The sequence below is a fragment of the Candidatus Nanosynbacter sp. TM7-057 genome (assembly GCF_022828295.1).
Classification (GTDB): Bacteria; Patescibacteriota; Saccharimonadia; order Saccharimonadales; family Saccharimonadaceae; genus Nanosynbacter.
In genome coordinates this window covers 343,722-459,064 of the sequence record NZ_JAJQJT010000001.1, presented here as the reverse complement: position 1 = coordinate 459,064, position 115,343 = coordinate 343,722, and the positions used below count along the sequence as shown (strand labels likewise).

The window sequence follows — 115,343 nt, the reverse complement described above, 5'->3', positions numbered from 1 at the left end:
GGCACCGGCGTTTTACGGCTTAACCGCGATATTCATCGGGCTTATTTTTTCTAATAAAAAATGGTGGTCTATTGGAATATCTATTGTCCTGACATTATTTATCGGTCATTATATGTGGCATATCGGCAGTAAAAATATCGCAGAATCATCCTGGAACAACACCAGCACAGCCATGAATCATATAAATGAAAATATCCAGAGTAGTGATGTTATTATCTCTGGCGAGATCTACACTTATTTTCATACTTCATATTACAACCGCACAAATAAAGAAATTATACTCCTGAAGCCAAAAGAAGAACTGGGTTGGGTTGGCGAATGGGGATTAATTAAAAAATTGAATACTCCAGAAATTAGTTCTTTAGAGTTAGTAAAATCTCCAAGAATCTGGCTTATTCTTCGCGAAAAAACATATGACGAATATAAAAAACAAGTTCCGCCCTATTGGCAATTAAAGCAAGAATTTCATGATGGCGATTTGATTATTGGACTATACGAAAATAAAAAATAACTGGTTAAATGCCAGTTATTTTAATACGTTGAATGATTTCAATTGGTCGGGGTGAAAGGACTCGAACCTTCGACCTCACGGTCCCAAACCGCGCGCGCTAGCCAACTGCGCCACACCCCGAAGATATCTCTATCATTCGCTCTGATCTATCTTAACATATATCACTGAATAAGTACAGGAAAATCCCATAAAACTTAAAAGAGATCACTAAAAATACAACAGCTAAGCATTCACAGCTTCAATCTCAACCGACAATACTTCTTTTTTGATTGGCAAAGATTGACCGGGCTCGAACGTATAAACCAGCAATTGACCAAATGGCATCTCTACATTCGCCATCTCGGCCTCCGGAACTTGGTCGAGATGCTTAATTAAAGCTCGAATAGAATTGCCGTGAGCCACCAATAAAATATTCTCACCATTTTGCAATTTTGGCAAAATCTCTTGCTCAAAATATGGAACAACCCGCGCATAAACGTCCTTCAAAGTTTCGCCGCCCGGCACTGGATAATCCCAACCGCGTCGAATACCATTAAAAGCCTCTTCGCCAATCTCCGCTTTAACTTCCCATTTATTTTTTCCAGTTAAATCACCATAATCACGCTCGTTTAACTCAGTTGCATGCGTTGTTTGTAGATTTTCAACACCGCACCCTTCGAGTAGCGCTGCCAAAGTTTGTTGTGTACGTTTTAATGACGAAGTGTAAGCCTCATTAAATACCACACCTTTCAGCAAAGCGCCCAATCGCACTGTGTCATTATGACCTTTTTCCGTCAAATTAACATCCGTCCAGCCAGTCCACTTACCAAGCAGATTCCACTCGCTCTCACCGTGCCGACTAATAACTAATATTCCCATTATTTCCCTCCAATCATCGGCGCAAAAAATTCTACAACTTCTTTTTTCACGCCGTCATTATCAATAATTTTCGTATTTACGTAACCGAATTTATCAATTGCCCAAAATCTGATTGCCCAGAGCAGCGACATGTCTTCAAAATCAATCTCATTTTTGGCAATAAATTTACTAGCCACAATTTCCGATTCCTGCAATTTTATCTCAGAAAAAGCATCGTTTTCTAACTTTGTAAAAAACACAAATTGATGCGTCAAAAACTCATCAGAATGACGCGAAGCAACCATGGCAAGTTTCAGATCCTTAGGATCGACTTGAATGTCGACTTCTTCTTTCACCTCGCGCACCGCCGCTTCCAACGGGGATTCTCCAGCGTCAACAATGCCACCAGGCAGCGACCAATGGTCTTTATAGCCAGCCTTGACAATCAATAGTTCGCCCTGCTCATTTTCAATCAGCACTGCCGCACTAGAAAAACGCCTATCCAAACTTACCAGCCAAGCCCGTCGCTCTTCATCTGTAAATTTCATTATTTAGCAAACTCAATTGCTCGCGTTTCGCGAATCACGTTAACCTTAATGGTGCCAGGATATTGCATTGTAGACTCAATTTTCGTCGCAATATCTCGCGCCAATTTAATCGCCGACAAATCATCAATTGTCTGAGGTTTCACAATCACACGAACTTCACGGCCGGCAGAAATCGCGTAAGCCTTATCAATTCCCTCAAAGCTCGTAGCGACATTTTCCAAATCGCGCATTCGCTCTGCAAAGTTTTCAGCCGAAACGTTACGCGCACCTGGACGTGCAGCCGAAGCCGCGTCACAAACTCGAACAATAATTGCCTCTGGAGTTGTTGCTTCGATATCATCGTGGTGCGCTTCGATTGCGTGAACAATCCTCTCGTCCATACCATATTTACGAGCTAATTCCGCCCCAATATGATGATGCTTGCCCTCAATTTTATGTGACACAGCCTTACCAACGTCATGAAGAAGTGTAGCAATTTTCGTAATGCGCACATCCGCGCCGATTTCTTCGGCAATCATTCCAGCAATTTGCGCCATCTCTGTTGAATGCTTCAAAACGTTCTGCCCGAAGCTGGTACGAAACTTCAATTCACCAAGAAGCAACAGCATTTCCTTCGGAATCCCAACCACGCCAGTTTCGCGCATAGCATCTTCACCAGCTTGTCGAACCTCTTTTTCAATCTGTTTCTTAGCCTTGGCAACAACCTCTTCAATGCGTGCAGGATGAATACGACCGTCTTTCATTAGCATCTCAAGACTAAGACGAGCCACTTGTCGGCGAACAGGATCAAAACTCGACAAAATAATCATGCCAGGTGTATCGTCAACTAAAATATCGACGCCAGTTTCGCGCTGGAGCGCCTGAATATTACGCCCCTCCTTACCAATAATTCGACCTTTCATCTCGTCATCAGTCAATTTGACAGCAGTCACCGTGCGTTCAGCAGTAACTTCACTGCTCATTCGTTCCATCGCGGTCACTAGGATCATTTGCGCCCGTTCTTCAGCGTCATCCATTGCGTCATGTTGTAATTTCGACACCAAACCGACCAAGTCTTGCTTAATGTCACGCTCGGTCATCTGCATTAACTTATCGGCAGCGTCTTTTTTCTTCAATCCAGCGATTTTTTCCAATTTCTCCTGCTGCCTGGAGCGGATGTCGCGAATTTCATTTTTAAGATTATCAACTTCATCCTCATGCGCGCGCAATTTTTCTGCTCGTCGATCAAGCTCCTCCAGCTTATTATCCAGAGTCTTCTCGCGATCCGCCAAACGATTTTCGGTCTTTTGCCATTCCTTGCGACGTTCATTTTCAATCTTAAGCGCCTCGTCCTTAGCCTTAAGGACGATGTCGCTCGCCTTAGTTTTCGCATCTGCCAGATCTCGCTCAATCTGATTTTTACCGTTAATTTGGCGAGTTCTCTGATATCCAATAAGACCAGCAGCACCCGCGCCAGCCCCAATAGCCGCAGCAATAATTACTTCTATCATTATCATTCCTTTCCGATCAGCCGCCCCTGAGTGTTCGTCTCAAGGAAAAATATCAACAGCCAATCAACTTCAAACTATCTAATTCGGCGAATCAAAAATCGCAAACCGCCGTAATTTAATTATACACGGTTTTGACGGTTTGAGCGATAAAAATTATTTTCGCGGCGCAGTGATATTCGCAGCAGCACCGTACTCTGGCATAACAATTTTTTCATTCTCGCCAGAACGCAATTTGCCCAAAGCCAAATCACGCCAATTGTTACCCATCGCACCAACAATAGGAATATTCAAGCTGTCCGCCAAGGTATTCACAACCGTCAAACCAATTCTCAGCCCCGTAAAACTTCCTGGCCCTTTCATCACGCCAATGCCGCTTATCAGATGCAAATCGCCAGTCTTTTCTTCCAAAAATTTCAACAAATTCCGCGCCAACGTTCGCCCAGCTTCCCATTCAAAATCCTGACGATTTTCTCCATTGACTATCGTCAAAAAACATGTTGATGTTGAAGTGTCCAATAAAATTATCACGCCATATTCTCCTTTATTTTTCCCAAAAGTTCATCAGATTTTTTGCCGCCAGGATAAAATTCCACAAGCCGCCCTTCTTCGCTAATCGCAGTAATTTTTATCACCAACCGATCGCTCGGCAATGCATCATCGACAGCACCAGCCCATTCAACTACAACAACCGAATTAGAATCCGCCACTTCACGAATCTCCTCGCTCATAATTCCAGCATTTCCCAATCTATAAAAATCGTAATGCGTCAAACTCAGACCGCGAGGCGAATCATACACGCGCGAAATCGTGAAAGTTGGACTCTGAACTGGCTCGTTGATCTCTAAAGCTTGCGCTATTCCCTTCGTCAATGTAGTTTTCCCCGCGCCAATATCACCGACCAATTCCAGAACTTCCCCACCAGAAACAGCCCGACCAATTGCCGCGCCCAATTCTCGCATTTTCTCTTCACCAGAAATATTCACTCTTATATTATACTATGCTAGCTTTTTTTTGGCGATGATAGTACAATAACCATAAGAGTTATGCGTGTTTCAGACCAGACAATTGAGAGCATTCTGAAACAAGGTGGGGTTGTTGATGAGCCGCAGCTTGCTGATTTGAAATTGATCGCTGAACGGTCGAAGCAAACATTGCAAGAAACCGCTATTGAACAAAAAGTCATTTCTGAGGAAGATTTGACAAAGTTGATCGGCGATTATATCGGCGTGCCTTTCGTGCGAATTGAACCAAAGGATATTCCCGAAGATATATTGAAACGAATTCCTGAACATATCGCGCGTCAGTATAATGTTGTGCTTTTTGAGAAAAATGAGGACGACAGCTTGTCGCTTGCAATGGAAGACCCAGACGACGTGCAGGCGTTGAACTTTATCCAGAAAGAAATTGGCTACAACACTAAGGTTTTCCTAGCGACAAAAAGCAACATTTTGGACTGTTTGGAAAATTATCGCGGCAATATCAATGCCGAACTCGACGAAGTTATTGCGGTGCAAAAAGACGCTTCCGCCGAAGATCAAAACGTTAGCCAAGACGATTTTGCGGAAAATTCACCAATTGCCCAAACTGTTAATTTGTTACTGGAATATGCCATAAAATCCAACGCTTCCGACATTCATATCGAGCCACGCGAAGATTACGTTCAAGTTCGTTATCGAATTGATGGTGTTTTGAAGGAAGTTAACAAATTGCCACGAAACGTTCACGGCGCTTTGGTGAGCCGCATTAAAATTCTCTCCAATCTGAAAATTGACGAACGCCGCGTGCCACAGGACGGACGATTTAAGATAAAAGTTTCAGGAAAACAATACGCGCTTCGTGTTTCGACATTGCCAATCGCTGACGGCGAAAAAGTGGTTATGCGTATTTTGGACGAATCGAACCAGGCTGTTAAACTGGATCAGCTTGGCTATTGGGGTCTGTCGCTCGCAACCGTAAAAGACGCAATGGCTCAGCCGAACGGAATGATCCTGGTGACTGGACCAACCGGATCGGGAAAATCGACCAGTTTGTTTAGCGTCTTGTCTGAACTCAATACTCCAGATGTCAATATTTCCACAATTGAAGACCCAGTAGAATATAAAATCCCAGGAGTCAATCAAACCCAGACCAACGCCAAAGCTGGAATGACCTTCGCATCAGGACTAAGGGCTCTACTTCGCCAAGACCCAAATATCATCATGGTTGGAGAAATTCGCGACGGCGAAACTGCAAACCTTGGTGTTCAAGCAGCGCTGACTGGGCACTTGGTATTCTCGACACTACACACCAACAACGCTGCAACGTGTTTGCCACGTCTGCTGGATATGGGAATTGAGCCATTCTTGATCGCTTCAACCGTGAAGGCGGTGATTGGACAGCGACTAGTTAGGCGCTTATGTATGAATTGCCGCCAAGAATATACTCCAAACGAGGAAGAAATAAAGTATATCACCGAGATGTTTAAGATAAACACCGAGTCAATTAAGAAAATCCACAACCTTGAAGAGCAGGCTTTTGAGGATAAAATTGGTGGCGACACGCCCATGGGGTCAACAGATTCAACAATCGGACGATTATGGCGACCGAATCCAGAAGGTTGTGACGAGTGTGGACATAACGGATTCAAGGGTCGCGTTGGTATTTACGAAGTTCTTGGCATATCCATCCCTATCCAAAAAATGATTACCGCCAATGCCACCAGTAATGATATTCAAGATCAAGCGATTTCCGAAGGCATGGTGACAATGCAGATGGATGGACTTATTAAATCACTGCGCGGAATCACCACTGTAGACGAAGTTTTGAGGGCAACAAGGGAGTAATATTATGCCAATTTTTGAATATTTGCTTGTCAATAAAAAGAAAGAGACCGTCTCTTCAACGATTGAAGCAGCCGACAAACTGTCTGCCATTAACAATTTGAGGTCACGCGGACAATTGATAAAAATTGAAGAAAAAGGCGCAAAAAAAGAGCTTAGTTTTTCTTTCGGCAAGAAAAAGAAAGGTGCCAAGACTGAAGAACTGGTGATGTTTACTCGCCAATTAAGCGCCATGGTTTCAGCTGGCGTTCCTATTCTTCGTTCTCTTAATTCTATGGCAAAACACGCCGAAAGCGCCAATTTCCGAGACACGATCAACGCTGTGATTAAAGATATTGAAGGCGGTATGTCTTTTGCGGATGCTCTGAGTAAACATCCAGAAACCTTCAATGATATTTATGTAAACATGGTTGCTGCGGGTGAAACCGGAGGTATTTTGGACGACATCTTAAAACGTCTAGCCCTTCAGCAGGAAAAAAACTCATCCATGAAGAAAAAAATTAAAGGTGCCATGACATATCCGATCGTTCTTCTAGTCATTACGATCATCGCCTTCTTCATCCTGATGATCTTCATTATTCCGGTTATCGGTAAAACCATTAAAGATATGGGCGGACCTGACGCCAAATTGCCACTTCTTACTGAAATTATGCTCGGAATTAGCGATTTCGTAGTGTCATTTTGGTATATAATCATTCCAATATTTGCCGGAAGCATTTGGCTATTAATTAGCTATATTAAAACTCCAAAAGGTCGCGTAAAATTTCACAATATCATCATCAAAGTTCCAGCCGTCGGTCCAATTATTAAAAAGGTGGCAATCGCCCGCTTTACTCGAACCTTCTCTGCTCTTATCGGTGCAGGTGTGGCCGTGCTTGAAGCATTAGACGTAACTTCGCGCGCCGTCGGAAATGTCGCCTATGAAAAATCCCTTAAAGAAGCTACTAAGCGAGTTCAAAACGGTGAAGTGCTATCAAAAATTATCGCCGAACGAGATGATTTATATCCGCCGATTGTTGCGCAAATGCTATCTGTCGGTGAAGAAACTGGACAAACAGACAAGGTTCTGGTTAAAGTCGCTGACTTTTACGAGGAAGAGGTCGATACCGCGATTGACGGCGTTAGCTCTATTATTGAGCCGGTGATGATCGTTGCTATGGGTATTGTTATTGCCCTGGTGGCGGTTAGTGTTATGGGTCCAATTACAAGTATGGCGGGTCAAGTTAAGGAATAATAGTTTTTCAAAAAAGCTTATGCTATAATACCGATATATAGGTGGGAAAATAATAACGTGTCGAGCATATTTTATAGAAAAAAACCAATCATCGGCCTAGATATCAGCCGAACAAGCATAAAAGTAATGTCGATTGATAGAAATCGGATGCTGGTTCATGGATATGGATCGATCAACCTCGATTCTCAAAAAAGCGACGGAAATTCTGCAGACAACACTGAATATTTGGCGCAGAATATCAAAACATTATTGAAGAAAAACGTCGTAGGACAAATTAACAGCAATCGCGTAGCGCTGGGTATACCAACTAACCGAACATTTTCGCGGACATTTAGCCTGCCTGTGAAAGAAGAAAGTAATATTCGCAGTGCGGTAAATTTGGAAGCCGAACAATACATTCCAGCTCCATTAGACTCTCTTTATTTGGACTATCGAATCATCAATCGCACGAAAGATGAACTTAGTGTGCTAATGTGTGCCGCACCGAAGAAAATGATCGACAGTATGCTGGATGCCACAAAACAATGCGGCCTGGAAGTTGCAATAATTGAGCCGAACATCAGCGCAATCGCTAGACTTCTGAAGCGCACAGAAGAAGGAATGCTTCCTACTGTTATTGTCGACATAGGCACATCAACTACAGATATTGCAATTCTAGATTCTGATATACGTGTGACGGGCGGCTTAAATGTTGGCGGCTATTCACTCACCTTAAATTTAGCTAAAAAAATGAATGTACCGATTGAAACAGCTCATCAATTTAAGGTATTAAACGGATTAAACCCTGGCCCAAGGCAAGCCAGAATCGCAGGAGCCTTACACCCAAGTTTGGAAAAAATGACCAACGAAGTTAAGCGTGTTATGCGATATTACACAGACCGCTTCCCTGATGAGAAAAAAATCGAGCAAATTCTCATAGTTGGCGGCGGCGGTAATTTGCCAGGAATTGGTGATTTTTTCACAAACGAGCTATTAATGCCAGCGCGTGTGGCAAGTCCGTGGCAAATGCTCAATTTCGATGGGCTAGAGCAACCAGCAAAACAGCTTCGCTCCCAGCTATCACCAGTTGCGGGACTAGCCTTAATCAAGCAGGAGGATATTTATGATTAACCTTCTTCCCCCTCAAGAGAAAAAACAAATTAGCGCTGGACGAGTAAATGTTATCTTAAGACGATACTGCATTATATCATTGATATTTGCAGGTTTGTTATTCTTAACTATTGGCGGATTTTATCTATTCTTAGAAAATAGCCGCACCTCAGCTCAAGCCAACATCAACGAAGGAAATGCCAAACTTGCTCAATATCAATCGACGCAAAAAGAAGTTAGCGAGTTTAAGAAAGACCTCGACTCGGCTAAGGCGATCATTAGCAACGAGGCTCATTACTCTACAATTATTCCAAAAATTGCACAATATATACCATCAGGTATGGTTTTGGATTCTCTGGCGCTAGACACTTCAGCGTTAGACAAACCATTGTCATTGACAGCTCTTGGAAAAAATAAGGACGACGCTATTCGAATAAAAACTAGTTTAGAAAAATCAGAGATATTTAGTGACGTTCACTTGGAGACTGTTGTTTATAGCGGCGGCAACCAATCGTCAGACAAGCCTGCAGATTATCCAATCACTATAACAATTAGCGTTACACCAAAGCCAGAGGTCTTAAAGCAATGAAAAAAGTTCTAAATGCCAGTATTGCGCGAATTGTCCTGTCGTTATTATTGCTCATAATATTATCAGCAATGGTAGGACTAGTTATTTTCGCCTATTCATTCCTAAGCAAAACATCAGAAGAAGTTGGAAAAATGCAAACAGAAGCAATTGCAGTTGATGCAAAAATACAAAGTTTGCTAGCGTCAAAATCTCAGCTCGATCGCAATTCCGACACAGTTAAAAAAGCAAAGAATATCGTCTCAGAATCGAAACTTTATCAATATCAGAATCAGATTATTAAGGATTTAAATACCTACGCTGACCGCGCTGGCATTCCGATTAAAGCTTTCTCTTTCCAAAATGAACCAACAACTTCCGCTAAGACAGCGACATCTAGCAAGCGGACACCCGCCAGCCCTGCTGGAGTGAAAAGCACTTTCGTATCAATCCAATTGGGAGATCATATAGATTACACGAAATTCCTACATTTCCTTAGTCTTATTGAAAAAAATGTCACCCGAATGCAGCTTTTAGGCGTGTCAATTTCTAGAGGTGCAAATAATCATGAAATATCAATCCAATCACTTGAAGTAAAGGTTTATACACGATGAGTCCATCAATATCAGAACAGCTCGAACCAATCGTAAAATCACTGTCCAAATTCCTGTGGCGATTTCATGTGATAATATACAGCGTTGTCGTAATCGGAGGTGTAGCAATCGCGATATTTCTTTTGAGTGGACTTTTAGCAGTTCCTACCGAAGAACCACAAACCGCATCAATAAGTTTTGACAAAAAACCATGAAAATTATTAAAGACTTCCGACCATCAACTTCAACAAACGACTCATTTAGTCTGCCGGCTGGTCGCTCCAATCCGTTTGCCGAATAGAACGTAACCGTTTATAATATAGTTATGCTTATATCCGCAGATCGCTTCCTTGATATTCCCGTCATGAGTCTTCAGACGGGCTCCGAACTGGCGCGAACATCGCGAGAAATTATCAATCCGAAGAATCTGTCTATAATCGCATATGAGCTTGAGGGGCGACTTTTGGACCAACATCCTAGTTTACTTCGCGTTGACGATGTCAGAGAAATTGGGCCGCTCGGTATGATTATTGATTCAACCGATGAGATCATAGGCATTGATGATGTTATTGCTATAAAAGAAATTTATGAAATCAATTTTGCATTAAAAGACAAGTTGGTTATTGATGAAAAGAATAAGAAAATCGGAAAAGTTATCGGATATACGTTGGCGGCTGGGAATTTTATTATACAACAGCTCCGAATTCGGCGACCATTCTTGAAAAGTTTTGGCGACACAGAGCTACTTATTCATCGTTCTCAGATTGTAAAAGTGACCGATGATAAAATCGTTGTAAAATCAGCAACTATCTCGCATATAGCCGAAAAAACACCTATTCCGCAGATAAATTCATACGAAAACCCATTCCGCAAGCAGCCTCGTCCACAACCAGAATCTACAAAAGTTGATTAATCATTTGGGTTTTCAAGAGCCTTCTTAATGTCGTCGTAAGAAAACCCCTGCCTAGCCAAATATTGCATAAACTTCTGTTGGTCGCTATATCGATAACGTTTTTTAGCAATAATCTTCCGCAATTCCTCATCATCAGAGCGAATATTCTCTTTAACTAACGACTCAATCGTTGTATTATCAATTCCCTTTTGCGCCAGTTCCAATTTCAAACGACGAATACTGGCGCCTTTTTTCATGAACCGCTGCTCAAACCAAAATCGAGCAAATTTTTCATCGTCCAAATATTTCTTCTCAATAAGACGACCTAAGACACGCTCAGCAACTTCCAGCTTCACTCCGGGACGTTCAATAATTTTTCCAGTTTTCGCTGAACGTCGACGAGTGGCTAGCGTTTTCCGACGCAGGTAATCGCGCACTTCTTTGATGGCTCGCGGACGCATTAAGCAGTATTCTATAGACCTAGCATACAACTTGCCAAACTGGCTATCGTCTTCTAGCTTCGAAATTTCCTCTTCCGTATATTCGCGACCAATCTTAATTCCTAGTTCGCCGACCTGAAATACGTCCAAGCTAAAACGATATTTCCCGTCAACGCTTACATTGACACGATTTTTATCACGAGCCTGAAAAGAAATATCGGTGATTTTCATCTATATATGAATTAGCTTTCCGCTTCCTTCACTTTATCACGCACTTTCTGATCAATTTCCGCCAAAACCTCAGGATTTTCCTTCAAGTAATTCTTCGTCTTGTCGCGCCCTTGACCAATCGTTTCGCCGTTATATTTATAAAACGCACCAGATTTTTCAACTATACCGTGCGTTGCCGCCAAGTCCAGAATATCGCCAGTTTTGCTAATTCCCTCGTTGTACATAATGTCAAATTCAGCCACGCGGAACGGCGGTGCAATCTTATTTTTCACAACCTTAATTTTTGTGCGATTACCAATAATATCATCGCCAACTTTGATCTGACCAATTCGACGAATATCAATTCGCTGCGACGCGTAAAATTTCAAGGCATTACCGCCAGTTGTCGTTTCAGGATTGCCAAACATCACGCCAATTTTCATACGAATCTGATTGATAAAGATAACCGTGGCTTTTGATTTATTGATAATTCCCGTCAATTTACGCAGAGCCTGACTCATCAATCGAGCCTGAAGACCCATATGAGAATCGCCCATATCGCCATCAATTTCAGCCTGTGGCGTCAAGGCAGCCACCGAGTCAACTATCACCAAATCCACCGCGTTAGAACGAACCAACGTTTCTGTAATTTCCAATGCTTGCTCGCCGTTATCTGGCTGAGAAACCAACAAATTTTCCGTGTCCACACCCAGACGCTTAGCGTATGCTGGATCAAGAGCGTGCTCGGCGTCAATAAACGCCGCCGTTCCACCCTGCTTCTGAATTTCTGCAATAGCGTGGAGCGTCAATGTTGTCTTACCCGAACTTTCTGGACCATAAATTTCTATGATACGACCTTTTGGATACCCGCCGCCAAGCGCCAAATCCAAACTCAAAGCACCAGAAGGAATTACTTCAACATCGACTTTATGAGCCTCGCCCAATTTCATAATTGATCCGTCACCAAACTGCTTAGTGATTTGATCCATTGCTAGACCAAGCGCCTTAAGCTTACCTTCATCAACTTTTTTATCCGATGCCTGACTTGACTTTTCTGGATTTACTGTTTTACTGTCTGATTTTGCCATAGCATTCCCTCCTTAGTTACTTCCTTTATTATACCGATTTGTCGCAAGATTTGCTATAATTACATTCATGAATAAGCGAAACGGTTTCACTATTATTGAACTTTTGGTTGTAACAACTTTCTTGATTATTATCGCAATCTTAGGTTTCTCACAATATACAAAATTGACCAACGAATCAAACAACGCCAAAAAACGCACCGCGATTAACGCTATGCATTATAGCCTGGAAGAAGGTTTTTACGTTAAAAATGGCTATTATCCAGAGAAGTTAGAAGAAGGCACACTTCCGACTATGGATCCCGCGTTGTTAAAAGATCCACAAGGTAAGAAAATTGGCGAAAAAGACAGCAGTTACCGTTATGAATCTTCAAATTGCAATGATGGAAAATGTAAGTCATACAAACTTGTCGCGACGCTTGTCGATGAAGATGACTACATAAAAGAAAGTCGCCATAAATAATTAGCTAATCATCACAAACAGGACGGCCATTCTTAAAGTCTTCAATGGCATTATTGATTATCGCAATTTGTTTGCGTGGATTTGCCACAAAATGGAATATATATGTCGTTTCTTCACCTTCGGTGCTGAGGCGAATCGTGCCATAATTGAAAAGAGTTTGAATAACGCCTGATTGACGGAAGCTTGCATCTTCAATACTGCCTAAGCTCACCGTCTGTTCATGTCGATAAAATAGACTGCCTTGGATTTCCTGAATCACACTTTCATTGGTCATGTAAAAATGGTTCTGCAAATATATCCACAGGGACACCGCACCACCAAGCGCAACCAGCCCAATAAGCAACATCGCCACGCCAAACACATCGGTCAGTGACGGCATTGGCGAGATAATTGCGTCACGAGCAATTGACGGATAAAACATCACAAACACCATGATCATCACCACCAAGAAAACCGAAATTCCTGTTGGAATAAGCATGCCAATTGGATGACGCTTAATATCCAAAATGATATATTCGCCTTCGCTCAAATTGAGATTCGGGTATTGCTGAACTGATTTTTCATGTTTTTGCATCAAGTCGTCGCTAATAGTAAACGGCTTTGGGTCAATATCCCTGGCAACATGTACGACTTGCGGCTCATTAGCATATTGACTACGTAATCGCGGATCAAAATTCTCCCCATCAATAATTTCCGGCCTTGTCGTCACATAAGAATTCGTCTGCGCCACAACCGGAGCTGGACGACCAGTCTGCGGCGGATGATGATACAGTGGTCGGCCATCAGCATCGTATGCAACAGGCTGCGTTAAATCTTCTGATGGAGACGTTTGTGGATTCATGCCTATATTATAGCATGATACGCCTCAAGGTGTGCTTGTTTTTTACCGCCAGCACCCAGTTAGACTTGCCGGTTCTAACTAAACCACAAAAAACCAAGGAATACGATAACTATTTTTCCAAATGTCGCTTTGCCTTAATCGTCACTCGACGGCCACGTGGCGTACGCTCAATAAAACCAATTTGTAGCAAATATGGTTCATAAAAATCCTCAATTGTTGTCGCCTCATCACCGGTCAACGCCGCAATTGTTGTTAAGCCAACAGGATTATCGCCATAATTTTCCAGAATCGATTGCAATAAATTACGATCAGCCGGATCCAAGCCCAACTCATCCACTTCCAACATTTCCAAAGCGTTGGTTGTAGTTTTTACATCAATTATTCCGTCGCCATTAACATCGGCGTAGTCACGGACGCGCTTAAGAAGTCTATTGGCAATACGCGGCGTCAAGCGCGCTCGCGTCGACAATAAATCCGCCGCTTCACTTCGAATTGACGATTCCAAAATCTTCGCACTACGCGTCACAATTTTCGCAATATCCTCTGGCGTGTAAAATTCCAAACGATAAATATGCCCGAACCTATCACGCAAAGGTGCCGCCAAACTTCCGGTTCGCGTCGTCGCGCCAATCACCGTAAATCGCGGCAAATCTAATCGAATTGATCGCGCTGCCGGACCTTTTCCAATCACAATATCCAGCTTAAAATCTTCCATTGCGGAGTACAAAATTTCCTCCACTGATCGCCCTAACCGATGAATCTCATCGATAAACAGAATATCACCGTCTGATAAATTAGTCAGAATTGACGCCAAATCACCCGCTTTTTCAATAGCCGGACCACTAGTAATCCGCAGATTCGTACCCATTTCATTAGCGATCACCGTCGCCATAGTTGTTTTACCAAGCCCCGGCGGACCATATAATAATACGTGATCCAACGGCTCGCCGCGCTTTTTAGCCGCATCAATCGCCAAGCGCAAATTACGCTTCAATCTTTCCTGACCAACATACTCAGCAAAACTCTGCGGACGCAGACTCACCTCAATTCGCTGCTCTTCAGAATCATCATCATGCGAACTTGTATCAACTATTCTTTCAATTGCCATACACTAATTATATCATTTGTAGTACAATAGGGGTGTCTACATCTAGAACCAGGCGTTTTGAGCGCATTGTTTACGTGCATAATGGGCAGCCGTTATCGAGCGTAAACTTGCGTTCTAGGTGTAGACAGCCAAATTTAACGGCTGTCCTTTTTGTTGGGCGGCACATCTCATAGGAGGGGATGATGAACACAAGCGAGAAAAAACCAATTTTTAAGAAGGTGTGGTTTTGGGTAATTATTGTTATTATTGTGATTGGAGTATCAAGCGCATCGCAACAGAACAAAGCCACTGTCGTCAATACAAACAATAATAACGCTACTTCGGAAAATAAACCAACCGAAAAAACTACTTTCAAAGTTGGTGAAACTATCGCTTTTGACGGCAAGGAGGTGACTGTTAAATCAATTGATCGCGACTGGAAATCAGATAACCAGTTTATTAAGGCTAATGACGGAAAAGAATTCGTTAAAGTGAATGTGTCAATTGTCAACAAATCAGATAGCGAGCTATCATTTAATACGTTCGACTGGAAAATAGAAGATGCGAATGGTGCCATTGAAGGGCCAAGCGGCACAGCCTTCACTGCAAGCGACAACCTAGGGTCTGGCGACCTAGCAGTCAACGGCAAAAAAGAAGGTTCTGTTATTTTTGAGGTTGCAAAAGATTCAAAAATTAAAATTCATTACCAACCATCGTTCTGGTCAAATAAAAAAATTACCATTGAGCCGTAAGAAAACTAATTATCATTACGAGGACGCTATTGCTTTTAGCGTCCTTTTCTATATTTACTATCGTTTCAAAGCTTCAGTCACTCGCTGAGCTGTTGGCAAATTAGCATCGACGTTTTCAAGCGCCTTAGTGGCATCTGCCAGCGTATAACCCAAAGCCATCAACGCCTCCAAAGCTTCATCGGAAGTGTTTAATTCAGTCTGTAGCGGAGCTTCCGTTCGACCATAATGAGTCGGTAAGCCAACTTTATCACTTAAATCAACCACCACTCGCTCGGCGGTTTTTTTGCCAACGCCAGTAGCCTTTTGCACAAAGCTGCTGTCAGCATTAGCAATAGCATTGCGCACTTGCTCGGCATCACCCAAGCTCAAAATAGCCAGCGCCGCCTTTGGGCCAACCCCCTGAACCGTGATTAGCATCTCAAACAATTTTTTCGCTGCCAAACTAGAAAAGCCAAACAATTCCTCCGACTGTTCGCGCACGTGATGATAAGTATAAAATTTTACTTCTTGATCTAATATCACCGCGTCAAAATCATTAGTCGCCACGCTAACTTCATATCCAACACCGTGAACATCAACAACTAGCGAGCCATTAAACTTCTCAGCAACTTTTCCAAAAACATGTGCAATCATATTTCAATTATACCCGATTCATCGCCGCGTGTGTAATTGCTGCAGCCAAAGCATCCGCGCAGTCATCCGGCTTCGGAACATCTTTCAAACCCAAATTAAGGCGCACCATTTCCTGAACCTGCTTTTTATCAGCCTTTCCATAACCGGTCAAAGTCTGTTTTATTTGCAACGGTGTATATTCAGCAATCAGCATTCCGGCTTTTCGCCCAGTCAACATCGCCACACCACGAGCCTCCGCTACAGAAATCGCCGTCGTAACATTGCGCGCAAAAAATAGCTTTTCAATCGACATAACATCAGGATTTGTTTCGGCAATAATTTCTGTCAGGCTATCAAAAATATCTTCAAGCCTTTCGTCAATTGGCGTATGTGCTGGCGTCGTCACAACTCCCGCCGTGACCATCTTGAACTTACCGCGAGAAAAATCAATCACGCCAAACCCTAAAATCCCCGTTCCCGGGTCAATCCCGATAATTCTCATATCTTTATTATAGCAATTATTTGCCGTTAGCGGATTTAATGCTTTCGTGGATTTTTCGTACAAATTGCGAAATTTCCCACCGCCATTGCCATACGCCGTAACCGACGGCCAGTAAGCTCACGCCACCAAATACCCACCAACCCCAAGTAGCACCAGCGACTTGCTTAACTTCAGCGGCCGCCGAACCAACAGTCGGCATACTAGCCGATTTTATCTTTCTGCATCGCTTAGTCTGCGGATTACGCTCAAATCCTTCTGGGCATTCTTTTGCTATATCGTCAGTGGAGGCAATTTTCTTACATCGACCCGTAGCTGAATTGCGGAATTGACCTTCTGGGCAAGGCTTCAAAGTTTTTGCCGCAGCCGATGCGATAGATCTACATCTACCAGTTTCTTCACTACGATAATAGCCATCTTTACAGGGCGTAATAGTTTTTTCCGCTTCAATTTTTCGACAACGGCGAGTTTCCAGATGGCGATATTGACCGGCGGGACAAGGACTTTCAGCTGGCGGGGTGGCAATTTTCACACATTTACCCAACGCGTTCCTCTCATAGCCACTCTGACAATCCAAATACTCCTTAAAGATATTCTCAGAATTTTCAGTTATCATAAACGTTTGCATCCACTCATCATCAATCAAACTCCATGAAGAGCTTTTCGCTAACTTCTCATATTCAGCAGAATCAATTTGCGAGCCAGCCTCGTCCAGTAAATAAACTTTTCCTTTTGTTTTTGGCAATTTCAGTTTCGTACTTTTTATTTTGATCGTTAAAAATTCGCCGGGATTTAATTCGATGTCACCAATATTTTCACGAACGCCAGCATAGCCAACCGTCAATTTACAGCCTGTCGTAATGACGGTTTTTTCGCCAGAATTGATAATCTCAATGAACTGTTCGTCAACATTCGACGCGATTTCACTTAACTTCAGACCTTCACATTTATTCAGCTCTTTTGAAGGTTCAGGTTTAGGCTCTGGACTCTTACAATTTGGTCGTGAATACGGCTCAACTTCCTGATTGTTAAGATTTTTACCTGACAAAAATTTCGAATCAATAATATTTTCATCAATAAAACAGCGCCAAACAATTTTCACACCGCCTTTAATTGGTGAGCCTGCAGACTTTGAATTATTTCCCCAGCCGACAGTATCTGCGACCGACCCGTCCGAGCGCGACAACACGACCGATCCATCATTTTGAGCCAAACCTAAATTATTATCAAACTTTATGGCACCCGCTAACATCTTATCGTTTGACAAAACCAAAAATTCGTTCGGCGATATTACTTCATCCTTGAAAATTTTTCCAACAGTTTCAACTCCAGATCCAGTGTGATACTCTATTTTCCAACCAGCCAAATTAACATTCTGATTCGTCCGATTATAAATCTCAACGTATTTTTTGTCCTGACTAATCTTTGAAATTAATATCGGCGCATTTTCTTCTATTCTTCCACTTGGATTATCTATTTTTGGCTGCTCAGATTCGGGGTTTGGTTCGGACTTTGAAGACTCATTGGTGGCAGGATTTTCGCTCGGACTATCTATAGACGAATTCTCTGTTGGAGTCTCGGGATTTTCACTTGATTGAGAAGGTGAATTGCTATCGATCTGTTCCTTATCAACAACTGAATCTTTCGCTTCCTCAGCCGATTTAAGACTATTATCAACAGTCTGAACGTCATCAACTTTCGACTCTTGAGTAGCACCTGAAACACCTTCCGCCAAAACCAACGGCGACGGCATTATTAGTGCCACGGCTAGCATCATAAGTAGTGTGTTGCGCAAATATTTCATGCTCGCTCCTTGCTTATGGTTAATCATCTTTAGTTTAGCGTACTTTTTGTCAAATTAAAAATCGCCCCAGAAAAGGAGCGACTTCTTAGAGCGATAATTTTATTCCGCCGTGATATCCGCATTTGTATGAACATTCACAACGTCATCCAAATCGTCCAACGCATCAATCATCTTCATCAATTTCTGCGCAGTTTCCATGTCGGCAATTTCTATCGGCGTATTGGCAATATATCGTAACTCTGCATCTTTAACCTTCAAGCCTTGCTCAACCAATTTATTTCGCACGCTCGCCAAATCTTTCAACTCCGTATACACGATAATTTCGCCGTCTTCCTCGACAGCATCTTCGGCGCCAGCGTCCAAAACCGCTAGCAACAAATCTTCCCCGCTGCCTTCGATAGTAATGACGCCTTTGCGCGTAAATTGGAACATCACACTACCAGCATCGGCAATTCGTCCGCCATTTTTAACCAACGCAGTTTTTACCTCTGGCAATGTTCGATTGCGATTATCTGTCGCCGTTTCAATAATAACGCCCACGCCGCCAGGACCATAACCTTCGTAAGCAATTTCTTCCAAAGCCGCCGCGCTCTTATCCGCCACTCGGTCAATTGCTCGCTGGATATTTGCACTAGGCATATTTGCAGCCTTAGCTTTTTCAATTGCCATCGCCAAACTTGAGTTCAGCGCCGGGTCTGTGCCGCCACGTGCTGCAATAGCAATTTGATTACCCAATTTCGTAAAAATCGCGCCGCGCTTAGCGTCAACAATCGCTTTTTGTCGGTGAGTTGTAGCCCATTTACTGTGTCCTGACATAATTTCTCCTAAAGTTATTTGCTATTTCAATCTGTTACTATTATACACTACTCCACAATATTTATCTTAGCGAGGTCTAATTTAGTTTGCTTTTTCATCCAAATCATTGCCAAAATTAGCGACATATATAAAGCCGCACATTGCCACAAATTGATACTAACTTCCATTTGAGCCCATTCAAATCCAGCCGTCCAATTGGTGACTTGAATCATATAGCCAAGTAACCACGTCGTCGGAATTGCAATCAACACGCCAATCATCGGCATAAAAACCAGTACACCCGACATAAACGTCAGCAGCATCGCTAGCGGCACAAACGGCAAAATCAACATATTTGCAATTAACGCCACATTGCTAATAACCCCAAAACTCATCATTAATAGCGGCAATGTCATAATTTGCGCCGACAAAGTTTCAATTAAAATTTGTCGAAACGCGCCCGGCTCTTTATTACCAAAAAAGTAAGAATGAAGAAGCGGCGCCAACATAATTACGCCCGCAAACGAAGCAAAGCTTAATTGCCAGCCCAAATCGCCCCAACCAAATTGCGGATTTATCAATAGCGTAATTGCCGCCGACACAGGAAGTAGAACCAGCGGATGAATTGTCCGACCATAATACCACGCCGCCAGACTCAGTCCCGCCACCAAACCAGCCCTCGACATACTAGGGCTTAATCCAGTCACCGCCATAAAACCAATTATCATAACAGCCGCGCTGAGCATCGCTAGATATTTTGATCGCTTAGCGAATAATCGTCGCGCTAAACGAACTAAAATTGTTAAATTATAGCCGCTCGCTACCACGATATGCGTTAGTCCAGCAATTTTCAAATTGTCACTTAATTCAGTTGGCATGGCGCGTCGCAATCCCAATAAAAATCCCAGCCCTAGCGCAGATTCAGACTCTGGAACGTGAGTGCGAACTCGCCCAGCAAACCAATCACGAACTCCCACCGCCACATCACCCGGAACGGGTCTTTCGGCACTAATAATTTTCGCCCGATATATGCTTGCTGAAAAAGCCCCAAATCCCGCCGTCATTTTACCCTTAACCTTCACAATATCACTACGCTTAATTGAGTTTTTATCTGGCGTCGTCACCCAAATTTGTCCCGACAATTTTTCATTATTCATCTGCAAATTGCCCAGCCTAAGAACCGTTTGACTATTTTTATCGAGATCAGGATCCTCCAAAACTTGACCCTGGATAATTGCGACTTTTCCGATTAACGAATCATAAACCTCCACGCCTTTTCTGCCGATTTCACCGCGCCAAAGACCAATCAAAGCTCCAGAAATAATTGCTAAAATCACAAAAAATCGCCAGCGCCAAATTGCCACAATTACGAAAATAGCCACCCCGACCAATAAAAATAATGGATTCACCGCAAACGACCGCGGTATGTAATGAATGGAAATTACGCCAATTGTCAAACCGAGACACCACACCGCCACCAGCCAAGAAATATGCAACTTATTAAATAGCCAACTATTCATACTTAAAGTATATCTGGATCTAAAGCCATAAAAAAGACTCCGCCAAGGGAGTCGATTTCAAATTTGGAGGGTCCACCGGGGCTTGAACCCGGGACACCCTGCTTAAAAGGCAGGTGCTCTAACCAGCTGAGCTATGGACCCATTCGGAATATCCGCTTTCTTCATCCTAGCACAAACCAACACAAAGGTCAATGCTTAGCTAGTTTATGTCCGCCAGTATGTAGTGAAAAAATGTCAATTAGACCACACACCAGACCAAACGTAGCCACGTATCGCCAATTATTCGCAAAAATCTTATACAGCTCCAGCGCCTGTCCGTCTAGTGATATATATTTTCCCAGAGGAACCACCAATAGCGCTGCTGTCAAAAACGCGACTCCCGCCGCAGAAACAATTCTCTCATGTTTTTTCTGATATCTAGGTCCGCTTAGAAGAAGCATAATTAACGGAACCAACGTTAAGACTAATCCCGAAATTACACCATTTGGCAATAAACCAGTTTCCAATTTCAAGCCGTCCAGCACCCCCGTCAGCCAGTTGCCCCACCATTCTGATAGTAAAAATCCCGTCGCCAGCGACAATGCCAATGGACCGAATCTTCGAGATGAAACAAATGCAACCACAAAAACCGTTACTAAAATTACTCCAAATAGAATTATAACGCTCATTTATCCTCCTCCAAATCAAATTTTACCTGTGACCCAACTGTAGCGCTCGCCTGCTTAGCAACTCCTGCCTTCACCTCCAGCACGTACTTTGCGGGAACCGGTGGCGCATATTTTTCATGCGGCTCAGCGTCTGGCTTGACGTTATGCTTTACATAGACAACGCGCTTTTTATCATTAATCCAAATCATATCAACCGAAAACTTCATATCTTTCATCCACATTTTATGACGATCGTTATGATCAAAAACAAATAGCATGGCATAATTCTCATCAATTCCCAACCTTCCAGACAGACCTTTCTGCTGCGATTCTTCGTCATTAGCAATTTCCGCCTGAAGCATCGTCTTATTAAGGTAAATCATTTCCGTTTTTGGCGAAACCGTTCGGAAAGCATAAAAAATTGCCCCACCAATAACCATCAGCATTCCGCAGATAAATATCCATTTGATGACAGTTTGAATCACTGTCGAGTGACGAGGCTCGTCCATAAACCTATTATAACAAGTTTATGCTTAAGCGCCGATTTTATCTTTTTTATTGCCACGCTTGGCGTTTCGATCGATGTATTCAATTATCTTTCCAGCCACATTTCGGCGAGTAATTTTCTCAATCCCAAATCCTGGACTAGCGTTAACTTCCAACACCAAAGCACCACGGCTTGATCTCATGAAGTCGACTCCAGCAACTGTTAATCCCATCGCCTTAGCGGCTTTCACGCACATTTTACGCTCAGAATCTGTCAATTTTATACTGGTTCCTTCGCCGCCCTTGTGCAAATTACTGCGGAAATCATCGTCCAAACTCTGACGCTTCATGCTAGCCACCACTTGACTACCAACCACAAACGCACGAATATCGACACCAGCCGACTCTCTAATAAACTCCTGAAGCAGCACGTTCGTGCCGTCCGAGTTGGTCAAATAGAACGCCTGCAGAACCGACTTGGCAGCCTTTTTAGTTTCCGCCAGAACCACGCCGTTTCCGTGCGTGCCGCGCGCCAACTTAATAATCGCCGGCATACCACCAATCTCTTCAATGAGCGAATCAATGTCAGTCGCGTTTCGAGAAAAGACCGTCTTCGGAATCGACACTCCCGCTTTAACTAATAACTGCGTTGAGCGCAATTTATCCCGCGCCCTAGTAATTGCAATCGAGCGATTCATGAAAAACGCCTTCGGGTGCATCATCTCTAGTTGACGCAAAACCGCTGTTCCATACTTTGTCATATGGCTCGCGATTCGCGGAATTACTACGTCAAATTCACCAATCTCCTTACCCTTGTAAATAACCGTCGGATGCTTTTCGTCAATTGAAACGTAGCAGTTTTTATACTTAATAACCTTGACTTGATGACCGCGCTTTTCAGCCTCTTCTTTCAGGCGAAGCGTCGAATAATTAATGTTGCCGTTAGATAAGATTGCAATTCGCATTATTTTTCTTCACCTTTCTGATGATATTTTTTATAAAATTCGTATGGATTCAATTTCACTTCTTCATTAAGACTAGCAGTTACGGACGGTTTTTTCCTGCGAACATTTTTTCTTGATACGTCCACTAGGAATTTTCCAGAAATCGACCGCCTTCCAATTAAAACCGGAAATTCATTCTTCGACCGATCAGACAAATTCATTAACATTTTAATTTTTCGCCCACTAATTTTTACCCAAAAATGTGTCCGGTAACGAATCTGCTCATGACCAGACGAACTACGCACCCTCGCCACCGAATAATCAGTTCTCTTAAATATCTTGCCATCATAATACGGCGAACCTTCACCAAACAGAGAAAATTTCAACACTCCATCTTTATCAATGTGAATATTACTCGCCCAAACCGCACTGGAATCGGCGCCCGTATCAATTTTAGCTGGGACTTTTTGCGCTCGCTCGCCGAAGTTCACAAACTCGGTTGACCCAATAATGGCTTTTTCTTTCATACGTCCATATTATGGCATAATTTATGATATATATCAATATCTAAGCTATGCTTGCCTAAGAGAACAATCCTCGTTTTTTCGTACCCTTAAATTGCTCCAAAAGCTCCTTTTGCTTTTTGGTCAATTTGGTTGGCGTATCAACAATAACACCCACAATATGCGGGCCACGAGATTCACTATGTAAGTGTGGCACGCCATGACCCGACAATTTGAAGTCGGTGCCGCTCTGAGTACCCGCTGGGATTTTCATCGTTATCACGCCATCCACAGTCTCCACATCAATCTCCGTTCCCAGTGCCGCATCAACCATAGAAATATGCTCTTCGCTAAGAATAATATTGCCTTCACGAGTGAATTTTTTATGCGCCTTAACGCGAATATGGACATACAAATCACCTCTGCCGCCACCAGCAACTGCTTCGCCGCGATCGCGCAGACGAATTGTCGCGCCATCATCAATCCCTGCCGGAATTTTAATAGTGATATCCTGATTTTGGCGAGTCGTGCCTTTTCCTCGACAAACTGAACATTCTTTTTCAGGAACTTTTCCCTTACCGTGACAAGTTTCACAAACAACCGCCTGCTGAATTTGCCCAAACAGCGAATTCATCGTTCGAGTTTGCTGACCCGCGCCCTTACAAGTTGGGCACGTTTTCATTCCAAATCCAGGCTCGGCGCCATTGCCATGGCAATGCTCACATTCAACATCCAGCATTAAACTAATTTTCTTTTCTACACCAAATACCGCGTCCTCAAAACTTAATGTTACACTAGTTTCAACATCACGCCCACGCGAACGACCATTCCCAGAGCCGCCAGCTGCGCCACCGAAGAATTGGCTAAAAATATCACCTAGTCCACCGTCACCAAAATCAAAGTGAACGTTTTGACCGCCGAATCCACCAAATCCTTCAAACGGATTGCCAGAAAAACCGCCACCAGACGCGCCACCAACGCCAGCATGACCAAATTGGTCATAACGCTGTCGCTTCTGTTTGTCTTTCAAAACTTCATAGGCCTCATTAATTTCCTTAAACTTAGCCTCGTCGCCACCCTGTTTGTCAGGATGATATTTAATTGCTAATTTACGAAAAGCCTTTTTTATCTCATCTTCAGAAGCGGTCTTTGGAACGCCCAATATTTCATAATAATCACGCTTGCTCATACCTTATATATTATACGCGTTTAGCACTCTCAGTGCAAGAGTGCTAAGTCCAAAAAAGGCCGCTCTTTTTATCGAGCAGCCTTCTTTGTAAATACGTTATGGTTATTTTTCGTCGACAATTTCGCCTTCGACCGGCTCGTCTTTATCAGACTTTTTGTCGCCAGCTTCGTCAGCTTTTTTATCGTCGGCTGATTGTTGATACATCTTAGCCCCGATTGGCATAATCGCATCATTCAAGGCTTTAATTGCAGCGTCCAATTCGTCCTTATCTTCAGAATCTTTGTGCTTTTCGGCCTCTTCGACAGCCTTTTCAATCGCTTGCTTATCATCGTCAGAAATCTTATCTTTGAATTCGTCCGGCATTTTCTTTGCCTGATAAATAGCGTTTTCAAGCTGATTCTTCGTATCGACAGTTTCGCGCTTTTTCTTGTCTTCGTCCGCGTGAAGTTCAGCTTCTTTTTGCGCCTTCTCAATATCTTCCTTACTCATATTGCCAGAGTTTTGGATGGTGATTGATTGCTCTTTGCCTGTTCCCTTGTCTTTGGCTGTAACGTTAAGAATACCATTGGCGTCAATGTTAAAGGTCACTTCAATTTGCGGCACACCGCGTGGTGCTGGCGCAATACCATCAAGCACAAAACGACCCAAACTCTTATTGTCATTAGCAAACTCGCGCTCACCCTGAAGAACGTGAATTTCCACCTGAGGCTGGTTATCCGCAGCTGTCGAGAAAACTTCACTCTTGCTTGTTGGAATTGTAGTGTTTCGATCAATCAACTTCGTCGACACGCCGCCCATCGTCTCAATTCCAAGAGAAAGCGGAGTCACATCCAGAAGCAACACATCCTTAACGTCACCAGCCAAGACGCCACCTTGAATTGCGGCACCAACAGCCACAACCTCATCTGGGTTCACGCCTTGCATTGGATCTTTTCCAAAGAAATTCTTTACGCGCTCGACCACAGCTGGCATACGAGTCATTCCACCAACCATAACTACATTGTTAATGTCGGACTTAGAAAGTTTGGCATCCTTCAAAGCCTTTTCTACTGGACCATCCAAGCGATCCAATAAATCCTTAACCAAATCCTCCAACTTAGCACGACTCAAGCTCATCTCAAAGTGCTTTGGGCCATCGGCATCAGCAGTGATAAATGGAATGTTGACTTCATACTCCGTAACCGTTGACAATTCTTTCTTTGCCTTTTCAGCCTCATCTTTTAGGCGCTGCATCGCTGCATTATCCTTGCGAAGATCAATTCCTTCCTTCGACTTGAAGTCGTCTAAGAAATAATTGACAATAGCGTTGTCGAAATCCTCACCGCCAAGGTGTGTATCGCCATTGGTTGCCTTAACCTCAAATACGCCGTCACCCAGTTCCAGTACCGACACGTCAAACGTACCACCACCAAGGTCGAACACTACGATAGTTTCGTCGTTCTTACCCTTCTCCAGACCGTACGCCAAAGCCGCAGCTGTCGGTTCGTTGATAATACGCTTAACTTCCAATCCAGCAATTTTACCAGCGTCCTTAGTCGCCTGGCGCTGTGAGTCGTCAAAGTAAGCTGGCACCGTAATCACTGCTTCCGTTACTTTTTCACCCAAGAAAGCTTCGGCGTCAGCCTTGATTTTACTAAGAATCATTGCTGAAACTTCTTCTGGCGTATATTCCTTGTCGCCCATTTCGACCGCCACACCAGTACCTTTTTTAACAATCTTGTACGGCATGATGTCCAAGTCTTTTTGCACTTCCTTGTCGTCAAATTTACGACCAATCAAACGCTTAACGCCGTAAATAGTGTTTTTTGGGTTTGTTACACGCTGACGCTGAGCAACTTGACCGACAAGTCGTTCGCCCTTTTTATTGACCGCAACTACAGATGGCGTAGTGCGATTACCTTCGGCATTAGAAATAACCTCTGGTTTTCCAGCTAACATATACGCAAATGCGCTATTGGTTGTACCGAGGTCTATACCAATAATTTTACCCATATGATTCCCCTTTCTTTTATGATCACATCTGGTCTATATCTTATATTCATTCTAGCACTCTTTCGTGGCGAGTGCCAACTATCTCAGTATAAATAATTAGCACTCTCATGTCAAGAGTGCTAAACGTAGTTTTTTTCTTAATCAAATTACTGACGAGCAACTTTTACCATTGCGTCGCGAATAACCGAGCCGTTCAAAGTATAGCCAGCGCGAAGCTCCTCGGCAATAACTTCCTTGTCGCCATCCGTTGATTCGTCAAATTGAACAGCCTGATGAAATTCAGGATTAAATAAAGTTCCGGGTTTGGCGTCAATTTTCTCCAAACCAATCTCCTTCAATTGCTTGTCAAGCTGCTTATGCAGACCAGCCACTCCCTTAACCCACGCATTATCTTGAACCTCCTCTGGGACGTTAGCAACAGCTCGCTCAATCGTATCAATAACTGGCAATAATTTCATCACCGACTTAGTTTGACCCAACTCGTGCGCTGATTGCTTTTCTGCATCCACGCGCTTACGATAATTCTCAAAATCCGCTCGAGTCCGCTGCAGATCCGACGTCAGCTCAGCAACTTCTTTCTCTAAATCTTCAGCTTTTTTATTCTTCGTCATTTTTTCCTCCTTTTAGCCACTACAAGACTTCTTCCAACATCACGCCCGTACGACGCACCAGTTCCATCGTTCGACGATAATTTTGTCGCGTCGGACCAATTACACCGATGTAATTATCGCCACCAGACGATGACTTAAATTTACTTATAATCAACGTAGCACCACTGCTTTTACCAATTGGGTTTTCGCTACCAATAAACACATTTAGCGGTTCGTCCGGTGCCGCTTCACGCAGCCACGGCTCAATATTGTCAATCAATTTAGCAACCGCCTGAACGTGATCGCCGTCACCAAACTCTGGCTGACTGAACAGCTGAGTCATTCCGTTCATATACAAACTCGAGCCAAATGACGCAAAACCAAAATTGCCAGTCATTTCCACTAAGCCGTCAACCGCTCGACGAATTGCTTTATCTGAAGTATCAACATTTGAATTGACGTGCGCTTCAATCGCCTTCGTGCTGCTATCAATACCACTCGGCAATTCCGTCATTTGCGCTGCCGTGATTCCATTGACATAAAAACGATATCCCTTATCCGTCGGAATTCGACCCGCGCTCGTGTGAGGCGCCTCAATAAATCCCATCTCCTCAAGTTTTGCCATTTCACTGCGAATCGTGGCGCTGCTCACGCCAAACAGTTTGGCTAGCGTTACACTACCAACTGGCGCCGCAATTTCAGCGTACTGTTCGATAATCGCGACAAGGATTGCTTGTTGACGTTCGGTCATAGTCCAATTATATCGCAAATCTAGCACTCATACAAGCAGAGTGCCAAGCCTTATCGTCTTTCCGTAAAGTAGCGCGCCGCATCCGAAGAGAACAACATCATGATCATAATATGCACGCCAATTGAGATCAAAAGCAGCATAATCGACGCATTGATTCGCCCAATTGTCACGGATAAAGATTCGGTAACAATAGCTAATGTCGCCACAGAAAGTAGCGAGATTCGCGCCCGACTACTTCCTCGAAGCAACAGCCCAACCAGCACGATCTCCGCCACGACCAACAGTACATTAAAGCTAGCCATCATTGACAGTATGGCATTCGCAGCATTTATATCAATTCCATCAATATTCGCAACTTGTACCAAAGTCGTCGGCCAGCTAGAAAAGTCCACCAACATTTGCCCAATTGTAAACAACGACGCCAGAATCATTAGTCCGCCGCCAATTAAAATCTGCGGTGGTCGGCGACTCCAAAGCTCTTCCAGCAAAGTTTCGTGATTTCGCGGATGACGATCATAAATTGTGCCATCCATAATCACCCCGAGCCGCGTTGAAGCCGTGACATTATCGTCAGCCTTTATTCGACCAACTCCCAAAATTGGCAAATCGCCATCAGTGCGGATAGAATCTCCAAGACCATTGCGCGAATGATAGCCCGTTGAAAAATCCTTTAATATCGTCACTCTAACATTTTTATTGTTACTTTTAACCGACTCAATGATATAATCTCGTTCAATATCAATATTCTCGTCAATTTTATGCGTGAACTGGAAAGTAAACAAAGAAAAGCCAACGCTCTTATCGTATGTACCAGCCGCCAACCAATCAACTCGATGACCGCCAGGAAGAAGCCAGCCAATTGGACATCGCCAAAACCTAACGTGATGACGACGCCTTGGATTGCCGTCAACTTCCTGCTGATAAGCAAAGTCCTGCCGTCTGCCAAACAAAAATGCTGGCGACACTGGTGCATTTGGATAACTACGACCACTCAGCACGGTAAGCACCATTTTCCAAGCTGATCTTGGAGTTATGTCATCCGCCAAAACCCAGCCAGCCTCAGTCATTGCCTTATGGAGCTTTTCTTCCGAGCCGCGCACGCTCAAATTTACAGGATCACTTAATACTCCATCCGCTGTTCGCGTCCTACCGATAAAATAATTCGGTACGTACATATTGCTCAAAATTCGATGAAGTCTAGGCAACGCCAAATATGCCACAATTATCCACACAACAAAGAACAAGCCAACCAGCCACCAGCCGCCCGTCGCCCAACCCTCTCTAAGTACCAACCACGCCAACCAAAACGACGCCAAACCTGCAAAGATAAAAAAGGATTGGTCTAACAATGTAGTCAAGGTCTTTGAGGAGCGATCTTGCCTGGCTGCTATTTTTTTTGGAGTTTTTACTGAACTCATAGATTAATTATATCATTGAGAAGATTTCGAGCTACCAAACGCGCCTCGTCATCCTGACGCTTAAACACGTCGCCGCGCAAAATAATTTCCTCGGTCACTCGAATTGCTCGCTCCAAATCGTCATTGATAATCACGTGATAATACGGAACTTCAAGCGCGTAAGCCAATTCTTTTATCGCCGAGGCGTGACGCTTTGGCCACTCCGCTTGAAAATCTTCTTCGGTTGCGTAACGCTTTTTTAATCGCTCAATCCAAGTTTGGCTATTTGGCGGCACAATGAAAATCGCAATACTTTCAGGCGCCAGTCGCTCATATTCCTCCACACCCTGAACGTCAATGTCGGTAATTGCCACGCGGTTCTGGTCATGCGCTAATTTCAACTCAGCCACTGACGTCCCATAAACCGTACCGTGAACAAATTTTGCCTCGATAAATTCATTATTTTGTAGCATATTTTCGGCAGTTTGCGAATCAATAAAATGATAGTCAATTCCATCTTGCTCGGCACATCCATTATTTGTGCGTGGCGCGCGCGTAGTGTGAGAAACAATATCGCGAAACTCTGGCGACTTCAGTAATTGTTTTTTTATCGTGTCTTTGCCCGCACCAGAAATTCCCGCGAGCAGCGCAATTTTCGTACTTTTAACCAACTCAATTGTCGATTCAGTTGGCTGATAATTTGTAATAAGATCTTCAATACTTGGCATAATATTTACCTATAATAACTCATCAAGTACAGATTGCCAATTGGGAAATTCAGAACTTCCAAAACGAATAAGCCGACCAGAAAACTCGCCCGCACCATTCGCTGTCCGATCGTCAATCAAAATATCGCCTCGACTCAAATTCTTTGCTGACGAAAAAATAACCTTACGGAAGAAAACATTATCCGAACCTTCGCCGCCAAAATACTTTTTCACCCACGCCAACTTATCGCCCAAAGCCGTCGGATTTTCCCACGGAGAAGAAGATAAAATATATAAATCATATTTGTCTTTCAGGGCGTAAACCGCCTCGATAGCTCCAGGCACTGGATCCATTAAAGAAAAAATTCCTGGAATATTATCGTGCCGACCAGCAAACTCATCAATCAACTCAGGCGGTACCTTCGTTAAAGCAGATTTGAAATCCGCCAAAACACCATCCATATCAATATAAACAATAGGTTTTTTCATAATCAATCCCTTTTTAGCATTACCATAAACGCTTCGCTCGGTATGTCGACTTTACCAAAGCGTTTCATTCGTTTTTTACCGCGCGCCTGCTTGGCGAGAAGCTTCTTTTTACGACTGACATCGCCGCCGTAAAGATAGCCCGTAACGTCTTTTCGATAAGCGCCAATATTTTCCCTGGCAATAAATTTACCACCAATTGCCGCCTGTAGTGAAACTTCAAAACTCTGACGCGGCACGACTTCTTTCAATTTCTTAACAATCTCACGCCCCAAATGCTGCGATTCCGACCGATGGCACATCACGCTCAGCGAATCAACCATTTCGCCCGCCACATAAAAATCGACACGCACCAAATCTTCCACTTGATAATCCGCCAACTCATAATTAAACGAACCGTAGCCGCTGGTAATAGATTTCAATTGGTCATAAAAATCCGTCAACAAATTCGCAAGTGGCGCCGCAAATGAAATCAGCGCCCGCTCGTCAATGTAACTCAGGTTTTTCTGGCGACCACGCTTGCTCACGATCAACTGAATCACCGCACCAATATAATCCTGCGGCACGACAATTTCACCGTCAATCCACGGCTCGCGAATCTCTTTTATCTGCGCTGGGTCGGGCAATTCACTGGCAGACTTGATATCCAGCTCCTCGCCATTCGTCAGACTAACTTGATAGTCAGTACTCGGATTCGTAACAATCAAATCCAAATTATACTCACGTTCCAATCGCTCGCGAATAATGTCCATATGAAGCAGACCCAAAAATCCAATTCGCACACCATATCCCAGCACCGGCGAATTTTCTGGCTCGAATTGCAGTGCCGAATCGCTCAGACTCAACTTTTCAATTGCCTCTTTCAGGTCATTATAGTCTTCATTGGACACTGGAAAAAATCCCGCATAGACAAACGGCTTAACTTCTTTATAGCCAGGTAGGGGCTGGACGGTAATTTTTTCAGTCATAACTATGTATTATCATCTTATCTGCGCTTTTCAATACTAGTATATATTATTCCCACTGTCGCGTCTGATTGATCTTGTGCTTCTCAAAATACACTTCCGCCAAATTGACGTCAAACCGATTTGCCAATTCCATCAAATAGTTCAGCACGTCCGCAAACTCCTCGCGCAGATTGTCGTGATTATCAGGCTTTTTCTCTCCCTTAAATCCCGTCTCTTTACGAACTGCTTTTGCCAGCTCGCCAACTTCCTCAGTAAACAATAAGAATACTTCAGTGACAGAATTTTTATCCCACCCCTTTTCTTTACATGTTTGATCGAGGTGTTTTTGTAATTCAGTTAAGCTTATTGTTTGTGGATTCATGGTTTTTCCTTCTTTAATCTTAATTAACTTACACTTGATGGAATATAAACATAGCAGGAAGCAAGAATCTGCTCGCTATCCAATCCTATTTTTAATTACTATTATACTCTGATTTATCAAACAATATATCACTTTGGTTAAATATTTTTTCCTGTGATAGTCCAAAATCTCTACCAGCAACTTTTTTATGAAGTTGCTGGTTTTGTTTATATAACTTTTATAAAGAAGTAATAAAAGTTAAACCGCCTAATATCACTCCCGCTGCATTGGGAATGATGAGGATCCAGTCTTTTTTAGGTTCTTTTGTCCAACCATAGATTACCCAAATTAAACAAGAAACTGCTGCGAATAGTGGTTGGAATGGTTGAGCTTTTTCTCCTTGTAGGTTAGCGATAATTTGTGGAATATATGCAATAAAGACAAGGATCCCAATAAAAGCTCCAATAGATCCGACAAAGCGATTAATTTTTTGTTTAGACATATAATACCTCATGAGGTTTTATTATATTATAAAGGAAAAGATGCTGTCAATAATTTTGTGTAAACACTCTAGTAGAGTCTTCAAACAAAGTAACTAAGTAACGTTCCAGAGCCTCCTCGTTAGGAAAAAGAACCTTCTATTTCGTTTGACGTTTGATTTCTTTATTAAGAGACTTAATGAGTTTTGTCGAATAAATGCTATGCCAAATCTGGTAAGGAAACTGATTTCAGCAATCATACGCGTCAATACTACGAACCAACGCCAAAAAAATTCAGTTAAGCTTATTGTTTGTAGATTCGTGGTTTCCCTTTTTAATCTTAATTAAATATCTCCCCAGTGTTACCGTATCGCCAACCCGCGCCTCGCGTGTCGTTTTCAGGTTCGTCACAATATAGCCAATTTCGCCAGTTTCAAGCGAAGGGTCGGGTTGCATGGCTGGGTTAAGATGACCGACTTCCAGAGCTAGTCCATCTGCGCCAGTCGCCATCATTCGGATAGATTCGCCCTTTTTAATTCGCCCATCAACCACCCGCACGTATAAAATCACGCCACGATAATCGTCATAATAGCTATCAAAAATCAGCGCCCTAGTCGGATTATCAACCTCGCCAGTTGGCGCCGGGATTTTATCGACAACCGCATCCAAAACCTTATCTACATTTTGACCAGTTTTAGCAGAAATATGAATAATCTCGCTCTCGTCGCAACCCAACAAATTAATGACTTGCCTGGATACGCGCGGTATGTCAGCGGCCGGAAGATCAACCTTATTCAGGACCGGAATAATCGTCAAATCCTGCTCCATCGCCAGGTAAACATTCGACAATGTTTGCGCCTGAATTCCTTGGCTGGCATCAACCACCAATATCGCGCCCTCGCAAGCCTGCAAGCTACGCGAGACTTCATAACTAAAATCGACATGCCCTGGAGTGTCAATCAAATTCAGATCGACATTTTTATATCGCATTCGCACCGGCGCCAACTTAATAGTAATGCCTTTTTCCCGCTCCAAATCCATCGAATCCAGCAACTGCGACTTCATCTCGCGCTTTTCTACCGTCCCAGTCATCTCCATCATTCGATCAGCCAGCGTAGACTTGCCGTGATCAATGTGAGCAATAATACAAAAATTCCGAATATTTTCCATTAGCCCTTAAACTCCAATCGTCCAAATAACACTTTTTTCAATCGTGCAAGAATCGGGTCAATTTCTGGCAATTTTAGCCATTTTGAAGCCGCAGCATACGCACCAAAACTAACCAATGAAATGATAACAAATTTCGGAAAAGCGCTAAAGAAGCTGTCGTCATGATAACGAAATGGCAAAACCAACACACCAATATAACAAACTACACCCGTAACAATTCCAGCAAGTATCATCTTAAAAATTGCTCGCACAAACGTCATGTCGAATAATTTTGGCATTTGACGATTCATAACCGCCAAAAGCACAACCACCTCCAAAACCGCCACGGTTGATTGAGCCCAAGCCAATCCATATGCGCCCATTTTCAAGACCATCGATAGAACAATTGCTAAGATGATGTTCAAAGTAATCGAGAAAATTGAAATATACAGCGGAGTTTTCGTATCTTGGCGGGCGTAAAATGCTCGCGCGGCCATATGGTAAATAGTTCGGAACAAAATCGCCACGACCAGACAGCCCAAAATTCCCGCGATTAGTGGAACACCACCATTACTAATAAAGTGCACGACGTATCCCCTGGTAAAGAAAATCACCACCGACACCGGAAGTGCCATCCAAAAAATAATTCTCAGCAGGGAACGCAGGTCTTTTTGAAATAGGTCATTTCGACCTTCACCCAAATGCTCAGTTAATTGTGGAAAGGCGGCATTTGAAATCGCCACACCAATAAGGTTAATCGGCATCATATGAAGAGTCAAAGCCTGTTGATACGCCCTAACCGTACCGTCAGCCAAGCGCGAAGCCAAATTGACCTCGACCAAGCTAACCACATAATCCATTCCTTGATCGACAGAACGCGCTGGCAATAAAGATAAAACTTTCCTAAATCCCTTATTTCGCCAATAGATTTTGAAATTGTAATCAAACCCAAGTCCAGCCAAACCGACTGCGCTGACGATCAATTGCAAAAACGACCCCAAAACCACGCCTAGCGCCACGCCCATAATGCCGCCGTCAAAAATCTGCCAGCCGAATAGATTGACGCCGCCGGTAAACCACACCGTACCGATAATAATACCGACGTTATATAGCATTGGCGCCAGCGCACAGAACATAAATCGCCCGACCGCTTGCTGAATACTAGCAATCACCGCCGCAACCGCAAAGATAAATGGATTCACTGCGATTACTTGCATCATACTAACCGCCAAAGCATGACCAGACTCACTCAGACCAGGTGCGATTAAATACTTCATCAACGGATCGGCAAAAACGATGATAAGCACTGACGCCGCCATGGTTATTAGCGCCATAAAATTGATCATACTAGCGCTAATTTGCCAAGCCGACTGCTTATTGCCTTTGACCCAACGCTCATTAAAAACTGGAATGAACGTCACACTAAGCGCACCAGAAACCAGCACTGCAAACATAAAATCTGGCACCATAAAAGCTGCCGTATAAGCGTCTAGTCCAACCGGGTATCCCGCCGATACTCCATTTTTACTTGGCATGTAGGCTGAGTTTAGTAGACGATCACGGAAAAATCCCAGCAAGCTCGACAGTAACGTCGAGCTAGCCATAATCGTAGCAGCCAACTTCACATTAAGCCGCTGATTTATTTTCGTAACTGTACTACGAACGCGCCCCATAGTATTTTATGAATGCAGTTTAGCTTCTTTTGGTAACTTAGTGCCCTTAAGAATCTCGTCAACCTCAGATTCTTCCAGAGTTTCTTCCTTCAGTAGAGCCTCGGCCAACTTATCAAGGAACGAACGATTCTCTTTCAATACCAACATTGCACGATGTTTAGCTTCGGTAATCAATTGCGAGACTTCCTCATCAATCATCTTCGCAGTCTCATCAGAATATGGACGCTCTCTAGTCATTTTATCGAACATCAAGCCGCCGTTATCCTCATGGAATACTTGATCGCGCAAGCCCTTGCCCATTCCTTGCTCAATCACCATATCACGGGCAATTTCAGTCGCTTTTCGCAAATCCGAACCAGCGCCAGTAGTGATTCCGTCATCGCCGTAAATCAATTGCTCAGCGATTCGTCCGCCCATTGCCCGAGCCAAAATATCTTTAAACTCGTAAACATTCGTGTAGCTCTTATCTTCTGGTGGCAAGAACCACGTTACTCCACCAGTACCGCCGCGCGGAATGATCGTAACCTTGTGGACTGGGTCAGAATCAGGCAAGACGTGACCAACAATTGCGTGGCCAGCTTCGTGATAAGCAGTCAACTCTTTCTCGTGATCGTTCATTATCTTGGTCTTGCGCTCTGGACCAATTGCCACACGCTCAAATGCCTCGGTTAATTCGTCATTTGTAATCTTCTTCTTGTTGCGACGTGCAGCGATGATTGCAGCTTCATTAGCCATATTCGCCAAATCCGCACCAGATGAGCCAGCGGTTTTTGCTGCCAATTTATCAAGATCAACAGTCTCATCGGTTGGCTTTTTCTTAAAGTGAACCCTCAGAATTGCTTCACGATCTTTACGTTCTGGTAATGTAATATTCACACGTCGGTCAAATCGTCCAGGGCGAAGCAAAGCCGGATCCAAAACATCCGCGCGGTTGGTTGCCGCCAAAACAATAACATTAGTCTCGCCATCAAAGCCATCCATCTCCACCAAAATCTGGTTCAGAGTTTGCTCGCGCTCATCATGACCGCCACCCATACCAGAGCCACGCTTACGACCTACAGCATCAATCTCATCAATGAAGATGATACATGGAGCATTTTTCTTAGCCTTGGAGAATAGATCCCGCACTCGGCTAGCACCAACACCAACAAACATTTCCACAAATTCAGAACCGGAAATCGAGAAGAATGGCACACCAGCCTCACCAGCAACAGCACGAGCTAGCATCGTCTTACCTGTACCCGGATTACCGACTAATAACACGCCTTTTGGAATCTTTGCGCCCAAATCTTTATATTTCTTCGGATGCTTAAGAAAATCAACAACTTCCTGCAGATCTTGCTTGGCGTTATCATTTCCCGCGATATCCGTAAATAGAACCTTTTCTTTATCTTGTCCATACAGGCGAGCCTTGCTCTTGCCAAATCCCATAGCTTGATTATTTTGACCCTGAGCTTGGCGCATCATAAACATAAAGAACACTACGATAATCAGCACAGGCACAACCATAACCGCCAGGTTCCACATGGTTTCGCCGGTTGTGGATGGTGGAATAACCTTCACCTCAACCTTAGCGTCCTTGTTCAAGCCCTGCTCATAAATGCTACTAGACTCCTTGACTGAATGCTCGGTAGGTTTTGATTGATCTTTCGGAGTAATCTTAATGTCATTCCCTTGAATCTCCAATTGAGCAATTTTACCGTCATTTGCTCGACGCACCACATCAGACAAAGCTACATCTTTAAGATTTGACGCAGGGAAGAGTGTTGCGTAAAAAATTAACGCTACAAAAATTATAATTGCCCAAAACAATCCAAATCGTAAAATTTGACTTATTCTATTCTTTCCATTTCTTTGAGGCATCTTAACAGCCATTCTCAACTAATCCTTTCGCCTATACTAATCAAACTCTCTTTATTATAACACTTCTTAGCGTCAATTTCATCACAATGCCGCCGCCAACTTGCCAGCAAGAGCCAGCTTTTCCAGTTTTTATAGCAATTAGCATACGCTCCAATTGAGAACCCAGTAACGACACATCATAATGTCGTAAAACGTAATAATATAGCAATTCTTGTGCGACATTATCATCTATCATCGTCAAAAAATACCGACTAAGCACTTCTCCATCAAACTTCTCTGTTTCCTGCTCAATTTCCCCTCTTAATTCTCTCTGTTTTCGCCACGCCTCATACACTCCAAGCTTCTGGTATTCATCAAGTTCACGATTTATCTTACGTCTAAATTTATTTCTCTGATACAAGTCGCTTTGATTCGTCTCATCTTCACACCATTCCAATTTCTGGCGAATCGCATATTCATAAATTCTCTGCTTCGTCCAGCTATTCATCGGCCTAACTATTTGACTATCACTCATCCCCGCCAGACCTCGCCACCTGGAGCCACGCTTAAGGTTCATCGCTACAGTTTCAATAATGTCATCTCGATGATGCGCTGTCACTATCACGCCATCAAAATCCGTCGCCACGCCACGCAAAAAATCATACCGTCTTTGGCGCGCCAATTCTTCACTAGCATCAGCCCCCAATTTTTCACGCCGACAAACGAATTGTATTTTATATCTATCAGCTAAAGCCTCGACAAATCTAGCATCGCTCGCCGAATCCTCACGAATTCCGTGGTCAAAATGAGCAACCACCAAATCTTTTTCCGTTCGCGACATCAAATCCAGCAAAACTACCGAATCAATCCCACCACTGACTGCGATAATATATCTCACATATCCATTATCTCACAATTTACCTAAAACGTATTTGGCAAATTTTATACTATCTGTTACAATCAATGCAGTGTGGCACCGTAGCTCAGCTGGTTAGAGCGCAGGACTCATAAGCCTGAGGTCGGTGGTTCGGGTCCACCCGGTGCTACCAGAAATTATCTTTCCTCGTCAATACGACGGGGAATTTTTTATAGATACTGAATTAAATTAGCTCAAGCTCTTCAGATTGAACGCCATCCAAAGCCGCCAATCGTCGTGACACAAAACTATCCAATTCCCATGAATTACGCTGACGCTCCCACGTTGCTAAATCCTTTTTTCGGGTTACTTCTAAAAATTCAGCTAATTCACTGGTGTTGATTTCCATATTTTTTCCTTTTTTATGTTAATTATTTAACTGTCTTTATACTATCATAAATTTGACAAAAAAGCAATACCTTTTTCGGTCATTATTTACCTTTTCATTCCGCTTGTGGTACACTGGTAGAGAAGGATTTATACACAAAAATGACCCCTGTAACAATCTCATCACTGGCCACCATAATTTTTGCAGCGATTATTCACGCTAGTTTTCAGCTTAGCGTCAGTGTTTTAACGTTACTTAGCGGACACTCAATTGGCAAAAAAACCGCTCAGAGAAAAATTTTTCGTATGAGCAACAGTTTTGTGCTTGGAGTCGCAATGATCACCTTGTTACTTATCAGCTCAATTTCCTATTTCTTATCACTATTCATCCACCACGTCACCAGCGCAGAGCAACTCGTTGCCGCCGTTTCTTCAGGGATGATGTTTGGATTAGGAATCGCAATTTGGGCGTTCTACTTCCGACGACAGCCAGGAACTTCATTGTGGCTTCCACGCAATTTTGCGGAATACTTAAACAAGCGCACCAAAAAAACCAAAAATTCCATAGAAAGCTTTGCCCTGGGAATAGTTAGTGTTATTGCAGAAATCATATTTATTATCGCGCCAATTATCGCCGCCAGTCTGGCTATTATCACCCTACCAAATCCCTTCTTGCAAATCATCAGCATAGCGATCTACGTCATCGTGTCCACACTGCCGTTATTTGTCGTTATCGTCTTGATCGGCAGCGGACGCAGCATCTCTAATTTACAACGTTGGCGGGAAGATCATAAGAGATTTTTGCAATTCGCCAGCGGCGGTAGCTTACTAATTTTGGCAGCATTCCTATTTGTCGACCGCGTTATTGGCGTCATTAGCTATGGAGGTAATCTATGGTAAAGCCAGGTCAAATTGACGTCATCAAACAAGGAAAACGACCACCAGAGGAGTTCAGCCCGGACAAGCTCCACAATTCCATAATTGCCACCTGTCTAAGCGTTCGTACGCCAGAAGGTCAAGCTCAAGACGTTGCAAAAACCGTCACTCTGGGCGTTATGAATTGGTGCGAAACTCACCCAGAAATAACCTCTGCTGATATCCGCCGCCAAGCACAACGCATTATGAAAACTCTGCATCCTGACGCGGCTTATTTATATAAAAATTATAAAACCATAATTTAGGAGATTTGATGTCGCAAAAACCAACTTTTGACTATGACTATATCGTAATTGGTAGTGGCGCTGGTGGCTCACCCGCAGCCAGCATATTAGCAAGTGCCGGAAAAAAAGTTGCTGTTGTAGAAAAATCAACATTCGGCGGGGAATCACCAAACTGGGGAGATGTACCAACTGGATTCTTAACTCACGCTCTTAACGTTTATCAAACAGCCAAAGACGCCGCTAAGTTTGGGTTGCGCACTAACTCGGTTGGGTATAATTACCCTTCTCTACTCTCCTGGAAAGACAAAGTTGTAAAGAGAACTGGAGCTGGCGGCAATCGCTATTATTACGAAAAGCAAGGCATTAGTGTTTTTGTTGGCAACGCACATTTCTTGAGTCCGAACGAAATAGCTATCAATCGAAGACACTTGTCCGCTCGTAAACTTCTCATTGCAACTGGATCTGATTGGCAAATTCCAGAAATACCTGGGTTAAGCGCCGTTTCTTATCACACTCCAAAAACTATTTTTAGCTTGAAGCGCCCACCAAAAACCATGTTCATTGTTGGCGCGGGGGCTACGGCACTAGAATTGGCACACATCTTCTCCACCCTGGGAACAAAAGTTTACGTAGCAGAGAAATCGTCCAGAATATTATCGACATTTGACCCAGAAGTCAGTGCTTTAGTTATGAATGACGCAAAAAATCACAACATTTCGATCTTAGCTCGTACTAAGATTATCGCTATACAAAAATCGTCTATACAAAAACGCGTCACTTTTCTGCAAGGGCAAATAGAAAAATCTGTACGCGTTGATGAGATTCTAATTGCCGACCAACAATTGCCCGCAACAGATTTAGGATTAGAGAACGCCGGCGTGAAATATACCGAAAATGGCATTTTGGTTAATTCTTCCCTGCAAACTTCCGCTCGACATATTTTTGCCGCAGGAAATGTAACTGACGCTAACATCCAAACCCACACAGCTTTAGCGCAGAGTCGTATTGCGGCTCATAATTTGTTACATAATAATAAGATTAAATTCAATGATTCCCCACGCCTACAAGTTGCATTCACTCAGCCAGAAATAGCTCAAATTGGAATGAATGAATACGATTGTAAGGCGAAAGGAATAAGCGCAAAAATAGCAATTGTTCCGCTCACGACTACGGTACGCAGCAATATTACCGACCAGCGAATAGGTTTTGTGAAATTGATCGTTGATAAGAAGCGAGTTGTCGTAGGCGGAACAATCGTCGGACCGCACGCTAGCGATATAGCAGCCGAGCTAGCCCTGGCCGTTCGACATAAAATTACCAGCGAAGAACTGGCGTCAACGCCGCATTGTTTTACTTCTTGGTCAGAAGCCGTGCGAATTGCCGCTGGAAAACTTCTATAATTACCTCTGATGCGCTATAATAAGTCTCACGGGGGCGTAGCTCAGGGGTTAGAGCAGTCGGCTCATAACCGATTGGTCGCTGGTTCGATCCCAGCCGCCCCCACCACATTCTGAATTTGAACTTGATAATCATAAGATGAATATTTTTACCATTCCTGCTACAATATTATGTGGTAGATATTAAATTTGCAAAAATGAACAAATTAAAACTCAAACGATTAATTTACAGAATACAGCACGACTATTTGACCCTAAATAATGTCGTTATTGCTGCTGCGATTTTAATTGCTATGAGTTGGGCTTGGGGCTCCATTGAATCAATGCAAAAAAATTACGAACTGCAACGCTCTATTGACAACAAACGCCAGCAAGTGGAAATAGAAAAATTACAAGTCGCCTTGCTGGAATACGAATCGAAATATTATCAAAGCGAAGAGTATCAAGAATTGACTATTAGACAGCGCACGGGAAAAGGTCTGCCTGGCGAAAAACAGCTCATCACCCAATCTTTCGAAAGCGCCACGCCTGCTCAAAAACTTGCGTCGAGCGCGAAGCGAACAGATAGCAATTTCCAGCAATGGATGAACTTTCTATTTGGTGGCAATAGTCATAAACACTAAGGTATTGCAATTATTGCGCTAAGCTGATATCATAATTATGTATCGCGGGGTAGAGCAGCCTGGTAGCTCGTTTGGCTCATAACCAAAAGGTCGTAGGTTCAAATCCTACCCCCGCCACCAAGAAAAATCCCTCTTCATTCAGAAGGGGGCTTTTTCTTTATGCATTATTATCTATGCAACCCTTATTCCAACCTGAACGTTTCTTGCCTGCTTTAGTCAGAGATGTGGCTGTGCGAACTTTTTTATAATCCAAAACATCACTTAGGACAGCCCCTCCTAATTTACCATACAGTTCACAATCAAGCTTAAGTGGACATGCTTCACAAGCACTTATAGCAAGTCTGCCAACTTCAGAAATATCACTACCCCTGTTTCTTTCTATGCGACGAGCTCGATCATAGTCGCCACGACCTCTATGACGTTCGGCAAAACCAGCACGACGACGAATCCTGCCGAAAAGATCACACATCTCAACTATAATTCTATTTCTCTTCGTAAAATCTTCATCACTATAGCTATTCGCATCAGGAACAAAATCTTCGCCTAAATAATCCAACGGCACAACATTACCGTCCGAATCAACAACATCAATAACGCCCGCTCTGTTCGGTCTAGCAAGCGCCAACACTTCAACCGTCTTCGACTTCATATAGTAACTGTTATACCACAATATCCACAAATAATCAACCCCACAAAAAACTCCCCTGCTTTTTACAGAGGAGTTATGGCACCTGTTTGTTTGGTTATACTATATCACCAAACGCGCTTATGGTGCAAGCAAAGGACTATTTTTTCTTAGAAATTGTCAAAAAGCCGTTGCGTGGGTTTTCTTTCACAATACGATCTTCTGGTAGATCACATGGTGCACCCTTTTCATTCTTCTCAACCTTAGCGAAGAAGTAAATAGTTTGAGTCTTGCCGCCGCGCAAAGTTACGTCAGTCTTATGCAAGTAATATGTGATGCCCTTTGAGTTGGTATGTTTATAAGCCATTTGGTTATATACCTCCTATTAATGATATACCTATATAGATTACTATCTCTATATCACCCCTGTCAAGCTAAAAAAGCTTATTTCGTCGTCTAAGTATCAACTTTAACATCCCCAGAACAACCAACCTCATTACGATAATCATGGCAATGAATACCGTCACTAACAAAGACCACCCCGCGTAATCAGCTGACCATATCGGCGAGACGAAAGTGTGATAATACGGCTCGGTTGAAGGCGCTTCAAACTGCAAGTTAGTGGCTTTTGCGGCAGGATATTTCGCCCACTCCTCGTTAATACAATTGATATACCTCGGATCCGCCTGTGTCGTAAATCGGCCGTAACCGCCTTGCTGCGCCCTAGCATCACAGACAGCTCTAACTTTCGACACAGTATCATTATTAGACTGATTTTTTATCTCCTCCTCGAACTCTTTCAGCTTCCGGTCATACATTTGTTTATACGTATGATCCAGCGCAATCTTCCCTGGATCTGCATTCATATGTGTAGATACATAACGCTGCAAATCGTATAGTCGCTGCTGAAGATTGACTATATCTCCAGCCTTATCCGCATGCTCCACAGATTCTCGTCGCTCGACCATACCAACATTATTCAACCTCAAAAAAGTTGCCGAAATAAAACCAGACATAATCAATAAAATAACCAACTGCCAAGTCTTAATCTGACTGAGTCGCTTAATTCTGAACTTGGTTTTCTTCTTGTCTATAGCCATCCCACCACCTTCTCTATGATTTTAGTATAGCAAATTATCCCAATGACGTGAATATTACTACCGCTGCGGTGGTATAATATTTGTATGCGAATTTATTTTTCAGGAATTGGCGGCGTTGGTATCGGACCGCTGAGTAGAATTGCTTTAGGGGCTGGATATGACGTTTGCGGCTCCGACAGATCACCAAGTCTAATCACAAACGAATTAGAGTCAGCCGGAATTCCTATTTCTTTTGATCAATCTGGCACGTTCCTGCAATCAGAATACGATAAATCACCATTTGACTGGTTTATTTACACCGCTGCTTTACCGGAAAATCACCCAGAACTAGTCTTGGCGCGAAAATTAGGCATAAAAACCAGCAAGCGCGACGAGCTTTTGGCACAGATTATTGCTGATAAAAACCTGAAACTTATCGCGGTCGCTGGCACCCACGGAAAAACCACAACAACGAGCATGCTAATCTGGACAATGGAGCAATTGCAAATTCCTGTTAGTTATTCTGTGGGTTCGACTTTAAGTTTTGGACCGAGCGGAACGTTTGATAAAAATAGCCAATTTTTCATATACGAGTGTGATGAATTTGATCGCAACTTTTTGCATTTTTCTCCAGAAATTAGCCTTATCACGTCTGTTGATTACGACCATCCAGACACATATCCAACAAAAGAATCCTACTTAGACGCTTTCCGTGAATTCGGTAAAAAATCTAAAAAAGTTATCGCGTGGCAAGAAAATTCCGCCATATTTGATGAGAAAAATCTAACAATCTTGTACGGTTCCAACAAAAACATCGCCCTGCCCGGCGAGCATAACCGAAAGAACGCTACTTTGGTGATCGAAGCTTTGAGATATATGGGAGTGGACGCGGAGGAGTTAAAAATATACCAAGCAATAAACTCTTTCCCCGGCTCAGGACGACGTTTTGAAAAGCTCGCCGAAAATCTATACTCTGACTATGGACATCACCCGGTTGAAATTCAAGCGACATTACAGATGGCTAAGGAGTTGTCAAACGATGTAGTCCTAGTTTATCAGCCGCACCAAAACGTTCGCCAGCACGAGATAATTGATCAATACACTGATGATATTTTCCATGATGCCAATGAAATTTACTGGCTGCCAACTTATTTAACTAGGGAGAATCCAGATTTGCCAACCTTGACACCACAACAACTTGCCAAAAATATCGACAAAGAAAAAGTTCATTTTGCTGAATTAGATGACAGTTTATGGCAAGAAATAACCGCGGCAAGGAACTCTGGCAAGCTCGTCCTGTGTATGGGCGCTGGCACAATCGACGGATGGATTCGCGAGCAATTAGCTAAAAATTAGCGATCATCGCCGCTACCGTGAATCTTCCCCCGACTCTGGCGACTGAGCAGTTTATCATTATTTCTGCGAGCCACTTCCTCTAAACTACAACCAAGCAAATGCGCTATAGAATTGACATACCATAACACGTCACCGAGCTCTTTTATTATTGCGTCGCGGTCATTCTCCGAGATCTCGCCATTTTTATCACGTAAAATTTTCTTAAACTTCTCCATGACTTCGCCAGATTCGCCACTTAATCCCAATATCTGCGCCATCAATCTCGCGTCAACATCACCATATTTATGAGAATCTTTATCTGTTAAAGTAGAAATTGCCTTTGTTGAATAATCGTTAAATTGCATAATATTCCTTTCATTTATTAGTGGGTAGTTCTTACGAAATTAATAGTTTTTCCTTCGCCAATCCACCTTTGCTCGTAAGTCGTCATTATTTTATATTCGTCATTTAGCGCGGATTCATGAAGATCAAAACTCAACTCTTTAATTTGCCATTTTTCTGCCACCAATTGCTCCAAGCTCCAGCAGAAAAAATTGTGATCGTCGTGTTTAATTAATAAAGATCCGTCTGATTTTAGCAATGAAGAATACTTCTTCAAAAAATTAGGATGAGTCAAGCGACGCCCAGCGCTATGCTTCCTCGGGAACGGATCAGGAAATGTTACCCAAATTTGCTCCAAAGAATTCTGCTCTACTAATTGGTCTATTTGATCAGCCCGCGCTCGAACAAAAAACACATTCTCCAGCCCTTTTTCCTCAGCAACTTTCGCACCCTTCTGCAGCCGATCACCCTTCACGTCAATTGCTAAAAAGGTCTTTTCGGGATGGCGCAGCGCAAGCTCTACGCTGAATAGTCCAGTTCCAGCACCGATTTCCAAACAATCGACTTCCCGCTCCGTCCATTCATCAAATTCAAAGCATAGCGGCGAATTGTGGAATAAAGCGAATTTATACTTCTTACGTTTTCTGGTGATAATAAATTGATTCGGATCGACAAAACTCATATTTTCTATTATACTAAATCAATAATGGATAAGCTTATAAAACAGTTCTTAGATTCTTCTACGTTAGGTCAATGGCTGCATGGCAATAACCTTGGCTGGTTAATTAGTGAGCGCATTATCGACACAGTCAGCATTGTTATCGGCTCTGTTTTTGTTTATTTTCTGGGGAAATATTTATTATCTTGGACTATCCATTATTCTATACGCTCCACCGCTAAACATCGTTCCTGGCACCGTAAAGACATAGAAAAGCGCGAAAAAACTCTCATCCAATTAACCCGAAGTTTCTGGCAAATCATAATAATTTTTTATGTCGCCGCAATTGTCGCCAATAAACTATTCCTATTTGATTTATCGCCGCTATTCGCTAGTGCTGGCATAATCGGTGTGGCATTAGGATTTGGTGCTCAATCACTCGTTAAGGACTTCTTGTCTGGTATTTTCATCATCGCCGAAAATCAATATCGTGTTGGCGATGTTGTTGACGTAATGGGAGCTGCTGGAACCGTCGAGAGAGTCGGCACTCGCACTACTGTTATACGAGATTCTGAGGGTAATGTTCATTATGTTCCAAACGGCACGATTCAGCACGTTATCAATAAAACTATGGGCTATAGCATGTCGCGCTTCAGCATTTATATCGACCCAAGTTCTGACATTTCTGCAGTTACAGACATCATTAACGCCACCGGTCAAGAATTGGCTAAAGAAAAGGCCTGGCAAAAGAAAATTATCGATCCGCCTAAATTCGTTTCCGTTGGTGATATTACTGGACGAGGAACAGAATTGATCATCGCCGGAAAAACTCAGCCATCCGATCAGTGGTCTGTTACCTCTGAAATGCGACATCGATTGCTACAAAACTTCGATCGCGAAGGAGTTCTTTTGGCGACTCTGCCGACCCCAACCTCAATGACCAGAAGATAAAGATTAATTATTAGACAAGCCCAATTCTTTATCGCTCAACACATCATTAGAAAACGCTTTGATCTTATTAACGTTCTCTACTTCTTTATCATAAATTCCCAAAAATTCCTTCAATGTATCCTTACTTACTGAGCCTTGCGCGTCAAATTCGTGACTTTTTTCATTCGCATCCTTGCTAATTTGATTGCGGCGAGAAGCGTATTCTGGGCGACTCAAATCCAATCGATAAGCGTCAGTCTTGTAATACATAAACATTGCAATCGATACTAGTAAAATCGAAACCGCAATAGTCAGCCCAATAAACGTAGCGAATTTATAACTACGAAATAATTCCTTAGCTCTATTCATTAGAACCTCCAGACAGCGAATTTTTAATAGACTGCACTTCTTCTTTATATCTCACCAACAATTCATCCAAGATCTTCACGTCCTCAGAAAGTTTATTACGAGCCTCGCGAGCAACGGTCAATTTTTTATAATAGTCCGCCACATTATTAGAGCAATTTGTGCGCTGAAGATCAGTCATTGCAGTATCGTAATCGTTGTAATTACTATTAAACTTAAGTCTCGTCGACTCGAACTCATTAGTAATGTTCAGTAGTTTTGAGCTGTCCAGCTTATTGATTGCCAATCGACCGTTCAGCCTGGCCATAAGTTTGGTAGAAATAGAATTATATCTTTGTCCAGCGTTAACTCTAGTTAGAGCGTCATTGGTGTGGATGTTTTTAATAGTAACCCTTACGGAGCTACAATTTCGCTCAAGCGTTTTTATAATCTCAGAATCAGCCGTAGCATCGACAGACTGAGCCTCAACTGCCCGTGGCGTCACTAACAAACTAGAAGTAATCAAAAAAGACGCGAGATAGAAAGTAACTTTTTTCATCACTTATATTATCTCACGTCTTCTTGAATAGAGTCAAATATTACTTGAAGCGTTTTTCGACGTTACCCTTAACATCTTTTGCGGTTTCTACTACAGCGTCTCCAACTTTCTGAGAGCCAGCTTTCAATGAGTCTACGCTGTCTTTAGCTGCAGCGGTCGCTTTGCAAGCTACTTTTTCAGTGTCGGCTTTCAATTTTACAGCTTTATCCTTCAAGTCTTTCCTTGTTTCCTTGCCGCTCTTTGGTGCAGTTAAAATTCCAGCTGTAAAACCTGCTACTACTGCTCCGATAATTGCTAAAACTTTTTTCATATATTACTCCTTTTTTTAATTATTTTTTACGAAACAAACCTGATAGTTCACTAAAAACTTTTGTTGGCGACAACCATTCGGTTGCACTAGCTACGTTAGTTGTAATTTTACTAACGCTTTTCATGACCGTATTAAGTCTTACCAACAAGGCGATAACCACTGCCAGTAGCGTTACGATAATAACCGACAACAATCCTACGATGATTGATAATAAAACGATGGCTGTTTGGATATCTTCCACGCTTTACCTTTCTGCAAAAGTTTATATTTGTTATGTTTATTTTAGCATGCTTGTTAAATTGTTTGTATTAGATAATCTAACTATTTCACTATAGCATAAGCTTATTAAATTGTCAATAGAGATGTCCGCTAATCGTTAATAATATGATAAACTGGTATGGTTATGCGAGATTTTTTCAAACGATATATACCGGAATTTGTTTATGGTGCGGTCGACGGCACGGTAACGACATTTGCAGTCGTGGCGGCTTCAGCCGGTGCTGGAATATCCAGTTCAGTAATTCTTATATTAGGAATTGCTAATTTAATAGCCGACGGATTCTCAATGGGTTCTAGTGCATATTTGGCAGCCAGCGCCGAACGCGAAGAGTCTGTGCGCGACACCCAAAAACGCTCATCCCCAAAGATCATAGGCACAGTAACATTCTTAGCTTTCGTGGTGGTCGGCAGCGTACCAGTATTGCCATATTTGATTGATGTAATTGCAAACTTAAAAGCACCAAACGCGGTATTATTCTATATTAGCTCGGCGCTAACTGCAGCAACTTTCTTAGCAATCGGCTTCATCAAAGGTAAAGTCAGCAAACAATCACCTTGGCAGTCTGCAGGCATCACGTTACTTCTTGGGGCAATTGCAGCAGGGTTAGCCTACTTTGCGGGCGACATTTTGGCGGCGTGGCTAGGTATTAGGATTTAGATTTTCTGCGATAAAATTTATTATTTTGTCTATATTACACATAGCCTTTTCGCTTACCACACCACCATTCAAATAGACGCGCCTATTAATTTCCAACATCACCGACCGTATCTTCGGATTTTCATCGTGATAAAATTCCATCGGAACCAGCGCCCCAGAATACGGATAATTCAATTCACAACTATATCCCATTTTTTCAATATATATTTTTAATTTTGATACGTTGTCTTTACCGAACCATTTTTCATCATAGCCAAGGCAAATATCTGGTAAATTCTCTGTCCAGCCAAACAATCTTCGCACCAATTCGTCGCTATAACTATGTATATCAATAATCACACACGATCCATATTGATCAACAATTTCCCTACTCAACGTGTTTAGTTGTTTGTGATGTAAGTCGTATGATTTGCTCAAAATTTCTTCCCGGCGGGATGATCCTATTTTGCGATATTGCGTACCGTCAGATAAACGTGTATAAATCGCTCCCATACCCAGCTTAGCCATCGGCTCAGCTTCGTCATCACAGAACCTCTCGACGTCACAATATAGCCGCGAATATTTAGCTATAATTTTATGGCTATTTATATTTTTAACGAGCTCATCAACTTTATAATCAGCAATGAAACGCAACTCCCTCTCGATAATCTCTTTATCTGCCGTAATATCACGCCAAAAATCAGGAGGCAAGTATAACGAGGCGTGAGGAATGTGAAGAATAATATTACAGCGCATTACCAATCAACTCTTCTCTGTATTGATAAGCTTCATCGTATGGAAAATATGGCACACTCTCTGCTAACTCGTCAGCATTATTAAGCGACATTATTTGCCTATGCAACATAAAGTAAACAGCCGGTCTGCCGAACTTAGAATAATTCCAGTTGCGTGGTGCATATTCGTCCATAAACTGCACAGCCGCTACAGCTATAAATCCATATTTAGTATATTTATTGCATAATACTTGACCCATACAGTCAAGCTTCACCCCCCCCCAGAGATATAGCTGCTGGAATCATAGTATCCAAAGACTGCCTCACTGGATTCTGTTTAGAATTAAAAACACTAACTATATCACCATCCTTAATGGCAAACCCAGCATAGCTATTATGCATGAGTATTGTATGATTCATATTTGCATAGTCATCTATCGAGTACTCGGACAAAAAGCACTTCCTTTCATCACCCAGCATTGATTGATTTATCGCTACATGGAATTCCTCGGCAGTAGCATATCTTAGTTTATCGTTCATTGTATAATATATACTATACTTTGCTACTAATTTACAAACCCAATTCGCGCAACTGAGCAGGATCGACAACCGATGGCGAGTTCATCATCACATCCACACCAGAGCCATTCTTTGGAAACGCCAGAGTCTCGCGGACGTTTTGCTCATCGGTCAATTCCATCAAAATACGATCAACTCCAAAAGCACATCCTGCGTGAGGCGGAGCGCCGTATTTGAAAGCGCCCAACATAGCGCCAAACTTTTCTTCAACATAAGATTCACTGAAGCCCAGCAAACCGAATACTTTATATAGCACTGCTGGATTATGATTACGAACACCGCCAGAGCAAATCTCATAACCATTCATCACCATGTCAAATTGATCGGCGACAATGGATAATTTCTCGGCGTCAGTTTCAGCAGACTCCAGAACCTGCAAACCGCCCTTTGGCATACTGAACGGATTATGCCCAAAGTCAAGTTTCTTACTACGCTCATCCCATTCGTAAAACGGAAAATCAATAATCCAAGCAAACGCCACGACCGATGGGTCCTTAAGATTAAAGTGTGAGGCAAATTCATTACGCAAGCGCCCCAATACCGCGTTAACAACCGAGCGAGAATCAGCACCAAAGAACACTGCATCGCCTTCAACCGCACCAGTTTTCTGCTGGATATCAGCCAATTCCTTCTCACTCAAGAATTTCGCAATTGGAGATTTTGCTTCGCCGCCTTGATATGTGATGTACGCCAAACCGCCAGCACCTTCGCTTTTAGCGATGTTGGTGAAATTGTCAATTTGCTTGCGGCTCAAACTTGCGCCATTTTTTACGCAAATAGCCTTAATGCATTCAGCATTTTTAAATACGCCAAACTCAGTCTCCGAGAATACGTCCGTCAGTTCTATCAATTCCATGCCAAATCGCAAATCCGGCTTATCAGAGCCGTAAGTTTCCATGGCGTCACGATACGAAATTCGCGGAATTGAACTGCCATCACCAACCGCCAAATCACTCAAATCTAACAATTTTTTACCAGCAAAATCAGTCGCCAATTGCTTCATTAAAGGCTCAACTTCAGTGCGAACTTCTTCACCATTTTCAGCAAAACTCATCTCCAAATCAAGCTGATAAAACTCGCCATACAAGCGATCTGCTCGCGGGTCTTCGTCGCGGAAACAAGCCGCCAACTGATAATAACGCGGCACGCCACCAACCATCAGCAACTGCTTAAACTGCTGTGGAGCTTGTGGCAAGGCGTAAAACTTCCCTTCCTGCAAACGACTCGGAATCAGAAAATCACGCGCACCCTCAGGACTTGAATTAGCTAAAATTGGCGTTTGAATTTCAATAAAATCTCGATTGTCCATATATTCATGGATTCGACGATACATTTCGGCGCGCTTTTTAAGCATATTTTGCATTTTTGGACGACGCAAATCAATATAACGATACTTGAATCTTAGTTCTTCGCCAGCTTGATTATCCTCGGCAAATGGTTGAATTGGTAAAGTTTCAGCTCGGTTCAAAATCTCCAAATTGTCCACAACAATTTCCACATCGCCACTGGCAATATTCGGATTTTTCAGACCTTCACCACGCTCCGCAACCACGCCACAAGCACGAACTACGAACTCATCCCGTAAGCTTTCCGCCAAAGAAAAAGCATCTTTTTTATCAGGGTTAATAACTAACTGAACCAAACCCGTGTGGTCACGCAAATCAATAAAAATCAATCCGCCATGATCACGCCTGGAATGAACCCAGCCCGCAACTGTAATATTCTCACCAACTTTTTTAGAAGTTTCTGCCGCCAAAATTCTATTTTTCATATCTGTTATTATAGCATAATTTGGGCAAATTCCCAGAATTAAACATCTCGTCGAGTTTTTGTGGGCAAATTATTTTTCTGCGGATTAGCCGTAGCGGCTTTACGGAGATCTCCATAAACATCATATTCGTCAATAATTTTCTGACCTAATAGCGCTTCAATTACGTCTTCTAGGCTCAGTAAACCGACTGTTTCTCGAAACTCATTTACAACAATAAACAGGTGATGCTGCGTTTTCAAAAATGCAGCCAAGGCGTGCTGTAGAGTTTGATTTTCGCGAATATAATAGACGTCTTTGCTCATGACTGTTTCCGCACGATGAGATTTTGCTTTGCGATCAATCGTTAACAAATCTTGAATCCTCAACATTCCAACAACATGGTCAATATCGCCGTCAATGACAGGAAATCTGCTATACCCCTTTTTATGAAGATCATCAAGTACTAGCGGCCCGAGAAGTTCATTCATAGGCACCGATTCAATCATGCTTCGCGGCGTCATAATTTCCTCGACTTTCATATCGTTGAACTTCAGTCCGTTAGTAATAAGCTTTTTCTCAGAAGATGAAATCGCCCCGCTGGATTGAGCAACCATTTCCAGCAATTCTTCTTTCGATTCAATCACCTGACTATCACCAACAACTGGCGATACCGAACGGATTAGCGACAAAATTACTTGATGTCGCTCAATTGTCGTCAAGATTAGCGGTTCGTATTTTTCATAAAGTTGCTGTGAGTATTTCTGCCACAAACCAATTCGCGCGACAGCTCCGATTTCTAGAGCTATTATAATTGATAAGACCAGTCCAGCCGCCCAGTTGAACAAATAAACACTAATAACACTTAAAATTACCAAACATAAAGAAGCCACGGCGCGCTGCAGTGAAATAATATCTCGTAAAAATTCTCTTTGTCGCAAAAGAATTTTAGCCTTTTCATCGCCTAGTCCACTTCTCCGCCGCAGCTCAAATTGACTATGCGAAGACGTTTTCGGCTGAATTCCCAGCACTATCAACAAAACCGCCAAAGTAACCAAATATCCAAAAATTAGCACAATCGTCATAGTTTTATTGTACCGCATTCCGTGCTATACTTACTAGAGTAAATGGAGGTAAAATGAATAAGAAAAGCTGGATAATTTTCGCAATTATTGTAGTGGCAATTGTTGGTGGAATGATTTATATTTCGACACAAAATCGACTAAACATTAGCGATATCAATAACAATCAACTGAACACAATTATCAGCGCAGAATCAAGAAATGGTAATATTGCGGATCATGAAATTGGTAGTAAAGACGCCAAAGTAACAATTATCGAATACGCCGACTATCAATGCCCTGGCTGTGGCACCGCTGCACCAAAAGCCGAAGCACTAGCTAAAAAATATAAAGATCACGTTCGATTAATTTTCCGTAATTTCCCAATTGCTAGCTCACACCCTAACGCACGAGCTGCCGCTGCCGTAGCTGAAGCCGCTGGCCTGCAGGGTAAATTCTGGGAAATGAATGAGCTTCTATATGCAAATCAGGACGCTTGGAAAAACGCCAACGCTACAGAACGCGACAACACCTTCAAGTCTTATGCTGAACAATTGAAGCTTAATATCGATCAATATAAAACCGATATCGCCAGTAACAAGGTTAAAAATAAAATTGACTTCGATATGGCTCTCGGTCGCAAACACGGCGTTGCCGCAACGCCAACTTTCTACATAAATGGAAAAAACACTGAGATGGACAGCTCTGGCTCAATCGAATCATCAGTCAAGGAAGCCTTGAAAAAAGCTGGCGTTGAAGTAAAAGATTAACGCATTTTCACACAAACCAAAATCCCGCTCCGGTGCCTTGGAGCGGGATTTGTTTATAGTCGTCCCTATTCTATCGTTGGATCGACTGCACTCTTTTTATTGTGCTATGTATGTTTGCCATTCGGCAGGCACCACATCCACCGCGATCTTTTTGCGCCTTGATGGCACAAATTTGATTGCTATTGGCATGTGTTTTGCACTCCTTATTATTATGTGCAGCCCCACGCGCTTCGACCTTTATCACTTAATATCAGCAATTTAATGCTTCGGCGCGAGACATGCTAACAATGTTACCAAACGTTTATTGGTGCGTCAAGCAAAAACATTTTGAAAATGCTTATTATATCTATATTAGAACAAGCGAAGTCGCTTAGCAACAAACATAACAAGTAAAATCAACAACACTGTAAAGCTAGTGATAACTGGATATGCCCAAGGCTCGCCCTGAAATGGTAACGCGATATTCATTCCATACATTCCGTAAAAAACGTTTGGAATAGCCAGAAGAATTGTTATGGCGGTCAATGCCTTCATACGTTGGTTCAGCGTATTATTAGCAACCGTCGAATAAGCGTTTTGGATACTGGAAATTGTGTGCGTGCTGGAGCTAATCGCCACTAAAACTTGCCTGATATGCAGATCGACATCCTCCAGAGCCTCCAGGTCCCTGGTCTTAAATAAGTGGCGACGGTTTTCCATCAGTTGTGTAATAACGCGGGACATACCTTCCAAGCTGCTTCGATATTCATTGAGTGTGTCTTCAATTGCGACAAATTTAATAAAATCCGAATTCTCAACTTCATGACGACTTAGTCGCCGACGAGCATCGCTAATTTGCTCCGTTAACAAATGCACGCGCTGTTCATATTGAGAAATAATATACGCCAAATTCGCAGCAAAAACTCCCGCTGGCCGCTCGGTTGTGCTAAATAAATAATCGCTGACCTCCAGGGGTGAAAATTTAGCATGAGGCGATATTGTAATATAATGACCGCCGCTAATTGCAATCAAAAACGGTGCCGTTTTGCCAGAATCAGTTTGACCAAACGGTATACGCGTAAAAATATATTCAACGCCATCGGAAAACTCCGCTCGAGGTAATTCGTGGATGTCCAGTACGTCACGGACGATATTAGCAGACAGCGACAAAGCCTTTGAAACTCGAGTAGCATCAAGACTCCCGGTCAAATTAATCCAACCGTTTTTATGCATTCGTTGAGCTTGCGTCAACTTTTCAGTCAACGATCTGCGTTCAAAATAGCCCACCATCATAAGAAAATTATAATATACACAAGCGATATTAGCAATCTGTCGAATCGCAATTAAACTTTAGCGGCGACGCAGGAAATAATAGCCCACAACGAATGCTAGCACTACACTAACTGCAGTAATTCCCCAAAACATCAATGGATTATCGGCACCTGGAACCGGCACGTTCATACCATACAAACCAGCGATCATCGTCGGAATAGTCAAAGCCACGGTAATTACGGTTAGCAGGCGAATTGTTTCGTTAAGGCGCGTATCCATCACCGCCCTATAGCTATCGCGCACATTAGTAATCGTCCTCAACAAACTTTTACAACGCGCAATCACCTGCTCCAAATCAATCGAAATATCCTCAACGTCTTCCTTATCATCAGCCTTCAGTCGCAACTTCTGAGTCGCCAAAAGTTTCTCAATTGCCCAGTTCATCGGAATTAACGCGTCAAGATAATCATTCAATTTGCGCTCATACTCTGCCAGAGTGGCAATGTCATTAACTCTCAGCGTATGAATACTGTCTGTAGCCGCTCGCATTTGGCGATTAATTGTTGCCACGCGCCGCTGATATTGCATTGAAATCGCCTCAACCATCGCCACCAAAAGCTCAACTTGTCGATCCGTCCTAATTCGCACTTTATCAATAAATGGCTGCCATAATCGCCCCAAACTATCTCTAGACAGCGTCACGATATGATCTTTATTAATGCAGAATAAAATCGGCGTGGTAAAATCGTTAAAATCGTCGTCAGTGTCTGGCAATCGCGCAATCAAATAAGTCCACTCATCGTCAAACTCAATACGCGGCACCTCGTGTGGATCAAGCGCGTCACTTATCAAATCCTCATCCAAGCCCAGCGCCAACAATTGCGAAACCTCTTCGTCGCTCGGTCTTTCGCAACGCACCCACGAACCAGACTGCAAATTTTCTTGCGGGCTAATTATTGAATCATTATTTGTCGAACGAAGATATTGCAACATAATTTCATATTATAAAATAAAACATACATAAACACAAGAAGCTCCTGCGCCATTTACAGGAACTTCTTGATTTTTATTACGATTTGACTATCGTGCCTGCCGAGCCGCTAATGGCTTCAGCGGTTTTATCCAACGAAGTAATAATCGCCGTACGCCCCGACTTTCCATCTAGGAACGACAAGGCAGCCTGAGTTTTTGGCAACATTGAACCTGGCGCAAATTGCCCATCGTCAATATGCTTTTGGAGCTCTTCTATTGAAACTTCCCCAAGAGATTGCTCATCTGGTTTGCCAAAATTAATTTTAGCAGCATCAACCGAAGTCAAAATCAGCAAAGTGTCAGCGTCCAAAAGATCCGCCAATTTTGCCGCGCCGAAGTCCTTATCAATGACCGCAGCGACGCCTTTTAATTGACCAGTTTCGTCTTGTAAAACAGGAATGCCGCCGCCGCCAGTTGAAACGACCGTCACGCCAGCATGAACCAGTGCCTTAATCACATCGGCCTCAACAATCGTCTGAGGTTTTGGCGAAGGAACGACACGCCGCCAACCACGGCCAGCGTCTTCTTTTACCGTGTAGCCGCGTTCGCTAGCGACGGTTTTTGCCTCGTCTTCCGAATAGAACGGACCAATTGGCTTGGTTGGATTTTGGAATGCTGGATCGCTTAAGCTAACAATTGTTTGAGTTATAACACTAACAGCGCGATTGTTCATCTGATTAACCATAAAGGCGTCATGAAAAGCCTGTTGCAGCCAAAAGCCAATCAGCCCCTGGCTCATAGCGCCAGAATCTTCCAATGGCAAGCTTGGCACATCTGGCGTATTAATCGCCTCTTCGTGCAAAACAATATTACCAACCTGAGGACCGTTACCATGAACGATTGCTACGTTATGACCAGCCTGGATTAACGGCAAAAGTTGCCGAACAGTTTCATCAGCTACTCGTTGCTGCTGCTCAGACGCGGCTTCGCCCTGCCGTTGCAGGGCGTTACCACCGAGCGCTACTACAATAGTACGCTTCTTATCCATAGGCTATAGTGCTCCGAAAATTGCAATAACTGTAATGCTGATAATAGCAAATATCGCCATAATTGGAGCTGAGCGCTTTAGCCAGTCGCGATATGAAACACCAGCCAAAGCCAATCCACCCATCAACGACGCGATAGTTGGAGCCATCATGTTGATCAAGCCAGACGCTGTCGCAAATGCGGCAACCATAACTTCTTTGCTTGAGCCAACCAGGTCGGCAATTGGCGCAATAACTGGCATAGTTGCTGCTGCCAAACCTGATGATGACGGAACGATAAATGACATTGGCAAGTAGAATAGATATGCCAACACACCGACAACACCGCCACCAGCATCTTTCAGGAGAGATTCACCCCAGCTGATGATTGTGTCCTGGATTTCGCCATTAGACATCACCACAGAAACACCTGTCGCCACTGCGATAATCAAAGCAACCGGCAAGATGTCTTTCACACCATCGATAAATGTATCAACTGGGAAAACACCCTCTTTCTTAAATTCTTTATAGTAAATTGCGGTTATGACAATTGTTGAAATTAGGAATAGTGCGGTGATTTCATTGAAATACCAATCACCAAAGGCTGCACTGTGGACTACACCAAGCACCGCGCCAATAACTGGCAAACCTGCAGCCCATTCAAACATATCAGCGAAGAATGTGATATTCCAACTTCCCCATGGAATCAAGGAAAGAATCATTAGCACAAATGTAATAGCAAACACAGACATAACAACTTTTCGCGGACCAGTGAATTTTGGTACGTTTGTCATGTCGAGAGCAGCCGTAGCTGGCTTGTAGCGAACATCTTCTTTATACTTGCCGGCCTTCACTTTTGCGGCGTAACGCATAGTAAAGACAATCGCGGCAATCAAACAAAGTACTAAGATTATAGACATTATTGGAATAACGCTACCCAATTTCACATCTGCGGTTTTTGCTGCAACACCAGTAGAGAATGGGTTGATTGTCGAGCCGAGCACACCAGTACCAGCACCCAGCACAATCACCATCACACCAGTCATGGCGTTATAGCCAGCAGCAATCATCATTGGTATAACAAGTGCGTAAAATGCCACAGTTTCTTCCTGCATACCGTAAGTAGTACCACCGATAGCGAATAAAATCATCAGAATCGGGATGAGCCACTTTTCCTTGCCCTTCATATTTCGGAGCAGCGCGCCAAGAGAAGCGTCAAGCGCACCAGTTTTCATAGTGACGCCTAAGAATCCACCAAGCACCATCACGAAGACGATGACATCAAGCTTGTCTGACATACCTTTAATAGGTGCGGTGAAGACGTCCCATAAACCTTGCTGGTCGTGTTTTTTGACCTCTTCCTTTTTACCGTCTTTTTCTTCTATGACGGTTCGCTCTTTGTCGACTACGTGATACGAATTAGCTATACGATCGCCATCTTCGTTCGTCTTATATAATCCAGAAGGGACAACCCACGTCAATGCCGCCATAACGATGATCACGACAAACAAAATAGTAAACGCCGACGGTGATCGAAGCTTCTGCTTTGCTTTTTTAATTTTTTCTACCATTGCCTCGGAGCCTCCTTAACCTCCTCATTACGACAACAACTACAATGTCAAAGCCATCACAGCCTTGATTGTATGCATACGATTTTCCGCTTGATCAAAAACTATCGAATGTGGCGAGCGGAACACCTCATCCGTCACTTCCATTGAGTCTAAACCGAAATCTTCCTGAATCTTCTTTCCAGTAATCGTCAATGCGTCATGGAATGCTGGCAAACAGTGCATAAACTTAACCTCAGGATTTCCTGTCAGGTTAATCATCTGGCGATTAACTTGGAAATGTCGCAATTGGTTAATGCGCTCAGCAAACTTATCTTCTTCGCCCATTGAGACCCAAACGTCCGTGTAAATTACATCGGCACCGCGCAAAGCTTCTTCGAAGTTGTCAGTGACGGCAATACGCGCATGACTTGACCTGGCAAAGTGATTTGCCTTATCAACCAAAGCTTGCTCTGGATGCAATTCACGAGGTGCCAAAATGCGAAAATCAAGTCCCATAATAGCTGAGCCGATCATCAACGAGTTCGCCATATTGTTGCGACCATCGCCAACAAATACCAACTTAGTTCCTTTCAATTTTCCGACATGTTCTTCAATTGTCATGAAGTCAGCCAAAATCTGTGTTGGGTGGAACTTATCGGTCAATCCATTCCATACTGGAACACCAGCGTGACGCGCCAATTCCTCAACAGTCGCGTGATCAAAGCCACGGAACTCAATCCCATCAAACATTCGACCCAAAACCTTAGCGGTATCTTCAACCGTCTCTTTCTTGCCCAATTGAATATCATCTTTACCGAGGTATTCTGGCGCAACTCCAAGGTCATTAGCCGCCACCGTAAATGCGCAGCGTGTTCGCGTTGAAGTCTTTTCGAACAACAAAGCCACGTTTTTACCCTCATGAATTCGGTGCGGAATGCCGGCATATTTCAATCGACGATATTCACGAGCCGTATCCAATAGCAAGCGAATCTCTTCAGCGGTATAATCACCTAAAGTTAGTAGCGATCGTCCTTTCAAACTCTGAGCCATTAGAATACATCCTCTCGTACTAGCGGCATACTCATACAGCGTGGACCGCCACGACCGCGTCCAAGCTCAGCACCACTAATTTCAATGACTTCAATGCCGTTTTCGCGCAATTTCTGGTTAGTTACGTAGTTGCGATCATAAGTCACCACAACACCCGGCGCAATTGCCAAAGTGTTTGAACCGTCATTCCACTGCTCACGAGCAGCAGCAATCGGATCGCCACCGCCACACTCAATCAAAGTAACGGTCGGCAAGCCCAGCGCAACTCTTAAGACATGCTCCAAATCTGTTTCGTGTGTAATTCGTGGGAATGGCTGACCTTCAACCTTCTCCAAAATAAAACAATTCATCCTGCCGCCGTGGTCACGAATTTCTGGGTGAATCGTGAACTTATCGCGATCAATCATCGTAAATACGGTGTCTAGGTGCATAAAGGCGTGAGATTTTGGAATTTCCATAGCGATGACTTTCTCGAATTTCGAGCCAGCAAACAATTTGGTTGCCATCTTTTCAATTGCCTCAGCAGTTGTTCGCTCCGAAACACCAATTGCCATAACCTTATCGCTTAATATCAATTCGTCGCCGCCTTCCATTGAGAATTTCTCTGTGCGGTTGTACCAAACTGGCGCACGATTAGCAAAACGTGGATGGTGGTCGATGATGTAGCGCATAAATAGCGATTCACGACGACGAGCCGTCCAGTGCATCTTGTTGATTGTCAAACCGTTACCAATTGCGGCAGCTGGGTCGCGTGTAAAGTATAGGTTTGGCATTGGATCGAGATAGAACGGATAATGATTTTTCTCGATCATATTATGAAGTTGCTGATGCTGATCTGGAGGCAAAGTAATTTCATCCTTGCGAACACCAGCCATAATCTTGCGGATCATAGCGTGAGTTGGCAAATCCAACAAGAATTGGCGCAATGTTTGAGTAACACGGCGTGAATCCTGCTTAGAAGCAGCCAACATTTCATCGACAAATTGTTCGCGCAATTGATCTGTGTTAATTGCCTCGGCGACCAATTGATCCAGATACAAAACTTCGATTCCACGACTTCTCAATACTTCCGCAAAAGCATCGTGTTCAGCCTGCGCCACTTTCAGATATGGAATATCGTCAAATAAAAGATCGGTCAGATAGTCTGGCGTCAAATTCTCCAGCTCTTCACCTGGCCGATGCAATAGAACGGTCTTAAGTTTTCCTATTTCAGACGTGATGTGAATTGGTTCGTCCATCACAACCCTCCCCTGTTTATATTAGTGATGTTTTAATTGTAACACGTTTATGTTTTTGGGCAAGAGGAGATAATTGCCAGACTGGCCTCAGTCCTGACCGTGAATTGTCGATTAACTTTCAGCCATTCATCAGTAGCTTTTGCAGCTCCCGGTAGAGCTTCATTTGCGTAATCATCAACAATAATTATTGCGTCTTCGTTAAATTTACTTTCACAAACCCGAAAAGAATCGACAATTGATTCGTAAAAATCGCCATCAAAAAACGCAAACATAATATTTTCCGGCACATCATCAGAAGTAAAATCAGAAAACCAGCCTTTGTGAATAATCGGCGACTTCAATCCTGCTTTCTTAAAATTCTGGACAAACGTCTTACGCGGCGCTAATAACTCGCCAGCCTTAAATTGATCACCCGCGGCGCTATTATCCTTCTGAGTTTTTTCTGGCAATCCCGCAAACGAGTCGTAAACGTGAAACTCGCCCGTAAAATCATAAGCGTCCAATAGTCGGCGAATAAACAAACTAGTTGTACCGACATAACAACCAAACTCCACGATGTTTCCAGTGGTGCCACGGCGTAAAGTTTTTTCCAACTCTCTCAAAAGCGCGCCAAGCTCTTTTATATCGACTTGGTCAGAAATGATCGGGTATTTAGTGAGGAGTTGGTCTGCGATATTCATGACTTAATTATAAATAGTTCGCCAAATATCGACAAATTTATCAACGACGCAGCCCTATATATTTACAGTTTTATGAAGTAAACTATCAATTAGCACCTATGAATAGTCACGATATTATCAAAACATTTTTACCGAAACAGCTGGATATAAAACAATTAAGCTCGTTTCAATCCACATTGCGAAAATCAAAAATAATTGTATATGGCGAAATTCACGGCATAAAAGAAAATGCCGATATTATCTACACTCTAGTTATAAAACTTGGCGTAAAACGATTAGCTATTGAGGCAAGCCCTACTGTACTCAACTTCATCAATTCAGTAAAGACCGGCTCTTACGATTTTTCCTTAGTTGATGAAGACCTTTTTGACTCAAGCATTCTATCTCTTGAAATGATAAAGACGATAGCAATTCTTCTACAGCAAAACCAGCTCAAAGAACTTATTTTTATTGATACATTTTTTGACAATTTAGATGAGGATGCCATCATACCACCAAGCCCGCAAGAACGAGAAGAGCAGCTAGCTAAAAATATCCTCGGAATTGACGGCTCTCTACCAACATTATGTATTATGGGACAATGGCATACGCAGCCCAAAGTTATTACAGATGGCGAAACACGGCATGAATCAGCGTTATGTCGCTTGAGAAAAGCAAAACCAAATGTACCGTTTATTCACAATGTCTACAGACAAGGACGATTATTTAATGACGGAAAAATAATTGAACTTCCGAAAAACCCATCAATTCCGCCTTATTATGAGATTGTCCAGAAAACTGATATTGATTTTGAGCTACACGTACCAAAGGCTACAAAAATATCACTATGTAAAAAGTAACAGACAGCTACTCCGCAAACTGACTATTATAAAGCTCAGCGTAAAAGCCATTTTGCTTCAACAGAGTTTCGTGATTGCCCTGCTCGATGATATTCCCGTCCTTAACCACCAAAATCAAATCAGCGTCACGAATGGTGCTCAGACGATGCGCAATAACAAAACTAGTTTTCCCCTGCATCAACTTATCCATGGCTTTTTGGATAAGGACTTCGGTGCGCGTATCAACCGAGCTTGTCGCTTCGTCCAGAATCAGCATTGGCGCCTTCTCTAGCATCGCCCTGGCAATTGTCAGCAGCTGCTTTTCTCCCTGGGAAATGTTAGCAGCCTCCTCACCAAGAACCATATCATAGCCGCCCGGTAGTGACCGCACAAAATGATCAACGTGCGCTTCTTTGGCGGTTTTTATCATCTCTTCCTCGGTGGCTTTTGGATTGCCATACATCAAATTCTGACGAATCGTGCCATTAAACAGCCACGTATCCTGCAGTACCATGCCAAACATTTGACGCACATCGCTACGTTTCATTTTACGAATATCCACGCCGTCAATCTTAATCGAACCGCTATTAATCTCATAAAATCGCATTAGCAAGTTAACCAGCGTCGTTTTGCCAGCACCAGTCGGACCAACAATCGCCACGCGCTGACCTGGCTTAATGCGCGCCGACAAACCTTTGATGATAGTTTGGTCTGGCTTATAACCAAAGACGACGTTGTCGAATTCAACTTCACCTTTTACGTTAGACAATTTTACCAAGTTATTCGATTCAACCGCTTCTTCTGGCTCGTCCAAAAACTCAAACACTCGCTCGGCAGCAGCAGCTGTCGATTGCAAAATATTAGCGATATTAGCAACCTGAACCAGCGGCTGATTGAACTGATCGACGTATTGAATAAACGCCTGAATATCGCCGATTTTTAGCCGACCATTAATCGCCAGCCAACCGCCCAAAATTGTCATAGCAACGTAGCCAATATTGCTGATAAAATTTATAATCGGGTGAATCAAGCCAGAAAAGAACTGAGCCTTCCAAGCGCTCTCTTGAAGCCGATTATTGATCCTAGAAAACTTAGCAATCGATTTTTTCTGGCCATTAAAGACGCGCATCACTTGATGTCCGCCATACATTTCTTCAATGTGTCCATTAAGTTCGCCAAGCTGCGTTTGCTGGCGTAAGAATTGTTTTTGCGAGCTCTTTGCGATCAGCGTAATCACACCGCCCGCCAGCGGAAGCACCAGTAGCGCAACTAGCGACATCTGCCAGCTAATCGAAAACATCATCACCAAAATTCCCAGCACCGTAATCGTTGATGTCACAATTTGCGACAAACTCTGATTTAATGTCTGACTAATCGTATCGACATCATTAGTTATGCGACTAAGAACTTCACCGTAAGTTTGCTTATCGAAATAACTCAGCGGCAAGCGATTTATTTTTTCGGACAATTGTTGTCGCATTCTGAAAGTTACGGTTTGCGTCACCTGAGTCATTATCCACGTTTGAATATAGCGAAAAATTGCACTCAACACATACATTCCGACTAGCAAAATAATTATTCGCCAAATAGCGTCAAAATGAAATTCTGGACGCCGACTAAGATCTAACTTTTTAATCGATTCGAGCTGGCTGGACGGAATCTGTTTTTCAATCTCCGACTTATTCGGCAATCGGTTCAAAACGTCCGCGCCAGTAGTTCCCGCTGGCAAAGAAACACTTTTTGGCAATTTGCTAGTGATCGCCTCGTAAGCTTTCATATTGGCATAATCATCAACAATTTGATTCGTCGCGCCGCCTAAAATCTTCGGGCTGGCAATCGCAAAAATCGTGCTCCCAATTGCAAAAACCAACACCATCAACATTTGCCATCGAAAATCCGACAAATATTTGATCAGCTTCTTGACCGTTCCCTTGAAATCTTTAGCCTTTTCGCCAGTGCCCATTCCGCCCATCGGACCGCCCATTCGTACTTGCTGTCGCTTTTTCGTGGTTTGCCTAGACATTACAACACTCCTTTCGCAGCAATAGACATTTTCCGCAAATCGTCTTCCGAGAGTTGCGAAGCGGCAATTTCTTGATAAACTTCACAATCTTTCATCAATTCCTGATGCGTTCCCTGACCAACAATTTTTCCCTCGTTAAGCACGATAATTTTATCAGCATTCATAATTGTATTAATTCGCTGACCGACAATTAACACGGTTTTATTCTTAGTTTCCTTCGCAAGCGCAGCCCGCAACTTCGCGTCCGTCTTAAAATCAAGCGCCGAAAACGAATCGTCAAAAATGTAAACATTTGGCTCAACCGCAATAGCCCTCGCAATCGACAAACGCTGGCGCTGACCACCAGAAACATTGCTGCCGCCCTGAGCGATTTCACTTTTATAACCATTTTTTAACTCGCTAATAAATTCTTCCGCTTGGGCAATTTTGGCCGCTTTTTCAGCCAACTTGTCGCCAGCCTCAGCGTTGCCGTATTTAATATTGCTAGCAACCGTTCCGCTAAACAGCACACCTTTTTGCGGCACGTAACCAATTTGACCAGACAAATCTTCCAATTTCAGACTTCTAATATCAACGCCATCAAGCAAAATCTGCCCCGCCGAAACATCATAGAAACGAGGAATCAAATTTATCAGCGTCGACTTTCCCGAACCAGTACTGCCAATAAACGCCGTTGTCTGACCCGGTTCGGCTACAAAATTAATATCCGAAAGCACCGGCAAATCCGCGTCAGGATAAGTAAACGTAACGTCCTTAAACTCAATTTTTCCCTTGGCATCTTTTGGTATTTTTTTCGGCGACTTCGGGTCAGTAATTGACGGCATTGTATCCAAAACTTCTCCGACTCGGCGCACTGATACGGCAGCTCGCGGCACCATAATAAACACCATCGACAGCAGTAAGAACGAGATTATCACCTGCATCGCATATTCCAAAAACGCCATCATATTACCAATTTGCAAATTGCCGCTACTTATCAAATGCGCGCCAAACCACACAATTGCCACACTCGAAAAGTTCATCACTAAAGTCATAATCGGATCAAGCAACATCATCAAACGGTTCACAAATAAGTTCATCTTATTCAATTCCACGTTAGCTTCTTGGAATTTTTTCTGCTCAATCTTTTCGTTATGGAACGCACGAATAACTTTTAGCCCAACCAAATTTTCCCGCGCCACCAAATTAAGTTTATCCACCAGAGTCTGCAATTTCTTAAACCTAGGTACGGCAATCGTAAATAATGTAGCGATCACCGCGAGCAAAATAAACACCGCCAAAGCGATAATCCAGCTTAGATCGGGCGCATTATTCATGGCTTTTTGCAGACCGCCAATTGCCATAATCGGTGCCATTAATGCCAGTCTCAGCAGCATTATTGACGTTGTTTGAATCTGCTGGATGTCATTCGTTGAGCGCGTAATCAGCGACGCCGTAGAAAACTTATTAAAGTCCGCCAAAGAAAAACTTTCTATTCGTTCAAACAATTTCAATCGCAATTTTTGCGCCATTCCCGTAGCAATTCGCGCCGCCAAAAAACCCACGACAATTGAACAAAACCCACCAGCCGCCGTCACTAAAATCATCATCAAGCCATTATTCCAAATCGCCGACATATCTTGTTTAATAATGCCGTCATTGACAATTTCCGACATTTTATCCGGCAGCCACAAATTCGCCATCACAACGCCATACGTGAATCCAATCAAGACAATAAACAGCAACCAATAGTCTCTAAAAATTCGTAAAATATGTTTCATTTATAGTCCTTTACGCTCTAAATCCACCTTATATTATATCATTTTAGAACTAGTCGATTCCATTTTAATAATTACAATTGGACAAAAATATCTGTTAGTTTTATACTGTTTTTTAGCGTCGGGGTGTGGCGCAGCTCGGTAGCGCGCACCGTTCGGGACGGTGAGGTCGCTGGTTCAAATCCAGTCACCCCGACCATGAAATTATTGGGCGTACGTTCAGCTTAATTGAACCTCTGGCTATTAGCAATCAAAGGAGGTTTTATGCGACGAAGAGTAAACGTACGCGGAATTATTATCAACAATAAGGGCGAAATTTTCTGCCAAAAATTAACCGCAAACACCGGCAAAGGTCGTGATTTTTGGTGTACGCCGGGCGGTGGTTTAGAAATGGGCGAAGGCTTGCTAGACGGTCTACACCGAGAAATGATTGAAGAAACTGGCGTCAAACCAGAAATCGGTAAGCTGTTATTTATCCAGCAATTTGCCGAATCAGGCGAACAATCAGCGCACGGCCCGAATGAACAATTAGAATTTTTCTTCCTCATCACCAACTGGCAAGATTACCAGCACATCAACCTGGAGCAAACATCGCACGGCGTCGATGAAGTGGCGGAATGCGGCTTTGTTGACCCAAAAACCACGCGGATTCTACCAAGCTATTTGACAGAGGTTGACCTGGACCAGCTGGTTAATAAATTGACAGAAGTTCCAGTTCTAAGCGAATTATAGCGAGGTCACTCGGGCTATTTGGCGAAGAATTTTTTGGCACGTTCAGTTTTCGGGTGATCCATTACCTGAGCTGGCGTGCCATTTTCGATTATTTCTCCCTTATCCAGAAAAATCATCCGCGTCCCAACTTCGCGGGCAAATTTCATTTCGTGCGTCACGATCACCATCGTCATTCCCTTTTTGGCAACTTTCCTGATCACGTCCAGAACTTCGCCAATCATCTCTGGATCTAGCGCTGAAGTCGGCTCATCAAAAAGCATGATTTTCGGCTCCATCGCTAGCGCCCGCGCAATTGCTACTCGCTGTTTTTGACCGCCAGACAAACTATTCGGCGAAGCATCCGCTTTGTCTAATAGCCCAACATCGTCCAATAAACTTCGCGCCAATTTTGTCGCTTTTTGATCTGAAAATTTACGCAGTTTTTTCGGAGCTAATTTAATATTTTCAATCACGCTCAAATTCGGGAACAGATTAAATTGCTGAAAAACCATGCCAATATTCTGACGCAAGGCGTTCAAGTTTACGTGTGGATCAGTAACCTTAACTCCATCAACAATAATCTCGCCCGAAGTTGGCTCCTCCAGTAAGTTCAGGCAGCGCAAGAATGTCGACTTGCCAGAGCCAGACGAGCCAACCACCACGACAATCTCGCCTTCTTCAATTTCCACGTCAATATCGCGAAGAACTCGATTTGTGCCGAACGTTTTTTTCAAGTTTTTAACGCTGATTATCGTCATGCTTCAATTTCCTTTCTACTCGCGCCATTACTCGCGTAAAAATCGCCGTCAAAATTAAGTACATCGCCGCAGCGGCAAATAGCGACTGAAAAGCTGTCGCCGTCTGAAAACGAATATTGTCCGCGCCTCGCATAATATCATTCAGACCAATCCAACCAACAACCGAAGTTTCCTTTAACAGCGCGATAAATTCACTAATCAACGCCGGCAACGAATTTCTCATTGCTTGCGGCAAAATGACTAGCCGCATTGCCTGCCAATTACTCAAACCCAAAGACCTAGCCGCTTCCATTTGTCCCTTGTCAATACTCTGAATTCCGCCACGAATAATCTCAGCGATATATGCACCGCTATTTATCCCGAACGCCACCGCCGCCACAAAAATCTTCGGCATAAATTGATACGAGCCAAAAACGACGTAATACATAATTAGTAGTTGCACCAATAACGGCGTACCACGAATAATATCAACGTAGATTTTTCCCAGGCTAGCCAGCGGATTAAAGTTCGCGAGTCTACTCGTTTTCATCCTGCCAAATGGCCGTAAATTCGACGTGTACATCAGGGCGACAAGCACACCAATTGCCGATCCTAAAATAAGCGACAACACGGTCAAAACCAGCGTCACCTCTAATCCATGCCATAAAAATAGCCATCGACCGCCGCCAAAAATCACTTCCCAAAAATTCACGATTTAGCCTCCTCACCAAAATATTTGCGGATTAACTTTTCATAGCGGCCATCTTTTTTCATCTTGGCAATTTCTTTATTAACCTTTTCTAGGAGGTCTTTATTATCTTTTTTAATAGCAATCGCATAACTTTCATCACTGAGCGCGCCCGGTAAGATTTCTAGGTCAGAAAATCCAGCCGAATATTGCTTTGCGGGAGCGTCGTCCAGAATAACCGCTTCAATTTTTCCCGAACTTAATTCCTGCAAAACACTCGGTGCGGTTTGGAATTGTGTGACTGATGCTCCAGCAATTTTAGACGCCAAAGTATCGCCAGTCGTACCCAGCTGTACGCCAATTTTTCGCCCTGACAATTGATATTTATTGCGAATCGGACTGCCCTTTTTAACAATTATTCTCTGTGACGCCGAATAATACGAATCTGAAAACAGCGCATTTTTTTCTCGCTCAGGCGTCACTGTCATTCCAGCCGCCACCATATCAATCTGTCCACTATCCAGCGCCGGAAGTAGCCCATCAAACGACATATCTTCGACCTTCAAATCCTTACCCAAGCTTTTAGCAATTTCCCTCGCCAGATCAATGTCAAAGCCAACCACTTGATTGTTATCAATATATTCAAACGGCTTAAATCCAGCATTCGTACCCATCACTAAAACATCAGTTTTTGAGCCAATTACGCCATCTCGATGTAGAATATCGCCCAACATCAAACAAATCATCCCCGCAAATAAAACCAGCCCAATCCACCAACTAATTCCGAATGTGCGCGTCTTATTCTTGCTCATGCTTTTATTATACCCCTTCATCCGCAAAAAAACGTAAGTGATATAATAAAATAGTGAGAAAAATTAAATTTACCAAACGTTTCTGGATTAAATCAATATCAATCATTTTGCTTTTTTTGGCGGCATTTTGCTTAATTGCGGCGCGCTATAAATATATCGTCTTTAAAGGTTCACAAATCGACGAGATAATTTTTTATTTTGTCAACGGATTAGCTGGTGGCAAATCTGACAATTTATGGTCGGCCGTCCTGCAAAATCTTCCGCTGGTTTTCCTATTATTCGGCACTTTATTAATCCCAATGTTCGACAAATCGATCTCTTTTGTCAATCGCATAATCGCCTTTTGCTTGAAAAAAATCAAATCATCACGAAAATTTACCCTGCCGTTTTTAAGATTACGAAATCAAGCAATTTACTCGCTGAGTATGTTTTTAATTGCGATTGTCCTTCTGATTCAAAGTTTCGGCATCCCTAATTATATTTACGCCCTGACCCAATCGACCAAATTATACGAAGAAAATTACGTCAACCCAAAAACCGCCAAATTGACTTTCCCAGAGAAAAAGCGCAACTTAATATACATCTATTTAGAGTCAATGGAAAACACTTTGGCGTCAAAGGCTAATGGCGGCAGCTCCGAAACCTCCATCATTCCAGAGCTGGAAGAATTGGCGTTAAAAAACACCTCATTTTCAAACAAAGCATCCGGTGTTGGCGGCGCCTTGCCTGCAACAAACACTGGCTGGACTGTGGCAGGAATGGCTGCGCAATCTGCTGGCGTTCCCCTTAAAGAAAACTTGGTGGGCGGACGCGACCATAACGCCCTGGGCGAGTTTAAAAAGTTCTTGCCAGGCGCTTATAGTCTTGGTGAGATTTTAGAAAAACAAGGCTATAATCAAACGTTCGTTATGGGCTCAGAAGCAAGCTTTGGTGGTCGAGATAAACTACTGACTCAGCACGGCAATTTCAATATCGAAGATTACAATTACGCCAAAAAACACGGAAAAATATCCGAAGATTACAAAGTTTGGTGGGGTTATGAAGATAAAAAATTATTCCAATTTGCCCGCGAAGAAGCCTCGCGCTTGGCGGCGTCAGACAAGCCATTTAACTTGCAATTATTGACCGCCGACACGCATTTTACCGATGGCTATTTGGACGAAACCTGCGCTAAAACCTTCAGTAATCAATACGATAATGTCCACGCTTGTTCTTCAAAACAAGTCGCCGCATTCGTCAATTGGGTTAAATCTCAGCCATTTTATGAAAACACCACAATTATCATTTCTGGCGACCATTTAGGAATGCAGACTTCATACTACGACGAAAAAATTGGCGGAACTAATTATCAGCGAACCATTTACAACACGTTTATAAATCCAGCCATTCCAACTAGTCACTCAAAGAATCGTCAATTCACGACATTCGATATGTATCCGTCAACTTTGGCGGCGCTGGGAGTTAAAATTGACGGCGACCGATTAGGTCTGGGCACAAACTTATTTTCTGGAAAGAAAACCTTGGTCGAACAATACGGCGGAATTGAAAACTTAAATTCAGAACTTTCCAAACGTTCCGCTTATTACGAAAATAAGATCTTCACCAAATCTGGCAATTAGCCATTGTAGCCATTTGGATTATTGCTCTGCCAATTCCAAGCATCGCGGCAAGCATCTTCAATCGTCAATTCTGCTCGCCAACCTAATTCTTTTTCTGCCAAGCCTGGATCTGCATAGCACGTCGCAATGTCACCTGCTCGACGTGGCGTAACTTGATACGGAACATCACGACCAGACGCCTTCTCAAACGCCTTCACTAATTCCAAAACTGAAGTGCCACGACCGGTGCCGATATTATAGACTTTATACTCGTTCGGTCGGCCTAAATTCTCCAGAGCTGCCACGTGAGCCTTTGCCAAATCAACCACGTGAATATAATCGCGCACGCCAGTTCCATCTGGAGTGTCATAATCGTCACCAAAAACGCTCAAATGGTCCCGCTTACCAACAGCGACTTGCGACACAAACGGCAAAAGATTGTTCGGGATTCCTGAGGGATCTTCCCCGATGCGACCACTCGGATGCGCGCCAACTGGATTAAAATAGCGGAGAGATGTAAATTGCCAATTTTGATTCGTCGCAGAAATGTCGCGGAGCATTTGCTCAATCATCAACTTTGTCTGACCGTATGGATTTGTAGCAGACAACGGCATATCTTCGGTAATTGGCAATTTAGCAGGATCGCCGTAAACTGTTGCCGAGCTGGAAAACACCAATTTCTTCACGTCAAATTCTTGCATCACATCAAGCAAAACCAACGTACTTTCAAGGTTATTTTTATAGTAAAGAAGCGCCTTTTCAACCGACTCGCCAACCGCCTTCAACCCAGCAAAATGAATTACAGCATCAATTTTCTCAGATTTAAACAATTCTGATAGTCGCTGATGATCACATAAATCGAATTCGTGAAACGGTATTGATTGACCAGTGATTTCTTCAACTCGCCTCAGGCTCTCGACGGATGAATTTGATAAGTTATCGACCACCACTACGTTATGATTTGATGATAATAGTTCGATGATTGTGTGACCGCCGATATATCCAGCGCCACCAGTGACAAGAATATTCATACACTTATTATACTACAAAAAGCCTATTTATTTTATTAGCACTCTTGCACTGAGAGTGCTAATTTGTTATGATAACTACATCAAATTTCACCATTCTGTCTTTTACTGGGGCGCAACAAATTAGGACTAAAAACCAAAAGGAGGATTTTATGCCACCAAACATGAATCAAGAAGAAACAACTAGACCGCTCGAAAAATTCGGTACAGACATAACGGCGCTAGCACGCGAAGGTAAACTCGATCCAGTGATCGGTCGAGATGAAGAAATTCGACGCACTATGCAGATTTTAAGTCGCCGCACTAAAAACAATCCCGTTCTCATCGGTGAGCCAGGAGTCGGTAAAACCGCAATTGTTGAGGCGTTGGCGCAGCGAATTGTCAAAGGCAACGTTCCTGCTTCACTAAAGGACAAGCGACTAATTTCCCTAGAGATTTCCAGTCTTCTGGCAGGCGCTAGTTTTCGTGGACAATTTGAGGATCGATTGAAAGCCGTTCTGAAAGAAGTAGAAGACGCGGCTGGTGAGATTATTCTTTTTGTCGATGAAATTCACACCATGGTTGGCGCTGGAAAAAGCGAAGGTAGCATGGACGCGGGCAATATGTTAAAGCCAGCGCTGGCTCGCGGAAAATTGCACATGATTGGCGCGACAACACTCGCTGAATATCGTCAATACGTCGAAAAAGACGCCGCCTTAGAACGAAGATTCCAGCCAGTTTACGTTGGCGAACCGAGCTTTGATGACACCGTCGCCATCTTGCGCGGATTGAAGGAAAAATACGAAATTCATCACGGAGTAAAAATCGCTGATGACGCAATCGTGGCAGCCGCCAGATTGTCCACCAGATATTTACCCGACCGATTCTTGCCAGACAAAGCAGTCGACTTGCTTGACGAAGCGACCAGCTCGCTCAAAATGCAATTGGAAAGCGTGCCAATTGCGCTGGATCGATTGAACAATAGACGCTTGCAATTGGAAATCGAGGAAGCGGCGCTGAAAAAGGACAAATCCGACCACGCCAATATTCGCAAAGATGAAATCAAGGAGCAAATTGCCGAGATTCGCGCAAAAGCCGAAGTGATTGATAAAAAATGGCAACACGAAAAAGACATTTTGCAAACCGTCAACACGACTACCGAAAAAATGGACAATCTGCGCTCACAATTAGAAATTGCTGAACGCGACGCAGACTTAGCCACCGCCAGCCGCATTAAATATGGCGATTTGCCGGAGCTGGAGAAAAAATTAGCAAGCGCCCGCGAAGAGTTAGCGGCAATTCCAACTCACGACCGATTACTCCGCGAAGAAGTTACGCCTGACGATATCGCCGGCGTGGTGGCGCGCTGGACTGGAATTCCAGTGGAGCGATTGATGGAAAGCGAATCTAGCAAATTGACCAAATTGGAAGAATCGATCAGCCGCCAAGTCATCGGACAAGATCGCGCTGTGGCAGCCGTAGCAAGCGCCATTCGTAGGTCACGCGCTGGACTCGGCGACGTTAATCGACCGATTGGCTCATTCCTATTCCTCGGCCCTACTGGCGTAGGAAAAACAGAAGTCGCGCGCAGTTTATGTCGTGAATTATTCGACGACGAGCACGCCATGATTCGAATTGACATGAGCGAATACATGGAGCGTCACGCCGTAGCCAGATTGATCGGTTCGCCTCCAGGATATGTAGGCTACGATCAGGGTGGTCAATTGACGGAAGCCGTTAGGCGACGCCCTTATAGCGTGGTTTTGTTTGACGAAATCGAAAAAGCACACCCCGACGTATTTAACGTACTATTACAAGTTTTGGACGACGGTCGATTGACGGACGGACAAGGACGAACGATTGATTTTAGCAACACCATTATCATCATGACCAGCAACGTCGGATCGCAAATGATTATGGACTACACGGGCGACGATATTAGCTCTCTCGACAATCAAATTTTAGAAACGCTTCGTGGTCATTTCCGCCCAGAATTCTTAAACCGAATTGACGACATTGTGATTTTTGATCGCATTCATCCTGAATCGATGCGTGCGATTGTTGACGTGCAATTAGAAAAAGTTGTTCGCCAAGTTAAAGATAGTCGCGACATAACGCTGGATTTTGACAATAGCGTTCGTGATATGTTGGCGCGAGACGGCTACGACCCAAGTTTCGGCGCGCGACCACTTAAGCGTTTGATTCAAAAACGCGTGCTTGATCCTTTGGCGCTTGAACTGATCGACGGGCGAATTCACGACGGAGATACAGTAAAAGTTGCTGCCGTGGATGATCGAATTGCCTTTACGAATATCGTATAATAGGCGTATGGGTCGAATTCACAGCAAGCAGGAATCCGTCAAATCAGCGCTTTTAGGAGTCGGCAGAATGCTTGGTTTACCGAAATATTTCCTAATAACAATTGTCACAACCGTCGCCTTCGCCGTGGTAATTTATTTCGCAATCAACGCCAATTTTTACGGACCACTAATGATGTCGCGTTTACCAATCCTCGATAAAATCGCGCTGCCCGGTTCGATGATTATAGACATATTCAAGCAAAGTTTCACTTCACCAAATGGCGCGCTACTTATGGTAGTATCAATTCTTCAAGGCATATCGATCACCGCTGTAATTTTTACAGCAAAGAATAATCGCGACAATGAAAAAACTGTATCTCGACAAGTCGGACTAAGCGGAATCGCATCAATTGCCGCAACAATTGGACTCGGCTGCGTTCCTTGCGGAACATCACTAATCTTGCCAATTGTAACCCTATTTTTCTCAGGAGCTGCCGCCGCCACCGCCGCAAATATCGCCAGCACTATAGTTCTTTTATTAGCTTTACTACTTAGTTTATTCTCGCTATATAAATCAGGTCAAATTATTTTTATGTACACAGAATTATCTAAACAGGAGAAAATATGAATCGACAAAAATCATCAGGCATAGCGCTTATTTGGGTTCTTTCGGGAATTGTAATCGTGGGAATTGTAGCTTTGTTTATTTATGGAATTGTTAATCGCCCGCCGAATCGTCACATTGGCGATAATAAACCGTGGAATGAAAAAATGTCACAAGGATCCGCCGACGCAAAAAACGTGTTCATTGATTATACTGACTATTTTTGTTCATTTTGTGCCGAGGTTGAAGCCGCAACCAGCACAGAATTCTTAAAAAATGACTATATTAAATCCGGAAAAGTTCGTTATGAGCATCGCGTAGTAACACTATTAAAAGAGATAACCAACAATACCGAAACCGGCGCTCACGCTGCGTTTTGTGCTGCCGATCAAGATAAATATTGGCAATACACCCACGACATCGTCCCGCGCATTAAAAGCGATTATTTCGATAAAGGAATTGGTGTAAAAAACGTTGCTGTGCCGAAGAAAATCCCTGCTCTTCCGCTGGAATATTTTCTAACTTCCGCCAAAAATGTCGGCATGAATGAATCGCAATTTTCCGATTGTATGACCAAAAAACCGCACCAAAAAGAAATTGATAGCAACACACAAAAAGCCCTGTCGCTTGGCGTGAATGGCTTACCATATATGGTTGTTAACGATTATCAAACCAGCGGATTCGTCGGTGGAGAAAACGGATTAAGAAGCATTCTTAAGGCCGGCGGCGTCGAATAATTATTTGATTTGTTACACAGAACTACGCTGCTTTCATTATAAAAAATATCAAGCACCCGCTTATGATAAGCGTAGCGTTTTTCTACTTGTTTTACTATCCTTGAATAATTATTCCCACCTAAATAATTTAATAGCCACGAGGTAAATCGCGAAAGTCCAAGCCGCGATAATACCGAATTGAGGCAAGACTTCCATAAAACTTGCGTGCTCGGTCATAATTAGCCGAAAACCATCCGTGATTGGAGTTATGGGGACAAATTGGGCAACGCTTCGCAGCCATTCTGGGAATAGATAAAGCGGGATAAACGTACCGGACAAGAACATCATTGGAAAAGAAATTAGATTGCTTAATGCGGAAGACTGATCTTCGTTTTTCGACCAGCCAGCAATCAATAGCCCTATTCCCACCATCATGAATGCCGATAATATAGATATAATCACAAACAACGCCCAATCGCCTCGCATATTAAAGTGGAATATCAACGTCCCAGCGATAACCATCATTGCCAAGCTAAGCAAGGAAATCGTCGTATAGTGAATTGCCGTAGAGATAATCAACTGCCCAGAAGTAAACGGCGCTGCACGTAAGCGTCGGTACGAGCCACGCTTCTTTTCGGCTGGCATTTGATTAGCTAGGCCAAAAATACCCATACTTATCAAGCTGAAAGTTAATAGCCCCGTAAATATGTAGTCAAACGACTTTAATTGTTCATCGCCAACCGCTTTACCAACAGCTTTAAGCGGAGCTTCGGGCTGGCCCATCTGACTATTGATGTTATTGGTAATTTGGCTCATTACCGCCACTAGTGTATTACCCGCCTGCTCAGAACCTTTGGCGTAAAGAACGTTCATCGTGCCTGTTGGAATAGGATGATTACCATTATTTTTTATCGCGCCAAAATCACTTGGAAGCTCAATAATACCGTTAAGCTCCGACCGCTTCATTTTTTCGCGTGCGTCATTCATATCTTTAACGTCTTTAATTTTGAGAATCGAATCCTTCGAATTTTCTTTGGCATTTTTAACGAAACTTTTGGCAAATTCCGTCTGCGAATTATTGACAATTGCAATATTAAAACTGGTCGAATTATTACTAAAAACCGACCCGAACACTAATAGAAAAATCAGCGGAAAAAGGAAAGTGAAAAATAGCGCCATTTTATCTCGGACGAAACGCTTTTGCTGAGCGCGAACTTGCCCAAATATTCCAATCCAATATTTTTTCATGTTAATCCCGAATTGCCTTTCCTGTTAAATCAATAAACACGTCCTCCAAGTTGGCCTGCTCGACAACTTGTTCCTTCTTAAAACCGCGCGCCAATAATTGCTGAATGAGATTATGCGGCGTATCAATTGTGATAATCTTACCGCTATCCATAATTGCCAGACGATCACACAATAATTCCGCCTCGTCCATATAATGCGTCGTCAAAAGAATCGTAATTCCCTCGTCGCGAATTTCCTTAATCAAATCCCACAAATTTCGGCGTGCCTGCGGATCAAGCCCCGTGGTCGGCTCGTCCAGAAACAACACTTTCGGATTATTTACCAATGTCGAAGCAATCGCAAAACGCTGTTTTTGACCGCCAGAAAGTTGCTCGACATAATTCTTAGCCTTTTCCGTCAATTGAACCTTAGCAAGCAGAGCCTCGGTATCAACTGTCCGACCATATAAACTACCAAACATTTTCAATTGTTCACGTAAAGTCAGCTTGTCATAAAAAGCCGTCGACTGAAGCTGAATGCCAATTATATTCTTAATGTCCTTAGGTTTCTTAGCGACATCTATGCCGTCAATTGTAGCCGTACCGCCGTCAATTGACCTGAGCGCTTCCAGCATTTCCAACGTTGTTGTTTTGCCTGCGCCGTTAGGACCAAGAATTCCAAATATTTCGCCCTTTTTAACTTCAAACGACACGCCGTCGACTACGTTATTTCCATCATAAGTCTTAACGAGTTTATCGACTTTTACAATTGGCTCGAGTTCCACTCCGCAAATTCCTCTCTGTTGTAATTTTGATCAAGCTAGTCTCTACTTATTATCAATAATAACAAAACCAAAATACTAGTGCTATACTTATAATATGCGCATTCAGAGAAAAAAAGCAAAACCAAAATCGAAAAAACTATTTATTATCATACCGTTTTTGATATTGCTATTTTCGGCAGGGCTATTTGGGATATATTTCCTCAATCAATCACACTCGCGACAAACGACTGCGCCATCTGACGAAAAGTATTATTTTGCCGACTCGAAATATTCTGGCATTCGCTCAAAATTTGTCACCAGAGATAACAAACGGGAAAAAGTTTCAATTGAATATCCGATCACGGAAAATGAAAAGATTAATCGCTTAATTAGCGAGTCGATTGATAAAATTGATCGCGATTTTCAAAATACGGTTTTACTGGCGACAGTTTTTGATAAGCCAATGACCGAAACAATTGGCTATCAAGTCACGCACAACACTTCAGAAGCGCTGTCAATTGTCATCAATATTAAGCAAGATATGAATGGCGCGCATCCAGCATCAATGACGCAATTTTGGACTTTCGACAAAAAATCTGGCGAAGTTGTCGGCTTAGCTGATTTTACAGAACAGTCCGATGAAGCCGCCGAAGCAATCATATCCGCTGCCAAAAATAGCATTTCTCAGACCATAAAACAGCGCCAACAGTCAGAAATTGACCTGAACGAAATCATAAATAAAGAAGCTTTGTCTAATTTCATTATCACTAATAACGGCAATTCATTGGCTTGGCCATTCGGTCAGGCGTCGCTACTGCCATCATCTTACGGTGAATTGACAATTACCGTGCCAATTTCCTCCATCTCTAAATATCTGCAAAACCCAACGGCAAGAAAATTCGCCAACATTCCCAAACCTGCAGAAAAACCAAAACCAGCGCCCACAGCTCCAACACCTACCGTCGCAAATAAAACAATTGCTCTAACTTTTGATGACGGACCCGGGCCGTACACCGAAAAACTGTTGGATATATTAGATAAGTACGACGCCAAGGCGACATTTTTCCTAATCGGCAGCAAAGTTTCAGCACACACCAACACGTTGCGCCGCATGCAGTCGCGCGGACATCAATTAGGCAATCACTCTTGGTCACATCCAGAGTTAAATAAGGTTTCAGCAGAGCAACTCGCCAGTGAAATTGACCAGACAAATAACGCCATAAAACAAGCCGTCGGCACCAAGCCTAATATCATACGTCCACCATACGGCGCGTTTAATCGGGCGGTTTTGGAGCAATTCCGTCAGCGCGGAATGTCGGCGGTTGTTTGGTCTGTCGATACGCGCGACTGGGCTGATCGTAATAGCGAAATCGTCTGTTCAAGGGCTGTCGCTGGCGCTCGCAACGGAGCTGTGATTTTAATGCATGACATTCATCCGACATCCGTGAATGCCGTTCCTTGTATCCTTAACTCACTCAAACAACAGGGATATTCATTCGTAACGGTACAAAATTTAATCGGTGACATGACGCCGGGCGCCGTTTATCCGTAAACTTAATCAATCTCAAATATCTTATATTTTGAAGTTGCACCGCGCACTAATTTAACCTTGGACGATGCAACCTTAAAATGTTTTGCCAATAATTTAATAGCCGCCGCGTTGGCTCGACCTTCAATTGCTGGAGATTTGACATAAACCGTCAATGTGTCATCGTCATTTTTCACAACTTCCTCACGATGGCGAGAGTTTGGTTTAATGTGTACGGAGATTTTCATAAAATCTTAAAAATTTATCACTTCCAATTCCCGTGGCAAAATTTCTCTCGCTTCCGCCGTTCCAGCGACTAATTGATAATCCTGAAGTTTCGGCGGTAAATCATCTTCAATAAATTGATAATCGACCTGATGTTTATCGTTAAAATAATTAAGCAATTCCGCATTCAAAAAATGATCGCGCGGTGCACTTACCGAGCCATCTCTATTAAAAACCAAAGCTATCGATACACCAGAAGTCGTCCCATTTTCGTCTTTGGCATAATTCGCAGTCACTAAATGAACTGTCGGCTCAAATTCCAAAGCAGATTTATTGGAATTATCCACTTGTTCCTGACTAAGACGCGCTAATTGTCGATTTATTTCATTCACCAAATCAGCAGTACTCATCTCGCTGTTAGACGCTCGGCAATATTCACAATCGTTCAACGATTTAATATACTCCAGCAGCAACTGCATATCAACCTCAGCGTCCTTAACATTATGTCGAGCCAACTGATCAACCATTTCCTCTAGCGACTTCAACAAACCATAATCTTTGGCTTTTTCAGCGGCGTCACCAATGCGAATAATGGCACGAGCGACATTAATAATATTTTCTTTATCATTCATACGCTTATTATATATCTATTTACACAATTCTTCTTGTTTCTTGATGACAATCCTAACCGCCAACGAACCAACTAATGCTATCAGCTGAGAAAGTACACTAGAATTATAGCTGACGTTTGAAGTCTTATCATCTTCCGGATTCAACGGACTATCATCAGCCCAAAGCCCCGAATAAACGCCGGATATATTTGTATTATTGGCATCATCTTCGTCACAATTATAATTAGCTTTTTCCTCCGATGAATCATCTGGTAAAGTAGGAATTTCTTGAAAAACTGGAGTATTTAATTCCCTGCTTAAAGCGTTATCGGTATCATCACAACAATCGCTCGATTCTTCAATTTTTACAGAGCATTTTGACTCATCACAATCATCCATAGCAATCAATTCGCTACATTCTTCAGCCAATTCAGTTTTTTCCGCGACTTTTTTCACAACCTTATCGACAATATTATTCTGACCAATTTCATCGCCGGCTAATTTCAAATTAGGAATAAATTGCCCTATTATTTCAGACTTGCTAGTCGGCAATTCTTCCAATTCACACACGCCTTCTTCATCCAACTCTACACGATCACCCAAATCATCCAATTCACGCGTAGCTTCTTTGCTCAATTCTGCGCAATCACCCAACTCATCCACCGTATTGTCCGTTTTGCTCACAACCGCACGATCATCAGAAATCTCAGCCACAGCAACATTCTCTGAATCTTCGAAATATACTTCACGCTCTTCAAGATCGCATTGCGGTAAAGTTAGCGAATTATCCCTATTCTCTGTCAACTCAACAGATTCAGTTCTTTCACGTACAGCCCCATCGCTCAACTCCGTCTCAGCTGGCGCATTATTATCGTCATCTTTCATCGCCATATCAATTTCATTATTGACTTGAACAAAATCACGCACAGGCGAGGAAATTAACTCATTAGGAATAACTTTCTCAACCAGATCTTCCTTTGGAGTAGAATCTTCCAAAATCGGTGCAGAGTTTATGTCGTTTTCAGCCCCTATATAGTTATCTTTCTTTATAGGTAATTCTCTCGGCAATTCATCCTCTTTATCAACAAACTGAGGAGCTTGATTTTCAGAAGACATATCTTCTTTATGAATATCTACTTTTTCATCAACGTCTTCCGGATCCACCAAATTAATCTGACTAGCCGCCTCGGTCTCTTCCGGCTCTTCGTTAATTCTCGGCTGAATATTTTCTTTGACTATTTTCACGCTTGGAATATTTTCCGACGACACACTCTCACTATCCAAACATTCATCATCCGTCGGTTCGTTCGCCTCATTGCTTTCCGCCGACGTATGCATCGACGCGTCATCATCACTCACTTCCGACTTAACCGCAGGTTTTTCTGGTATAGATTCAGCCTTCTCATTTTCTGATGGACTATCTTTTTCAATCGACTCGGGCGGATTCTCTTCGTTATCAGCACTGACATATCCAGCAACAACAAAATCACAATCATCATTCATTAAGTCAGACAAATAACTTTTCGGCTCTTCTGCTACCGGCTGTAAATTCTCTTTGGCAAAATTTCGCATTCTTAGTATTGAGCAAGTTCCCGCCGCAGCACAACTGGCGCACGCTGCGCTGACTACGTTTTGGCAAATTTCCGATCGCCTTTCGTCGCTCAAACATTCTTCTGTTGTTTCCGCTTCATTTTCCTCAGCAAATGACGTATCAATTTTCTCGCCGCTAGCAACCGCTTCTACCAAATTTAATTCAGCCGCATCGTCATCAATTTCTGAAGATAGATCCTGAAAATTAGCATCGCCATTCAACGCCGAGAAAACATTAAAATCGCCCGCTCCATCCGCCAAACCTTCGTTCATTGCTCAAAAAACGTCTCCGTTGAAATTTTCAATTCACTTACGCCGGCAGCGGATAATTTTTGCCAAACATCTCTAACAAACGGCAAACTTCCACAGACCAAAAAATGCGCATCTTCTGGCGTTTCATGAACAATTTTTTCTACATCAAATCGACCGTTAAACCAACCGTCTTTTTCTTCAACTTGCTGGCGAGTGCTGAACTTCTTTACTTTAATATTTGACGCCGCTAGCTCATTTTCAAAAACCATATATTCTGGCGATTTTTGACTAAAATATAAAAACGTCGGCTGACTAGAACTTGCTATAACGCTCCAAATTGGACTAAGTCCACAGCCCGCAGCAATTCCGACCAAAGGACTTTCTGTTTGCGGATTAAAATCGCCGTAAGCGTGGCTAATTTGTAATTTATCGCCAACATTCCGTGAACATAAATAGCTAGAAAATTCACCACCAACATTCTTCACGGTAATCGACATTAGCTCATCGTCAGGAGTAGAAGAAATGCTATAAGCCTTCCCTTCACGCACGCTACTGCCATCAATAAAAACCGTAATATATTGTCCGGCGGTAAAGTCGAACGGTCGCGCAAAATATAACGTCTTCACTTCAGGATTTTCCTGACGGACGCGCACAATTTCAACCTCTAATGAATCACGCATTCTCCAACGTACCTTTCCATTATTTTCTGAGCTTCTCTAAATTCTTCGTCAGTAAAAGTGTGGTAATTCGCAAACTTTGGACTAATTGTCGTGCCGGTGCGAAAATGCTGCAAGGCAAATCTTTTCGCGCCCTTAACCAACTCGCCAATCTTCTCAAAATCGCTAACTTCTAATTGCTCGCGGACAATCGTCGTGCGGAATTCGTGATCAATTCCCGAATCAATCATCAACCGAACATTCTCCTTAATCGCTTCCAAATCAATCGGTCGCGCCGCAATTTCAACATATTTTTCCAGTGGACCTTTCACGTCCATCGCAATAAAGTCAATCAGCCCTTCTTCAACCATTCCGCGAACTATATCTGGATGCGTACCGTTGGTGTCCAGCTTAATATCAAAACTAAGTTCCTTAATCATCCGACATAACTTCGGCAAATCTTCATTTACCGTTGGCTCACCGCCAGAAATCACCACGCCGTCCAGTCGACCAACTCGCGATTTTAGAAATATCATCACTTCATCAACTGGAAGGCTCGGCGCCAACCGTTCAGGTAATACCAATTCAGGATTATGACAATAACCGCAGCGCATATTACAACCAGAGAGAAACAGAGCTGCCGCCACGTGCCCTGGATAATCCACGAGCGACAGCTTCTGAATTCCACCAATTGACACCTTAAGCTGCCGCGACGGCGCTAAGTCGCTGGTGTTCGGCGGCATTGTCATAATGTTCCCTCATTTCAAATTCCGCTTGCTTGCCCTTATTCCATTGAGAAACTGGACGCAAGAAACCAACCACACGTGAGTAAACTTCAGTTGCTTCACCACACTTTGGACATTCTGGATGTTCACCAACAATATAGCCGTGATTCTTGCAAATTGAGAAGCTTGGGCTGAATGTAAAGTATGGCAATTTGTAATTTTCGCAAATCGTTTTCACCAATTTTTTCAAAGTTTGCGGATCGTCCATACGCTCACCTAAGAAGAAGTGAATCACCGTGCCACCTGTATACTTGGTTTGCAAATTGTCCTGAAGATCCATCAACTCAAACAAATCGTCCGTGTAGTTAACCGGCAAGTGGCTAGAGTTGGTATAAAACGGACATTTAACGTCCGCGCCAATTCCATTAGCAAAATGCGCTCGATCTGGGAAGCTGGCTTTATCAAGCTGCGCCAATCGATACGTCGTGCCTTCAGCTGGCGTTGCCTCAAGATTGTAATTATTGCCAGTTTCCTTCTGATATTCCACCAAACGATCGCGCATAAAATCAAGCGTTTTTTCAGCAAAAGCCTTACCTTTTTCCGTGCCAATATCAACGCCCAGCAAATTAAGCGCCGCCTCGTTCGTGCCGATCAAACCAATAGTTGAAAAATGGTTCTTCCAATATTGATTGAAACGCTGTTTAATGTTTCGCAAATAAAACTTGGTGTACGGATACAAATTAGCGTCGGTCAATCGCTCCAAAACTTTACGCTTGGTTTCCAAACTGTCTTTTGCCATATCCATAAGTTCAGCCAATCCCTTAAAGAATTCTTTTTCGTTCTTGGATTTTAGCGCCAGTCGTGGCAAGTTTATCGTTACCACACCGACCGAACCAGTCATTGGATTTGAGCCGAACAAGCCGCCGCCACGATATTCCAATTGACGATTATCAATACGTAATCGACAGCACATCGAGCGAGCATCTTCTGGGTCCATGTCAGAATTGATGAAGTTTGAGAAGTACGGAATGCCGTATTTAGCGCTAGCTTCCCACAAACTTTCAATCACTGGATTATCCCAATTGAAATCCTTGGTGATATTAACCGTTGGGATTGGGAACGTAAAGACTCGACCATTGGCGTCGCCCTCAGAAAGAACCTCCAGCAGCGCCTTGTTTAGCATATTCATTTCTTCTTGATATTCGCCATAAGTCGTGTCCTGCATTTCGCCGCCAATAATTACTGGATTATCTGCCATGTGCTTTGGACATTCAAGGTCAAGCGTAATGTTGGTGAATGGCGTCTGAAAGCCAACACGAGTCGGCACGTTGACATTAAAGACGAATTCTTGAATAGCCTGTTTTACTTCCTCATAGCTCAATTTGTCGGCACGAATAAACGGCGCTAATAGCGTGTCAAAATCAGAGAAAGCCTGCGCACCAGCCGCTTCGCCCTGTAATGTATAAAAGAAGTTTACAACTTGACCAAGCGCTGATCGGAAATGCTTAGCTGGCTTAGATGCAACCTTACCAGCCACGCCAGTAAATCCTTCTTGTAATAAGTCAGTCAGATCCCAACCAACACAATAAACGCTTAGCAAGTTAAGGTCGTGAATGTGCAAGTCGCCTTCTTTGTGAGCTTGTCCAATCTTCGACGTATAAATCTTATCCAACCAGTAAGTCTTCGTAATCTCCGCTGAAACATAGTTATTCAAACCCTGAAGACTGTAGCCCATATTAGAGTTTTCATTAACTTTCCAGTCCAAATTTTTCAGATATTTATCAATCAAATCAACGTGTGCATTAGAGGTAATTTCGCGCAATTTTTTATGCTGATCGCGGTAAATAATGTACGCCTTTGCAGTCTTCTTAAACTTAGAGTCAATCAACGCATCCTCAACAATGTCCTGAATATCTTCAACGCTTGGTAGACGCTTTTGGTTACGAGTTTCCAAAACACCCAAAACCTTGTCGGTCAATTCAACTGCTTGAGCGGCGTCAAATTCGCCAGTTTCCAGTCCTGCTTTTTCAATTGCTTTTTCAATTTTTTTCCGATCAAATTTAGCAGTTCGACCGTCGCGTTTTTTAATTGATTTATACATTCCCCCTCCTTGTTTATAAAAATAGCAAACCAACCCAACCTCTCCAGTGGGTACGTGTTGCAAAAAACGTTATTTATTTTCTAAAACACCATATGTAGTGCTTAATATTGAATATACACGCGATATATAGCGTCTGTCAATGAAAGTACATTGTATTATTTACATACGAGATGCGGAAGCATTTGCTCCCTCTGATAATACCAAAACGTCGTGGTGAATCAGATCAACAATTTCTGCCTGAGACAGCTGTTCACCGATTCGCTGCTCGCCTGGCACATTCAAAACATCTTGATCTTTCCACCACTGGCGCATTTCTGATTCGCCAAATTCATGAGCGTTTGGCTTGGTAGCGTGGCGGCGCACCGTTTCCTCAAACGATACGTCAAAATAATAAATCAGTTTTTCACCTTGAAAATCACCCAGTAGCCGGCGCAGCATCGCACCGTATTTTTTATTGCTCAAAATACCCTCCAAAATCACCGTATAACCAACGTTATTGCCATACATACATAGATCGTAAATCAGCTGAATCGCCGGATTTCCTTCGCTATCTTTCACGCGCAGTATTTCCCGGCGCACCACATCCTGTGACACCAACATCGTGCCGTAGCCTAGTTGACGCTGGAGTAAGCGCGCCGTACTAGTTTTGCCGCAACCAGAATTACCGCGGAGAATGATTAGCGGATGAGAAGCCGTCACATACGCTCCAGTAAATCATAAGCAACAGCCGCTGATAACGCCTGCATTTGACGAAGATTATCACCCGGCTTGAGTGGTGGTTTTAAACTACGTATAAGGAAAAATCCGACAAATGACGCCAGCATTTCCGCGTTCAACTCACCTAGCCACGGCGTTACGTCATGGCCATGGCGCGCCATATCAACCAGAAATTCTGTCGCACCAGATCCCTGGGGCGCATAGGAAACCCAATTCCAATCAACCAACTTCAACTCGCCAGTTTGCGAATTAAATGCCAAATTGTCACTACGAACATCCGAATGATTAAAGCAGTCCTCCGTCTGCTTGGCAAATTCTTTAGCGCGCGCCGAAATATTAATCAACTCATCGCGCTTTTCTAACAGCTCAATTATATTCTGACAACGCCGCTGATTAATCTCCAACTGATTTGGCAATAGTTTTTGATAATTATCAATCAACCGACGACGAATATCAGCATCAGCAATAATCTGATCAATTCCATCGTCTAAGCCAAGCTCTCTCGCCACAAACGGCTGTAATTGCAATTCTTCAATTAGTTCCTGCGGCAATTTTATTTTTTCCAACTCGCGAACCGCGGTTATCACTGTCGAAATATAACGTTCCGCGACAGAGTTATCCGTCGGAGGTTGCCACAACCACCCATCTGACGAAGCGTAACTGCTCGTCATCAACACGTAACCGTCATCAGCCAATTCAGTCCAATCAGCAACATATTGCGGATAAGTCTTCTGTAACAAACGTGTTACTGCATAATCTTTTTTTAGCCAGCCTAGTTCCCGCTCGCCCTCATCCGACAATAAATTAGCATCAACTTCTTTAACGAAAATCGTTCGACCGCCAGACGACACCAACGCTCGACGATTAAGCGAAAAGCCGCCACTTACTGGCGTGATCCGTAATTCAGATGAATCAACGTTTAGCTCCGTCGCCGCACACCGCAAGGCTCTGTCGGTTAATAATTTATCGTGATCTGGCAATGTTTCCATGTATAAATTATAACATCAGACAGCTTAAATCCGCTTAGTAAATATCATTACTCGGCTATTACGAGTTTGAGAATTTTTTATCCATTCTCCTGCACATGTCATCAAATTCAAACCCTCAGATACACCATCAGCTGGCCGAATAAAACTATTCATATCCACATCGGATAATTTAACTGTTTGTTTTTTTATTACCTGATAGCGCAGTATTTTACCGTCGCCACGCTCGACACTAATCGTATCACCGGCATTCAAAGATTCTAACTTATTAAAAACTCCGCCCAAAGTTGTACCCGACGCATGTCCGACAATAATAGATGCCCCTGGCTGACCTGGCTTAACGCTACCAGTGTACCATCCTGCATCAAAAATATTTATAGGAGACTGCATTGAGCCGTCCGAATTGACGTTCATCTGCAAAACCCTAGCCTTAACCCCCAATTTCTCAATGGTAATGACTCGCGGCAAATCTGCAGCAACCTTATATTTGGCAATAGCATCATCAGACACTTTAGTTTCGTCTTTACCTTCACTATTTTTTCGATCGTCCAGATTATCGCTACGTGCAGCTACCGGCGTCGCATTTACAGCGTTTTTTATTCGATTATTAAGCAGCCAGGAGTCAGCAAACGAATATATCGAGATTATCAAAAGAGCAGAAGCCGCAAAACTAGGTGCTTTTTTACAAAAGTTGCTACCTAAAATATTTTGTAAATATCGCTTGGTGTGCCTTTTTTTACCGTCACGGCAACCATTAGCTATTGATTTTTTACAAATAACTAACAGGCGAGCCGCACGAGCTAATCTTTTATTAATTCGTGCATGATTTATTGGTTTTTTCGCATATTGCTGGGTCGGCCTCACCTTGGATTGCTGGGTCGACCTCACCTTGGCTGGTGCGGAAGTGCGCACAACGTCCACAATGTTCTTCGTATTCACATTACTGACAGTATTAGCGACAACATTACTTGCCAATCCACGCCGAGGTATAGTCACTCGCCCCCTCGCTCTTAATGGCGTCTGCAAACTACGATTAATTTTTCGTTCTCTTTGTATCATTGTCTGTTTTTATTGCGGTAAACAGACACGCCCTGCGTCAAACTACTTACGACGTGTCTGTCCGCTTTTAATTTTGGTTTTTTATTTTTTATTAAAGCTTTTTCGCTTTGCCATAACCAGCAACGTCACCGCTGAAGCTACTCCAGCTATGGCGCCAATCAAGTTAACAGCCAATTTTTCACCACCTGTATTTGGAGCTTTTGGAGCTTTCGAAGCTTTTGGAACGTTCCAGTCATTCAGTGCTGTCAGTACAACATCATTACCGTCACCGCCAACATAACTAATCTTGAAGGTTACGCCACCTACAGTTATTTCTGCGCCTTCCGGTAAGTCCTTAAACGTTCCTCCGCCAGGAGGGGTAGTGTTAGGATCATCATAGAACGATCCGCTGTAAACAGGGTTAGTGTCTTTATTATCAATGATCGTAAAGGTATCACCCTTCTTAACGACACCACCAGCCAAGAGTGTTAAGTCTAAACTACCACCTAGGCTGATGTAACTTGCAGAAATCTGGTCATAATGATCTTTATCTAGAATTTTCGCCTTATAAACACCGGTACGATATAGTTCGAAAAATCCATGTTCCTCTATAGTAATTTTACCTGGTGAGTTATCCGGTAAGTTGCCCGGAGAAACAACACCTGTTACAAAAAGATTTTTTAAAGTAGCGTTACCGCCGAACACACCGCCTTCATTCACACTCACCATATAACAACGACCATTTAGTAAAACTGTTTCACCTCTTTTAACGATCAGATCCTCATCTTTCTCGCCGTCTAATTTTATTAATTTAGCCTCATGAGGATTACCATACCGACCATTCGGGATACCGCTGGTATTGTTTGAAGACTCAACTAGCACAACACCTTTATTATCTTTATGAGCAACGAACTTACCAGGGCCACTAAGTTTTCCTGTAATCTTTACTGTAGTATTCGACGCTAGATTATATTCAACATCACCGTTAAGTACAATATCACCAGACAGAACAGTCGTTACGTCTGGACCATATCCACAGGTATAGACTCGACACTCTGATCTATGAGAAATCATTGCACCATTTTCAAAAGTAATTTTATTGGCACCTGTCTCACTGCCATAGTTATTAATCTCTAACAGGCCTTTATTTTTAACCAAGATATTATTACCGTCCTCTAGCCTCACATTAGCATTTTCTCCGACAATTTTTTCTGCAGCTTTTATATACTCAATTATATTATTATATCCAGCATTAGCAACCTCAAGACGGTTTATTGTCGGTTCGCTCTTAAATACACCATCAAATCCATTCGATTTCAGGTTTGACAGACCAGTTACAGCACCAGTAACAGTAATAACCGGTATTTTAATACGGTCTTTACTCTCGATAGTAGTATGGTCACCAGTAAATTCAGCATCTGGCGTAAATCGTATCTTATCAATAATATATTCGATGCAGTGCCTGTACATAGGAAGGCTGTCCAACTTTTTAACTTCTAATCCTGACAGAGCTACTGTTAAATCGTTCTGAATGTGTTCCTTACCAAGACCAACCTCAACACACTTAAATACCAACTTAGAGCCTTCTGTTGGCACTGCACCTTCTTTCCAGTTACCAGCGGTTGACATTTTATGATCACCAGCTGCGCCAGTCCAAGTAAATGTAGCTGGTGCAGCATTAACTGGCTGGTGGAATACCACCGCCCCAACGACAGCAGCCACAGCCACAACACTGGCTAATTTAGTATAAGAAACACCCATTTTTGTTCCCCCCCATACATGTTTGTATTTTTAATTTAGTTTACGCATTCACAATATCATCGCTAAATAATTTTTACAAGCATAATTGTATAAAATACAACAAAAAACTATATACTCTATCTGTTTCGCTTTTGCTTTTATTGCACTTATTGTTATAATGAATTTTTATACTTAAATCTAAGGAGGTGTATGTTAATAAGAAAACGCTTTTTAAATACAAAAGTTAAAATATTAACTGGAGTAATAGCCGCTGGACTATTCATTGGTGGATCGCTACTTACCTTGCCGACTGGACAAGCTAAGAGTGTCGTCAGCGATGATTATCCATTAAATGATAGTACTCATTGGAACACAGAACCTGTTTGGCGTGATGAATTTGACGGCACATCGTTAGATAAAGAATCTTGGAATATATACGGCAGCGGATGGAGCGCTAATAACGTCCAAAGCTGCTATAGTAGGAGCGAAGAGAATGTGAATGTTAAAAACGGCAGCCTAAACTTAGTAGGACTATACAAGCCTGGCGCGCGTTGCAAAGGAAATGAAAAAAGCGGCAACTTCACCTCTGGATTCGTAGAAACGAAGGGTAAAAAATCTTGGACTTACGGCTACATCGAGGCTCGCATAAAAATGCCAAATAATAAGAGTACCTGGCCTGGTTTTTGGATGAGTCCTGATAAACCTACATACGGCAGTTGGCCTCGCAGTGGTGAAATTGACATCGTAGAAACTAAAGGCTCTAACTTAGATTACGCGGCAGCAGACGCTCACTGGGGACTTTCAGCATACAATAAAAAACATGCTCAAGGTAGAGATTTGCCAGCTGGATTTAAAGACACCACTCAGTGGCACACTTACGGCGTAAAATGGACTGAAGGAAAATTGGAATATTACATTGACGGCGTAAAGTTCCACACGGTCAACGGATTCGATCAGCCAAACGCAGCAAACGCGCCTTATGGTCCGTTTGATCAACCATTCTTCTTGCGACTTAACTTAGCAATCGGCGGTGATTACATCGACGGTAAAGGCAGTAAATGGTCAAACGCCTACAACGCCCTAGCTAAATATCCAAAGTCATTCCCAGCAACTATGTCAATCGATTATGTCCGCGTATACGAAAGGCGAACAGCTAAGGAAATCAACGTGCCAGATAACAATTTGCGCACTCAACTTAATAAAAAACTGTCAACAGCGCTTAGCACTAATCGTAAAGACGATCAAAAAATTACTGACGTAGAGTTGGAAAAATTGACAGACCTTAACCTGGATGCAGCCGACAACGCATCAGAAGCAGAAAAAATTCACGATTTAACAGGCTTAGAGGCGGCTAAAAACCTTAAGACTTTATCTCTTAAGAACAACTCCGTCTTCGACCTAAGAGCAGTTTCTAACATCAAATCTCTAAAGTCAATAAGCCTAACGATTAATCGCTAATTAGCTCAGGCGTTTACAGGAAAATTGTCATCTCATTACGGGATGGCAATTTTTTATTTCAGCTTAAAACCTCAGTATTCAGCGTTTTCACAGCTCTGTTGTTAAAATAACTACATAATATTCTTTACTTTTATTCCGCTTATTGTTACACTAGCGATGGATAAAAAATATTTGGGAGAAAACAAAAAATGTTAATAAAAAGACGTTTTTTTAATACAAAAGTTAAAATAGTAACTGCGGTAATGACTGTTAGTGTTCTTGTTGGTGGGGCATTATTTACTCTGCCAATGGACAACGCCAAAGGTATAGGAAGTCCATATCCGCCAACAGATACTGAAAACTGGAATCCAGAACCTGTTTGGCGTGACGAGTTTGACGGAAATTCGCTAGATGGAACCAAATGGACAGCTCTTAATGGCGGATGGAAAGACGAAAACCAACAAGTTCGAAACTGCTACACGAGATCAGATGAAAACATCAATGTCAGTGGCGGCAACTTAAATCTAATTGGACTATACAAACCAGGAGCAACCTGTACTGGCGGTAACACTAAAACTGGTAACTTCACTTCCGGATTCGTACAGACGAAAAATAAGGCATATTTTAAATATGGCTACATTGAAGCTCGCATAAAAATGCCAAAGAATAAGAGTACCTGGCCTGGTTTTTGGATGAGTCCTAATAACTCTCCGTACGGTCCTGGTTGGCCTGATTGGGGCGAGATCGACATCGTAGAGGCAAAAGGCTCTAATCGCCAATTCGCTGCATCCGACGCACACTGGCGAGACAAGAATACACCGACCGGTCAAACTGGTAGTCACAGAAACCGCCAAGGAGTTATTCCATCAAGTAAGTTCGGCACTAATGACACTACAGAGTGGCACACGTACGGCGTAAAATGGACTGAAGGAAAACTTGAATACTTCATTGACGGAGAATGGCATCACACAATTACCGAATTTAAGAATTCAAACTCCACAGGAAGTCCTAATGGACCCTTTGATCAAGACTTCTTCTTACGACTTAACTTAGCCATTGGCGGCAATTACATTGATTCACCATGGGATGATCCTATCAACTCAGTAGGAGCTGCAAATGGAGAGGGCTTCCCGGCAACTATGTCAGTCGACTACGTCCGCGTGTACGAGATGCGAAAACCCAAAGAGGTTGAAGTCAAGGACACACAACTGCGCAAGTTGCTTAATGACAGACTGTCAACAGTATTTAGCACTAATCGTAAAGACGATCAAAAAATTACTGACGTAGAGTTGGAAAGATTGACAGATCTTAACCTAAGTTACTCAAACATTTACGACCTAACCGGAATAGAAGCTGCTAAGAATCTTCAGAACTTGTTGTTAAACAACAACTATATCTCAGACCTAAGCCCACTATCTGGTCTAACTTCTCTAAAAATTCTATCCTTAAGAAATAACTGCTTCGCCGATATAAGTCCGCTAGCTGGATTAACATCCCTGACTTCCCTACGTCTTGAAAATCAGCGAGTTAGTGTTAAGCCTAACGACAAATCATTCGCTTCACCGCTGAAGGATTTGGCAGGAAACACGGTTTCTGTAACCAACTCAGCGGAAGTCGTCAACGACACAGCAACTCCTGGAAATATTCAGCTACTATCACTACCAGCCAGCGGAGCATCCCCTATCCTGAATACCCCTTGGACCAGAAGTGTAACGCTCGGAACAGTTTCAGCTACATTTAGCGGTACTCTGGCTATCGACACATCAGCGATCCCTAGGGCAGGTCAACCACAACCACAGCCGCAGCCTCAGCCTCAGCCACAACCACAGCCGCAGCCGCAGCCTCAGCCTCAGCCACAGCCACAGCCGCAGCCACAACCACAGCCACAACCACAGCCTGGAAATCCGTCAGCTGCCGCTCATAATCCAGCTAATAAGCCTCAGGATGCTGTAAGCGGACTACTTGCAAACACAGGATTTAATGCCTTCTTAGGTGTTATCGCCACCCTAGCATTAGTTGCCGCAGGACTATTCATTCTACGATAACCAGAGGCTACATAAAATTACCACCCCGTGATGAGGTGGTAATTTTTTGCTCAACAATATCAGCCTCTCGTCCCTATTCCGCGTTATTAGAAATGTATAACCGCAAAAACAATAAAAAAGACCTCAACTATACTTGTTGAAGTCTTAAAATTCGATTTGGCTCCGGCAGCTGGGCTCGAACCAGCGACCTATTGGTTAACAGCCAACCGCTCTACCACTGAGCTATGCCGGAATATGTCTTGTATTATAGCGAGTTTTTGAATAGTTGTAAAGTTACTGACGGACAATTTCCAATGCTTTTTTTAAAATCTCCACTTCCGAGCGTGATTTTTCGTCGTCTTCGGCTTCTCTCTTCTTAATTTCTTTCGCTAAATTCTGCCACCAAACTTCTTTTTTCTCACTGCTCAGCGTCAAAGACCTAACTTCGCCATCCTGCTTCTCTAAAAATCCCGCAGCCACCAAATTATCAACGTGTTTTGCTACCGTTGATACCGATTTATAGCCCAAGGCGCGCATAATTTCCCGAAGCGTCGGACTATAGCCATTGCCCTTTATAAATCCATCGATAAAATCCAACATTATTTTTTGCTTTTTCGTCAGTTTCATATCTAAAGTATACACCATACGCTATACTTAAAATATGGCAAAAAAATACATTAACGACGTTCGATTCTGGCTATTGGCTATTGTTATTTTTAGTGGCGGCTTTGCCCTGCATCCCAGCGTCGGCTTATCGATTCTGGATTTCCCGTCGCTGCGCGTAGGATTATATCAAATTGTTGCCGTAAGCCTACTGTTATTTTCCTTGCCATTACTACTTAAAAAACGCCAAGAATTACTGAAAAACCGATGGCTAATTGGCGGATTTTTGGCAATTTTTATCGCCATCAGCGTCGGAATATTTTTCGCAGAAGCACGCCTGCGCACCGCGTTATATTCATTATCGCTATTATTCTTACTCGCCGTCGGATTATCCGCTGGCTTAATTTACAGCGAATTGTCAAAATCAGAAAAACGTAAACTCATCAGAATCGGATTATGGAGCGGGCTGGTTTTTGGGATTTTAGCGATTATTCAGCTCATCGTCGCCACTTTTGAACCAACAGGATTTGGTACGCTTTGCGCTGGTTGTAAGGCCGACGTTTTTGGATTTCCACGAATCAATTTATTCGCCGCCGAACCGCAGTTCTTCGCCAATTCTCTACTCCCAGCATTTTTCCTTGCGCTATTTCAATCAAAATCTCGCTTAGCCAAATTTAGCCTATTTTTCACAACTCTCGCCATATCTTTAACATTTTCCCGTGGCGGATTTTTGGCAATTTTTATCGCCATCACAGCCTTATTTATAATCGCTTTCATAAAACGAATTGACGCATCTTTTATTCGTAAAAAACTTCCAATCATCTTCGCTGGATTACTATTTGGATTTATCTTATTGTTCTCGTCAGCCAATATTAGATACGCCAATACACCTTTTATTGCGCACAATACCTTCGTCAGTATGGTTGATCAATTATCTCTCGGGAAAATTAAGATTCCGCAAAAATCCATCGCCAAAAATCCGTCACCAAAACCCGCCGAAAACATTCCAACAAGCAACAATTCTTTCCAGCCTGCCGGTTTCGTTGAAGCTTCCGCCAACGACAGACTCAGCGCCAGTGACTTAGCCATAAAATCTTGGCTGTCATCACCACGAACGTTCTTCTTTGGCGTTGGACTCGGCAATCTCGGTAATTTCATCCAAAAACACCTTCACGTAAACGTCCCAGCGGACCAAACGGTCTACGTTTTTTACATATTATTACTCAGCGGCTTAGGAATCATCGGGCTATTTGCCCTTCTAATTGCCCCGTTGATAATTATATTTTTCGCCATAAAAAACATCCGTAAAATTAAAGCTCAATTTATCTTATCTCTAACCATCGCGATGTTTGTGCATTTCTGGTTTTTTGGCAGTTTTATAAATACGATTCATTGTTTTGCTATAATCGGCATATTTTTGTATAATTACCCCAGAGATTATGCGGAAAAAGTCTGATTTTTACTTCAAAATTGTTCTGGTCGTTCTTGATATCATAGCTTTATTAAGCGCATTTACTATTGCCTATATTTTGCGAATTTCCCTGGATCCTAGACCATTCCATATCAGCATCAATGCTATGGATTTTATCACCTCCATTTTTATGACGCTGCCGTTGTGGATTGTAATGTTCTACTTCTTTGGCTTATACGACCGAGAGGTTTACACACACCCATTGCGAAACTTTGGACAAATACTTTTAGCGTCAATAACTGGAATTATGATTATGATTTCCGTGGCGTTCTTTACCAATACTCCGTTATTCCCAGCCAAACTTGTCGCGGTTTACGCCACTGGAATTGGCTTCATTTTACTAATGATTTTCCGCAGCGCTGCCAATATTGTTCGCCTGAAGCTATTAAAGCGCGGTTTGGGCGCGCGCCGTGTTATATTAATTGGCAATTGTGACTTAACTCACGTTCTAGCTGATTTTATAGAAACTAATCCGTTAACTGGCTTTAAGATTAGCGGAATTGTTGCGCAAACCCAGTTCATTCCTATTGAATTAAAAAAGCTTCGACGCTCGTCATTAGAATCGGCGCTCACCAGGGATAAAATTGACGTTATCATCCAAACCGACTCAAAAAACGTTAGCGAACATTATCAAATTGCCCAGAAACATTATCTGGATTTCTATCAAGCGCCGGAATTCGACGGAATTATGACCACCAAACACACTATTGATATCATCGACTCCGTGCCGCTAATTCACACTCATCCAACGCCGCTAATGGGCTATGGGCGAATTGTGAAGCGAATTATGGATATTATCGGTGGAACAGCTGGGATTATCATCGCCTCGCCAATTATGCTTTTGGTGGCAATTGCCGTAAAAATCAGCGACCCAGCAGGACCGATTTTAATGCACGGCAAACAACAGAAACGCCTCACTCGCTACAACCGACCATTTAAGGTTTACAAATTTCGCTCACATTATGCAAAGTTTGATGGCAAAACTGACGAAGAAGTGTTTCGAATGGTCGGTAAGCCTGAGCTAATTGAAGAATACCGTAAAAACGGCGACAAACTTGATCATGATTTTCGCGTGACGCCAGTTGGTCGGTTTATTCGTCGCTTTAGTCTTGATGAATTGCCACAATTATTCAACGTCGTTAAAGGAGATATCAGCCTAGTTGGACCGCGAGCGCTGGTGCCGCACGAATTAAGCGCCTACGACAAAAAACACGTTTTATTGGCGGTCAAGTCTGGGTTAACTGGACTGGCAGTAGTATCTGGCAGGCGCAGTATCAGCTTTGAAGAGCGTCGACGAATTGACTTATATTATGTTCAAAACTGGAGCATCTGGCTGGACATTACGATTTTATTAAAAACCTGCTTGGTTATTTTCCAGAAAGATAATTAATGAGTAAGCCAAAAATTGCCATAGTTCACGATTGGATTTACGGCGGCGGAGCCGAAAAAGTCGTTTTGGAAATTCACAAATTGTACCCAGACGCGCCAATTTACACTTCTTTTTGTAGCGATGAATGGCGAGAAAGATTAGACAACAAAGTCATTACTGGTTATTTGCAGCGATGGCCGTTTTCAAAAATCCGACGATTGTTGCCACTTCTTAGACAGTGTTGGTTCGCTAAGCTTGATCTTAGTGAATTTGACATTATCATCTCCAGTTCGGGAAATGGCGAGGCAAAATTCGTCCGTAAATCCAGACCAGATCAACTTCATATTTGTTATTGTCACACGCCAACACATTTTTATTGGCGGCACTACGACGAATATATCAAACGACCAAGTTTTCGGCCGCAATGGCTGGCACGCCTAGGCTTAAAAACCCTAGTCCGACCACTGAAAAAACGAGATTTTAACGCTGCTCAGCAAGTTGATGTTTTTATCGCCAACTCTACGGGAATTCAGGCTGACATTGAAGAGTTTTACCAGCGAAAAAGTACGGTTATTTTTCCACCAATTGACGTGTCGAGCTTTTCGCCGCTTGCTAAAAATCGCAAGCAAACGTCCATCCCAAAAAAACCTCGCTGTCTGATTTGGGGGCGAATTGTACCAATGAAACGGCTTGACATTGCTATTAAAGCTTGTCAGAAACTTGGCTGGCAATTAGATATTATCGGAAAAGGTCCAGACGTTGATAATCTAAAAAATATCGCCGATAAACATACTAATTTCTTAGGATTCGTTGATAATGCCACGCGAGAAAAATATATTAAAAAAGCAGATTTGTTTATTTTTTGTTCACACGAAGATTTTGGAATCGCGCCAGTTGAAGCGTTGGCATCTGGTATTCCAGTGGTTGCATATGAAGCTGGCGGTGCGCTTGATTATATAAAACCCGAAAAAAACGGCTGGTTCTTTTATGAGCAAACAGATTCTTCATTGATAGAAACCTTAGAGAAACTTCCTGGCAAAAAAGTTTCACCAACAAAAATCTCAGCCACAGCCAACGAATTTTCAGCCGCAATTTTCCATAAAGCGATAAAAAATATAGTTGATAAATCATGGAAGGAACATTATCGTGAAAATCGTAATTGACGCCCGAACATTAAGGACTAGCACTGGTCGGTACATCGAACGACTGATTCATTATTTGCAGAAAATTGATAATAAAAACGATTATGTTATTCTACTCAAGCCAAAAGACTTCGACAGTTGGCAGCCGAGCAATTCAAGATTTCAGAAAGTTATTTGCCCATATAAAGAATACACTTTTGCTGAGCAAATCGGCTTTAAAAAACAACTTGAAAGTCTCCATCCAGACTTAGTTCATTTTGCGATGGTTCAACAGCCTGTTTGGTATAATTCCAGTCCAGTTGTCACTACGATGCAAGATTTGACCACTGTTCGCTTCAAAAATCCTGATAAAAATCCTGTCGTTTTCTGGATTAAGCAGCAAATTTATAAATGGGTCAATAAAAAAGTTGCGAAAAAATCTTCACACATCATCACAATTTCTAACTTCGTAAAAAATGATTTGATTGAATTCACCGGCGTAAACCCAGAGAAAATTACTGTAACTTTGGAGTCTGCGGATGAGTTACCAAAAGGCAACGAACCTGTTGATGAGTTGATTGGTAAAAAATTCATTATGTATATCGGTAGACCAACACCACATAAAAACCTTCGACGGCTAATTGACGCTTTTGCCTTGTTACAGAAAAAATATCCAGATTTAACACTGGCTTTGGCAGGTAAAAAAGATAGTAATTACGCTCGCCACGAGACATATGTAAATGAGCATGGAATTAAAAATGTTGTGTTTACCGGCTTTATATCAGACGAGCAATTACGCTGGATGTACGAAAATACGGCAGTTTATTGCTTCCCTTCGCTTAGTGAAGGATTTGGTCTGCCAGGACTAGAGGCAATGTTACACGGCGCGCCAGTCGCTTCGAGTACAGCTACTTGCTTACCAGAAACTCACGGCGATGCCGCTCACTATTTTGACCCTTTCAGTGTCGAGGATATAGCAAAATCAATTGACGACATCTTATCTGATGACAAATTACGCAATGAACTCGTTAAAAAAGGCAAGAAACACGTTAAGACATTTTCATGGCAACGCATGGCCGAGCAGACTTTGGCTGTGTATGAAAAATATGGTCGGAAAAGCTGAGATTAAGCCTGAAGCTTCTTAGCTATATCGCCACATTTAGCCGCAACATCCCTGCGCGCTACTAGTACACCATCGGGCGTATTAACGACTACCACGTTATCAATACCGATTACCGCTACTGGTTTATCTGGTTGTTCATTGCGAATGTAAGTGTTGTCGATGTCGATAGTATGAATATTCTCGCCACGAACATAATTGTCGTTTTCGTCTTTAGCTACCGCATTATGCAGGTCCTTGAAATTGCCAATATCCATCCAGTCAAAGTCAGCCGACACTACCGCAAGCTCAGCCGCTTTCTCGATAAGAGCAATGTCAATAACTTGATTATCAAGCTCTAAGTACGTCTTGTTATATTCTTCACCACCAAACTCAGCAACGGAAGCTAAGGTTTGATAATTTGACCACAAATCAGGAGCACTTCGTTTCATCTCATTCATAAAAACGTCAACTGAGCCAACAAAATAGCCACAGTTCCACAAATAGTTCCCCGACTCAACATACTGCTTCGCCGTATCATAATTAGGCTTTTCTTTAAACGACTCAACGTTATAAACACCCGCTCGAGCATCAATCACACCATCGCGTTGAATGTAACCAAATCCAGTTGACGGAAAAGTAGGCTCAATACCGATAAGCGTAATGCAGCCGCGGTCACTAGAAACGCGCGCCGCCGTATCGAACGAATGGGCAAAACCTTGAATATCGCGGACGTTGTGATCGGAATGAATAAAAGCAATAGGCTCAGTGTGATCGTGATTACGATTGATATAATCTAAGGCAAATATAATACAATGCGCAGTCCCTCGCCGTCCTGGCTCAATCAAAAACGCTTCGTCTGGCAATTCTGGCAGTTGCGCTCTAAGCGCTTCAGCGTGACTGGCTTCAGTCACCACATAAACTGTATCACCAAGCTTCCTCGCTCGATCATAAGCTTGCTGAACCATAGTACGTTCGCTAGTTAGTGCTAAAAGTTGTTTCGGTTGATTAGAGGTTGAAAGCGGCCATAGACGCGTACCTGAGCCACCAGCAATTATTACAGTTATCATACTACATATTATAGCGATTTAAGCACATAAATGCTATCTGTTTCTAGGCAAGAGCTTAGAGTGAAATCATTCAAAAATATTCCGCACAAACGAAACAGTGTCTTCCACGCGCTTTACGTTCTCGCCTTGCTCGCCTGGACGCATCTCGATTGAAACAACACCGCTATAATCAATACGTTTTAACGCATCAGCTGCGGCACGATAATCAACATCATCACGATCGTAAACCCGATCCAACATAGGAGCGCTAATATGGAAATGTTTCAATATATCGCCATTATCTTGTATTGATTTGCTAATATCATCGCCCGCTAGAGCCATACATGCAGTATCAAGATGTAAACCAATTCCTTCCGAGTTGATTGTGCGAACAAGTCGTGCGCCCTCATCCGCCGTTGTTATATAATCACAATTATATTGAGGAGCATTCGGCTCGATACAAAGCATCGTATTATATTGCTTAGCGACATCACCAAGCTCAGAGAAAAAGCGATTGGCAATATTATCTGCCTCTTCTGTCGACATTCCGCCTCGGTGCCTGTTCTTCGGCGAGCCAAAAACTAATCGACTAGCGCCCATATCGCCAGCTAATCGCAAAAAATCAGCGAGGTATTGACGTGTTTCATCACGAAGCTCGCTTGATTCAAACATTTTAAGATCAGGTCGCGCAAATAGCATCGACTGAAAGGCTACAATCTCAATATCGTATTTCTTCCACCATTCGATATATTCATTGATCTGTTCAATAGTAGCCTTAGTTGGATCACTCCAGATCTTAGTTGGCGCAATCTCAATATAACGCACGCCAAGCTCTTGCAGTTTCGCTGCAACGTCCGCCTCTTCTTCGTTAGTCCAGGCAATATTTGATATAGCTAATTTCATACCTTACCTACTTCTTGCAACAAACTTTTTAATATCGTCTAGCTCTTGTTCTTTTGTATAGAGATATTCTCCCTCACCTCCATAAACAGACGCGTATTTGCTGTGCATATCCCAATATGCAGGATTTATTCCCTCTGGCTTGTTGGTAAAATCTATGCCAAAAGCAACCTTCGCAACTTCTCGCGTACTGACTGGTGGCGTAGCAAGGTTAACTAATGGTAAGTTATTCTCCAAAGCAATGTTAATATCTCGCCAGATGTTATCAAGATTATAATATTGGTACATACCATCAGCGTGTATTTTTTCAACCATATTGTTATTCATCAGATCATAAATAACATTCTTCTTCAAACCATCACCAAATAAACCCGGCAAGCGGACAATAGTCGTATCAAAATTCTCGCGACAAAATTGCTCAAGGTAATACCTGTTAACTCCGTACGGCAATAGACCTTCTGTTTCAATAGGCATATCTTCATTGGCACCATTTGGATTTTTATAAACTCCAACTGTTGAAATTAGCACAAGTTTCTTAATTTTCGCCTTTTCAATGTGCGATATAAAATCTTCAATTTCTGCACGATCAACTTCTGGCTCTTGATTAATTCGCCACATCTCAGCACGATTCGCAGCACTAACCACGAGATCATACTCTTTACCTTCAATATCAGATATGTTCTTACTATTATAATAATCGTCAAACTCGTGTTGGTTCTTAATATTTCCGCCAACAAATCCAGTGTATCCAATCAGTGCAGTTTTCATTAATATAATTCCTCCTATATTTATTATAGTAGATTTTATATAAAAGACATAACACTAGTTAGTATAGACATATCCCTGATATCAATTTAGAATAGTTTAAGTAATATGAATATACGTAAGACTCTAAGTAATATAAATCTTAAACGAACATTGCTTTTTACTGCAGTATTTGTAAGTGTCGTTTACATACTAGTTTTTGTAATTTTCGCTACGCTTGCGGCATTGGGAAACGGCTTAGCTATGGATTCGTATGCAGCCAATGGAACTTTCCAATTATATAACCCGCTCCGTCGCCTACTGGGCGGTGAAGTTCTGGCACGAGATTTCCCATTCTTTCACGGAGTCGGAGTTCCACTTCTTCATTTTCCATTATTTTATATTATGGGACACAATTTATTCGCCGTGGAAGTTGCAAAATTATTAGTATCGCCAATATTATTCCTCGTTTCGTCCTTTTTTCTATTTTGGGCTTATTTTAGAAATGTTAAAAAATCCATCTTCGCAACTAGCATATTCACAATAATCTCTATTGACGCTATTGACGCTATTTGGGCGGGCAATTCTCTTCTCGGTCTCAGGACAACATTCCCGTTTATCGCTGCAGCTTTCATGTTATGGCATCCAAATTGGCAAATGACTATTGGCAAAAATAAAATTAACCTCTATTATCCTATTTTATATACAATTATGGGACTTTCTGTCGCGTGCGGCACCGAACAAGGACTAGCCTTTATTCTTGCTTACGTTATCATTAAAGCCATTCGATACATTCGCTCAAAAGAAACCACAAAGAAAAAGATAATGATGTTTTTCGGAGAGTTGTTTGGTGTGGCAATTGCAGTTTACGCCGTACTATCAATTATGACGCTCGGTCACGCACACGACGCGCTTCGTTACGCATTGATTGAAGTTCCTAAAGACCAAGGGTGGTATTTTGGGGCTCCTCCAAATAGTTTCCTGCAATTAAATACCCTTGACCAGCTTGTCACAAAAAGAATGTTACTTTATATGTTACCCGTTATGATAGGTGGAGTTGCCGCATATATAATAAGCATAAAGAAAAAGATATTATCCAAAAAAGAATTTTCCACCTTTTCTATATTATTACTGTATGGAATTATAGTGTTCGCCGTCTCCATAACTGGCTATTGGGCGCCTGGCGCACAACTTATACCATTAGAAAGAGCTGCGGGATCTATCCTTGTAATGGTCTTAATTTACGCGGCGGATAAAATAATCCGAACAAAGAAGCCGAACGTTAATGCTATAAATAAGAAAGTTTCGTTTATAGTGTTCGGATTACTACTCGGCTGTGTAGTTGCTATTGGATACAATGCAGCAATATTCCTGCAAAAAATCAGCTGGATGCCAGTAAAACACATTGTCGCTGAATCAAGGAAGGCTAGACATTCTACTGACGACTCTGAATACGTGAGTGTTACGTGGAAAAAGCGATTAGAGGATTTTGCGCCGTACATTAAAAATGGTGCTAGTATCTGGTCTACTTATACCAGCGTTTACGACTCTATTCACAAGCAGAAAAACGGATCTTCGGGAGGTGAAGACTATATTATACATGCATTAGGTCCTGATAGAAGAGATAAATACACTAAAGATTTTATAGAGCAGAAACCCGATTACGTCATAACATTAAACCCGTCATATTTCGTTTATGAAGAATGGTTATGGTCGCGTCATTGGCAATTTTACAAAGAACTTTTGAATAATTATACCGTAATTGCGACAAATGATTCTCACGTATTATGGAAACGCCAATCTGATAGCGCAAACCAGAAAACCACGATATATCCAGAACGTCGCGTGCAAAAATCCTCAAACGGAGATTACGTCATTAACGCCGGCACTGGCAATAATATTAGAGTGTTTGAGATATCTGTGCGTTACAAGGCAAAAAGTATCTTACCTATGACTTCTAAGTTGCCGAGATATCTATTGGAAATATCTGGATCGTCGCTACATGAATATCCAATATCACTGCCACCGTATAACACCAGTTGGAGTTTTCCAATAGCGCTAGGACCAAACGACTCATCTGTACGAATCTCACCTAAAGCCTACAGTTTGATACCGGGAGTTTCGTTCGAAATACAAGACATATCTTACCGCGAGATGTCTGTTAAAGAAGATAACTTATATATCTATAAGAGTAACTTCTGCCTACATAACGCCGATAAATGTACAGAAACTAATAAGCACTAACTTCAATAATAATTATCGCAAGCAGACTATTTTTTAGGCTTGCGATATTTTCCAGCCACCGCACGAAGTAGTACGTTCATAACGTGCATATTCCCCTTGATTGGGCTAATCTTCGTTGGTGTTTTACCCTTCTTCGGATATGTTCGCACAACTGGTGTTTCAGCTGTTTTGTACTGCTTACGACGGCTACTTTCAATAGCGAGATAATAATGAAGTTCGTACGTTTGAAATATATCACGGAATACAGCAATATCTGGATCTTTGAGCAATTTTGCGCTATAAGCACGGAATCCATTTGTCGTATCGGTGTGTCTTTTTCCAGCCGCAAGACTTATCAATGGCGCGTGAATAAGATGAAGACCAACTTCCCTCGAAAGCGGCGTATTTACAGCCTTACCGCCTGGTATAAATCGTGAGCCTTGGACGTGATCATATCCTTGGTCAAGCAATTTGATGAAGTTAGGAATTCTTTCTATACTATCCTTGCCATTTCCATCAACGACCACAACGCCCTCATAACCTTCAGAGAGAGCCCAGGCAAACGCCATTCTCATCTGTGCGCTCAGTTTACCCTTACCTTTTTTCGTCAATAAAGCTCGCACGTCTTGAGACTTTAGAAAATCAATTCCAAGCGACCCGTCAGTACTTCCGCCGTCAGCCACCACGATATCGATTTGGTCAGCCAGCGGTTTCATCTTCTGTAGCTGTTTTTGGATGCGCTCCCCTTCATTGATAACAAAAACACACACGCAATATTTATGCTTTTTCTTGTTTATCTCATCAATTTCAAACTCTGGAAATTCCCATTCTGGATGTAATTGGTTTATTTTCTCAGAAGTTATTTTGCCCATATTATTACTCCGAAAGATTTTTTCTTTCTGTATCGGCAATAGATACCGTACTACTTAATTCATCCATCACTATATATGAAGCATCGTCTCGCGCCTCTTTAAGTATTTTTCCAACATATTCCGCTAATACAACCAAAAACATAAATAGCAAGAAAAACATCACAGAAAGCTGCAAGGACATAGTTGTCCATCCCGCAGCCACGTCGCGCTTAAATACTGATACGCAAACAACGTATAATGCGTAAATTAGATTAATAACACTAGCGCCGACGCCAACCCACGACATAGCCCTTAGTGGTTGGGTGGAGTGGCTAGCTGCTATATCTATAGCTTCCAACACTCCCGTGCGCAGTTTACGTGTCTTTACTGGGTCTACTTTCACTTCATAGCGATATTCCGCACATTTATATCCAATTTGACGAATCAAATGACGAATATGCCCATCGTGCCTATTTGTAGTAGAAACAGCTTTTACTGCACGCCTACTGAGCGCGATAAAATATGTCGCGGCGGCAGGAATATCAACACCAAGATATCGACGGTTATACCAATAAAACGTTCGCCTGCCTAAATCATCTTTCTTTGTATGGTTAGTTGCTATTCCATTAACGATGTCATACTTCTTGTTTTCTTCGACGATAGAAGGTATGGCGTCTATCGGATCAATCGCCGGGTTAGTCAGTACTACATAATCTCCGATTGCCCCCTGAATCCCAGCCATAAGAGCGATATCATAACTATATTCCCTAGATAGACGAATTAAGCGTATGCACGGCAACACCTTCAATATATCTATTACTTCTTTTACAACTTCTGGCTTCAATTCATTATCTATCACGATGATTTCGTAATTTTCATAACTACCACCAAGTAATTTCGATAAATCCGTTAAATATTCACCCAAGCCAGTATAGTTACGATCAACTCCAACCACAACAGATACAAAAATATCTTGTTTCTTTACAGTTTTATTAGTTTGCTTTTTCTTGACCATATATCCTCCTCAATTCCTCAAAAGCATCATAAATATTATCTAATTTTCCGCCCATAATACAAATATATCCATCGTTACCAAAGTCATTTCTGAACAATATCGGACGACTGTCATCGTCTTCGCTCTTCACTAAAACTGTCTTCACTTCAACGATAGATTCACGATATTTCATATTTTTCAAGGCTGGAATAAACCTCACAACATCATTATACATCTGTCTATAGTTTGATTTAAAGGGGCGATTTTTCAAATATTCATGAGTTTTGATACGCTCGGCGCTAGTATTTTCATCATCAATCCACGATTCATGTGGCGTGTAACGAACGTGTGAAAGAGTATATAAATTCTTCGAAGGAAATGGCATAATCGAGAAAAACGGACCATCCATCACTGTTATGCTAAAATCCTTAAGCTGCTGAGGTAACTCAACAAGACACATCTCGGTAATTTCATGTTTAAGTCCAACTAGCGGTAATCCAGATGCACGATGCAGAGTATTAATATTTGAGTAAGTACAGTTTAAAACAAAATCCGCTTCATAGTTATCACGATCAGTAACAACATTTATTTTACCCGCGCTGCCAGCAGGCAATTCAATTTTACTGACAGATTCTCCAGTATGAATACTAATGCCCTTATATTTATTAATGCGCTCTACTAAAAGCTCTCTTAGCTTGCGTGAATTGAACGCGTATTCTTTAACCTTAAAAACCTCTTCAATCAACGACGGATTAAACATTTTTTCTATATCATGCGGAGCACGCTCAATTTCAGAACCAATCTTCTCACAAAAATGTTCGAATTGCTTAGCGTTAACCTTTGAAAGATGCTTAGCAATTCCATAATATTTCTCAAAATTAGACACTACAGCTGGACCGTATTCATCAACAAAAACTGGGAAGTTAACCGCTGAACGAAACCCAGTCAAAACACTGCGAGGATAATGATATCCATTATGGATGCGCGCCTGATTCACATAAGAGGCTCTATCCATCAACGCAGTTTCTTTCTCGATAATAATTATATTGTCTACACCAAGTTCTTCGTGCAGATATAGTGCTATCCTTAGCCCATAAAATCCACCGCCAATAATAACTGTACTATTCATACTTCACCGTCCTTTTTACTACATAATCAGCCCACAACCCAATCAATACATATACAAACAACAGTAGAGGTATGTAGAATATAATGCCGTTTATGTGAGCGTGCGGCAATGCATGCCCCGGCATAAGAGCAAGCCAACAAAAAGCTCCAATAACAGAGAAATTCATAGACCAAAGGAAAGGTCTGCTATATTTCTTGCCAATAATCTTTCTGGAGCTAAGAATAATCAAATACCCAAGGATAGTCCAGAATAGAATAGACTGTATAAACTCGCCAAACATACCATTAATGTGTACGGGTAAAGTAATTGCTGGAAGTAGCAAATAATTGACGACATTTACAATAATATACTTATATGTTTTTCCGCTATTATTAGCCATATTGTCCAGATTAACTAATTGATTTATGAAGTTGTAAGTTTCAGGTCGTAAGATTTTAAAGTTACCGACAGCGTATGCTCTCATAGAACGTATACCAGAAATTCCCCTATCTGACGCCCTGGCGTTTATGGCACTTGCGGCTTTATCGGATGATCCGTAATAATCAGTAAGCGATATAAAATTCACCCAATAAGCACCAGAAAACGCGACAACTGTAGCGGCAAACACGGGCACTGCTTGCTTCCAAAGATTAATGATTTTCACGTTTTTATGAACTAATTCAAAGAATATTATAGGAACTAATACGGATATAGCGATTGTCGATACGTATTCATATCCATTTAGCAGCTTGAGGAACATAGCTACAGATTCAATAATGTAAAATAGCCAAAGTTTTTTTGATTTCTTAAAATATTGATAGCCAACAAAAGATATTACAAACGGAGCTATCAGCAGCGGTTCTATCCAATATATATTGCGAGCATACCCAGCAATCCATGGACTAAATGCCAGCATTACAGTGAAGACAGAAGCGGCAATTCCGCCAAACAGCGCTCTTATTTTTTGAACAACTAAGGCTAATAAAAATGCAGTAAGCACAGCTAGGAATATAGATACTCTTTTGATGTAAGCTGGGATTCTGGAAGCATCATTCGGAGATAATCCAGCTATAACCCTCGCTTGTAAACCGTATTGAGATACATAAGGTTTTACCTGAGACGGATTACAATCTTGACTCATCATTATCTTATTGTAATCTTTACTGTCGGCTGCTATTAACGGACCTTTATAATCATATTTATTTTTGCAATAAGCAGTTTTTTCTACTATGGCAGACGAATCTTTCTGAAAACCGTCAAACCAGCCGTTCCATAGTCCTGTTCCAAAAAAATTACCAATAAATGATATTGATAATATAAACCAGACTACAAAAAAGAAAACTACCCCAGGTTTATTCTTACTCCACTCTTTCATTACAAATATCATAATAGCACAAAATAGACTAAAGAAGCTACCTAGTCTATAATCTGAATTATGAATAAGAAAGATTGTGTATTGTCTATTATTATAACTGCCCACCGCGAGGGTCTTGTTGCGCATAAGACTATGAAATCAGTCGAGCGTGCTGTAAAAAAAATTGAGGAAGCGTCCATATCTTATGAAGTGATAGTTTCCATAGACAGAGGTGATGATCAAACTATTGATTATTTCAATAACTATACCGGTCTGCCTATACACATATATCAATGGGATCATGGAGATCTTTCGAGTTCGCGAAATAGCGCCATAAAAAAAGCGCATGGTCAATTTGTTTCTTTTATCGACGCTGATGATCTGATGAGTGAAAATTGGCTACACGACAGCGTTCAATTGCTATTAAAAAAACCTTACGGCAAATATGTTGCCCACAGCGCTTATACCATAGAATTCGAGGGCGCGGACTCTATCGTCCAAAAAACTGGCTGCACCACTAAGGACCAAGATATCTTATTAAGCGTTCTATCTGGACGCTGGAATTCCGTTATCATCGCACCAATTACACTTCTTAAAAAATTCCCGTATGCACCAAATAGCCCAGGATATGGATATGAAGATTGGTACTTAAGTTGTTGCTTGATTGAAAATGGCGTAAAAAACATTCTCATTCCACAAACAGCCATATTTGTACGCCGCAAGTCATCAGGATCAGAGTGGGCACGCCAAAAAGCTAGTCGATCATTACTGCACGCACATCCAATATTTAAGCCTTCCAATTTTCGCTCTATAGATATCAACAAAATTCGCGTTCCTCAATCAGAGCAGCACCGTCAAACAAAAAATACAATCAAAGAATTAATCATACGATCACGCATACCGTTAGGATTGATCCGCCGACCTCTGGCTATAATACGCCGTGGACGCAGTGCATTACTAAAACGACCAGCACATTCACAAACTGCAGAATCTATACCAAAATGGCTGGAAACAGAATGGAAAGCTCTTCACTCAATAGAAAAAGAAATTTTTCCACCATCACCACTACCAAGCACATACCACACAATCACCGACGACCATTATCGAGTTGGTCTTGCGTATTGGGAAATATGTAAGGAATTACGAAGTGATAGCTACGATTATACCCTATTTGTGCCCTGGCTTAAGAGAGGTGGCGCAGATTTATTTGCCGTCAATTACGCAAACACCGCGGCTTCAATAGGAAAGAAAGTGCTCGTTATCTCCACTAATGAAGTTCCTGCTGACTATTCAGAATGGAGGTCGCAACTAGATAAGAAAATAGATTTCTTACAATTTGGGACAATAACTCGGTTCTTTAGTATTGACCAAAAATACAGATTGCTTGAACAATTGATCGAAAACACTAATATTAAAACTTTACACATTCTTAATTCCGAGCTAGCTTATGATTTTGTGCGCGATCACGAAACATACATAAAAGCGACCAACAAGCGAGTAATAGCTACTGCATATAGTCAGAGTACTGATGAAACGGGACGAATTTTTGGATTTTCACACAGTCACATACCGCAGGTATATCAACTTCTTGATTTAATTACGACAGACAACGAAGCAGTAAAATCTATGTGGGTCAATGAATATGCCTACGATCCTCAAAAAATAGTCGTACATCATCAACCACTGACAAAAAATCATTATCCTGTAGTAGATAAATTACCGAATAGCCGTAGAATATTATGGGCTTCTCGATTGGCGCCAGAAAAATTGCCTAAATTAGTATCGGAAATTGCAGATCTTCTTCCTGAAGACGTTCATATAGATATGTACGGAGATCCTTCATCAGAGTTCCCTGCAAATAGTCTACCGCCGCATCCACGTGTTCATTATATCGGTGGATTTAACGGAGTAGCATCTTTGCCAGCCGAAAAATATGACGCTTTTCTATATACCTCGCTTTTTGACGGTATGCCAAATACGCCAGTCGAGATAGCTTTGCGCGGACTACCAATAGTTGCAGCTAGAGTTGGCGGGCTTCCTGACTTTATAGGTAAAAACGGCTTCATAGTTGACGATATCACTAGTCCAAAAGCATATGCGAAATATATTAAGCAGACTCTGGATGATATAGAATCATCGTTCCATAAAGCCAAAAACTTGCGGGAGAAAGCATCCCGCGAGTTCTCGGAAGATTCGTTTATAGGCGAAGTTAAGAGCATGCTCTTAACTAATTAAGCAGAAACCCTCATCTCGGCCTTCACCACCTCTTGTCCAGTTTCGAGGGGTGGTGTTTTGTAGTCTTGCCACCTTCTACCGTCAAATGTAGAGAAATATGCGTTATATGTACCTACTGGGAATGGACGAGTTGCTTTGAATTCTAACTCTTGATTTGACTGAATTATTGATGGAGAAAGACATCCTAGATCGTAGTTTTGTCCGCTTTGGTTACGTAGGATTAGACAAGTGTACTCACTGGTTGTTATTGGTTGGTTAGAGGAGTTTTTTAGTTTGAATGTAGTTGTGACTGAATCGCCAGAGCGAGGGTTAGCGCTAGAGAATGTTATACCTTGAGTGAGTGTTAAGCTAGGAAGAACTGTGAAGGTGGCGCGAGAAGATTCCTTTCCTGTAAGTCCTGGAGGATAAGATCCTTCGCGCCATACTCCATTGTCATAAAGTGAAAAGAACGCTTCATATTCACCAGGTTCATTAAACGTACGACTCAGAGAGAAGCTCGATTGGCTCTTAGGTGGAATTCCACTCGTAGGCAAACATCCTAAATCATAGTTACCACCCTGCCGCCTGCGAATGATATAGCATAGTTGTTGATTATGATTAGATACACTAGAGCTAAGATTCTCTAACTTGAAAGTACCCGTTAGCTGCTCACCGACATGTGCAGTAGTGCTACTAATTGATAGTCCTTCAGAAAGAACGACGTCAGGAAGAACCCTCATCTCGGCCTTCACCACCTCTTGTCCAGTTTCGAGGGGTGGTGTTTTGTAGTCTTGCCACCTTCTACCGTCAAATGTAGAGAAATATGCGTTATATGTACCTACTGGGAATGGACGAGTTGCTTTGAATTCTAACTCTTGATTTGACTGAATTATTGATGGAGAAAGACATCCTAGATCGTAGTTTTGTCCGCTTTGGTTACGTAGGATTAGACAAGTGTACTCACTGGTTGTTATTGGTTGGTTAGAGGAGTTTTTTAGTTTGAATGTAGTTGTGACTGAATCGCCAGAGCGAGGGTTAGCGCTAGAGAATGTTATACCTTGAGTGAGTGTTAAGCTAGGAAGAACTGTGAAGGTGGCGCGATTGCCAGCACTGGCGTCCGTAGCTACAGGATACTGGGTTTCCGTCCACGTCCTACCGCCATCAAGAGTCCCGCTAATTCTTGCTCGATACAGTCCTTCTTCACGCGGCAAAAACTCTTTGTTGTAATTATATACGGCGCCTGGAGATAATTGATTAACTGTATCAAAGACAACGTCAGCATTCTTTCCACTTGGACTTGTTATAGCTAAGCCAAAATAACCAAGATCAACAGGTTTGGCACTATTATTTTTCACCTGAAAGCCCACGTTAACTGATTGATTTTTATGAATGCGCGAAATCTGTGTTGTGACGGCAGACACTACCGTTGGAGGCGATTGAACAAATGTTGCAACCTCACGAACATTTCCCGCTGAAGATTCTGGGTAATTATCGCTCCACCCACTACCATCACGATAATTACTGATCCAAAACCTATAATCACCTTCTTTATCTAATCTAGTTGACGCTCGATAAGTATATGATTGCCACGGCTCAAGAACAACGCGCTGACTGCCAAAATCGTAATTATTCGAATTGCTATCCCGACCTGCAATTACCATCACGCCTAAGTCGCGACGCTGATTAGTGGAATTGCGAATAGTGAAAGACGCTGTCACTTCCATATTCGTAAATAATTTTGATCCGGTTTTTTCCGTCTTTATGGATAATGGCGAATCAATTTTGACAGAATTCAACGGAGAACCGAACCACTCATTGAAAAACCTCCAGAAGTTTCGATTGCCATAAGCTCCACAATGTGCAGTTCCCGCGCCAGCATTCAAAGCCCCTTGATTCGGCTGATATGGCGTATAGTTATACAGGCTTGCGGTCGCTTGATTCTCAATATACACCCAACTTCCGCCACAAGCTGCATCTGGATTGTATTGGATGTAGTTGGTTCGTCCTGCCTTGTAACGATATTCATTTGGCCTATTCGCGTAAAGTCGTAGTTGGCGCGCAGCCATACGTAACTGGTTATATAGTCCGGCATATTCGCTTGAACAATTTGCAGTATTTCCTGGACCGTTGTCTGGGCAAGCAAATCCCATGGCATATTTATATTGACTCTTTAAAGGCCACGAGTCAGTAAACAAAGACCCCTGTTCCTTCTTCAATATCACTAACATGACCTGTGGGTTAATGCCAAATTCTTTTGACACATTCCAAATAATTTGTGCAGTAGATAATCCACCGCTAAACCAGCCGCCGCCTTTTTCAAATGAGGTTTCTTTAGTGTTTGGATTCTCGTGATAATTACGCAGGCAAGCATACGGCGGACCATGCCAGCCGCGGTTAACAGCATATTGCGCTCGCGTACCGCCACCATATTCAGACCGTCCAGTTCCCCATGTATCACAGGCAGGAGTGTGGTCATTTATAAAATTCTGGATATCTTGAACGCTAGCAAACGTATTTGTATCATAAAAAACATTATCATCGATAATCCTGCCAGCATTCCAAGGAGATAGCGCTCCAGTCCTCGGCCAAAAAATAAACCCTAAAACAATAACACTCACCACAGCTAACGTGTAGCTGACATATTTTAATCTCGTCCACTTCGTACGTCTTATTTCAATCACCGCAAACTCTCCTTACGGAATGACGGATTATTCGAAGATTCTCCTGTGTGTAATTTTGACGAATAGTTTACCTTTACCGATATATCTACACCTGATGGCAATTCCGACAATGGTATCTCAATCATATGACAACTCGTCGAACTTGGACCGGCAAATGAACTAGATTTACGAGAAACACTCCCGCCAGACCAATACAGTGTAAATTCACAACTACCGCCGTTCTCAACAATGGAGTTAACTCCTCCGTCAATCTGCAAATATTGCTTATCCACACTCAATCCATATCCGCTCACAATTGGAACTACTGATTTTTTTGACCCTGACGACTGCTGATCTCCAGTATTAATTGGTTTATCAGGACTATATCCATCGCGTTTTTCGGGCTTCGTACTATTGTCATCAACTTTCTTAGAGTCTTCTTTTTTATCCGTAGACTCTTTTACTACGGGATTATTAGCATCAGTATTATTTTGTTGTGGTCTGTAAATATACGCAACTGTAGCACACGCTACTAAAGCTAAAGCCAGCGTAGAAGCAAGTATAATTCTAGTTTTTTTCTTCATTTTTTGTTTGATTTTCACGATCTAATCTCTCGTTTTATTTTATTGCTTATAATAATAACATTTCGGTAATAAGATTTCAACGCCGCTATAAAAAATGTTATAATATCACATATGGTAAAAAAGATTTCTGAAGATAAAACACCGCTAGTATCAATTATTACTGCGACTTATAACGATGAATTGTATATAGAAAATTCTATTCGCTCTGTTCTATCTCAGGACTTTACTGATTTTGAATATATTATCATAAACGACGGCTCCGTTGATAATACAAAAAAAATCGTTCAGCGCCTTCAAAAAGAAGACAGTCGCATCCGCCTCATTAACCAGCAGAATAAGGGTCTCGTCGCTTCGCTTAATCGTGGTATAAATGAGGCCAGAGGAAAATATATAGCTCGAATAGACGGGGATGACGAATGGCTGCCTCATAAATTAAAAACTCAGGTTGATATGTTGGAAAATGATGACGAGTTGGTTCTCGTTGGCGGTGGCGCAGAAATCATTAACCAAGACAGCGTACCTACTGGTTTTATTATTAACGTTACTCGTGACAAAGACATTCGGCTTGGTCTTTGTATTTTTAACCAATTCTGCCATTCATCAGTAGTTTATCGTAAACAGACAGTAATTGAGGCGGGGCTATATCCTAATACGTGTCCAGCCGAAGACTATGATCTGTTTAGTAGTTTTGCTAAATATGGCAAACTAGCTAACGTCGCTTATCCTATTTTTAGATATAGAATTAGCGATGGCAGCATATCAGCTCAAAGACGCGACGAACAAAATCTCCTTGCTAAAAAGTTATCGTATCGCAGCTGGGATATTATTTCCCCAAATGTTACATCTAGATCAGAAATCAAACAGTCTTTTAATTATTATATGAAAAGTTCGGTTACTGACGACTTTGGAATAAGTCTTAAGCATGCGTATATATTTGTACTAATGCGCGTCGGGTATCGTATGATTAAAAAAGGCAATGTTCTACAAGGATTACACCAATTGTGGAATATCGCATCGACTGGGCGAACTGCCGCGAGAATAGTCGTTAAATGGGGTCTTGATATTATTAAAATCAAGCTTCACTCATCAAAATAAATTTCTCCATATCATTTCTTACTAGTATGCCACTTGCGCGGAATCATAGTTAAGCCGCCAAATGAATGCTCGACTGCAGAAAAATCATTCGTAATAATAAATTCTTCAGCACGATACATCACGTCATACTTCACGGTGCCGTTGTGATTGAGCAGATTAATGTCGACATAATACGACCCTGGACCTAAATTTGCCTCAATATCAAGAGTCAATTTATTATCGCTAGGCAATTTAGGAAATCCCTCTCTATTGGTGATAAAATTCGATACCAAATTACTATCTTTACGATACAAATCCACCATAATAGCCTTAGTCTTATCATTATCCCATGACAAGTCAAGAGAAATCGTTTCTCCCACTTTAAAGCTACGGCGTTTCTTACCCGTTTTATCGTATATGGCGGTTTTAATATTTTTACCTGTATATTGATGTCTTTGGTCTACAGCTTTATCTATTACAGCTTGATTGAGCCTACTATATTCATCCGCAACCTGCACTGGACTACCTTCTTTAATAATCTTGCCCTCGTGGATTAACACGGCTCGATTACAAAACTTTTTAACAGTATCCATATCATGCGTAACCAATATAACCGTTTGCTTACTGGACTTGTATTGTTCAAAAATGTCTATACACTTACGCTGAAAAGCTTCATCACCAACAGCCAGCACCTCGTCAAAAATCATAATATCATTGCGCGCTTTTATTGCTACTGAAAACGCCAAACGAACCTGCATACCCGATGAATAGTTCTTTAATTTCTGATCCATAAATGGCTCAAGCTCTGCGAACGAAACGATATCATCATATATCAGTTCCATTTCCTTACGCGTAAACCCAAGTAGAGCACCGTTCAAAAAAACATTATCTCTACCAGACAGTTCTGGATTAAACCCAACCCCCAACTCTATGAAAGGCGTCAATTTGCCATTTATTTCAATGCTTCCGCTCGTTGGCTGATAAACTCCAGCTAGCATCTTAAGCATAGTACTCTTACCTGAACCGTTTCGGCCAACAACACCAAAAAAATCACCTTGATTTACGTTAAAGCTAACGCCATCCAACACTTTCTGAACTGTCTTTTTATTCTTCTTAACAATGTTAACAAAGGCACTTTTAATACTAGAATTCTTTGACTGTGGAAGAATAAATTCCTTATGTATATCTTTTACTACAATTGCAGGTTTTGTCATTTAAATGTCCTCCGCGAAAAATCGTTGTCTACGCTGAAAATACCAACTTCCTAAACCAAATATCACAATAACTATAATGATTGGAATAAACCACAACAACGGATTATGAAAAGTCTGCCAAATAGTTTGAGATGCGGGATTATTAGGCATTAAAGCGTGTCTGGCATCTTGGATAATCTGTGTAATTGGATTTAAAAATGCAATCTTTTGTATGACTGACGGCATAGAAGTAACCGCAAAAATAATACCGCTCGCATAAAGTCCTGCCTGCAATAAGATTTCCCATATATAAGCAATATCGCGAAATATCAC

Annotated in this window: 117 protein-coding genes, 7 tRNA genes and 1 pseudogene (2 of these 125 cut by a window edge); 37 read left to right on the top strand and 88 right to left on the bottom strand. The window is 42.4% G+C overall.

The genetic code is table 11. From position 1 onward, the window contains the following. Nucleotides 1-511 carry the final stretch of a glycosyltransferase family 39 protein gene (locus LRM45_RS02415; RefSeq protein WP_243826595.1) on the top strand. It extends 1,001 nt beyond the left edge of the window, so 511 of the gene's 1,512 nt are visible here — the last part of the coding sequence; the start codon falls outside the window, past its left edge; its stop codon occupies nt 509-511. 43 nt (nt 512-554) lie between these two features. On the opposite strand, the gene LRM45_RS02410 is transcribed toward LRM45_RS02415, so the two are convergent. From LRM45_RS02410 to tsaE, 6 genes are all read right to left on the bottom strand, one after another. Further along, a tRNA-Pro gene (locus LRM45_RS02410) sits at nt 555-631 on the bottom strand. 102 nt (nt 632-733) lie between these two features. Next, a complete protein-coding gene (locus LRM45_RS02405) occupies nt 734-1,369 on the bottom strand; it encodes a 2,3-bisphosphoglycerate-dependent phosphoglycerate mutase (protein WP_243826594.1) in 636 nt (211 codons plus the stop codon). Next, nucleotides 1,369-1,896: an NUDIX domain-containing protein gene (locus tag LRM45_RS02400; protein WP_243826593.1), complete on the bottom strand. Its 528-nt coding sequence runs from the start codon at nt 1,894-1,896 to the stop codon at nt 1,369-1,371. Before LRM45_RS02400 ends, LRM45_RS02405 begins: the two co-directional genes overlap by 1 nt. Beyond that, nucleotides 1,896-3,386: a ribonuclease Y gene (gene rny, locus LRM45_RS02395; protein ID WP_243826592.1), complete on the bottom strand. Its 1,491-nt coding sequence runs from the start codon at nt 3,384-3,386 to the stop codon at nt 1,896-1,898. Before rny ends, LRM45_RS02400 begins: the two co-directional genes overlap by 1 nt. Before the next feature lie 153 nt (nt 3,387-3,539). Continuing rightward, a complete protein-coding gene (tsaB, locus tag LRM45_RS02390; RefSeq protein ID WP_243826591.1) occupies nt 3,540-3,914 on the bottom strand; it encodes a tRNA (adenosine(37)-N6)-threonylcarbamoyltransferase complex dimerization subunit type 1 TsaB in 375 nt (124 codons plus the stop codon). Beyond that, complete coding sequence (gene tsaE, locus LRM45_RS02385; RefSeq protein WP_243826590.1) at nt 3,911-4,369, bottom strand: tRNA (adenosine(37)-N6)-threonylcarbamoyltransferase complex ATPase subunit type 1 TsaE; 459 nt, start codon at nt 4,367-4,369, stop codon at nt 3,911-3,913. Before tsaE ends, tsaB begins: the two co-directional genes overlap by 4 nt. Nucleotides 4,370-4,429: 60 nt before the next feature. On the opposite strand from tsaE, the gene LRM45_RS02380 reads away from it, so the two are divergent. The 6 genes from LRM45_RS02380 to LRM45_RS02355 all read left to right on the top strand — a co-directional run bounded on the left by LRM45_RS02380 (nt 4,430) and on the right by LRM45_RS02355 (nt 10,599). Continuing rightward, entirely contained in the window at nt 4,430-6,208 is a 1,779-nt protein-coding gene (locus LRM45_RS02380) for a GspE/PulE family protein (protein ID WP_243826589.1), read from the top strand. Nucleotides 6,209-6,212: 4 nt separating this feature from the next. Beyond that, entirely contained in the window at nt 6,213-7,439 is a 1,227-nt protein-coding gene (locus tag LRM45_RS02375; protein WP_243826588.1) for a type II secretion system F family protein, read from the top strand. Between the two features lie 57 nt (nt 7,440-7,496). Beyond that, nucleotides 7,497-8,549, top strand: a complete 1,053-nt coding sequence (pilM, locus tag LRM45_RS02370) for a type IV pilus assembly protein PilM (protein WP_320412721.1) — start codon at nt 7,497-7,499, stop codon at nt 8,547-8,549. Further along, nucleotides 8,542-9,117 carry a PilN domain-containing protein gene (locus tag LRM45_RS02365; protein ID WP_243826586.1) on the top strand — a complete coding sequence of 192 codons (576 nt, stop codon included), beginning with the start codon at nt 8,542-8,544 and terminating at the stop codon, nt 9,115-9,117. Before pilM ends, LRM45_RS02365 begins: the two co-directional genes overlap by 8 nt. Next, nucleotides 9,114-9,707, top strand: a complete 594-nt coding sequence (locus LRM45_RS02360) for a hypothetical protein (protein ID WP_129636728.1) — start codon at nt 9,114-9,116, stop codon at nt 9,705-9,707. Before LRM45_RS02365 ends, LRM45_RS02360 begins: the two co-directional genes overlap by 4 nt. A gap of 343 nt (nt 9,708-10,050) precedes the next feature. Then, complete coding sequence (locus LRM45_RS02355; RefSeq protein WP_243826585.1) at nt 10,051-10,599, top strand: PRC-barrel domain-containing protein; 549 nt, start codon at nt 10,051-10,053, stop codon at nt 10,597-10,599. On the opposite strand, the gene LRM45_RS02350 is transcribed toward LRM45_RS02355, so the two are convergent. Next, nucleotides 10,596-11,249 carry a regulatory protein RecX gene (locus tag LRM45_RS02350; protein ID WP_243826584.1) on the bottom strand — a complete coding sequence of 218 codons (654 nt, stop codon included), beginning with the start codon at nt 11,247-11,249 and terminating at the stop codon, nt 10,596-10,598. The genes LRM45_RS02355 and LRM45_RS02350 overlap by 4 nt on opposite strands. A gap of 11 nt (nt 11,250-11,260) precedes the next feature. Beyond that, nucleotides 11,261-12,316, bottom strand: a complete 1,056-nt coding sequence (gene recA, locus LRM45_RS02345) for a recombinase RecA (protein WP_129631572.1) — start codon at nt 12,314-12,316, stop codon at nt 11,261-11,263. A gap of 67 nt (nt 12,317-12,383) precedes the next feature. Between recA and LRM45_RS02340 the strand changes: the two genes are divergently transcribed. Continuing rightward, the gene (locus tag LRM45_RS02340) at nt 12,384-12,776 is read left to right on the top strand and encodes a type II secretion system protein (RefSeq protein ID WP_243826583.1); all 393 of its coding nucleotides are present in this window, start codon (nt 12,384-12,386) and stop codon (nt 12,774-12,776) included. 4 nt (nt 12,777-12,780) lie between these two features. Here the strand turns inward: LRM45_RS02340 and LRM45_RS02335 are convergent, their stop codons facing one another. Next, the gene (locus tag LRM45_RS02335; RefSeq protein WP_243826582.1) at nt 12,781-13,617 is read right to left on the bottom strand and encodes a PH domain-containing protein; all 837 of its coding nucleotides are present in this window, start codon (nt 13,615-13,617) and stop codon (nt 12,781-12,783) included. A gap of 109 nt (nt 13,618-13,726) precedes the next feature. Beyond that, a complete protein-coding gene (ruvB, locus tag LRM45_RS02330; RefSeq protein ID WP_243826581.1) occupies nt 13,727-14,725 on the bottom strand; it encodes a Holliday junction branch migration DNA helicase RuvB in 999 nt (332 codons plus the stop codon). 179 nt (nt 14,726-14,904) lie between these two features. Between ruvB and LRM45_RS02325 the strand changes: the two genes are divergently transcribed. Continuing rightward, on the top strand, nt 14,905-15,456 hold the full coding sequence (locus tag LRM45_RS02325) for a DUF4352 domain-containing protein (protein WP_243826580.1): 552 nt from the start codon (nt 14,905-14,907) through the stop codon (nt 15,454-15,456). A 57-nt stretch (nt 15,457-15,513) separates the two neighbouring features. Here the strand turns inward: LRM45_RS02325 and ruvA are convergent, their stop codons facing one another. The 25 genes and pseudogenes from ruvA to tilS all read right to left on the bottom strand — a co-directional run bounded on the left by ruvA (nt 15,514) and on the right by tilS (nt 37,727). Continuing rightward, the gene (ruvA, locus tag LRM45_RS02320; protein ID WP_243826579.1) at nt 15,514-16,089 is read right to left on the bottom strand and encodes a Holliday junction branch migration protein RuvA; all 576 of its coding nucleotides are present in this window, start codon (nt 16,087-16,089) and stop codon (nt 15,514-15,516) included. Between the two features lie 7 nt (nt 16,090-16,096). After that, nucleotides 16,097-16,570, bottom strand: coding sequence for a crossover junction endodeoxyribonuclease RuvC (ruvC, locus tag LRM45_RS02315; RefSeq protein ID WP_243819416.1), 474 nt, complete (start codon nt 16,568-16,570; stop codon nt 16,097-16,099). 16 nt (nt 16,571-16,586) lie between these two features. Continuing rightward, the gene (locus tag LRM45_RS02310; RefSeq protein WP_243826578.1) at nt 16,587-18,371 is read right to left on the bottom strand and encodes a lamin tail domain-containing protein; all 1,785 of its coding nucleotides are present in this window, start codon (nt 18,369-18,371) and stop codon (nt 16,587-16,589) included. A 99-nt stretch (nt 18,372-18,470) separates the two neighbouring features. Continuing rightward, the gene (locus tag LRM45_RS02305; protein ID WP_129743740.1) at nt 18,471-19,187 is read right to left on the bottom strand and encodes a YebC/PmpR family DNA-binding transcriptional regulator; all 717 of its coding nucleotides are present in this window, start codon (nt 19,185-19,187) and stop codon (nt 18,471-18,473) included. A 47-nt stretch (nt 19,188-19,234) separates the two neighbouring features. Beyond that, the gene (locus tag LRM45_RS02300; RefSeq protein ID WP_243826577.1) at nt 19,235-20,686 is read right to left on the bottom strand and encodes a ComEC/Rec2 family competence protein; all 1,452 of its coding nucleotides are present in this window, start codon (nt 20,684-20,686) and stop codon (nt 19,235-19,237) included. 64 nt (nt 20,687-20,750) lie between these two features. Beyond that, a tRNA-Lys gene (locus LRM45_RS02295) sits at nt 20,751-20,827 on the bottom strand. Between the two features lie 47 nt (nt 20,828-20,874). Continuing rightward, entirely contained in the window at nt 20,875-21,354 is a 480-nt protein-coding gene (locus tag LRM45_RS02290) for a hypothetical protein (RefSeq protein WP_243826576.1), read from the bottom strand. Further along, the gene (locus LRM45_RS02285) at nt 21,351-21,842 is read right to left on the bottom strand and encodes a DUF192 domain-containing protein (RefSeq protein WP_243826575.1); all 492 of its coding nucleotides are present in this window, start codon (nt 21,840-21,842) and stop codon (nt 21,351-21,353) included. Before LRM45_RS02285 ends, LRM45_RS02290 begins: the two co-directional genes overlap by 4 nt. 24 nt (nt 21,843-21,866) lie before the next feature. Then, entirely contained in the window at nt 21,867-22,784 is a 918-nt protein-coding gene (locus LRM45_RS02280; protein WP_178142762.1) for a RimK family alpha-L-glutamate ligase, read from the bottom strand. Next, a complete protein-coding gene (locus tag LRM45_RS02275; RefSeq protein ID WP_243826574.1) occupies nt 22,784-23,290 on the bottom strand; it encodes an ATP-dependent zinc protease family protein in 507 nt (168 codons plus the stop codon). Before LRM45_RS02275 ends, LRM45_RS02280 begins: the two co-directional genes overlap by 1 nt. A gap of 55 nt (nt 23,291-23,345) precedes the next feature. Then, nucleotides 23,346-24,455: a molecular chaperone DnaJ gene (gene dnaJ, locus LRM45_RS02270; protein ID WP_243826573.1), complete on the bottom strand. Its 1,110-nt coding sequence runs from the start codon at nt 24,453-24,455 to the stop codon at nt 23,346-23,348. A 102-nt stretch (nt 24,456-24,557) separates the two neighbouring features. Continuing rightward, the gene (gene dnaK / locus LRM45_RS02265) at nt 24,558-26,447 is read right to left on the bottom strand and encodes a molecular chaperone DnaK (RefSeq protein WP_243822590.1); all 1,890 of its coding nucleotides are present in this window, start codon (nt 26,445-26,447) and stop codon (nt 24,558-24,560) included. Between the two features lie 146 nt (nt 26,448-26,593). After that, nucleotides 26,594-27,058: a nucleotide exchange factor GrpE gene (locus tag LRM45_RS02260; protein WP_243826572.1), complete on the bottom strand. Its 465-nt coding sequence runs from the start codon at nt 27,056-27,058 to the stop codon at nt 26,594-26,596. A gap of 19 nt (nt 27,059-27,077) precedes the next feature. Beyond that, on the bottom strand, nt 27,078-27,788 hold the full coding sequence (locus tag LRM45_RS02255) for a hypothetical protein (protein ID WP_243826571.1): 711 nt from the start codon (nt 27,786-27,788) through the stop codon (nt 27,078-27,080). A gap of 50 nt (nt 27,789-27,838) precedes the next feature. Further along, nucleotides 27,839-29,206, bottom strand: a complete 1,368-nt coding sequence (locus tag LRM45_RS02250) for an LssY C-terminal domain-containing protein (protein WP_243826570.1) — start codon at nt 29,204-29,206, stop codon at nt 27,839-27,841. Beyond that, nucleotides 29,203-29,913: a guanylate kinase gene (locus LRM45_RS02245; protein WP_243826569.1), complete on the bottom strand. Its 711-nt coding sequence runs from the start codon at nt 29,911-29,913 to the stop codon at nt 29,203-29,205. Before LRM45_RS02245 ends, LRM45_RS02250 begins: the two co-directional genes overlap by 4 nt. Before the next feature lie 9 nt (nt 29,914-29,922). Then, the gene (locus tag LRM45_RS02240) at nt 29,923-30,381 is read right to left on the bottom strand and encodes a 5' nucleotidase, NT5C type (protein ID WP_243826568.1); all 459 of its coding nucleotides are present in this window, start codon (nt 30,379-30,381) and stop codon (nt 29,923-29,925) included. A gap of 2 nt (nt 30,382-30,383) precedes the next feature. Beyond that, a complete protein-coding gene (locus tag LRM45_RS02235) occupies nt 30,384-31,346 on the bottom strand; it encodes an elongation factor 4 family protein (protein ID WP_129744684.1) in 963 nt (320 codons plus the stop codon). Between the two features lie 46 nt (nt 31,347-31,392). Next, the gene (locus tag LRM45_RS02230) at nt 31,393-31,707 is read right to left on the bottom strand and encodes a dUTP diphosphatase (RefSeq protein WP_243826567.1); all 315 of its coding nucleotides are present in this window, start codon (nt 31,705-31,707) and stop codon (nt 31,393-31,395) included. 217 nt (nt 31,708-31,924) lie between these two features. After that, nucleotides 31,925-32,188, bottom strand: coding sequence for a SemiSWEET family transporter (locus LRM45_RS02225; RefSeq protein WP_061582780.1), 264 nt, complete (start codon nt 32,186-32,188; stop codon nt 31,925-31,927). Between the two features lie 46 nt (nt 32,189-32,234). Then, nucleotides 32,235-32,411 (bottom strand): annotated as a pseudogene (locus LRM45_RS02220) (transposase); the annotation flags it as partial. Nucleotides 32,412-32,459: 48 nt separating this feature from the next. Further along, nucleotides 32,460-33,335, bottom strand: a complete 876-nt coding sequence (locus tag LRM45_RS02215) for a GTP-binding protein (RefSeq protein ID WP_243826566.1) — start codon at nt 33,333-33,335, stop codon at nt 32,460-32,462. Beyond that, complete coding sequence (murJ, locus tag LRM45_RS02210) at nt 33,335-34,987, bottom strand: murein biosynthesis integral membrane protein MurJ (RefSeq protein ID WP_243826565.1); 1,653 nt, start codon at nt 34,985-34,987, stop codon at nt 33,335-33,337. The genes LRM45_RS02215 and murJ overlap by 1 nt, the downstream gene beginning before the upstream one ends. Before the next feature lie 6 nt (nt 34,988-34,993). After that, complete coding sequence (gene ftsH, locus LRM45_RS02205; RefSeq protein WP_243826564.1) at nt 34,994-36,862, bottom strand: ATP-dependent zinc metalloprotease FtsH; 1,869 nt, start codon at nt 36,860-36,862, stop codon at nt 34,994-34,996. A gap of 28 nt (nt 36,863-36,890) precedes the next feature. Then, a complete protein-coding gene (gene tilS / locus LRM45_RS02200; RefSeq protein WP_243826563.1) occupies nt 36,891-37,727 on the bottom strand; it encodes a tRNA lysidine(34) synthetase TilS in 837 nt (278 codons plus the stop codon). Nucleotides 37,728-37,801: 74 nt separating this feature from the next. Between tilS and LRM45_RS02195 the strand changes: the two genes are divergently transcribed. Beyond that, nucleotides 37,802-37,878 (top strand) — tRNA-Met (locus LRM45_RS02195). A gap of 51 nt (nt 37,879-37,929) precedes the next feature. Here LRM45_RS02195 and LRM45_RS02190 read toward each other — a convergent pair. Continuing rightward, complete coding sequence (locus LRM45_RS02190) at nt 37,930-38,094, bottom strand: hypothetical protein (protein WP_164999847.1); 165 nt, start codon at nt 38,092-38,094, stop codon at nt 37,930-37,932. Between the two features lie 140 nt (nt 38,095-38,234). Here LRM45_RS02190 and LRM45_RS02185 point away from each other — a divergent pair, with 140 nt between their 5' ends. From LRM45_RS02185 to LRM45_RS02160, 6 genes are all read left to right on the top strand, one after another. Continuing rightward, the gene (locus LRM45_RS02185) at nt 38,235-38,972 is read left to right on the top strand and encodes a hypothetical protein (RefSeq protein WP_243826562.1); all 738 of its coding nucleotides are present in this window, start codon (nt 38,235-38,237) and stop codon (nt 38,970-38,972) included. Next, nucleotides 38,966-39,253: a hypothetical protein gene (locus tag LRM45_RS02180; protein WP_243826561.1), complete on the top strand. Its 288-nt coding sequence runs from the start codon at nt 38,966-38,968 to the stop codon at nt 39,251-39,253. The genes LRM45_RS02185 and LRM45_RS02180 overlap by 7 nt, the downstream gene beginning before the upstream one ends. An 8-nt stretch (nt 39,254-39,261) precedes the next feature. Then, on the top strand, nt 39,262-40,632 hold the full coding sequence (locus LRM45_RS02175; RefSeq protein WP_243826560.1) for a dihydrolipoyl dehydrogenase family protein: 1,371 nt from the start codon (nt 39,262-39,264) through the stop codon (nt 40,630-40,632). Between the two features lie 30 nt (nt 40,633-40,662). Next, nucleotides 40,663-40,738, top strand: a tRNA-Ile gene (locus tag LRM45_RS02170). 64 nt (nt 40,739-40,802) lie between these two features. Next, nucleotides 40,803-41,252 carry a hypothetical protein gene (locus LRM45_RS02165; RefSeq protein ID WP_243826559.1) on the top strand — a complete coding sequence of 150 codons (450 nt, stop codon included), beginning with the start codon at nt 40,803-40,805 and terminating at the stop codon, nt 41,250-41,252. A gap of 43 nt (nt 41,253-41,295) precedes the next feature. Further along, nucleotides 41,296-41,372: transfer RNA gene (locus LRM45_RS02160), tRNA-Met, on the top strand. Nucleotides 41,373-41,409: 37 nt separating this feature from the next. Here the strand turns inward: LRM45_RS02160 and LRM45_RS02155 are convergent. The 3 genes from LRM45_RS02155 to LRM45_RS02145 all read right to left on the bottom strand — a co-directional run bounded on the left by LRM45_RS02155 (nt 41,410) and on the right by LRM45_RS02145 (nt 42,977). Further along, a complete protein-coding gene (locus LRM45_RS02155) occupies nt 41,410-41,901 on the bottom strand; it encodes a hypothetical protein (RefSeq protein ID WP_243826558.1) in 492 nt (163 codons plus the stop codon). Nucleotides 41,902-42,037: 136 nt separating this feature from the next. Beyond that, nucleotides 42,038-42,244 (bottom strand): hypothetical protein, encoded by a 207-nt coding sequence (locus LRM45_RS02150; protein ID WP_243826557.1) that lies wholly within the window; start codon nt 42,242-42,244, stop codon nt 42,038-42,040. 67 nt (nt 42,245-42,311) lie between these two features. Next, entirely contained in the window at nt 42,312-42,977 is a 666-nt protein-coding gene (locus LRM45_RS02145) for a hypothetical protein (RefSeq protein WP_243826556.1), read from the bottom strand. 84 nt (nt 42,978-43,061) lie between these two features. Between LRM45_RS02145 and LRM45_RS02140 the strand changes: the two genes are divergently transcribed. Beyond that, nucleotides 43,062-44,312, top strand: coding sequence for a UDP-N-acetylmuramate--L-alanine ligase (locus LRM45_RS02140; protein ID WP_243826555.1), 1,251 nt, complete (start codon nt 43,062-43,064; stop codon nt 44,310-44,312). On the opposite strand, the gene LRM45_RS02135 is transcribed toward LRM45_RS02140, so the two are convergent. Continuing rightward, entirely contained in the window at nt 44,309-44,656 is a 348-nt protein-coding gene (locus LRM45_RS02135; RefSeq protein WP_232736137.1) for a nucleoside triphosphate pyrophosphohydrolase family protein, read from the bottom strand. The two genes, LRM45_RS02140 and LRM45_RS02135, sit on opposite strands and share 4 nt — an antisense overlap. 17 nt (nt 44,657-44,673) lie before the next feature. Then, nucleotides 44,674-45,315 (bottom strand): tRNA (guanosine(46)-N7)-methyltransferase TrmB, encoded by a 642-nt coding sequence (trmB, locus tag LRM45_RS02130; protein WP_243826554.1) that lies wholly within the window; start codon nt 45,313-45,315, stop codon nt 44,674-44,676. A gap of 24 nt (nt 45,316-45,339) precedes the next feature. Here trmB and LRM45_RS02125 point away from each other — a divergent pair, with 24 nt between their 5' ends. Further along, a complete protein-coding gene (locus LRM45_RS02125; RefSeq protein ID WP_243826553.1) occupies nt 45,340-46,242 on the top strand; it encodes a mechanosensitive ion channel family protein in 903 nt (300 codons plus the stop codon). A 3-nt stretch (nt 46,243-46,245) separates the two neighbouring features. On the opposite strand, the gene LRM45_RS02120 is transcribed toward LRM45_RS02125, so the two are convergent. The 4 genes from LRM45_RS02120 to LRM45_RS02105 are packed head-to-tail and all read right to left on the bottom strand — an operon-like array spanning nt 46,246 to nt 47,676. Beyond that, the gene (locus LRM45_RS02120; RefSeq protein ID WP_243826552.1) at nt 46,246-46,590 is read right to left on the bottom strand and encodes a hypothetical protein; all 345 of its coding nucleotides are present in this window, start codon (nt 46,588-46,590) and stop codon (nt 46,246-46,248) included. Beyond that, a complete protein-coding gene (locus tag LRM45_RS02115) occupies nt 46,583-47,125 on the bottom strand; it encodes a hypothetical protein (RefSeq protein WP_243826551.1) in 543 nt (180 codons plus the stop codon). Before LRM45_RS02115 ends, LRM45_RS02120 begins: the two co-directional genes overlap by 8 nt. Nucleotides 47,126-47,165: 40 nt before the next feature. Further along, nucleotides 47,166-47,435, bottom strand: a complete 270-nt coding sequence (locus LRM45_RS02110) for a YtxH domain-containing protein (protein ID WP_243826550.1) — start codon at nt 47,433-47,435, stop codon at nt 47,166-47,168. Nucleotides 47,436-47,454: 19 nt separating this feature from the next. After that, nucleotides 47,455-47,676, bottom strand: coding sequence for a hypothetical protein (locus tag LRM45_RS02105; protein ID WP_129631741.1), 222 nt, complete (start codon nt 47,674-47,676; stop codon nt 47,455-47,457). Between the two features lie 162 nt (nt 47,677-47,838). On the opposite strand from LRM45_RS02105, the gene LRM45_RS02100 reads away from it, so the two are divergent. Next, complete coding sequence (locus tag LRM45_RS02100; protein ID WP_243826549.1) at nt 47,839-48,372, top strand: VIT1/CCC1 transporter family protein; 534 nt, start codon at nt 47,839-47,841, stop codon at nt 48,370-48,372. On the opposite strand, the gene LRM45_RS02095 is transcribed toward LRM45_RS02100, so the two are convergent. Genes LRM45_RS02095 through LRM45_RS02075 form a run of 5 tightly spaced genes read right to left on the bottom strand, consistent with a single transcriptional unit; the run spans nt 48,355 to nt 52,496 of the window. Next, nucleotides 48,355-49,107 carry an N-formylglutamate amidohydrolase gene (locus tag LRM45_RS02095; RefSeq protein ID WP_243826548.1) on the bottom strand — a complete coding sequence of 251 codons (753 nt, stop codon included), beginning with the start codon at nt 49,105-49,107 and terminating at the stop codon, nt 48,355-48,357. The two genes, LRM45_RS02100 and LRM45_RS02095, sit on opposite strands and share 18 nt — an antisense overlap. Next, nucleotides 49,097-49,345: a hypothetical protein gene (locus LRM45_RS02090; protein ID WP_243826547.1), complete on the bottom strand. Its 249-nt coding sequence runs from the start codon at nt 49,343-49,345 to the stop codon at nt 49,097-49,099. The genes LRM45_RS02095 and LRM45_RS02090 overlap by 11 nt, the downstream gene beginning before the upstream one ends. A gap of 4 nt (nt 49,346-49,349) precedes the next feature. Continuing rightward, nucleotides 49,350-49,625: a hypothetical protein gene (locus LRM45_RS02085; protein ID WP_243816750.1), complete on the bottom strand. Its 276-nt coding sequence runs from the start codon at nt 49,623-49,625 to the stop codon at nt 49,350-49,352. A gap of 31 nt (nt 49,626-49,656) precedes the next feature. Next, on the bottom strand, nt 49,657-51,435 hold the full coding sequence (aspS, locus tag LRM45_RS02080; RefSeq protein WP_243826546.1) for an aspartate--tRNA ligase: 1,779 nt from the start codon (nt 51,433-51,435) through the stop codon (nt 49,657-49,659). Nucleotides 51,436-51,473: 38 nt separating this feature from the next. Further along, a complete protein-coding gene (locus LRM45_RS02075; protein ID WP_243826545.1) occupies nt 51,474-52,496 on the bottom strand; it encodes a CBS domain-containing protein in 1,023 nt (340 codons plus the stop codon). A gap of 53 nt (nt 52,497-52,549) precedes the next feature. Here LRM45_RS02075 and LRM45_RS02070 point away from each other — a divergent pair, with 53 nt between their 5' ends. Next, nucleotides 52,550-53,242, top strand: coding sequence for a DsbA family protein (locus LRM45_RS02070; protein WP_243826544.1), 693 nt, complete (start codon nt 52,550-52,552; stop codon nt 53,240-53,242). Between the two features lie 351 nt (nt 53,243-53,593). On the opposite strand, the gene LRM45_RS02065 is transcribed toward LRM45_RS02070, so the two are convergent. The 7 genes from LRM45_RS02065 to LRM45_RS02035 all read right to left on the bottom strand — a co-directional run bounded on the left by LRM45_RS02065 (nt 53,594) and on the right by LRM45_RS02035 (nt 61,008). Then, complete coding sequence (locus LRM45_RS02065) at nt 53,594-54,514, bottom strand: CorA family divalent cation transporter (RefSeq protein ID WP_146422608.1); 921 nt, start codon at nt 54,512-54,514, stop codon at nt 53,594-53,596. Between the two features lie 57 nt (nt 54,515-54,571). Further along, on the bottom strand, nt 54,572-55,486 hold the full coding sequence (locus tag LRM45_RS02060) for a magnesium transporter CorA family protein (RefSeq protein ID WP_243826543.1): 915 nt from the start codon (nt 55,484-55,486) through the stop codon (nt 54,572-54,574). 76 nt (nt 55,487-55,562) lie between these two features. Continuing rightward, on the bottom strand, nt 55,563-56,513 hold the full coding sequence (gene arcC / locus LRM45_RS02055; RefSeq protein ID WP_243819453.1) for a carbamate kinase: 951 nt from the start codon (nt 56,511-56,513) through the stop codon (nt 55,563-55,565). A 3-nt stretch (nt 56,514-56,516) separates the two neighbouring features. After that, entirely contained in the window at nt 56,517-58,061 is a 1,545-nt protein-coding gene (locus tag LRM45_RS02050) for a YfcC family protein (protein ID WP_243826542.1), read from the bottom strand. A 39-nt stretch (nt 58,062-58,100) separates the two neighbouring features. Further along, nucleotides 58,101-59,090: an ornithine carbamoyltransferase gene (argF, locus tag LRM45_RS02045; RefSeq protein WP_243826541.1), complete on the bottom strand. Its 990-nt coding sequence runs from the start codon at nt 59,088-59,090 to the stop codon at nt 58,101-58,103. Continuing rightward, a complete protein-coding gene (gene arcA, locus LRM45_RS02040) occupies nt 59,090-60,328 on the bottom strand; it encodes an arginine deiminase (RefSeq protein WP_243826540.1) in 1,239 nt (412 codons plus the stop codon). The genes argF and arcA overlap by 1 nt, the downstream gene beginning before the upstream one ends. Before the next feature lie 47 nt (nt 60,329-60,375). Continuing rightward, a complete protein-coding gene (locus LRM45_RS02035; RefSeq protein WP_243826539.1) occupies nt 60,376-61,008 on the bottom strand; it encodes a TylF/MycF/NovP-related O-methyltransferase in 633 nt (210 codons plus the stop codon). Nucleotides 61,009-61,106: 98 nt separating this feature from the next. Between LRM45_RS02035 and LRM45_RS02030 the strand changes: the two genes are divergently transcribed. Continuing rightward, nucleotides 61,107-61,847 carry a hypothetical protein gene (locus LRM45_RS02030; protein ID WP_243826538.1) on the top strand — a complete coding sequence of 247 codons (741 nt, stop codon included), beginning with the start codon at nt 61,107-61,109 and terminating at the stop codon, nt 61,845-61,847. 7 nt (nt 61,848-61,854) lie between these two features. Here the strand turns inward: LRM45_RS02030 and LRM45_RS02025 are convergent, their stop codons facing one another. Together LRM45_RS02025 and LRM45_RS02020 are read right to left on the bottom strand one after the other, a co-directional pair. After that, complete coding sequence (locus LRM45_RS02025; protein ID WP_243826537.1) at nt 61,855-63,849, bottom strand: ABC transporter ATP-binding protein; 1,995 nt, start codon at nt 63,847-63,849, stop codon at nt 61,855-61,857. Next, a complete protein-coding gene (locus tag LRM45_RS02020; RefSeq protein WP_243826536.1) occupies nt 63,849-65,609 on the bottom strand; it encodes an ABC transporter ATP-binding protein in 1,761 nt (586 codons plus the stop codon). The genes LRM45_RS02025 and LRM45_RS02020 overlap by 1 nt, the downstream gene beginning before the upstream one ends. Before the next feature lie 119 nt (nt 65,610-65,728). On the opposite strand from LRM45_RS02020, the gene LRM45_RS02015 reads away from it, so the two are divergent. Together LRM45_RS02015 and LRM45_RS02010 are read left to right on the top strand one after the other, a co-directional pair. Next, a tRNA-Pro gene (locus LRM45_RS02015) sits at nt 65,729-65,805 on the top strand. 65 nt (nt 65,806-65,870) lie between these two features. Beyond that, nucleotides 65,871-66,338 carry an NUDIX domain-containing protein gene (locus LRM45_RS02010; protein WP_243826535.1) on the top strand — a complete coding sequence of 156 codons (468 nt, stop codon included), beginning with the start codon at nt 65,871-65,873 and terminating at the stop codon, nt 66,336-66,338. A 14-nt stretch (nt 66,339-66,352) separates the two neighbouring features. On the opposite strand, the gene LRM45_RS02005 is transcribed toward LRM45_RS02010, so the two are convergent. The 3 genes from LRM45_RS02005 to LRM45_RS01995 are packed head-to-tail and all read right to left on the bottom strand — an operon-like array spanning nt 66,353 to nt 68,554. Further along, complete coding sequence (locus LRM45_RS02005) at nt 66,353-67,075, bottom strand: amino acid ABC transporter ATP-binding protein (protein WP_243826534.1); 723 nt, start codon at nt 67,073-67,075, stop codon at nt 66,353-66,355. Then, nucleotides 67,056-67,766: an amino acid ABC transporter permease gene (locus LRM45_RS02000; protein ID WP_243826533.1), complete on the bottom strand. Its 711-nt coding sequence runs from the start codon at nt 67,764-67,766 to the stop codon at nt 67,056-67,058. The genes LRM45_RS02005 and LRM45_RS02000 overlap by 20 nt, the downstream gene beginning before the upstream one ends. Beyond that, nucleotides 67,763-68,554 carry a basic amino acid ABC transporter substrate-binding protein gene (locus LRM45_RS01995; RefSeq protein ID WP_243826532.1) on the bottom strand — a complete coding sequence of 264 codons (792 nt, stop codon included), beginning with the start codon at nt 68,552-68,554 and terminating at the stop codon, nt 67,763-67,765. Before LRM45_RS01995 ends, LRM45_RS02000 begins: the two co-directional genes overlap by 4 nt. A gap of 53 nt (nt 68,555-68,607) precedes the next feature. Between LRM45_RS01995 and LRM45_RS01990 the strand changes: the two genes are divergently transcribed. Further along, nucleotides 68,608-70,173: an LTA synthase family protein gene (locus LRM45_RS01990; protein WP_243826531.1), complete on the top strand. Its 1,566-nt coding sequence runs from the start codon at nt 68,608-68,610 to the stop codon at nt 70,171-70,173. On the opposite strand, the gene galE is transcribed toward LRM45_RS01990, so the two are convergent. Beyond that, the gene (galE, locus tag LRM45_RS01985; RefSeq protein WP_243826530.1) at nt 70,170-71,183 is read right to left on the bottom strand and encodes a UDP-glucose 4-epimerase GalE; all 1,014 of its coding nucleotides are present in this window, start codon (nt 71,181-71,183) and stop codon (nt 70,170-70,172) included. The genes LRM45_RS01990 and galE overlap by 4 nt on opposite strands. A 149-nt stretch (nt 71,184-71,332) precedes the next feature. Here galE and LRM45_RS01980 point away from each other — a divergent pair, with 149 nt between their 5' ends. The 3 genes from LRM45_RS01980 to LRM45_RS01970 are packed head-to-tail and all read left to right on the top strand — an operon-like array spanning nt 71,333 to nt 74,800. Further along, nucleotides 71,333-73,480, top strand: coding sequence for an ATP-dependent Clp protease ATP-binding subunit (locus tag LRM45_RS01980; protein WP_275973420.1), 2,148 nt, complete (start codon nt 71,333-71,335; stop codon nt 73,478-73,480). 7 nt (nt 73,481-73,487) lie between these two features. Continuing rightward, on the top strand, nt 73,488-74,087 hold the full coding sequence (locus tag LRM45_RS01975; RefSeq protein WP_243826529.1) for a hypothetical protein: 600 nt from the start codon (nt 73,488-73,490) through the stop codon (nt 74,085-74,087). Continuing rightward, on the top strand, nt 74,084-74,800 hold the full coding sequence (locus LRM45_RS01970) for a DsbA family protein (RefSeq protein WP_243826528.1): 717 nt from the start codon (nt 74,084-74,086) through the stop codon (nt 74,798-74,800). The genes LRM45_RS01975 and LRM45_RS01970 overlap by 4 nt, the downstream gene beginning before the upstream one ends. 108 nt (nt 74,801-74,908) lie before the next feature. On the opposite strand, the gene LRM45_RS01965 is transcribed toward LRM45_RS01970, so the two are convergent. Both LRM45_RS01965 and LRM45_RS04215 read right to left on the bottom strand, forming a co-directional pair. After that, on the bottom strand, nt 74,909-76,027 hold the full coding sequence (locus tag LRM45_RS01965) for an ABC transporter permease (protein WP_243826527.1): 1,119 nt from the start codon (nt 76,025-76,027) through the stop codon (nt 74,909-74,911). Between the two features lies 1 nt (nt 76,028). Then, a complete protein-coding gene (locus LRM45_RS04215; protein ID WP_243826526.1) occupies nt 76,029-76,790 on the bottom strand; it encodes an ABC transporter ATP-binding protein in 762 nt (253 codons plus the stop codon). Nucleotides 76,791-76,884: 94 nt separating this feature from the next. On the opposite strand from LRM45_RS04215, the gene LRM45_RS01955 reads away from it, so the two are divergent. Beyond that, the gene (locus LRM45_RS01955; protein ID WP_243826525.1) at nt 76,885-78,321 is read left to right on the top strand and encodes a polysaccharide deacetylase family protein; all 1,437 of its coding nucleotides are present in this window, start codon (nt 76,885-76,887) and stop codon (nt 78,319-78,321) included. Between the two features lie 2 nt (nt 78,322-78,323). On the opposite strand, the gene LRM45_RS01950 is transcribed toward LRM45_RS01955, so the two are convergent. The 10 genes from LRM45_RS01950 to LRM45_RS01905 form a co-directional block, all read right to left on the bottom strand. After that, a complete protein-coding gene (locus LRM45_RS01950) occupies nt 78,324-78,545 on the bottom strand; it encodes a DUF167 domain-containing protein (protein ID WP_243826524.1) in 222 nt (73 codons plus the stop codon). Nucleotides 78,546-78,551: 6 nt separating this feature from the next. Further along, a complete protein-coding gene (locus LRM45_RS01945; protein WP_243826523.1) occupies nt 78,552-79,154 on the bottom strand; it encodes a hypothetical protein in 603 nt (200 codons plus the stop codon). Between the two features lie 15 nt (nt 79,155-79,169). After that, nucleotides 79,170-80,996 carry a hypothetical protein gene (locus tag LRM45_RS01940; RefSeq protein ID WP_243826522.1) on the bottom strand — a complete coding sequence of 609 codons (1,827 nt, stop codon included), beginning with the start codon at nt 80,994-80,996 and terminating at the stop codon, nt 79,170-79,172. Then, nucleotides 80,993-81,655 carry a ferredoxin--NADP reductase gene (locus tag LRM45_RS01935; protein ID WP_243826521.1) on the bottom strand — a complete coding sequence of 221 codons (663 nt, stop codon included), beginning with the start codon at nt 81,653-81,655 and terminating at the stop codon, nt 80,993-80,995. Before LRM45_RS01935 ends, LRM45_RS01940 begins: the two co-directional genes overlap by 4 nt. Continuing rightward, nucleotides 81,640-82,380, bottom strand: a complete 741-nt coding sequence (locus LRM45_RS01930) for an anaerobic ribonucleoside-triphosphate reductase activating protein (protein WP_243826520.1) — start codon at nt 82,378-82,380, stop codon at nt 81,640-81,642. Before LRM45_RS01930 ends, LRM45_RS01935 begins: the two co-directional genes overlap by 16 nt. Beyond that, nucleotides 82,331-84,457: a ribonucleoside triphosphate reductase gene (locus LRM45_RS01925; protein ID WP_243826519.1), complete on the bottom strand. Its 2,127-nt coding sequence runs from the start codon at nt 84,455-84,457 to the stop codon at nt 82,331-82,333. The genes LRM45_RS01930 and LRM45_RS01925 overlap by 50 nt, the downstream gene beginning before the upstream one ends. Before the next feature lie 159 nt (nt 84,458-84,616). Further along, complete coding sequence (locus LRM45_RS01920; RefSeq protein ID WP_243826518.1) at nt 84,617-85,156, bottom strand: kinase; 540 nt, start codon at nt 85,154-85,156, stop codon at nt 84,617-84,619. Next, nucleotides 85,153-86,163, bottom strand: a complete 1,011-nt coding sequence (locus LRM45_RS01915; protein WP_243826517.1) for a hypothetical protein — start codon at nt 86,161-86,163, stop codon at nt 85,153-85,155. Before LRM45_RS01915 ends, LRM45_RS01920 begins: the two co-directional genes overlap by 4 nt. Before the next feature lie 24 nt (nt 86,164-86,187). Beyond that, nucleotides 86,188-87,219: a class F sortase gene (locus LRM45_RS01910; RefSeq protein ID WP_243826516.1), complete on the bottom strand. Its 1,032-nt coding sequence runs from the start codon at nt 87,217-87,219 to the stop codon at nt 86,188-86,190. 81 nt (nt 87,220-87,300) lie between these two features. Further along, complete coding sequence (locus LRM45_RS01905) at nt 87,301-88,959, bottom strand: hypothetical protein (RefSeq protein ID WP_243826515.1); 1,659 nt, start codon at nt 88,957-88,959, stop codon at nt 87,301-87,303. 189 nt (nt 88,960-89,148) lie between these two features. Between LRM45_RS01905 and LRM45_RS01900 the strand changes: the two genes are divergently transcribed. Together LRM45_RS01900 and LRM45_RS01895 are read left to right on the top strand one after the other, a co-directional pair. Next, a complete protein-coding gene (locus tag LRM45_RS01900; protein ID WP_243826514.1) occupies nt 89,149-90,396 on the top strand; it encodes a glycoside hydrolase family 16 protein in 1,248 nt (415 codons plus the stop codon). A 188-nt stretch (nt 90,397-90,584) separates the two neighbouring features. Continuing rightward, nucleotides 90,585-92,420 carry a family 16 glycosylhydrolase gene (locus LRM45_RS01895; RefSeq protein ID WP_243826513.1) on the top strand — a complete coding sequence of 612 codons (1,836 nt, stop codon included), beginning with the start codon at nt 90,585-90,587 and terminating at the stop codon, nt 92,418-92,420. A 157-nt stretch (nt 92,421-92,577) separates the two neighbouring features. On the opposite strand, the gene LRM45_RS01890 is transcribed toward LRM45_RS01895, so the two are convergent. Both LRM45_RS01890 and LRM45_RS01885 read right to left on the bottom strand, forming a co-directional pair. Further along, nucleotides 92,578-92,652 (bottom strand) — tRNA-Asn (locus LRM45_RS01890). A 41-nt stretch (nt 92,653-92,693) separates the two neighbouring features. Next, the gene (locus LRM45_RS01885; protein ID WP_146424139.1) at nt 92,694-93,026 is read right to left on the bottom strand and encodes a LexA family protein; all 333 of its coding nucleotides are present in this window, start codon (nt 93,024-93,026) and stop codon (nt 92,694-92,696) included. Between the two features lie 34 nt (nt 93,027-93,060). On the opposite strand from LRM45_RS01885, the gene LRM45_RS01880 reads away from it, so the two are divergent. The 4 genes from LRM45_RS01880 to LRM45_RS01865 are packed head-to-tail and all read left to right on the top strand — an operon-like array spanning nt 93,061 to nt 98,086. Then, nucleotides 93,061-94,458 (top strand): O-antigen ligase family protein, encoded by a 1,398-nt coding sequence (locus LRM45_RS01880; protein ID WP_243826512.1) that lies wholly within the window; start codon nt 93,061-93,063, stop codon nt 94,456-94,458. Next, nucleotides 94,442-95,863 carry a sugar transferase gene (locus LRM45_RS01875; RefSeq protein WP_243826511.1) on the top strand — a complete coding sequence of 474 codons (1,422 nt, stop codon included), beginning with the start codon at nt 94,442-94,444 and terminating at the stop codon, nt 95,861-95,863. The genes LRM45_RS01880 and LRM45_RS01875 overlap by 17 nt, the downstream gene beginning before the upstream one ends. Then, complete coding sequence (locus LRM45_RS01870) at nt 95,863-97,005, top strand: glycosyltransferase (RefSeq protein ID WP_243826510.1); 1,143 nt, start codon at nt 95,863-95,865, stop codon at nt 97,003-97,005. The genes LRM45_RS01875 and LRM45_RS01870 overlap by 1 nt, the downstream gene beginning before the upstream one ends. Beyond that, nucleotides 96,989-98,086, top strand: coding sequence for a glycosyltransferase family 4 protein (locus LRM45_RS01865; protein ID WP_243826509.1), 1,098 nt, complete (start codon nt 96,989-96,991; stop codon nt 98,084-98,086). The genes LRM45_RS01870 and LRM45_RS01865 overlap by 17 nt, the downstream gene beginning before the upstream one ends. Before the next feature lie 2 nt (nt 98,087-98,088). Here the strand turns inward: LRM45_RS01865 and LRM45_RS01860 are convergent, their stop codons facing one another. The 3 genes from LRM45_RS01860 to LRM45_RS01850 all read right to left on the bottom strand — a co-directional run bounded on the left by LRM45_RS01860 (nt 98,089) and on the right by LRM45_RS01850 (nt 100,779). Further along, nucleotides 98,089-99,132, bottom strand: coding sequence for a mannose-1-phosphate guanylyltransferase (locus LRM45_RS01860; protein WP_243826508.1), 1,044 nt, complete (start codon nt 99,130-99,132; stop codon nt 98,089-98,091). A gap of 66 nt (nt 99,133-99,198) precedes the next feature. Next, nucleotides 99,199-100,014: a sugar phosphate isomerase/epimerase family protein gene (locus LRM45_RS01855; protein WP_243826507.1), complete on the bottom strand. Its 816-nt coding sequence runs from the start codon at nt 100,012-100,014 to the stop codon at nt 99,199-99,201. Between the two features lie 3 nt (nt 100,015-100,017). Further along, on the bottom strand, nt 100,018-100,779 hold the full coding sequence (locus LRM45_RS01850; RefSeq protein WP_243826506.1) for an NAD-dependent epimerase/dehydratase family protein: 762 nt from the start codon (nt 100,777-100,779) through the stop codon (nt 100,018-100,020). 105 nt (nt 100,780-100,884) lie between these two features. Between LRM45_RS01850 and LRM45_RS01845 the strand changes: the two genes are divergently transcribed. Next, nucleotides 100,885-102,999, top strand: coding sequence for a hypothetical protein (locus LRM45_RS01845; RefSeq protein WP_243826505.1), 2,115 nt, complete (start codon nt 100,885-100,887; stop codon nt 102,997-102,999). A gap of 26 nt (nt 103,000-103,025) precedes the next feature. On the opposite strand, the gene LRM45_RS01840 is transcribed toward LRM45_RS01845, so the two are convergent. From LRM45_RS01840 to LRM45_RS01825, 4 genes are read right to left on the bottom strand one after another with little or no spacing between them, the layout of a single operon-like run. Further along, nucleotides 103,026-103,850 carry a glycosyltransferase family 2 protein gene (locus LRM45_RS01840; protein WP_146422455.1) on the bottom strand — a complete coding sequence of 275 codons (825 nt, stop codon included), beginning with the start codon at nt 103,848-103,850 and terminating at the stop codon, nt 103,026-103,028. Between the two features lie 4 nt (nt 103,851-103,854). Further along, nucleotides 103,855-104,844: a glycosyltransferase gene (locus tag LRM45_RS01835; RefSeq protein WP_243826504.1), complete on the bottom strand. Its 990-nt coding sequence runs from the start codon at nt 104,842-104,844 to the stop codon at nt 103,855-103,857. Next, nucleotides 104,822-105,952 (bottom strand): FAD-dependent oxidoreductase, encoded by a 1,131-nt coding sequence (locus tag LRM45_RS01830; RefSeq protein WP_243826503.1) that lies wholly within the window; start codon nt 105,950-105,952, stop codon nt 104,822-104,824. Before LRM45_RS01830 ends, LRM45_RS01835 begins: the two co-directional genes overlap by 23 nt. Next, the gene (locus LRM45_RS01825) at nt 105,945-107,306 is read right to left on the bottom strand and encodes a hypothetical protein (protein ID WP_243826502.1); all 1,362 of its coding nucleotides are present in this window, start codon (nt 107,304-107,306) and stop codon (nt 105,945-105,947) included. Before LRM45_RS01825 ends, LRM45_RS01830 begins: the two co-directional genes overlap by 8 nt. Before the next feature lie 60 nt (nt 107,307-107,366). Here LRM45_RS01825 and LRM45_RS01820 point away from each other — a divergent pair, with 60 nt between their 5' ends. Continuing rightward, nucleotides 107,367-109,520, top strand: coding sequence for a glycosyltransferase (locus LRM45_RS01820; protein WP_243826501.1), 2,154 nt, complete (start codon nt 107,367-107,369; stop codon nt 109,518-109,520). Here the strand turns inward: LRM45_RS01820 and LRM45_RS01815 are convergent. Both LRM45_RS01815 and LRM45_RS01810 read right to left on the bottom strand, forming a co-directional pair. Next, complete coding sequence (locus LRM45_RS01815; protein WP_243826500.1) at nt 109,517-112,180, bottom strand: COG1361 family protein; 2,664 nt, start codon at nt 112,178-112,180, stop codon at nt 109,517-109,519. The two genes, LRM45_RS01820 and LRM45_RS01815, sit on opposite strands and share 4 nt — an antisense overlap. Beyond that, nucleotides 112,177-112,761 carry a hypothetical protein gene (locus LRM45_RS01810; RefSeq protein ID WP_243826499.1) on the bottom strand — a complete coding sequence of 195 codons (585 nt, stop codon included), beginning with the start codon at nt 112,759-112,761 and terminating at the stop codon, nt 112,177-112,179. The genes LRM45_RS01815 and LRM45_RS01810 overlap by 4 nt, the downstream gene beginning before the upstream one ends. A 93-nt stretch (nt 112,762-112,854) precedes the next feature. Here LRM45_RS01810 and LRM45_RS01805 point away from each other — a divergent pair, with 93 nt between their 5' ends. Beyond that, nucleotides 112,855-113,838, top strand: coding sequence for a glycosyltransferase family 2 protein (locus LRM45_RS01805; RefSeq protein WP_243826498.1), 984 nt, complete (start codon nt 112,855-112,857; stop codon nt 113,836-113,838). A gap of 11 nt (nt 113,839-113,849) precedes the next feature. On the opposite strand, the gene LRM45_RS01800 is transcribed toward LRM45_RS01805, so the two are convergent. Both LRM45_RS01800 and LRM45_RS01795 read right to left on the bottom strand, forming a co-directional pair. Next, a complete protein-coding gene (locus LRM45_RS01800; protein ID WP_243826497.1) occupies nt 113,850-115,031 on the bottom strand; it encodes an ABC transporter ATP-binding protein in 1,182 nt (393 codons plus the stop codon). Further along, a protein-coding gene (locus LRM45_RS01795; RefSeq protein WP_243826496.1) for an ABC transporter permease crosses the window boundary here: on the bottom strand, nt 115,032-115,343 show its end. The gene runs 483 nt beyond the window's last position; 312 of the gene's 795 nt are visible here — the last part of the coding sequence; its start codon lies beyond the right edge, outside the window — the gene reads right to left on this strand; its stop codon occupies nt 115,032-115,034.

Bases quoted from the DNA above. Each gene is read 5' to 3' on its own strand.
- recA (WP_129631572.1), bottom strand. From the start codon at position 12,316: ATGGCAAAATCAGACAGTAAAACAGTAAATCCAGAAAAGTCAAGTCAG.
- LRM45_RS02035 (WP_243826539.1), bottom strand. From the start codon at position 61,008: ATGAATATCGCAGACCAACTCCTCACTAAATACCCGATCATTTCTGAC.
- LRM45_RS01955 (WP_243826525.1), top strand. From the start codon at position 76,885: ATGCGCATTCAGAGAAAAAAAGCAAAACCAAAATCGAAAAAACTATTT.
- LRM45_RS01930 (WP_243826520.1), bottom strand. From the start codon at position 82,380: ATGACAATGCCGCCGAACACCAGCGACTTAGCGCCGTCGCGGCAGCTT.
- dnaK (WP_243822590.1), bottom strand. From the start codon at position 26,447: ATGGGTAAAATTATTGGTATAGACCTCGGTACAACCAATAGCGCATTT.
- LRM45_RS02110 (WP_243826550.1), bottom strand. From the start codon at position 47,435: ATGAAAAAAGTTTTAGCAATTATCGGAGCAGTAGTAGCAGGTTTTACA.
- LRM45_RS01895 (WP_243826513.1), top strand. From the start codon at position 90,585: ATGTTAATAAAAAGACGTTTTTTTAATACAAAAGTTAAAATAGTAACT.
- LRM45_RS02090 (WP_243826547.1), bottom strand. From the start codon at position 49,345: ATGGGTCAAGTATTATGCAATAAATATACTAAATATGGATTTATAGCT.
- LRM45_RS02280 (WP_178142762.1), bottom strand. From the start codon at position 22,784: ATGCGAATTGCAATCTTATCTAACGGCAACATTAATTATTCGACGCTT.
- LRM45_RS01825 (WP_243826502.1), bottom strand. From the start codon at position 107,306: ATGAAAGAGTGGAGTAAGAATAAACCTGGGGTAGTTTTCTTTTTTGTA.
- LRM45_RS01935 (WP_243826521.1), bottom strand. From the start codon at position 81,655: ATGCGTGATTCATTAGAGGTTGAAATTGTGCGCGTCCGTCAGGAAAAT.
- LRM45_RS02030 (WP_243826538.1), top strand. From the start codon at position 61,107: ATGAATAGTCACGATATTATCAAAACATTTTTACCGAAACAGCTGGAT.
- rny (WP_243826592.1), bottom strand. From the start codon at position 3,386: ATGATAGAAGTAATTATTGCTGCGGCTATTGGGGCTGGCGCGGGTGCT.
- LRM45_RS01900 (WP_243826514.1), top strand. From the start codon at position 89,149: ATGTTAATAAGAAAACGCTTTTTAAATACAAAAGTTAAAATATTAACT.
- ruvB (WP_243826581.1), bottom strand. From the start codon at position 14,725: ATGGCAATTGAAAGAATAGTTGATACAAGTTCGCATGATGATGATTCT.
- LRM45_RS02235 (WP_129744684.1), bottom strand. From the start codon at position 31,346: ATGACTGAAAAAATTACCGTCCAGCCCCTACCTGGCTATAAAGAAGTT.
- LRM45_RS02135 (WP_232736137.1), bottom strand. From the start codon at position 44,656: ATGCAATTTAACGATTATTCAACAAAGGCAATTTCTACTTTAACAGAT.
- LRM45_RS01885 (WP_146424139.1), bottom strand. From the start codon at position 93,026: ATGAAACTGACGAAAAAGCAAAAAATAATGTTGGATTTTATCGATGGA.
- LRM45_RS01915 (WP_243826517.1), bottom strand. From the start codon at position 86,163: ATGGAAACATTGCCAGATCACGATAAATTATTAACCGACAGAGCCTTG.
- LRM45_RS01830 (WP_243826503.1), bottom strand. From the start codon at position 105,952: ATGAATAGTACAGTTATTATTGGCGGTGGATTTTATGGGCTAAGGATA.
- LRM45_RS02215 (WP_243826566.1), bottom strand. From the start codon at position 33,335: ATGGAAAATATTCGGAATTTTTGTATTATTGCTCACATTGATCACGGC.
- LRM45_RS01910 (WP_243826516.1), bottom strand. From the start codon at position 87,219: ATGATACAAAGAGAACGAAAAATTAATCGTAGTTTGCAGACGCCATTA.
- LRM45_RS01800 (WP_243826497.1), bottom strand. From the start codon at position 115,031: ATGACAAAACCTGCAATTGTAGTAAAAGATATACATAAGGAATTTATT.
- LRM45_RS02250 (WP_243826570.1), bottom strand. From the start codon at position 29,206: ATGAGTTCAGTAAAAACTCCAAAAAAAATAGCAGCCAGGCAAGATCGC.
- LRM45_RS02145 (WP_243826556.1), bottom strand. From the start codon at position 42,977: ATGGCTATAGACAAGAAGAAAACCAAGTTCAGAATTAAGCGACTCAGT.
- LRM45_RS02245 (WP_243826569.1), bottom strand. From the start codon at position 29,913: ATGCCAAGTATTGAAGATCTTATTACAAATTATCAGCCAACTGAATCG.
- trmB (WP_243826554.1), bottom strand. From the start codon at position 45,315: ATGAGTTTTGTCGATCCGAATCAATTTATTATCACCAGAAAACGTAAG.
- LRM45_RS01905 (WP_243826515.1), bottom strand. From the start codon at position 88,959: ATGGGTGTTTCTTATACTAAATTAGCCAGTGTTGTGGCTGTGGCTGCT.
- murJ (WP_243826565.1), bottom strand. From the start codon at position 34,987: ATGGGGCGCGTTCGTAGTACAGTTACGAAAATAAATCAGCGGCTTAAT.
- LRM45_RS01805 (WP_243826498.1), top strand. From the start codon at position 112,855: ATGGTAAAAAAGATTTCTGAAGATAAAACACCGCTAGTATCAATTATT.
- LRM45_RS01975 (WP_243826529.1), top strand. From the start codon at position 73,488: ATGGGTCGAATTCACAGCAAGCAGGAATCCGTCAAATCAGCGCTTTTA.
- LRM45_RS02360 (WP_129636728.1), top strand. From the start codon at position 9,114: ATGAAAAAAGTTCTAAATGCCAGTATTGCGCGAATTGTCCTGTCGTTA.
- LRM45_RS02350 (WP_243826584.1), bottom strand. From the start codon at position 11,249: ATGAAAATCACCGATATTTCTTTTCAGGCTCGTGATAAAAATCGTGTC.
- LRM45_RS02050 (WP_243826542.1), bottom strand. From the start codon at position 58,061: ATGGTAGAAAAAATTAAAAAAGCAAAGCAGAAGCTTCGATCACCGTCG.
- LRM45_RS02005 (WP_243826534.1), bottom strand. From the start codon at position 67,075: ATGACGATAATCAGCGTTAAAAACTTGAAAAAAACGTTCGGCACAAAT.
- LRM45_RS02290 (WP_243826576.1), bottom strand. From the start codon at position 21,354: ATGAGCGTTATAATTCTATTTGGAGTAATTTTAGTAACGGTTTTTGTG.
- LRM45_RS01980 (WP_275973420.1), top strand. From the start codon at position 71,333: ATGCCACCAAACATGAATCAAGAAGAAACAACTAGACCGCTCGAAAAA.
- LRM45_RS02180 (WP_243826561.1), top strand. From the start codon at position 38,966: ATGGTAAAGCCAGGTCAAATTGACGTCATCAAACAAGGAAAACGACCA.
- ftsH (WP_243826564.1), bottom strand. From the start codon at position 36,862: ATGGCTGTTAAGATGCCTCAAAGAAATGGAAAGAATAGAATAAGTCAA.
- LRM45_RS02380 (WP_243826589.1), top strand. From the start codon at position 4,430: ATGCGTGTTTCAGACCAGACAATTGAGAGCATTCTGAAACAAGGTGGG.
- LRM45_RS02310 (WP_243826578.1), bottom strand. From the start codon at position 18,371: ATGAAATATTTGCGCAACACACTACTTATGATGCTAGCCGTGGCACTA.
- LRM45_RS01850 (WP_243826506.1), bottom strand. From the start codon at position 100,779: ATGAAAACTGCACTGATTGGATACACTGGATTTGTTGGCGGAAATATT.
- LRM45_RS02100 (WP_243826549.1), top strand. From the start codon at position 47,839: ATGCGAGATTTTTTCAAACGATATATACCGGAATTTGTTTATGGTGCG.
- LRM45_RS02340 (WP_243826583.1), top strand. From the start codon at position 12,384: ATGAATAAGCGAAACGGTTTCACTATTATTGAACTTTTGGTTGTAACA.
- LRM45_RS02325 (WP_243826580.1), top strand. From the start codon at position 14,905: ATGATGAACACAAGCGAGAAAAAACCAATTTTTAAGAAGGTGTGGTTT.
- LRM45_RS02150 (WP_243826557.1), bottom strand. From the start codon at position 42,244: ATGGCTTATAAACATACCAACTCAAAGGGCATCACATATTACTTGCAT.
- LRM45_RS01945 (WP_243826523.1), bottom strand. From the start codon at position 79,154: ATGAATGATAAAGAAAATATTATTAATGTCGCTCGTGCCATTATTCGC.
- dnaJ (WP_243826573.1), bottom strand. From the start codon at position 24,455: ATGAGCAAGCGTGATTATTATGAAATATTGGGCGTTCCAAAGACCGCT.
- LRM45_RS02255 (WP_243826571.1), bottom strand. From the start codon at position 27,788: ATGACCGAACGTCAACAAGCAATCCTTGTCGCGATTATCGAACAGTAC.
- LRM45_RS02010 (WP_243826535.1), top strand. From the start codon at position 65,871: ATGCGACGAAGAGTAAACGTACGCGGAATTATTATCAACAATAAGGGC.
- argF (WP_243826541.1), bottom strand. From the start codon at position 59,090: ATGGCTCAGAGTTTGAAAGGACGATCGCTACTAACTTTAGGTGATTAT.
- LRM45_RS02285 (WP_243826575.1), bottom strand. From the start codon at position 21,842: ATGGACGAGCCTCGTCACTCGACAGTGATTCAAACTGTCATCAAATGG.
- LRM45_RS01835 (WP_243826504.1), bottom strand. From the start codon at position 104,844: ATGGTCAAGAAAAAGCAAACTAATAAAACTGTAAAGAAACAAGATATT.
- LRM45_RS02355 (WP_243826585.1), top strand. From the start codon at position 10,051: ATGAGTCTTCAGACGGGCTCCGAACTGGCGCGAACATCGCGAGAAATT.
- LRM45_RS02365 (WP_243826586.1), top strand. From the start codon at position 8,542: ATGATTAACCTTCTTCCCCCTCAAGAGAAAAAACAAATTAGCGCTGGA.
- LRM45_RS02400 (WP_243826593.1), bottom strand. From the start codon at position 1,896: ATGAAATTTACAGATGAAGAGCGACGGGCTTGGCTGGTAAGTTTGGAT.
- LRM45_RS01845 (WP_243826505.1), top strand. From the start codon at position 100,885: ATGAATATACGTAAGACTCTAAGTAATATAAATCTTAAACGAACATTG.
- LRM45_RS02125 (WP_243826553.1), top strand. From the start codon at position 45,340: ATGGATAAGCTTATAAAACAGTTCTTAGATTCTTCTACGTTAGGTCAA.
- LRM45_RS02065 (WP_146422608.1), bottom strand. From the start codon at position 54,514: ATGATGGTGGGCTATTTTGAACGCAGATCGTTGACTGAAAAGTTGACG.
- LRM45_RS01870 (WP_243826510.1), top strand. From the start codon at position 95,863: ATGAGTAAGCCAAAAATTGCCATAGTTCACGATTGGATTTACGGCGGC.
- LRM45_RS01820 (WP_243826501.1), top strand. From the start codon at position 107,367: ATGAATAAGAAAGATTGTGTATTGTCTATTATTATAACTGCCCACCGC.
- arcA (WP_243826540.1), bottom strand. From the start codon at position 60,328: ATGGACGAACCAATTCACATCACGTCTGAAATAGGAAAACTTAAGACC.
- LRM45_RS02225 (WP_061582780.1), bottom strand. From the start codon at position 32,188: ATGTCTAAACAAAAAATTAATCGCTTTGTCGGATCTATTGGAGCTTTT.
- LRM45_RS01965 (WP_243826527.1), bottom strand. From the start codon at position 76,027: ATGAAAAAATATTGGATTGGAATATTTGGGCAAGTTCGCGCTCAGCAA.
- galE (WP_243826530.1), bottom strand. From the start codon at position 71,183: ATGAATATTCTTGTCACTGGTGGCGCTGGATATATCGGCGGTCACACA.
- LRM45_RS02335 (WP_243826582.1), bottom strand. From the start codon at position 13,617: ATGAATCCACAAACGTCTCCATCAGAAGATTTAACGCAGCCTGTTGCA.
- LRM45_RS01970 (WP_243826528.1), top strand. From the start codon at position 74,084: ATGAATCGACAAAAATCATCAGGCATAGCGCTTATTTGGGTTCTTTCG.
- LRM45_RS01925 (WP_243826519.1), bottom strand. From the start codon at position 84,457: ATGTATAAATCAATTAAAAAACGCGACGGTCGAACTGCTAAATTTGAT.
- arcC (WP_243819453.1), bottom strand. From the start codon at position 56,513: ATGGATAAGAAGCGTACTATTGTAGTAGCGCTCGGTGGTAACGCCCTG.
- LRM45_RS02085 (WP_243816750.1), bottom strand. From the start codon at position 49,625: ATGAACGATAAACTAAGATATGCTACTGCCGAGGAATTCCATGTAGCG.
- LRM45_RS02305 (WP_129743740.1), bottom strand. From the start codon at position 19,187: ATGTCAGGACACAGTAAATGGGCTACAACTCACCGACAAAAAGCGATT.
- LRM45_RS01880 (WP_243826512.1), top strand. From the start codon at position 93,061: ATGGCAAAAAAATACATTAACGACGTTCGATTCTGGCTATTGGCTATT.
- LRM45_RS02275 (WP_243826574.1), bottom strand. From the start codon at position 23,290: ATGAAAGAAAAAGCCATTATTGGGTCAACCGAGTTTGTGAACTTCGGC.
- LRM45_RS02175 (WP_243826560.1), top strand. From the start codon at position 39,262: ATGTCGCAAAAACCAACTTTTGACTATGACTATATCGTAATTGGTAGT.
- LRM45_RS02190 (WP_164999847.1), bottom strand. From the start codon at position 38,094: ATGGAAATCAACACCAGTGAATTAGCTGAATTTTTAGAAGTAACCCGA.
- LRM45_RS02025 (WP_243826537.1), bottom strand. From the start codon at position 63,849: ATGTCTAGGCAAACCACGAAAAAGCGACAGCAAGTACGAATGGGCGGT.
- LRM45_RS01875 (WP_243826511.1), top strand. From the start codon at position 94,442: ATGCGGAAAAAGTCTGATTTTTACTTCAAAATTGTTCTGGTCGTTCTT.
- LRM45_RS01840 (WP_146422455.1), bottom strand. From the start codon at position 103,850: ATGGGCAAAATAACTTCTGAGAAAATAAACCAATTACATCCAGAATGG.
- ruvC (WP_243819416.1), bottom strand. From the start codon at position 16,570: ATGAGAATTATCGGGATTGACCCGGGAACGGGGATTTTAGGGTTTGGC.
- LRM45_RS02070 (WP_243826544.1), top strand. From the start codon at position 52,550: ATGAATAAGAAAAGCTGGATAATTTTCGCAATTATTGTAGTGGCAATT.
- LRM45_RS02405 (WP_243826594.1), bottom strand. From the start codon at position 1,369: ATGGGAATATTAGTTATTAGTCGGCACGGTGAGAGCGAGTGGAATCTG.
- LRM45_RS02260 (WP_243826572.1), bottom strand. From the start codon at position 27,058: ATGACGAAGAATAAAAAAGCTGAAGATTTAGAGAAAGAAGTTGCTGAG.
- LRM45_RS02230 (WP_243826567.1), bottom strand. From the start codon at position 31,707: ATGAATCCACAAACAATAAGCTTAACTGAATTACAAAAACACCTCGAT.
- LRM45_RS02240 (WP_243826568.1), bottom strand. From the start codon at position 30,381: ATGAAAAAACCTATTGTTTATATTGATATGGATGGTGTTTTGGCGGAT.
- LRM45_RS01940 (WP_243826522.1), bottom strand. From the start codon at position 80,996: ATGAACGAAGGTTTGGCGGATGGAGCGGGCGATTTTAATGTTTTCTCG.
- LRM45_RS02020 (WP_243826536.1), bottom strand. From the start codon at position 65,609: ATGAAACATATTTTACGAATTTTTAGAGACTATTGGTTGCTGTTTATT.
- LRM45_RS02300 (WP_243826577.1), bottom strand. From the start codon at position 20,686: ATGAATAGTTGGCTATTTAATAAGTTGCATATTTCTTGGCTGGTGGCG.
- LRM45_RS02095 (WP_243826548.1), bottom strand. From the start codon at position 49,107: ATGCGCTGTAATATTATTCTTCACATTCCTCACGCCTCGTTATACTTG.
- LRM45_RS02140 (WP_243826555.1), top strand. From the start codon at position 43,062: ATGCGAATTTATTTTTCAGGAATTGGCGGCGTTGGTATCGGACCGCTG.
- LRM45_RS02060 (WP_243826543.1), bottom strand. From the start codon at position 55,486: ATGTTGCAATATCTTCGTTCGACAAATAATGATTCAATAATTAGCCCG.
- LRM45_RS02155 (WP_243826558.1), bottom strand. From the start codon at position 41,901: ATGAAGTCGAAGACGGTTGAAGTGTTGGCGCTTGCTAGACCGAACAGA.
- ruvA (WP_243826579.1), bottom strand. From the start codon at position 16,089: ATGATTGCACATGTTTTTGGAAAAGTTGCTGAGAAGTTTAATGGCTCG.
- LRM45_RS02375 (WP_243826588.1), top strand. From the start codon at position 6,213: ATGCCAATTTTTGAATATTTGCTTGTCAATAAAAAGAAAGAGACCGTC.
- LRM45_RS01995 (WP_243826532.1), bottom strand. From the start codon at position 68,554: ATGAGCAAGAATAAGACGCGCACATTCGGAATTAGTTGGTGGATTGGG.
- LRM45_RS02115 (WP_243826551.1), bottom strand. From the start codon at position 47,125: ATGAAAAAAGTTACTTTCTATCTCGCGTCTTTTTTGATTACTTCTAGT.
- aspS (WP_243826546.1), bottom strand. From the start codon at position 51,435: ATGAAAAATAGAATTTTGGCGGCAGAAACTTCTAAAAAAGTTGGTGAG.
- LRM45_RS02075 (WP_243826545.1), bottom strand. From the start codon at position 52,496: ATGACGATTGTGCTAATTTTTGGATATTTGGTTACTTTGGCGGTTTTG.
- LRM45_RS02120 (WP_243826552.1), bottom strand. From the start codon at position 46,590: ATGAATAGAGCTAAGGAATTATTTCGTAGTTATAAATTCGCTACGTTT.
- LRM45_RS01855 (WP_243826507.1), bottom strand. From the start codon at position 100,014: ATGAAATTAGCTATATCAAATATTGCCTGGACTAACGAAGAAGAGGCG.
- LRM45_RS01950 (WP_243826524.1), bottom strand. From the start codon at position 78,545: ATGAAAATCTCCGTACACATTAAACCAAACTCTCGCCATCGTGAGGAA.
- LRM45_RS01860 (WP_243826508.1), bottom strand. From the start codon at position 99,132: ATGATAACTGTAATAATTGCTGGTGGCTCAGGTACGCGTCTATGGCCG.
- LRM45_RS02185 (WP_243826562.1), top strand. From the start codon at position 38,235: ATGACCCCTGTAACAATCTCATCACTGGCCACCATAATTTTTGCAGCG.